The sequence below is a fragment of the Micromonospora sp. NPDC047740 genome (assembly GCF_043204735.1).
Taxonomy (GTDB): domain Bacteria; phylum Actinomycetota; class Actinomycetes; order Mycobacteriales; family Micromonosporaceae; genus Micromonospora.
In genome coordinates this window covers 1-81,153 of the sequence record NZ_JBIDCT010000027.1, presented here as the reverse complement: position 1 = coordinate 81,153, position 81,153 = coordinate 1, and the positions used below count along the sequence as shown (strand labels likewise).

Here is an 81,153-nt window from a genome sequence, read left to right as displayed (position 1 = left end):
CTGTCCCAGCAGGTCCGCGGACAAATCAGCGACCGGATGCGACACCTCGCCGCCGAGCACGGGATCGCCGTGGTCACCGTCCCCGCCCGCAACACGTCCAAGCACTGCCCGCAGTGCCTGGCACCGCTGCAGCACCGTAAAGCCCCCGACCGCCCTACTACATCGGGATGGAAGTGGGCCATCTGCCCCAACACCGGGTGCGGTTGGCAGGGAGACCGGGACCACGGAGCATGGCGGCGTATCGCCGCCCGTGGCCTCACCCACCAGGGCAAAACCGTCACCGACAAGACCAGCGGCGCGATGGTGATCCGCTCGGTCGTCAACGGGCTCGAAGCCGCAGCCGTCGTCACCCCCAGCACCTCCAAGACCAGTCGGAGGGACCGGTCGAAGACCGGCCCCACCCGGCCCCGCACCCCACGCCCCGCGCCCAGGCGACGCAGGGCACCCTCCCCCACCCGGCCCCACGGTCAGGCGGGCAAGCGTCCGGAGGGACACGCACCAACGGACCGGCCGAGGCTGCCCCGCGCAGCCCACCGACACCAGAGCGTGACCACGATCAGCACACCCACCACCACCGGCCACCGGCCACGCGGAGCCGCACTCGGCGCAGGATTCCACCTCCACGCCCACGCGACCCCACCACGGTGGGAAACGATCCCGGAAACCCCATCCGACTCAGGATCGCTAAGCTGATCAGGGACGCTGGTGCCGGACCTCGTACTGGAATCCTACGAGGAACACCACGTCGCGGACGTGCTGGGCTTTGAGCTGAGCATGATGAGCCCCGACGACGACATTTCGAGGCCAAGACGACGGTCCTCATCGAGGCGGTCACCCACCACATCGAGGAAGAAGAAAAGGAGTGGTTCCCGAAGGTGCGGGACGCTGTTCCGCCCCAGCAGTTGCAGGATCTCGGCGCCCGGCTGGCCGCGATGAAGAACAAGGCACCGCGGAAACCGACGGCGCCGCGCGCCCTGAAAAAGGCCATGGACGCCGTGCGGGCCTGAGCCGGCGCTGACCAGGCGATCGCCGTCGGGACGCCGCGGCGCGTCGGCGTTCACGCCAGGCCAAGTCGGCTGCTGCGACGGGGCGGACCGCTCATGCGGGTCCGCCCCGCAGTGCCGTTTCATGATCAGGTGGAGGGAGGCGGATGGAGGCTCCGCCGTCACCGAAGGTGCCCCGGCCGCTGATGTATCACCTGTGGAGCTGGATAACGTTCATCCACTGGCGCTGCCCACCCTCGATGCTGCAGCCGTTGCTGCCGCCCGGGCTGGCGGTGGATACCTTCGACGGATCGGCCTGGGTCGGCTTGACACCGTTCCTCATGCAGGGAGTGCGGACTCCAGCACTACCAGCCGTACCGTGGTTGTCGAGCTTTCCGGAGACCAACGTCCGGACCTACGCCCAGGACCGGCAAGGCCGGCGGGGAATCTGGTTCCTGTCGCTGGACGCGGCCCGCTTGCCCGCGGTCCTCGCGGCCCGAGTCGGCTACCGGTTGCCCTACTACTGGTCGGACATGGCGGTACGGGTGAGCGGCACGCGGGTCGCCTACCGCTGTGCGCGTCGCCAGCCCGGCCCTCGACGGCTGCGATGTGACGCCGACGTGCGGCTGGGCCCACCGCTGCGCGAGGTGGAGCGCGACGAGCTCGCCCACTTCCTGACCGCCCGGTACCGACTGTTCACCGTCATCGCCGGAGGGCTTGCCGCCGCCGAGGTGGAACACCCGGAGTGGCCGCTGCGCCGGGTCGAGTTGCTCCGGCTGGACCAGGACCTGCTGACCGGGGCGGGACTGCCCGCGCCGGCCGGCGAACCGATCCTCCACGCGTCTCTCGGCGTTCCCGTACGCGTGGGCAGGTGGCATCGCTAATCGCCGCTCATCCGCCCTCAACCACCACCGCCTTCTGCGGCCAGAGAGGCGGTGGGCGTCTACTCGTCGAGGGCTTGCTGGAGCACCGGGTCGGGAGCTGAGGACACCGCGGGCGGGCGTGCGGTCACCAGGTCGTAGGCCACCTTCCACGCCGCCGGTACCTCGCGTGCGGCGTTCTTCGCCAGAGTCACTCGCCGGCAGCCGTCACAGCGGGCGGCGACTCCGCTCGCGTCGATGCCGAGGCGCCGGCACAGCGCCACCGCGCGGGGCAGGTGCAGTGACTGGCTGACGAGCAGCGCCCGGCGTACGCCGTAGACGTCATGGGCGCGCTTGCAGGTGTCGTAGCTGTCGAGACCGTACGGATCGCCGACGATGTGCTCGGCGGGCACGCCTGCGGCGACAAGGTACGCCGTCATCGCGGCGATCTCGTCGCCGGAGGCGCCGACGCGGTCGCCGGAAACGAGCACGACGTTCGCCTTGCCGTCCTTGACCAGTTGGGTCGCCACGTCCAGCCGCCCCTTCAGGAACGGCATGGGCTGGGTGCCTCCCGGTGCCAGTTGCGCGCCGAACACGATCACGACCGGCGCCTCGGGCGCCTCGTCGTACGGGTGCAGATGGCCGGCGGAGTTCGCCCGGACCCAGAGCGCCGGCGCAGCGAGGAGCAGGACCAGCCCGGCCCCGACGACGAGGGCCCGCTGGACGAGTCGACGTCGCCGACGGACCGGCCGAGGGCTGGAGTGCCCGGGCGGCTCGGCGGGGCGCGGACCGCCAGCATCGCCGGGTGGGAGCGACGCGGAAGGGTCTGGCGTGACGGTCATTGCCCGATGGTAGGCACCAGCTCAAGCGGAAACGGTCCTGGACGCGTCTTGGCGGCGGGTTGAGCAGCAGTCAAGCGGTCGAGCGCTGGCGTCCCCAGGCGGCCAGCGGCTCGAGTGCGTCGTTGAGGCGCGTGCCGTCCTCGGTCAGCGAGTACTCGACGCGGGGCGGTACCTCGTCGTAGGAGACGCGGTGCACGACGCCGTCCGCTTCCATCTCGCGCAGGTGAGAGGCCAGCACCTTCTCGGTGATCCCCGGAAGCAGTCGACGCAGCTCGCCGAAGCGACGGTAGGGGTGCTCGTGGAGCGCCCAGAGGATCAGCACCTTCCACTTGCCGCCGATCACCTCCATCGCGGTGTCGATCCCGCAGGCGTGTCCATCTGGTGCGCCCGGCCGGTTCAACGTCGCCATGCCCCCACCCTCTGACGTGCTCGCTAACCCCAGGGTAACCACCCACTCCGAAGTGCGTACTTGATCACCTACGGGCCTACGACCAGCCTGATCGGCATGGCACAGAACACTGCTGAGAAGACCTCCGTCACGCTGCTGGGGCTCGGCGCGATGGGCACCGCGCTGGCCCGTACCTGGCTCGCCGCCGGCCACCCGCTCACCGTCTGGAACCGCACCCCGGCCCGTGCCGCGGCGCTCGGCGCCGAGGGTGCGAGGGTCGCGGACAGCGCCGCTGAGGCGGTCGCGGCGAACACCCTGGTCGTCGTTTGTCTGCTGGACGACGCCTCGGTCGACGAGGTGCTGGCTGGCACCGACCTGGCCGACCGGGACCTGGTCAACCTGACCACCAGCACCCCTGCCCAGGCGCGCGCCCGAGCCGAGTGGGCCCGCGAGCGCGGCGCCCGCTACCTGGACGGCGGGATCATGGCGGTTCCTCCGATGATCGGCATCCCGGAAGCCGGCGGCTACGTCTTCTACAGCGGCTCGCAGGAGCTGTTCGAGCGCCACCAGGAGACCCTGGGCGTCCCGGCCGGCACCACCTACGTCGGCAGGGATCCAGGCTTCGCGGCGCTGCACGACGTGGCCCTGCTCAGCGCCATGTACGGGATGTTCGCCGGGGTCGCGCACGCCTTCGCCCTGATCCGCAAGGAGGACATCGACCCGGCGTCGCTCGCCCCGCTGCTCGCGGACTGGCTCATCGCCATGGCCCCGGCAGTTCACCAGACCGCCGAACAGCTGCGCAGCGGCGACTACACCAAGGGCGTGGTCTCCAACCTCGCCATGCAGGTGGCCGGCACGCCGACCTTCCTGAGCGCTGCCGAACAGCAGGGCGTCAGCCCGGAACTGCTCAGCCCGTACTTCGAGCTGATGCGTCGCCGACTGGCCGAGGGCAGCGGCGAGGAGGACCTGACCGGCGTGATCGACCTGCTGCTGCATTGACCGGCCGCTTGCCGCCCCAGCGGCGATCATGCTGGGGCGTCAGGCAGTGCTGGATGGCTGGATGGTGCCGCCAGCCCTCGCGCCGGCCTTGTTGATCGTTGCCATCGCTACGGTTGGCTCGTCCACCGGGGCCACCCGGACGCGGACCGAGCCGGCGGCGCCGGCGTGGCCGGTCCCGGGCGGAGCAGCCGTCACGGGCCCGCCCGCGACCCCCTGAGCTCTCGTCGGCTCGGCGGCGAGACGCTCGAGCGCGCGGGCAAGTTGTTGCCGGCCGTCGTCAAGGTGCCGGGCCACCGCCCGGATCTGCGCGATCATTGTCTCGCCGCCGGTCGGCATCACCTTTCGTGCCGCGTCGTCGCGCTCGACTCCAGCGCCGCGGCGGTTGTGCATCGCCCGCCGCGCCTCCTGCGCAGCGCCGCCGCCCGCCGCTCGTACGGAGTTGTCGTACTGCGCACGGGCGTACTCGGCGACCCGATGTGCGTACTCGTGGGCCTGGGCCATGATCTGCTCGGCCTCCCGTTGGGCCTCGGACAGCAGGTTGACCTCGTTGGCTCGGGGCAAGTCCGCGGCCGCGCCGGCGCTCGGGATCACCCCGTGGCGGTGCAGCTCAAGCTGGCCGGCGAGCCGCTCGTTCTCAGCCCGCAACCGTGCGATCTCGGTAGCAAGCAGGTCAAGCTCGTCGGCGGCCTGGATGCGGAAACGGTCGACCTCGTCCGAGTCGTAGCCCCGACGGGCGAGCGACGGGGTGTTGAACTGCCAGCGCCTCACCCGGTCGGCGGTTGTCCGCACCGCCGGCGGAGCGGGGACCTGAGTTCCGTCGCCAGTTCTGATCGGGGTCTCGCTCATCGGTCACCTCCGGGACCCTCAACTTCTGCCTGCCACTGCTGTCCGGGTGGCATGCCCGGGCGGCTACGGAAGCTGGCCGCCCGGGCATGGCCGGAAGCGGGACTACTTGCCGGTCAGGGCGACCAGCGCGCTGGCGGTGCGGAAGTAGGGGTTGCGGCCGAGGTCGCCGATCGTGACAATGCCGAGCGCCTCCTTGAGCAGCTTGGCACCACCGTCGCTGACTCCGGCAAGGGCGGACACCGGGGCGTCGACCAGCTCGGTGACGCTCCTGTCCTGGTAGGCCTTGTCGACCAGCTTGGTGAGGTCGGCGGTGACGGGCATGAGAACTCCTTCGCTACGCAGCCTGGCATTTCCGGCTACTCGGTCGAACCTGAAGGAATTAGATCATCATTCGCACCGCGCGGTCCACAAGGGACCGCGCAACGTCACTGCCGCCTTCCTCGTTGCCGAACGGGTGGTCGATCTCGTCGGCGAGGTCGCCAGTGTCCGCATCGGATGGCATTGGCCGGAGAACATAGCAAAACGGCCCGGAGCCCCAGGCCAGCTCCCCGCCTCATCGTCCAAGCCAGGGGCGGTCGCTGGCATTGCGACTGCATTGCGAGGTACCGTGGTTTGCGATGCAGTCGTATTGCAAAGAAGGTGGTCCCATGCGTGTGATCCCGCTGTCCGAGGCGTCCGCCGACATGATCGATCTGGTCGGCGGCAAGGCGGCCGGCCTGGGCGAGTTGATCCGCGGGGGCGAGCGTGTGCCGCCGGGGTTCTGCGTCACCACCGAGGCGTACCAGTCGGGCGTCATCCCGCAGGCGGAGATTGTCGACGCGTACGAGCGGCTCGGTGCGGGCCCGGTGGCGGTGCGGTCCAGCGCGACGGCCGAGGACCTGCCGGACGCAAGCTTCGCCGGACAGCAGGACAGCGTCCTCAACGTCACCGGCGCCGCTGAACTGATAGCTGCGATCGCGAAGTGCTGGGGCTCGCTGCACAACGCCCGCGCGGTCGCCTACCGCGACGCCCACCACATCGATCACGACGCGGTCCGGATGGCCGTCGTCGTGCAACGGATGGTCGCCGCCGAGGTGTCGGGGGTGCTGTTCACGGCGAACGCACTGACCGGCTGCCGCACGGAGATGATGGTCGACGCCGCGCCGGGTCCCGGCACGGCGGTGGTGGACGGCCAAGCTGTCGTCGACCACTACCTCCTCAGCGGGTCGGGCCAGATTGGCACCGGTTGCCTGGCAAGGGCCCAACTGGCCGAGCTGCGGGCCGTCGGCGAGCGCCTCCAGCGGCACTTCGGCTGCCCGCAGGACGTGGAGTGGGTGATCGACGAGGACGGGACGATGTGGCTGCTGCAGTCGCGGCCAATCACCACACTCTTCCCCCTCCCTCCGGACACCGACAAACCCCTTCCTCGCGTCTACCTGGAGTTCGGCCACGTCCAGGGCATGCTCCAGCCCGTCACGCCGATGGGCATGTCCACGCTGAAGTCGCTGGTCGCGGCGATGCTCGCCGCGCTCGGCATCAGGGCCGAGATCGTCGACATCGGTGGGCGGCTCTACGGCGACCTGACCGACCTGGCGCGCAGCAGATCCGCCCGCAAACGGCTGGTCAAGCTCATGGCGGTCGACTTCGGACCGCGCGCCCAGGCGGTCATGCAGCAGGTCCTGGCGGACCCGCGGTTCGCTCCCGACAAGGACCGTCCGGAGCGCCGACGCGGGTCGAACGGGGCGTCCCTGTGGGCGGCCGTGCGGCTGATGGTCGGGGTCGTGCGGGCGCTGGCCCGACCCGACGCGGCGCGGACGCGGATGTTCGACGCCGTCGAACAGCTGAAACTCCGGTCGGCTGCGCCCGACGGCCTGCGTACCGCCGCGGAACGGCTGCGCTTCGTGCGGGCCCAGGAGGCGGCGAGCAGCCCAGCTGACATCGTCTCCCCCATCGTGGCCGGCATGCTCGCGGCCGCGCTGCCGGCTCACCTGCTCAAGGGCGTCGTTCGCGAGGAAGAGATCCACGCCGTACTGGGTGGGATGCCCTACAACGTCACCATCGAAATGGATCTCGCGCTGTGGCGGCTCACCCAGCGCGCCGGCGACCACCGACAGTTGCTGCTGCACACGCCGCCCGACGAGTTGGCCGCGCGGTACCGGCAGGGGACGCTCCCGGACATCGGGCTGGCGGCGTTCCTGGACACCTACGGCCACCGCGGCGTCGCCGAGGTCGACCTCGGAGTGCCGCGGTGGAACGAAGACCCCGCGCCGATCTTCACCATGATCGCCAACTACCTACGGGTCACCGATCCGGAACAGGCACCCGACCGGCGCTTCGCACGTGCGGCCGCCACCGCGGAAGCCACCCTCCACGAGCTCGGTGCCCGGGCCCGCCGCCGCAGGCCGGTGCGGGGGCGTCTCGCCGGGTTCCTGCTGCGCCGTGCCCGGGCGTTGGCCGGACTGCGGGAGGCGGGCAAGTTCGCCGGCCTGTACCGGCTGCAGGAGATGCGGCGGCAACTGCTCTCCGTGGGCGTTGACCTGACCGGCAGCGGACTGCTCGATCAGCCCGGCGACATCATGTTCCTGTCCCTCGACGAGGTGCACGACGCCGTGCACCAGAACGTCGACCACCGGCGAACGGTCGCCTCCCGCAGAGCGGTCCACCAGCGGGAGTCGCGCCGCCGGGCCGTACCGGTGGCGCTGCTGTCGGACGGCACCGACCTGGAGGCGGTCCTGCCGGCGCCGGCCACCGCGGATGGCGCGCTGACGGGCGTAGGGGCGGCAGCGGGCCGGGCGACCGGCCCCGCCCGGGTCGTCCACGACCCGGCCACCGCCCACATCGAACCCGGCGACGTCCTGGTCACCGCCACCACTGACCCGGGATGGACCCCACTGTTCCTCACCGCCGGAGCGCTGGTCACCGAAACCGGTGCGGTCATGGCCCACGGCCCCACCGTGGCCCGGGAGTACGGCATCCCCGCCGTCATCTGTGTCCCGGACGCGACCCGGAAAATCTCCACAGGTCAGATCATCACCGTGGACGCCGCAGCCGGAACCGTGACGATCCACTGACCGGTGCCGGTGAAGACTGCCCCGACCAGGCCGAATTCCGGGTCGTTGGCGAGTCCGAGCGCGTTGCCCCGAAGCACGACCGGGGGACATGCCTCGCGGGCAGTCCAGCCGGCGAGGCCTGTCGTCACGCGATCAGTTCCACAGCTGGAAAAGATCGCTGCCGGAGCAGGCCCACTGGAAGATGTTCCCGTTCTGGCCGGCGGTCGATGCGTCGGCGTCCAGGCAGGTCCCGGTGCCGACGTTGTGCAGTCCGGCGTTGGCGTCGCCGTTGGTGTTGAGCTGCCCGCTGCCCGAGAACCACCACCGCTGGTAGGGATCGCCGGTGGTGTTGCAGGCCCACTGGGTGATCGCCCCGCCGTTGCGGATGTCGGACGAGATGGCGTCCAGGCAGGTGCCGGTGCCGACGTTCTGGAGCACCGGGTTGTAGTTGTTCGCGCCGACCACCACGCGCCACTGCTGGTAGCTGTCGCTGCTGTTGCAGGGCCACTGGGCGATCCGCCCGCCGTTGCGGACGTCGGACGAGATGGCGTCCAGGCAGGTACCGGCGCCCCGGCTCTTCAGCTGGAACGAGAACCCGGTGATGGCGTCGCGCGCAGTGTTCAGGTAGTTCCGCCATGCTCCGTTGTTGTAGGTCGACCACGGGGTCCAGTTGCTGCCGTGGTTGGAGATGTTCCACGCCGCGTTGGCGTTGCACTGAACCTGGTAGGCGCAGGCGTCACTGACCTCGGGGTGCCAATAGTTGTTGATCTGCCACAAGCCCCGGTCGATCGAGCCGGGGTTCTGGCCCGTCGCCGACGGGTTGCAGCTCGACTCGGCCATGGCGACCGCCACAGCGACCACGATCTGCCGGACGTTGCCCGCAGACGTGCTGACGTTCGCGGTGTACGAGAAGCCGGCCTTGGCGGCCACCTTGGCACAGACCGTGGCGGCGGCAGAGGCCGCCGCGGCCATCGTGCCCGTGGGCACACCGACCCCCGCGTTCAGCGATGCCGGCACCGGTCGGGCGGTGCCGTCGGCCGAGGCCGGGGCCGGGGCCGCACCTGGCGGAACCATCAACACAGCGGCCAGGGTCACGGCCAACAGTCGCACGGGTCGAATCCGGCCGGCGCTCCGCCGCCACGGGAATCTTCTGCTTACGGGATCGGATCGCACGCATGCCTCCCAAGGACGACGGTTTATCCACCAGGGACCTGCACTGCCCGCTTCGCACTCCTGAACCGAGCAACCACCCCCCCCGACCATGATAGATCGGAGTGCGTCGATGTAGCTATGGCGCGACGGGGTAAGTTCAGGGGTTACGAGACGTGGCAGGGCGGATAGCTAACCGACGAGGCTTCGTACTCCTGAACGGAACATCCCGGCTGGATCGTGAAGATTCTTGATCTCACTGAGCCGACCGGCGTCCGCGCTGGACCAGGGACCGTAGGGACCGTCGGCGGCCTCCAAGGATCCCCGGAAGTTGGCCAAGGCGAGGCCGGGAGCGACGAACGGCTCAAGCGCGTCGAGGACGCTGCCTACGACGGCCGGCACGACCTGCTCGAGCCCGGGCAGCAGCGGTCCGAGTCCCAGCAGCGAGAAGGCCCCGCCGCGGCCGCTCACGGCGTTGGGCACCGCCGCTTGCCGGGCCAGCGCGCCGCCGAGGAGTCGCAGCTCCACCATCGCGAGCGGCACCTCCACGTGGGGGCCGGCCACCGCGATCAGCGCGTCCACCGCCTCGGCCGGCAGATGCCGCAACACGACCCCGGCGTGATGTTCCGGCATCGGGTCAGTGGGGTCGGAGTGGATGGCGTCGACGCCGACGTACGGCATCTCCGCCACCGAGTCGATCAACGCCGGTGCCACCGCCCGCATCGGAGCGAGCATGCGCTCACCTTCCTCGACGCCGCCGAGGTGCGCTATCCGCAGATGGACCACGAACTGCCCGCGTAGCGGCTCGGGCAGCTGCGGCAGGTCGGGCAGGCGCAGCAGGGCGACGGACGTGGTCGTCTGCTCGGACAGGGTCGGGGCCCAGGTCCGGAAGGCGTGCAGTACGTCCGCCGTGGCGCTCGCCGGGTAGAAGATGCCACCGCCGTAGAGGCTGCGGACCGGTACCAGATCGAATTCGATCGCGGTCACCACGCCGAAGCCGATGCGGCCGGCTCCACGCAGGGCCCAGAACAGATCCGGCTCATTCGCCGCGTCGGCCCGCCGGAGCATTCCATCCGCGGTCACCAGCTCGACCGCCCGAACGTGGTCGGCGGCGAATCCGAAGGTGCGGGCCATGACCGGGACACCGCCGCCGAGTGTGTAACCGACCACGCCCACGCCGGAGGACGACCCGTTGAGCGGGGCCAGGCCGTGCTCGGCCGCCGTCTCGATCACGCTCTGCCACCGTACGCCGGCGCCCACTCTGGCCCGCCGGGCGACCGGGTCGACCCGAACCTCGTCGAGTCGCCGCGTGGTGATCAAGATGCCGCCGTCAGTGGCTGCCAGCTGGCCGTGGCCGGTCGACTGCACGGCCACCGCCAGTCCCTGCTCGGCGGCCCAACCTACCGCCGCCGCCACATCACCGGCGTCGGTGGCTCCCACCACGACGTCCGGCCGGTGGACGATGGCCGCGTTGAACCCGGCGATCTCAGTAGTGAAGCCGTCGTCGCCGGGCTGTAGCACGGGTCCGCGGACCCGCCGGGCCAAGGCGACGGTGTCGACCGTACGCACCGGTTGACTCCTCATGGGCAGGGCGCCCACAGGCCGGGCGCCGGATGACCTGACGGTGTCAGCCAGCGCTTGGGTCGGACTTGGCCCACGCATGGACTGGCGTTCAAGCGGGATCCAAGCGACGTGCGGAGACGGAAATGTCGGTACGGGCCGACGCGGCCGAGGTCAGGCAGTGAGCCGCACCGATTGGCTGAGGCTCGCCTGGATGAGGTGCGCCACGCCCAGCCGCCGATGTGCGGCGAGCGCGGCGTGCGCATGCACGCCCGCCTGTTCGGTTCGGCCCAGCCGGTGCGCGAGCTCGGCGAGCGCGTAGTGGTTCGAGCCCCACGTGGCGCCGCCGGAGCCGACGCCGACGAACCGGTCGGCGAACGGGGAGAGGATCTCGTAGAGGCGAGCCGGATCCGGTACGCCGAGCCGAGCGGCGACCAGAGCCCACTGGTACGTCACGATGTCCCAGGACCAGTCGCCGCGGATCGTCCAGCCCCATTTCTCCAGCAGCTTCCCGGCGAGCGCCTCGTCGCCCGATTCGCAGGCGGCCAGCACCGCGGTGGGGCGCAGCAGGATCAGCTCCGGCTCATCGGCCCGAGTGACCAGCTCGTCGAGTAGCTCACCCGGCCGGCCCTGGAAGCGGCGGCTGGTGTAGAGCAGGACCAACCTCATCCACTTCCCGCCCCACATGCTGGTCCGCCGCTGCTCGGCGAAGGCGTCCTCGACCAAGCGTTCAGCCTCGGCCCAGCGCCCGTCCAGGATGGCCCGCCCGCCGGCGGCGTAGGTGATCTGACCAGCGAGCTCGGGCAGGCGGATCTCCGTCAACAGGTGACGGCAGCGCGCCAGGTCGCGGTCGTACCCGGCGAGGTCGCCGGTGGACATCAGCAAGATCATGCGATGCAGCCTGGCTACGATCTCCACCCGTCGAGGCAGCGGGCCGAGCTCGAGCATCTCGTTCACGACGGCCAACCGTCGGTCGTCGCGGTCCGGGACCCTGGCGGCGGCTACCGCGTAGTTGCTGAGGGTACGCGCCCGCAGTTCCACGTCGCCCCACCGGCGGGCAAGCTCGACCGCCTCCTCGGCGAACCGCTCCCCCTCGTCGCGTCGGTCACCGTAGAACAGCTCAACTCCGAGCGTGCCGAGCAGCGCCGCACGACGCACGTGGTCGGTCGGGTCAAGCCGGGCGAGTTGGTCCTCCAGGATCGCCACCATGCGCTCGTCCACCTGCCCGTAAGTCCGCCAGTTCCAGAGCGTCACACCGCCGAAGACCGTGGCCGCATCGATCACCAGCGAGTCGTCACCGAGCCTGGTGCCGAGCGCGACCGCCTCGTTCAACGCGACGCGCGCGCCGACCACATCACCGGCGAGTCGCCTGGCCTTGCCCAGCTGCACCAACAGCTCGCATCGGCAGCTGACCGCGTCCGCGCCCGTAGGGTCGAGCGCGGCCAGGGCGACGGTGAGGAACTCCACCGCCTCGTCATAGGCGAGCTGCGCCTCGGCCAACTCCGCGGCACGCCGGGCGTAACTGACTGCCTTCGCCGAGGCCCCGATCCGGGCGGCGGCGGCGAAGTGGTGGGCGAGCAGCCCGATCGTGGCGAGATCCTCGGCTCGGTGCAGGCCCTCAAGCGCCTCGCCGACCCGCCGGTGCACGCGCGCCCGCTGCAACCGGCTCAGCTCCGCGTAGAGAGCGTCGCGGACCAGGGAGTGGGCGAACCGGTAGTTCCAGCCGTCGGGCACCTCGACCAGCAGGCCGCTCGCGACAGCCGGTTCGAGCAGGCTCAGCACCCGTTCGTAGTCCAGACCGGCGGCATTCTCCAACAGCACCGTGTCGACATCGCGTCCGATGACGGCGGCAGCTCGCAGCAGGGCCTGGGTTTCCTCGGGCATCCGGGCGATCCGCCGGCCGATGACGTCGCGTACGCTCTCCGGCACCGCGGACTCCGCGATCACCTCCTGGTTGGTCCAGCCGCCGGGGTGCTCGCTCGCCAGCAGCCGCAGCAGCTCCCGGAGATAGAACGGGTTCCCGCCGGTCCGCTCGTGCAGCGCGGCGACGACGGCGACGTCGGGCTCCACCGCGCCCGACCGGAGGTAGTCACGCACGTCGGCCGCGGAGAACGGCGGCAGGGTCACCCGCTCCACGCCCCGTTCGTTCGCCAGCGCGCCGAGCATCTCGCGCAGCGGTTGGTCATGATCGCCCGGCGCAGCGCGCATCGTGGCGAGCACCAGTATCGGCAGCCGGCTCAGTCCGCCGGCGAGATGGGTCAGCAGCCGCAGCGAGGCGGCGTCCGCGAGGTGCACATCGTCGATGACCAAGAGCGTCGGCTGCCGCTCCGCCACCGTACGCAGCAGCTCGCCGACAGCCTCATAGAGGTGAAACCGTGCCGCGTCCGGGTCACCTGCCGGCTCCCGCGACTCCGCGACCCCGGTCAGCGCGGCGAGAAGGCGCTCCTGCTCGGGGCTCGGCGGCACCTCGCGCATCAGTTGGATCCACGGCCAGAATGCGGGAGTGGCGCTCCCCTCCACGCACCGGCTCCAGGCGACCGCCATCCCCGCCGCCGTCGCTCGCTCGACCACGCGTTCGGTGAGAAAGGTCTTGCCGACGCCGGCTCCGCCAGCGACGAAGAGCAGCCCGCCCCGGCGCCGGGTCGCGGCCGTGAGGCGGTCGTCGATCGACTCGAGCTGCGGGCCGCGGCCCACCATCGTCGCGGCCGCAGCCGGCTCCGGCGTGGGCACGACGCCCGGTCCATCGGTCGGCCGTGCATCGGCTGCCCCAGCGCCCAGCAGCGGCTCGGAGCGCAGCGCGGGAGGTGCGGCCGGGGTCGCCGCGGGCGTGTCCGCGCGGGGAGTGAGCGCCAGCGCGGGATCCTGCCGCAGGATCGCCCGCTCGAGCGCCTGCAGCTGTGGGCCCGGCGGCAGCCCCAGCTGCTCGTCCAGCATCGCGCGCGCCTCGCGGTACGCCTCCAGTGCTTCGGCCTGGCGGCCGTCCCGGTACAGCGCCACCATGAGCTGGGCCCACGACCGCTCCCGGAACGGGTCCTGCCGCAGCAGCGCCCGGGCCTGCGCGGCTGCCTGCGCGTTCCGCCCCAGGCCGAGTCGGGCTTCGGTGAGATCCTCGGTGGCGTCCTGGCACAGCGCGGTCAGCCGGGTGACCACCGGCATCGCGAAGGCTTCGTCCGCGAACTCGAGCAACGGCTCGCCGCGCCACTGCTCCAGCGCGACGGCCAGCAGCCGTTCCGCTTCCCCGGGCAGGTCCGCGGCGAGCGCGGCCCGACCGGCCTCGACCTGCGTTTCGAACCGCACCGCGTCCACCTGATCCGGCCGCACCGCGAGCAGATAGCCCGGCTCCCGGGTGAGGAGCACGGCGGGCGCGGCGCGTGGCGAACGGCCCGGCTCCAGGATGCGCCGCAGCTGCGAGATGTACGCCTGCAGCGTGCCGGTGGCGCTCGACGGCGCCTCATCCGCCCACAGGCCCGCGATGATGCGGTCCAGCGATACGACCCGTCCCGCCTCCAGCGTCAGCAACGCGAGCACGGCGCGTTGCTTCCGAGTGCCGAGGCGCAGCTCACCGCCGCCCGGGCCGGTGACCGTCAGCGGGCCGAGTACGCGAAAGTCCAGCGCCGCCGCCCAGGGAGCAGCGGGCTCTGCCACGCCCATCCCGCCTCCCCTCTCAGAGCTCGCGCACCCACCACCCGGCCTCCGGGTCATCCTCGCTGGCCGCAAGACCGGCTGGGAATACGGCGGTCGGCTCTACCTGGCAGACCACAAATCCAGCGCCGGCGAGGAGCGCGCGCACCGCTGGCTGGTCGGCGCCCAGGTGAACCCACAGGCGCTGCGCCCCCTCGGCCTGCAGCACCCTGGAGAGCTCGGCGAGCAGGCGCCGGCCAAGCCCACGCCGCCGGAACGGCACCGAAACCGCAAACCGTCCGAGCCACGCCGTCGGATCATTCGGTTGGTGATGGACGACGCACGCGGCGAGCGGCGCCACGGAGGGATCGCTGGAGACGTCCGAGAGGGTGGCGACGCGGAACCCGACCGCCGGCACTTCCGACGCGGGGTCCGACTCGTGCAGCATCCGCAGCGCGGCGGCAGCCTGCTCCGGCCGCACCATGCGCAGGAGCAGCGTGCTGGGCGTGGGGACCTCGTACTGTGCCATGTCGGCACCGTGGCATCCGCGACTTGGACGCGGCTAGTGCGTGTTTCAGAAGTGTCGTAGGTGGCGGGCATGCTGTGGGGTTGTGGGGAGGTTTACCGCGTTCCGGTTCACGGTCGATCCGTCGCCGTCGCAGGTGGTGGTGTTGGCCCGTCATGCGGGGGCGGCTCGGTTCGCGACCATGGCACCCCGCTGGTACCCGTCCACCAAAATGTGCAGCGCCTGCCGCACCATCGGCCCCGCCCCACCCCTGTCCATACGCATCTTCCGCTGCGACGAATGCAGGCACACGGCAGACCGGGACGTCAACGCGGCGGTCAACCTCGCCGTCTGGGCCGAACAACACCACGCCCAGACCCGGGACCCCGAAGCACGAGGCCCGGTCATCAACGCCTCCCGAGGGGACGGCTCTGGCCAGCGCCCACGCGCCGGTGAAACCAGCCCCGATGACGGAGGAACCCCGCCGCCACGAACACCCGCGACGGCAGGGACGCCCGAGAAGGGCGGTGTCTCATGACCCAACGGACTAATGAGACACGCTGTAGGAGGACAACCGTTCGCGCCCGTGCGGCGGCGCCCCGGGCCTGACGATCACACTCGGCGCACCGGCTGCCGCCGTCGGCGACGACTGACACGGCGGCGTCCCATCGGACGGCGAACGGGCCGAACAGCCGAGCCCTGCCGGGCCCGAGGTGAGACGCAGCTGACACGCCGACGCGACATCTGGTGTTGCCCAGGCACCCGCACGGCCATATATGGTGTCTGGCGCAGCTGGTTCGGCCGCCTCTCACGGGACGGCCGAGGCAAGAGGGAACCCGGTGGAAATCCGGGACTGCCCCGCAGCGGTGAGTGGGAACGACCGCCGTCATCAGCACTGGGCCACCGATGGCCTGGGAAGCGACGGCCAGTAGGCGACCGGTTCCGCCGGTTGTGCCCACGAGTCCGAAGACCTGCCAGCGCGTCGCACGCCCCGCACGGGCGTGTGACGGTCCGAGGCCGCGCGGGACGGCCGACGCCCACGGGACACCGCCGATGCCGGCGCGTGTCCCTCGGTGTCTGCACCCCGCGCGCCGAGGCCCATCCGGTCTCGAGCTCGCGAGGAGTGAGTAGTGACAGGCACCAAGGTCCACCCGACCACCGACGGGCTACCAGGCGATATCGCCCTGCCCGGGCAGCGGCGCGTGCAGATGCACGTCCGCAAGCGCAACGGTGACCTCGAACCCGTCGATGTCAACCGGATCGTCCGGGCGGTCGAACGGTGGAGCGCCGACCTCACCGACATCGACCCGCTGCGGGTGGCGACCCGCACCATCAGCGGTTTGTACGACGGGGCGAGCACGGACGAGTTGGACCGGCTGTCCATCCGGACCGCGGCCGAGCTGATCGGCGAGGAGCCGCAGTACTCGCGGCTCGCCGCCCGTCTGCTCGCCGGATACGTCGACAAGGAGGTACGCGGGCAGGACATCGGCTCGTTCAGCCAGGGGATCCGGCGCGGCCACGTCGAAGGGCTGATCGGTGACGACACCGCCGCCTTCGTCGCCGCCCACGCCCGCATCCTCGACGAGGCGGTCGACCCGACGGGCGACCTGCGGTTCGAGTATTTCGGGCTGCGCACCGTCTACGACCGGTACCTGCTGCGGCACCCGACCAGCCGGCTGGTGCTGGAGACGCCGCAGTACTGGCTGCTGCGGGTGGCGTGCGGCCTGTCGCACACGCCGGACGAGGCGATCGGGTTCTACCGGCTGATGTCCAGCCTGGCGTATCTGCCGAGTTCGCCGACGTTGTTCAACTCCGGCACCCGGCACACCCAGATGTCGTCCTGCTACCTGGTGGACTCGCCCCGCGACGAGCTGGACTCCATCTACCAGCGGTACGCGCAGGTGGCCAACCTGTCCAAGTTCGCCGGCGGCATCGGCATCGCGTTCTCCCGGGTCCGCTCCCGCGGGGCGCTGATCCGGGGCACGAACGGACGGTCCAACGGCATCGTGCCGTGGCTGCGGACCCTGGACGCCAGTGTCGCCGCGGTGAACCAGGGCGGCCGGCGCAAGGGTGCCGCCTGCGTCTATCTGGAGCCGTGGCACCCGGACATCGAGGAGTTTCTGCAGCTGCGGGACAACACCGGCGAGGACGCCCGGCGTACGCACAACCTGAACCTGGCGAACTGGATCCCGGACGAGTTCATGCGCCGCGTGGAGGCGGACGGGATGTGGTCGCTGTTCGACCCGGACGAGGTGCCGGAGCTGCCGGACCTGTGGGGTGTGGAGTTCGACGCCGCGTATCGGGCGGCGGAGGCGCAGGGCCGCTGGGTGCGGCAGGTGCCGGCCCGGGAGCTGTACGGGCGGATGATGCGCACCCTCGCGCAGACCGGCAACGGGTGGATGACGTTCAAGGACGCCGCCAACCGGCTCTGCAACCAGACCGCGGAGCCCGGCAACGTGGTGCACCTGTCGAACCTTTGCACCGAGATCATCGAGGTCTCCAGCGACGCCGAGACCGCGGTGTGCAACCTGGGCTCGGTGAATCTCGCCGCCCACCTCACCGGCGACGGCATCGACTGGGAACGGTTGCGCGCCACCGTACGTACCGCGGTGACGTTCCTCGACCGGGTGATCGACATCAACTACTACCCCACCCCGCAGGCGGCGGCGAGCAACCCCCGCTGGCGGCCGGTCGGCCTCGGCATGATGGGCCTGCAGGACGTGTTCTTCGCGCTGCGGCTGCCGTTCGACTCCCCCGCCGCCCGGGAGCTGTCCACCCGGATCAGCGAAGAGCTCTACCTGACCGCCCTGGAGACCTCCGCCGACCTCGCGGAACGGCACGGCCCGCACCCCGCCTTCGCGCAGACCCGGGCGGCACGCGGGCAGCTGCAACCGGACCTGTGGGGCGTCACCGGCAGCCAGACCGCGCGCTGGGACGCCCTGCGGGACCGGGTGGCCGGGCACGGGCTGCGCAACTCACTGCTGGTCGCGATCGCCCCGACCGCCACCATCGCCTCGATCGCCGGCTGCTACGAGTGCATCGAGCCGCAGGTGTCCAACCTGTTCAAACGCGAGACCCTGTCCGGGGAGTTCCTCCAGGTCAACACTGCCCTGGTCGCCGAGCTCAAGGCTCGCGGGCTGTGGACCGAGCAGATCCGGACGGCGATCAAACGTGCCGACGGGTCGGTCCAGGATGTCGCGGAGCTGCCCGCGGAGGTGCGGGAGCTGTTCCGCACCGCGTGGGAGCTGCCGCAACGAGCGCTGATCGACCTAGCCGCCGCCCGCGCACCCTTCATCGACCAGTCCCAGTCGCTGAACCTGTTCCTGGCCACGCCGACCATCGGCAAACTCTCCTCGATGTACCTGTACGCCTGGAAGAGCGGGTTGAAGACGACCTACTACCTGCGGTCCCGACCGGCCACCCGCATCCAGCAGGCCACCGTGTCCGCCGTCGTTCCACCGGTGAGCCTCGATGCGGAGGCGCTGGCCTGCTCGCTGGAGAACCCCGAGGCGTGCGAGGCCTGCCAGTGACCACCCCGACCGACACCACCACGGAGACCACACCGATGCTGCTCGACCCCGGGATGGATCTGAACCTCCGCCCGATGCGCTACCCGCACTTCTTCGACCGCTTCCGCGACGCCATCCGCAACACCTGGACGGTCGAGGAGGTCGACCTGCACGCCGACCTGACCGACCTCGACCGGCTCTCCCCCGCCGAGCGGCACCTGGTCAGCCGGCTCGTCGCGTTCTTCGCCACCGGCGACACGATCGTCGCCAACAACCTCGTGCTGAATCTCTACCAGCACGTCAACAGCCCGGAAGGCCGCCTCTACCTGTCCCGGCAACTGTTCGAGGAGGCGGTGCACGTCCAGTTCTACCTCAACCTCCTCGACACCTACGTACCCGACGAGACCGAACGGACCGCCGCGTTCGCCGCCATCGAGAACATCCCGTCGATCCGGCGCAAGGCCGAGTTCTGCTTCCGGTGGATCGATTCCCTGCAGGACCTACGCGAGCTACGGAGCAAGCAGGACCGGAGGGCGTTCCTGCTCAACCTGATCTGCTTCGCCGCCTGCATCGAGGGCCTGTTCTTCTACGGCGCGTTCGCCTACGTCTACTTCCTGCGCTCCCGCGGCCTGCTGCACGGCCTCGCCTCCGGCACCAACTGGGTGTTCCGCGACGAGTCGATGCACATGGCGTTCGCCTTCGACGTGGTCGACACGGTCCGCCGAGAGGAGCCGGACCTGTTCGATGACGACCTCGCCGACCAGGTCCGGCAGATGCTCGCCGAGGCCGTCGACTGCGAGGCGCAGTTCGCCGAGGACCTGCTCGGCCAGGGCGTGCCCGGCCTGACCCTGGCGGACATGCGCCAGTACCTCCAGCACGTCGCTGACCGGCGGCTCACCCAGCTCGGCATCGCGCCGGTGTACGGGTCGACCAACCCGTTCGCCTTCATGGAGTTGCAGGATGTGCAGGAGCTGTCCAACTTCTTCGAGCGCCGGGTGTCGGCCTATCAGGTCGGGGTGAGCGGGGCGGTCACCTTCGACGACGACTTCTGAGCCAACACCCGCCCCCCGGGGCGGCGGCACAGCCGCCCCGGGGGTGATGGTCAGAGGCATCCGCCGGCCCCGCGCCTGGCGGGATGCCAGCCGAACTCTGGGCCCGATCAGTCCCGGCACAGCGGCACGTCGGGCTCCACGACGGTCCGGTTGACGATGTCCTTCTTGATGAAGTCGGCCTCCTGGGGAATGCCGACCCCCAACACCTGCTCGATCGCCTGACCAACGGCTCCGACAGGCTCACCAACTTGATTAGGAATCGTTAGTGATCGTAGATTGATCGTGTGGAATTTCTTCGGCTCTCAAAGGTCGTGAAGCGTCTGGGTGTGTTCACCTGGTGACGCTTGGTCTTTGGGTTGGATCGGGGAGGATTCCGGTGACGTGGGTCGACCGTGAGCGCCGGTTCTCGTGGATTGGTGTCGAGGCGGCGAGCCGGTGAGTGGGAGGCTGCCGCTGGCCGACGGCGAGGTTGCCCGGACCGCGGGCGTCCGCACTCTGGTGCGTGGGGGTGTGGACGAGGAGACCGGTGAGGTGCTGTCTCAGCCGGTGCTTGCGCAGCGGGTCGGTTGGTGTGCCGATCTGGTGGCCGGCATGGTGGGCGCCCTGATCGGTGAGCATTGGAACACTGCGGATGTGCAGGTGTTGGCCTCCGGGCAGGACGCGGGCGGCCGGAAACTTCCGTCGCACGCGTGGATGGCGCTGCGGCGCCTAGGGTGGACCATCACCGCCCCGGAGGGTGTGAAGGTCAATGACCGGGTCGTGCGGATGGTCCAGGAGCAGGCCGGGCGTGCTCTTCGCTCGGCGGGGTGGCGTACCGATGTAACCGCCGGGGTCCTGGCGACCTGGCCGGCCGATCCACGCAAGCGCACCCCCGTCGAGTGGGAGCAGGTTCGGGCGTCGATCCCTGGCGGGGAGCATCTGCCGTCTGCCGTCATCAAGGGCCGGACCCGGCAGGCCGTCGCGTTCCTCAACGCCAACGGCCGGCTGCCGGTGGACGTGTTCGAACTCGAAGGCACGCCGAAGATCCCGCGGATGCTGCTGCTGGCCGCGTGTGATCGGCAGCAGGCCACCCTCGAACGCAGCGACGCCGACCCGGGCAGAGCGCTACTGCGGCTGCAGTTGCCCTCACGACCGGATCCGCGAGCGTACGGGGACTGGACGTGGGTTGCCTGTCCGATAATCCTGCCGCCCACGGTCCCTGCGGGTGCGGTGCTGCACCTGCCCACTGTCCGTGTCATGGGTGGCAGGGTGCGCGCCGATGTGGCATTCACCCACGCCGTACCGAAAACCCGCCGCGCCGGTCACGCGGTGGCGCTCGGTGTGGACTGGGGCCTGAACACCCTGTTGTCCGCCGGAGCCCTCCGACTCCAGGAGGACGGCCGGATCACGGCGTTGGGGGCTGGGGCTCAGTTCCGGGCCGCCGGGGTCCTCGCGAAGCAGCACCGGCTGCGCCGTCACGGTGAGCGGCTGCACGCCAAGGCCGAGCAGTACCAGCGGCTTATCGGCGATGCCGAGCGGCATCAACTCGTCGGTAAGCATGCGGTGCTCCGCGACGAGATCCGCCACGTGTCTGAGCGCCGCGCAAACCTGAACGCTGCGCTTGCCTGGGCCGCCGCCCGCTGGACGGTGGATCAGGCGATCGCCGCCGGGGCGAGCGTGATCTATGTGGAAGACCTGCGGTCGATGGAATCCAAGGGCATGGGCGCCACCCTGAACACGCGCCTGTCCCAGCAGGTGCGCGGGCAGATCGTCGACCGGATGCGGCACGTCGCCGCCGAGGCGGGTGTCGCCGTGGTCACCGCGCCCGCGCGGAACACGTCCAAGCACTGTCCGCAGTGTCTGACTCCGCTGCAGCATCGCAAAGCGCCAGACCAGCCGACGGTGGCGGGCTGGAAGTGGGCCATCTGTCCCAACACCGGGTGCGGCTGGCAGGGCGACCGCGACCACGGCGCCTGGCGGCGGATCGCCGCCCGCGGCCTCACCCACCAGGGCAAGACGTCATCGACAAGACCAGCGGGCACATGGTCATCCGCTCGGTCGTCGCCGAGGTCGAAGCCACAGCCGTCATCACCAGGACCAGTCGGGGGGACCGGTCGAAGACCGGCCCTACCCGGCACAGGGCAACACGCCCCGCGCCCAGGCGACGCAGGGCACCCTTCCCCGCTAGACCTCATGGCCTGGCGGGCAAGCGTCCGGAGGGACACGCACCAACGGACCGGACCCGGCTGCCCCGCGCAGCCCACCGGCACCAGGGCGTGAACGCGATCAGCACACCCACCACCGGTCACCGGCCACGCGGAGCAGCACTGGGCGCGGGATTTCACCTGCACGCCCATGCATCCCCGCCACGGTGGGAAACGATCCCGGAAACTCCATCCGACTCAGGATCACTTTGCTGACCAGAGACGCTGATGCCCTCACCGGCTCGTACGGTCAGGACGAGCGTGGATCCCCGGCATTTCACCCCCGGCCCGACGGGCAGCGGCAAGCCGATCCGGCCGGCCGCCGATCCGTTGGTCACCCCGACCGACGCCACGATGCCGACGAACGGCCCGGCACCCGCGACCGGCAGGCCGAGCATGAACCCGAAACGGAACTCCGCAGCCACGACGATGCCCTCGGCACCGATCGAAACGCCACGGATGGACTTCACGATGCTCTCCTGCACGGAGAAGGCCGGCGTCAGGACACTCGATTGGACGTATCCGATGGGTCCGTCGAGGCCCCACTTGCCGGTGGCCTTGATGTTGCCGTTCTTCGCCGAGAACCCGGTGCTGACGAGAAACTTGAACGTCTGCTTGAGGGTCGCCGGGAATCCGCCGATGATGATGGGCTGCTTCACCTCGATGGGCAGCTCGATCCTGACCTTCTTGTTGTCCGCCAACCCGCCTTCGGCACCGGCGGCGATGGTGATGGCGAGCCCCTCGACTCCGTCGATCCGGAACTGCGGGTGGGGGATCACGCCGTTGGTCACCCGGATGTCCCCCCACGCCCGGAGGTTCCGGAGCAGCAGTTGGATGTCGAAGTCGACCTTGAGACGCTGCACGGCCGTCGAGTGCGAGGCGGTCAGCCCCATCTTCGACTTGTCCCTGTAAGCCTCGATGTCCCAGTCGCCGACCTTCTGGTTGATGCTCTTGGCCCGCGCGAACCCGGCTCGGGCGCCGGGGCGAAGACGATCGGCGGCACGGCGAGCCGGACATCGCCCGCGCCGATCGCGTTCACCCCCAGCCCGGTCGCCTGCCCGGCGTCCGGAACGACCGCCCCGGCCGGACCTCCGTCGACGACCTCGCCGAGCAGGTCAGGCAGCGGGCCGAAGGTCTGCGCCTCAGCGTCGAGCGGTTGGTCGAACGTGAAGTGGCCGTCCCGCACCACATCGGTCAGCCGCACCGGGGCCAGGGTGACGGCCTTGTCGCCGCCGGACCGCTCGATCTTGACCACCCGGCCGACCGCCTCGCTCGTGGCGAACATGATCTTACCGACCGCCACGTCCTTGGCACCCCGGGCGCTGCCGTCGATTACGTAGGTGAACCCGTCCCTGCTCACCGACCGGATGACCCTGCTGCTGCCCTCGACGAGCACCACATCGGGCTGGTAGACCACGGACCTGTCCGGCTTCGGGCCGTACCCGTACCGGTCGTCGGCCGGATCGGATCCGCCGAGGCCGACCTTTCCGCAGCCGGCTGTCAGCAGGATGACGACCAGCCCGGCCGCCATCCGTGCACGCCTACGCATGTTCGCTCTCGCCCCGCTCACAGCCGACCGGCCACCACCTGGATCAGGTCCTGCAACGGCTTGTGGTTCTCTTTCGGGTCGTTGAGCAGCACTAGGCGGATCGCGACCCATGTGCCCGTCTTCTGGACGAAGACCTCATTCGCCTGCGTGTCCAGGTACGCCTCGTCACCGATACCGGGCAGCGTCTCCAGTTCGTGTCCCAGCTGGCGCTCGATGTCGAGCATCTTCTTCGCGCCGTCGCCCACGTAGACCTCCACCTGGCCGGTCGGGCCGGTGGTCGGTGCCGTCCAGGTGCAGCTCTGTTGGCCGGCCTGGTGCGGGTCGAGCTTGAGCCGGGCCAGCGCGGCCGCCTCCTGATCGGTCACCAGGTCGCACGCCGTCGGTTCGGGCTTGTCGGCCGGTGCGGACGATGCGGCGTCTCCCCCGGGAGCCGTGGCAGTGGTCGCTGACGGTTGACCCCCGGCGCTCGCCGCCCGCGGCTCCTCCGATCGTCCGCACCCGGTCGCCGTGAGCAGCAGCACGGTGGCCGGCGCCAGGAGCAGCCGCCGGCCGGTACCCGCCCGCGTGGTCACGACACGCCCACCTGTTCCAGCGACTTCTCGAGCCCCGGGCAGTGCTTCGTCGTGTACTCCGACACCGGCGGCAGCGCCGTCTTGACCTTCGCCATGGTCGGGTTGAGGCGCGCGTAGGCCGCGGGGTCTTGGGCCATGCTCTTGCCCGTGGTGTCGATGACCGCGTCGTAAAATTCGCTGAGCGCCGCGACCTGGGTCTTGATCTCGGCCGGCGCCGCTGCCTTCAGATCCTTCACCCGGGCGTGCGCGCTGGCCACATCGGCTTTCCTGTCGGTGGCGCCCGGCGCGAACAGCGGATCGATCGAGGCGGTGAAGGCCTTCACCGCCTCGCACCAGCGGTCGCCGCCACCCGGCTTGCCCTGGCCTGTCGCGTCCCCGCCATCGGATGTCGCCTGCCCGCCGTCGGCCGCAGCGCTGGCACCTGCGCTGCCAGCCGGGCCGGCACCGCCCGCCGCGGGTGCCGCGTCGTCGGGCCCGCAGCCCGCCAACAGGAGCCCGACCGCCAGTGCGGCAACACTCCCCCGAATTCGTGTCATCGATCCCCCTCTGACGAGAGCGAGCTGACCGCCTCGCATAGGTCCAACCTCGCTGGACGACCCGCGGCACACGCCGGCGGCGTCCACTTGATCAGTCTGATCGGCCGGCTTCGGGAGTCGTTCAGGAATTGTTCAGGCGGACGGGCGCACCCGCTCGGGGAGCGGAAAGGCGACCGGCTCGACGTCCATCTCCCGCATCCGCGCGACGTACTCCTGGTAGCGGCGGCTCGCCTCGCCGTGCCGCCCGGCGGCCGACAACGCGTCGATCAGCCCCAGGTGGGCCGGCTCGTCGTAGCCGTCCTCGACGGTGAGCCGCAGGTACCAGCCGATCGCCGCCTCGGTGCGGCCCAGTTGCCGGCACCGCCTCGCCAGCCGGTGGATCACTTCGCGATGCAGGTCGGCCAGGACGGCACGGGGACGCTGCACCCAGTCTCCGACGACCTCGCCGTCGTCGCAGAGATCGCCGGTGTACCGGGCCACCACCGCCTCGAGGCGGCTCAGCAGCCGGATATCGCCATCGGTGCCCGCGGCCTCTGCCGGATCTGGGCTGCCGCTCGGCCGGGCCTTCGTCGTGCTCGCGCCGTCCGCCGCGATGGCCGCGCGGGCCGCTTCATAGAAGCGCAGCGCGTCCACCGCGACGTGCGCCGGGTTGATCCGGACGGTGGCCGGGTCGGTGGCGAGGTAGCGGTCAGCCGGATGCTGCCGGTCCGGATCGAGTACGCCCCGGACGGTCGAGATCAGGACGGACAGGCGGCGCAGCGCCACGTCCGTCCGGGCCTCCGGCCACAGCGCGGTGGCCAGGGCCTCCCGGGCGACCGGCTTCCCGAGCTGCCCGATCACCATCTTGAGCAGGTCCCGCGCCTTGCGGGACTGCCAGCTACCCACCGGCACGGGCACCCCGGCCAGCCGTACGGTGAACTGGCCCAGGGTTTGCACCTCGACCGCGGGGACGGGCGCCGGGCCGATCGACGCCAACGGGCCGGCGATCTGCCAGGCGCCGTCCTGCACGCCGATCTGCTTCAGCCGCTCGTATGCCATCTCCTCCGCCAGCTGGTCGCCGGAGAGACGTGCCTGCAGTAGGGCGTTGGTGGCGAGGGCGAACTCGTTGCCCAGTTCGGCCCAGATGGTCGCTGCCTCGGCCAGGCTGGCGAGGAGGCGGCGGACCCCCCGGCCGGACGCCGCCTCGGGGCCGGCCCGGTGGGCGGCGAGCGCGGCGAGCTCCATGGCCTCGGCCAGTCCGGCGGCGTCACGACGGCGGCCGGCCTCTGATCGGACCTGTTCGCCGTAACGTAGTGCGGCCTGCGGATCACCGGAGCAGAGGGCGACCCAGCCCGCGGCCAGTTCGGCGACGGTGGGCCCGGCGGCGCTGGGCATGGCCAGGGCGCGCCCGGCGTACTGCTCGGCCGCCACCGGATCGTCCGCGTAGCTGATCCGCGCGAGCCCCGCGCACGCCTCGACCAACACCTGGGCGTTGCCGTCCGGCTCTCCCATCGCCAGCGCCGCCTGGTAGGCGACCATCGCCTGGCGGGCAGCGCCACGGACCCGGTGCACCCGAGCGGCCAGCGTCAACCCGAAGGCCGCCAGCGGCGACCCGGCCTGCTGCCACCGGGCCACGGCCTCGTCCGCGTCGCTGCGCGCCCGGCGCAACTCGCCCAGCCCCAACCAGGCCTCCGCCCGGTTGTGCAACGCCAATGCGAGCAGCGTCTGGTGCCCGAGCAGCTCGCCGAGCCGGACCGCCTCCCGGAGTTCGTCGACGGCCGACCGGTAGCGTCCCTCCTCCACCAGGCGTGAGCCGACGTTGCACCGGATCCGGAGTTGCTGGCCGAAGTCGCCGGCCCGCTCGGCCGCCGCGAGCGCCCGGGCGTACGCGTACTCGTTGTCGGCCCGGTTGCCGTCGCTGAACGCGACCAGCGCCTGCGCCACGTACGCCGCCGCAACCGCCGAGTCGTCCCCGCTCTGCTCCGCGACGCGGACGGCCTCCTCGGCGAGTTGCCGGGTCTGCGCCTGGTCGCCCCTCGCCCAGCGGGTCGCGGCCAGGCCGGCGAGCACCTGGGCGCGGTCCGCCAGCGCGGACGGCCCATGGTCGGCAGCGTCCAGTGCCGCGCGTTGGTAGCAGCGTTCGGCCGCGTCGAACCGCCCCCGATGGTGCAGCAGCACACCGAGGCGCCAAGCCACCGCCGCCGGCAACGGCGCGTCCGCCGGCACGGCCGCGAGATGGCGCAGGGCCTCGTCGTAACGCCCGTCGTGTACGGCCGCCTCGACCAGACCGAGAACTTCAAGCCGGTCAGGACCACCCGGGTCGGTGGTCTTGGCGCCAACGCCTTTCATCGGAGTCACCTGTCACTGGTCCTCGTCATCCGATCCGGGTTGACGGCACCGTCAACTGCCGACCGTATCCCGCATCGTCAAGTGTTCTCGCTGCCTCGTGGTACGCCACGACAAGCACACCGAGGAGGCTGGCAAGGACCAGCCCGACGACAATGCGAAAGCGCATCATTTCTCCTTGGACCCGGGGAGATATGGCGGATTTTCGCAGCCTAGGCCGCTCCGCCCGGTTCGCGGATCAGTGCTACCTCGAATCTGGAGCGTCGCCTCGCCGATGGTGATGTGCGGGCCTCCTTCCCGCCGCTCGGGCCGGCCGGCCGATCCCGGTCGGCCTGGTCGCTGCCGCCAAGTCGGATGTCCGGCGACTTCGTCAGGCCCACGTCGGGCCGCCGCCAGCCGGCGTAGGGTTTGCCCTAGTCACCGCCCCGGGGAAGCCACCCGGCACCCGTTGGTGGCGGTGACGAAGAAGCTGTCCTGTCGGTCCTCGGACTCGCTCGCGTGTCCTGGCCGCGCTTGACCGCGGGGGCGCTGGTGGAGCGGCTACGCCGGGGCTTACGTCCGGTCACCGAGAAGACCAACGTCACTACCGCCGAACTGTTCTTCGACGTGGTGTTCGTCTTCGCGTTCATCCAGGTCACCACCCTGATGACCGCGGAGCACAATGCGCTCGGTGTGGCCCACGGGCTGCTGGTGCTCACCTTGTTGTGGTGGTCGTGGTCGCTGTTCGCCTGGCTGGGCAACCGGGTGAGGGCCAACTACGGTCTGTCGCGGCTGGTGATCCTCACCGCCACGCCGGTCCTGTTCCTGCTGGCCGTCACCATCCGGGAGGTGTTCGACGACCTGCCAGGCGGAGTCGACAGCGGGCTTCTGTTCGTCGCCCTTTTCGTCCTGGTACGCGTGTTCTACCTGGCTCTGCGGCTGTACGCCACGCCGGGGCTGCGCGTGCGCGACGTTTCGGCGCTCACCATACCGTTGAGCGTCGCCACCGGCCTGTTGCTGACCGCGGTGCTGCTGCCCACGTCCGGCCTGCCTGCCGAGCGGGTCAGGCTCGGCCAGGTGCTGCTCTGGGGGATCGCCGTGGCCGTCGACTACGGCTTCGGCATGGCGCTACCGATTCCCGCACGGGCCATCTTTTCCGCCCGGCACTGGGCGGAACGGCACAATCTGATCATCATCGTGGCGCTCGGCGAGGTCCTGGTCGCCATCGGCATCGCGGGCACCGACCTGCCCAACACACCGGGCCTGCTCATCGCCTCCGCGTTCGCGGTCCTCGTCGCCGGCGCGCTGGAGTGGATCTATTTCGACCTCTCCACGCTGACCGGGGAACACGCCATACGCGGGGCCCAACCGGTCCGCCGGGTGGCCCTCGCCCGGGACGGCTACACCTATCTGCACCTACCGATGATCGCCGGCATCATGCTGCTCTCCGTCGGACTCAAGCACACCCCGTCACTGGTCGGAGACATCAACGCCTACCACCGTGGTGACCCGCTCGACACACTCGGCCGCTACGCCCTCTACGGCGGGGTCGCGCTGTTCCTGGCGGCCCACGCGGCATTCCAGTGGCGGCTGAGCCGCAGGGCCCGCGCCCTGGTCTGGCCCCGGCTCGCCGCAGCAGTCGCGCTCCTCTCGCTGCTGCCCGTCACCGCCCGAATCTCCGCCCTCCAGGCGCTGGGATGGCTGGCCGTGGCCTGCCTGGTCACCGCCGTGGTGGAGGTCGTGGTCAGCCGGCCGCTACGGCGCCAACTGCGACAGGCACTCTCCGCGGAAGCGGAGACTGGCTCCCCCGAAAACCGCGAGGCCGACCCGGGCGGGACGGGCTTCTCATAGTCGCGCCACCACCTCAGTTGACCGGATGGACGGTGATACCCGCCTGGGTGGCCTTGTCGGACGCATCCCTCCGGGTGTACGACGTCCAACCGCCGGTGTGCCGGGGTGGTGTCCGGCGACGATGAGCGGTGTGGGACTGCGGGAAGGCGGTGGAGAGGGTCAGGAGCTGTTGCAGCGTCGCGAGGACGTGCGGCAGGCCAACTTTCTGGAACTGTTCGTCGACCTGGTGTTGGTGTTCGCCCTGGCCGGGGTGGTCAGCCGGGTGGGGCGGGACCTCGTCAGCCACGACATTGTCGTCCGATGGCGGGCGATGGCCTACCTGCTCGTGCTGGCGCTGCCGCTGATCTGGTTGTGGATCACGACCGCGCATATCACCAGCTGGTTCGACCCTCGCCGCCCCAAGATCCAGTGGATCGTGCTGGCCAGCGCCTTCGGGATACTGGTCATGTCGTCGTCGCTGCCGTCCGCGTTCATCGGCCGCGGGTTGGCGTTCGTACTGCCGTACGTGATCCTGCAGTTGGGCCGGCCGCTCATCCTGATGCCCGCGCTGCGCGGACACCCCCTGCAACAGCTCTACCGCCGGTCGCTGCCATGGCACGCGGTCTCGGCGGGGATCTTCTTCGCCGGCGCCGCCGTCAGCGGCGGCGCCCGCGCCGCCCTGTGGGGGGCCGGCGTGACCGTGGACATCGTCGCCGCGCAGCTGCGCTGGCCGGCACCGGGAACGCCCGAACCGCCGGTCAGTGCGTGGGCCACGGACAGCAAGCACCACCTGCCCGAGCGCTACCAGCAACTCCTGATGATCGCCCTCGGAGAAACCGTGCTCGCGGTCGGCACCACGTTCACCAGCGAGCCGATCAGCCTAGCCACCTCGACGCTGCTGGTGGTGGCGTTCCTGTCAGTAGTGCTGCTGTGGCGCATCTATTTCTACCGCTCCGGGCAGATCCTCGCCGATGCCCTCGCCGCCGCAGGGGACAGGGACGCCGCCGGCCGCGCCACCGGCACTGCCCACGTCCTCATGGTGCTGGGCATCGTCGCCACCGCCGTCGGCTTCGAGGCCGTGCTGAAACATCCGGGGGGCACGCCTGAGCCCGCGTGGCTCATCGCCAGCCTCGGCGGCCCGGCACTGTTCCTCTACGGCCGTATCCGTCTGGAACGCATCGTGTACAACCGGCTCTCCATCCGCCGCGTCGTCGCCGTCGCCGCACTGGCAGTCGCCGCCATCCCCCTGTACTTCGCCCCGCCGCTGGCCTCTCCGGTCGTTGCCGGACTCATACTGCTCGCCGTCGCCCTCGCCGATGCCCATCACGCCGCCGGCCGTCCCCCCGAAGCCCCCTCCCCGGCACACTAGGGCCGCGATGCCGCGTCCGACGCGGGTGTCCACGGCCGGCGCACGTCGGCGCCGGCCGTGGGACCGGCTCAGCCCTTGAGATCAGGGCTGGGGCTCAGGACTCGGGCCAACCAGTCGGTCTGGGCGCGCCGTGCGGCGGCAGAGACGCGGATGTGCGGGAACAGCGCCGCGAATCCGTGGAAACCGCCGGCCCATAGATGCAACTCCGCCTGGCCACCGGCGGCCCAGATCCGGGTCGCGTAGGTGACGTCCTCGTCGCGGAAGACCTCGGCGGTCCCGGCGTCGATGTAGGTGGTCGGCAGACCGGAGAGATCGTCCGCCAGCGCGGGCGAGACGTAGGCGGAGATGTCCTCGCCGGTGTGCTCGCCGAGGACGCTGCGCCATCCGAATTCGTTCATCTCCCGGGTCCACACGCCGTCCAGGCCGCTGTACTGCTGGCTGGAGGCAGTGCTGTTGCGGTGGTCGAGCATGGGGCACGACAGCAACTGGGCGGCGATGGCCGGAGCGCCGCGGTCGCGAGCCATGAGGGTGACTCCTGCCGCCAAACCACCTCCGGCGCTGGCACCGGCCACGACGATGCGGGTGGGGTCGATGCCGAGGTCAGCGGCGTTCTCGGCCACCCAGAGCAGTCCGTGGTAGCAGTCGTCGACCAGGGTCGTCCCTGTTGCCTCCGGGGCCAGCCGGTAATCCACCGAGATCACGACGGCGCCGAACAGGTCGAGCCATTCCAGCGGGATGTCGATGTTCGAGAAGCGGTCGCCCCACATCATCCCACCACCGTGGATCCAGTAGACGCAGGGCGCCCCAGCGGCACGATCGGTGGGGCTGAAGATGGACAGCGGGATCTGCGTTCCGTCACCGGCGGGGACGGTGGCGTCGCGCCACTGGACCGCGCGGCCTTCCAGCTGGGTCTCGATGGGCGGTTGCGGGAAGTGCCGCAGTTGTTCGATCGCCTCGGGGCCAAGGGGCGGCATGGGCGGCAGTTCGGCCAGGGGCGCGAGCAGCTCCGGGTCGATGCCGGGTCGGAGGGGGTTCATCTGAGATCCTCTCGAATCTTCGGGCCAGGGTGATCGGTGCGGGTCGCCGGTTCAGAAGATCGCCTTGCCGCCGACCGGCACCGCGTCGGTGTAGGTCGGCTCGCCGGCCAACAGCGGCTGAAGCTTCGCGACCAGGGCCTGGGCCCGGTCGCCACCGAAGAACGCGCTGTGGGCCTCGGCGCTGGTCCAGCCTTCGATGACGTGGACGACGTCGCGGTCGGAGGCCGAGCGGGCCACCAGGAAGACGAGGCAGTCGTCGTGGGGCAGGGACGGCGCGTCGAGCAACAGCTTGATCAGCTCGTCAACCTTGCCCGGCTGGGCGGTCATGGTGGCGTGGAACCCGTGGCGAACAGTCATCAGAGCGCCTCCTCAATCGTCGAGTCTTGATGGGCTCGCGGGAAACTGACACTCCTATTGAAGCGGCGCTACCAGCGGAAACGTTAGAAGAAAGCTCGCGAGTGCTTGCCTGATCCTACTGCTGCAGCGAGTGTCAGGTTTGTGCTTCAATCGTGCCGTGCACCTCGATGAGCTGCGGGCGTTGCTGGCCCGCCACGCCCGGTCCGACATGAGCACCGCGATCGACGGGGTGCTGATTTCGAAGGTCGAGCAGCAGACCGCACCGGCCACGTCGATGTCCGGCACCGTGCTGGCACTCATCGCCCAAGGCGCGAAACAGATGGCGCTGGGCGACCGCGTGTATGAGTACCGTGCCGGTCAGTACCTCGTCGCGTCGGTCGACTTGCCGGTCACCGGCCGCTTCACTCAGGCCAGCGCCGACTCGCCGGCTCTGGGGTTCGGGCTGCTGCTGCAGCCAGCCACGGTCGCGGAGTTGCTGTTGCAGGCCGCGCCGGGCGATCTCCCGCCGCTGACCGGCGGCACGCCGTCGGGAATGGTGGTCAGCGACGTCCCCGACGAACTCGGCGACGCGGTGATCCGATTGCTTAGGCTGCTGGACCGGCCCCGGGACATCACGGTGCTCGCGCCCCTGATCAAACGGGAGATCCTGTGGCTGCTGCTCACCGGAGAGCAGGGCACCGCCGTCCGACAGCTCGGGCTGGCCGACAGCAGCCTCAGCCACATCGCCCGCGCGGTACGGTGGATCCGCGACCACTACGCGCAGTCGTTCCGGGTGGAGGAGCTGGCGCGACTGGCCGGGATGAGCGTCTCGGCGTTCTATCGCAACTTCCAGGCCGTGACCGCGATGAGCCCGATCCAGTTCCAGAAGCAGATCCGGTTGCAGGAGGCGCGGCTCCTGCTCGCCACCCACCCCAACGACATCACCGGCGTGGGCACGCGCGTCGGCTACGAAAGCCCCTCCCAGTTCAGCCGGGAGTATCGTCGCCAGTTCGGCGCCCCTCCCAGCCAGGACGCCGCCCGCCTGCGCGGCACAACCCGAGCCGCCGTGCCGGCGGTCGTCTGACCGCCGGCGTTCGCCTGACCTCCACGGCTTGCAGGGGCCGGAGCTCACGAGGCCGTGTCAGGACAGCGCCTGTCACCACCTACCCGTCCCATCGCCGGAGCCGGGGTCCCCTGAACCGTGGACAGACCTGGAAAGCAGCTTGGGAGATAGGAACGATATAGAAACACTCGTTCCTACTTGCCCGATCCTTCCTCGTAAACGGAGCCCGGGCGGCCGATGTGCCGGCTGACCGGATCGCAATGACATCGGTAGGATCAGGCAAGAACGTGCGCGGATCTTTCTACCTTGAGACACGCGGCGCGCGCTTGGATTGAGCCGACCAGTCGGAACATCCAAGGGAGCGCGGTCATGCCGCTGAACCACTATGTCACCCTCGGCCGCTCGGGACTGCGAGTCAGTCCTTTCGCGTTGGGAGCGATGACCTTCGGCGAGGACCCGCCGGGCGCCGGATGCAGCATTGAGGAGTCGGAGGAGATCCTCGCGACCTATCTGGACCTCGGGGGCAACTTCATCGACACCGCCAATTTCTACACCAACGGCCACTCTGAAAAGATCATCGGAGACTTCTTCGCCGCCCGGCCCGGCCGGCGCGAACGGGTGATCCTGGCGTCGAAGTTCTTCACCAACCTCTTCCCAGGCGATCCCAACGGCGGCGGCACCGGCCGCAGCATCATCATCGCGCAACTCGACGCCACGCTGCGCCGGCTGAACACCGACTACCTCGACCTGTACTGGCTGCACAACTGGGACCGCAACACCCCAATCGAGGAAACCATGCGGACCCTCGACGATCTGGTCCACGCCGGGAAGGTTCGCTACCTCGGGTTCTCGAACACGCCGGCGTGGCTGACCGCACAGGCCCACACCATGGCGCTCCTTCGGGGATGGACCCCACTGATCGCACTCCAGGTCGAGTATTCGCTGCTTGCGCGGGAAGTCGAGAGCGAACTCGCTCCGCTCGCCCATGATCAGGGCTTGGCCCTGGTCCCCTGGAGCCCGCTCAAGAACGGCTTCCTGTCCGGCAAGTACCGGCGGAACACCCAGGTCACTGACTCGGCCCGGTCAGGCCACATGCCCGGTCCCCGAGACAGCGACTACACCGTCATTGACACAGTCGTCACGATCGCCGACGAACTCGCCACCACCCCGGCTGCGGTCTCGCTGGCCTGGCTGCGAGCACGTCCCGGCACCGTCGTACCCATTCTCGGCGCCCGCCGACTCAGCCACCTCAGCGACAACCTGGCCGGCCTCGAGGTAGCCCTCACCGCGCAGCAGCTGTCCGCGCTGGACGAGGTGTCCGCACCCGCCCTGAACTATCCGGCGAATCTTCACGGCGCGGCACGGGCGATGCTGCAGTTCGGAGGCACCACGGTCGACGGTGAAACCTCCGCCGTGTACCCGCCGCTGCTGGCCAGCAACCTCCGATACTGATCGCCACAAAGCGATGACTCGGCATCCCCTGATCCCAGGCATCCGTACGACACCCAGCCTGAGTTGCTGATGTTGGCGGGTGTGTGGATCTGACGGAGACCTCTCCGCTGTCGACGCGTTGACGCGACAGGTGCCGCAAGCGAGACGCCGCGACACTGGGCGGGGCCGCTGCGGGCCGGCCGCTCCCATTGACGTCGCCGGTATGGTCCGGTGGCGGCGGGTAGCTCATCGACGTTGTGCAGGGGTGACCGGTGTTCCTCTGGGCGCATTACACCGACATGGTGATCGCGCTGCTGGCTGTGCCCATCGCTATGGCCGCGGGCTGGGTCGTGATGCGTCCGCCGGCCCCGGCAGGCACCAACGGTTCGCGGATGTGGCGGCTGCTGTCTGGGCTGCTGCTCGGCGGGGCTACGCTGCGGGTGGTTGCGGCTCTGCTCCTGCTGCCGAACGGGTGGGACTTCGCTGGGCCGAGGTTGGTCTTCGTCGCCCCGGCGCTGGCGGTGGTCGCGACGGTTCACGCGGTGTGGGTACGCCCGATGCCGGGGTCGCCCGGTGGCGAGTGGCGGGCAGCCAGGTGGCTCGGCGACTACTGGGCGGCGACGGTCGCGGTAGGTGCGGTGCTGGTGGCCAGCGCGGCGCAGTTGGCCGGCACGGGCGCCGCTGCGGTGACCGGTGTCGGTGTCCTCGGCGCTGCCGCGGTGGGATCGGTGTGGCGGCGGACCCGATGGAGTCGGCGGTCGGCCGGCCGGTGGTGGCGTACGGCGGCGAAGGGCGCTCTCGGCGCCGCGGTGGCCGCCACGGTGCTCGCGGCGATGTCCACGGCCAGCCGGCTGCCGGCGAGCAACAGCATGACCGGCGGCCCCGCCAACATCGGCGGCGGCAGCATGGTCGGTCATCGCCACCACGGTGGTGTCAGTGTGACCACGTTGACCGGCACCGACACCGACGGCGTGCCGGCACGCCGGTTCACCTTGACCGCGCAGCCCGCCAGGATCCGACTGGATTCGGGGCAGCAGGTGGAGGCATGGACGTTCAACGGCGTCACGCCTGGCCCGCAGCTGCTGGTCCGGCAGGGGGACCTGGTGGAGGTGACGCTGGTCAACCGGCTGCCCGGCGTGGGAGTGACCCTGCACTGGCACGGCGTGGACGTGCCCAACGCGATGGACGGCGTGGCGGGGGTGACCCAGGACGCGGTCCCGCCAGGCGGCCGGTTCGTGTACCGGTTCCGGGCCACGCAGGTCGGCACCTACTGGTACCACTCCCACGAGATGTCCTCCGTCCAGGTCCGTCGGGGCCTGTTCGGGGCGCTCGTGGTCCTGCCCGCGAACGCGCCCGAGCAGAGCGGTGACGTCGATGAGACGGTGCTGCGGCACACCTGGGTCGACGAGGACGGCGTCGCGACCCTCGGCGTGACCACCGGCGTGCGGCGGCGACAGGCGCCGGCCGGCCAGCAGGTGCGGCTCCGGCTGGTCAACACCGACGGCAACCCCGCCACCTTCACCCTGACCGGCGCCCCGGTACGGGTCGTCGCGATCGACGGCACCGATGTGCACGAACCGAATCTGCTCAAGGGCGTGCGGATCCTGGTCGGCGGTGGGGCCCGCTACGACCTGGCGTTCACGATGCCCGACCGGCCGGTTGTCCTCCGCGCAGACGGCCCGGCGATCGTCTACAGCTCCGACGGGCACGCAGGCCCCGGCCATGCGGGTCCGGCGCCGGCGCTGCTGGACCCCGCCCGCTACGGCACGCCCGCCGCCACCCCGTTCGGAGCGGCAGGCCACGTCGACCGGCGCTTCACGCTACGCGTCGACGAGCGGCTCGGCTTCTACGACGGCCGCCCGGCGGTGCGGTACACGTTCAACAACCGGTCGTTCCCGGATGTGCCGATGCTCATGGTCTCCCCCGGTGACCTGGTCGAGGTCACCTACGTCAACCGCAGCGGCCAGCACCATCCGATGCACCTGCACGGGCACCACATGCTGGTGCTGAGCCGGGACGGCAGGCCCACGAGCGGGAGCCCGTGGTGGGTCGACACCCTCGACGTCGGGCCAGGCGAGACCTACCGGGTGGCGTTCCTGGCGGACAACCCCGGGATCTGGATGGACCACTGCCACAACCTCGAACACGCCGCCAACGGCATGATCCTGCACCTGAGCTATTCGGGCATCACCACGCCCTTCCAGACCGGGCGCGGCACCGCCAACCACCCGGAGTAGGCCTGCTGGGAGGCCTGACCCGGGCCCGGAATCTCCACGCTGGCGTCACGGCGGACCGTCACCGGCAGCGGCGCCCGGCGTCCCGCCGGCTGCCCGACCGATCACGCACTGTCGGTATGCCGGGTACGCCGATCACCCTGGGTCATCGGCGGAATGTCACTTCCCGCACCAAGCTCCAGACGCGGTTCACGCTACAGACTGGCGACGATCACCCCATAGGGTTTCTCAAAAGATCTACCAGAGTGGATCAATGGGAGGACCACGTGATCGACGGAAGTCAACGACGACGGATCCGGCGCCTCGCGGCCCTGGGAGTCGGCGTACTCCTGGCCAGCCTGCTCACGCCCACCCACACCGCCCAGGCGCAACCGGACCCGGCGCCCGCGGTCGGCAAGGCGTCCTTCAGCAAGCCCGCCGCCTTCGACGTCACCGCGCCGCTGCGCGACGTCGCCCGCACCGCCCGGCGCTCGGTGGCGCCCACGCCGCCGCAGTTGCCCGAGGAACGCGGCCCGCGACTGAGCGACCGCGGCCACACCCCCGACCAGGCGGTCCAGGCCAAGAAGCCGCCCCGCACGATCGGCGGCACCACCGCGAACTTCGAGGGCCTCAGCAACCAGGACAACTTCAACGTGCTGGGCGGCCGGGTCAACCCGCCCGACCCGATCGGCGACGTCGGCCCGAACCACTACGTCGAGATGGTCAACCTGGTCTTCGGGGTCTACGCCAAGACGGGCCGGCTGCTGCTCGGTCCCCTCGCGCTCGGGGACCTGTGGGCCGGCTTCGCGGTCGACGAGTGCACCGAGCACTCCGGCGACCCGGTCGTGCTCTACGACCAGCGGGCCGACCGCTGGATCCTCACCCAGTTCACCACCCGCGGCTCGGACTACCCGAACGAGCCGGCCAACCTCTTCTACAACTGCGTCGCCATCTCCACCACCGGCGACCCGACCGGCTCCTACTACCGGTACGCCTTCAACACCGGCTACAACTTCCCCGACTACCCGAAGTACGGGATCTGGGGTGACTCCTACCTGATCACCACCCGCGAGTTCGGCACCGTCGACCCGTCCGTCTACGGCATCGGCGTCTACGGCCTCGAACGGGACCGGATGATCGCCGGCGACCCGGACGCCCGGGCGGTGAGCTACCTGCTCCAGGAGGGCCGGGTGCCGTTGAACCTCATCGGCGACGGCCTGCTCCCCGCCGACGCGGACGGACCCAAGCCGCCCCCGGCCGGCTCGCCCGCACCGATCGTCGGCACCCAGGACGACGGTGCCGGCTACGGCGCCACCTTCGACGCCGTCAACGTCTGGGAGTTCAGCGTCACCTGGAACGCGGCCCCCACCGCCTCGATCGGGCTCAAGACCCAGCTGCCGACCGCCGGGTTCGACTCGGTCTTCCCCTGCCAGCCGACCGCCCGCGACTGCCTGCCCCAACCCGGCATCACCAACCGCGACCAGTACCTCGACGTGCTCTCGTACCGGCAACGGCCCACCTGGCGGCTGGCCTACCGGACGTTCGGCTCGTACGAGTCCATGGTCACCAACCAGTCGGTGGAGGCGCTGCCCGGGCAGGCCGGCGTCCGCTGGTGGGAGCTGCGCCGTGACAAGCGCGGCAACTACACCATCCACCAGGAAGGTACCTTCGCCCCCAACGACACCGTCAACCGCTGGATGGGCAGCATCGCGCAGGACCGCAAGGGCAACATCGCCCTCGGCTACAGCGTGGTCAACGGCACCGACGTCTACCCCGGCATCCGGTACACCGGCCGCCTCGCCGGTGACCGGCGCGGCGAGCTCACCCTGGGCGAGGCCACCGTCGTCAACGGCACGGCCGCGCAGACCAGCCTCAACTCACGCTGGGGCGACTACAGCTCGATGAACGTCGACCCGGTCGACGACTGCACCTTCTGGTACGTGAACGAGTACTACACCCAGGCCGGGGCCGCCCAGGCGCCCAACGGCAACGGCTGGCAGACCCGCATCGCCAGCTTCCGCCTACCCGGCTGCTGACCGGCACCATCGGGCGGGCGGCCATGGCGGCCGCCCGCCCGATGACTCTTCCCTCACCCCGCCCAGCCGCGCGTCACGGCTGGAACGGGACGCGCAGGTCGTGGCCGTCCGGGTCGAGGGTGTAGTGCTGCACCGCCCGGGCCCGGTACAGCCGGTACGCCGCCGGGGCCACCACGTCCGCCCGCTCCAGCACGGACACCCCGCGGGCCGCGGCCGGTCCGTTGTAGACGTCGATGCCCGCGTCCAGGTCCGGGCCGGTGAGCTCCTCGCCGATCGCCGTCAGGTAGACCGCCCGGCCCTGGTACACCGCCACCCGCGAATCGAAGATCACGATGCTCAGCTCGGGTCGCGTCGCCAGGTTGCGGGAGTGCCGCGTGTCGGCCTTCGAAGCCCAGTAGAACGCCCGGTAGTCCGCCGTCACGAAGTAGACGGGTGACACCCACGGCGCGCCGGTCTCGTCCACGGTGCCGAGCGTCAGGTAGAAGTTCGCGTCGATGACCGCCCTCGCCACGGCGGAAAGCTGCTCGCCGTTCACGCGACCACCTGCAGCTCACGCGGTTCGGCCGTCGCGCGCTGCCGCTCCAGCCGAATCGACCATCGGCTGGTGAGCAGCAGCCCGGTGCCGGCCGCGAGGAACAGCCCGCCGAGCAGCAGCCAGCCGGGCGCGCCCCACCCGGCGAGCAGCGCGGTGAGCAGGCCAGGGGCGAGCATCATCGCGGCCCCCTCGCCCACGCCGAACATGCCCTGGTATTCACCGTGCGCCTCCTCCCGGGTCATCCCCACCGAAAGACCGTACCCGCTGCCGACGAAGAAGAGCTCGCCCAAGGTGTGCACCGCGGCGGCGGCGAAGAGCAGGGCGATCACCACGGTCCCGGCGCCGCCGTCGGTCGTCGCGAAGAGCAGACAGGACACCGCGAGCGTCCCACCGGACAGTATGGACAGTCGACCAGCGCTACGCACGGTCGCGGCCGCGCGGGTGAACCGGTTGAGCAGCAGCACGATGACCACGCCGTTGAAGGCCAGCAGCACGCCCATCGTCCACGGTGGCGCCTGCGTGTGCGTGGTGAGCCAGACCGGCAGGCCGGAGTCGAGCAGGCCCCAGTTCAGCGCGAGCACCCCGTTGAGCACGGTGAGCACGAGGAACGGCCGGTCGCGCAGCACCAGCACCTTGCGCTTGACCTTGCGCTCGCGCAACGACTCCACGTGCGGCACCCGGGACATCAGCAGGGCGAACGCCAGGTTGGCCGAGCCGCAGAACAGCACCAGGGCGACGTATCCGGCCCGGCTGTCGAAGACCAGTACGACGATGCCCACCAGCGAGCCCGCGACCGCGCCGACCTCCTTCATGACATGGCAGTTGGAGATCGCCTTCAGCCGGTCAGCGCCGCTGGTCAACCCGGACAGCACCGCGATCCGGATGCCCGGCGCGGCCCGCTCGACCGTCACCACCACGGTCGTCACCAGCATGGCCGACCAGAAGTCGCCGACCAGGGCCAGCGACATGGTGGCGAGCCCCTGCACCACCGCCACGACGATCAACACCTCGCGTGGACCCAGGCGGTCGGCGAGGTAGCCGAACGGCATCCCGGCGACCATGCCGACCACACCCGCCGCGGTGATGCCGAAGCCGAACTCGGCCGGTGACAGCCCGACCGAGCGCAGGAAGAACAACGCCCAGCAGGCGTACCAGGCGCCCCGTCCGACCGAGAGCACCAGGGTCGCGACGTAGATCGGACCGACCGGCGCCTGCCAGAACACACGCCTGGTCCATCCGGGCCGCCACCGGACGCCCTGCTCCTCGATCGCCGCCACGCAACCCCCTCCGCCGTTGCCCGCCCAGCATCGCGTCGCCCGACGGCCCGGGCATCTCCGATATTGCGCTTTTGTTCCACCGGGCTGCGGGGCGAGGACCGTGCGCACGATGGAAGACGACAGACCCGAACGGAGGACGCGAGGCTCAGCCGGTAGTCGAAAACCGGGGGAAGGAAACGGTGTGCACGAGCGGGGATCCTCAAACGTGGGCCGGCCGGACGGCGGGGGACGCCCGATACACCACGCGGTCACGCACTGGGCCCGGCGTACACCAGAGGCGCCCGCCGTCACCTGCGCCGACGGCACGTTGTCCTACCGTGAGCTGGACGAGCGGGCCAACCAACTCGCCCACCACCTGCGCCGGCTCGGCGTGGACCGAGACGTGGTCGTCGCGATCCATCTGGACCGCGGTCTGGACCACTACGTGGCGCTGCTCGGCGTCTTCAAGGCCGGCGGCGCCGCGCTTCCGCTGGACACCGGCTATCCCGCCGCCCGCCTGCGGTACATGCTCGACGACAGCGGTGCCCGCGTGCTGATCACCGGGCAGGACCCGCCCGCCGACGGCACGTGCGCCGTGGTCGACCCGCACACCGACGCGACGCTGATCGCCGCGAACCCCGCCACGGCACCGGCCTGCCGCACCCGGGCCGCCGATCTCGCCTACCTGATGTACACCTCGGCGTCGACCGGGGCACCCAAGGGCGTGCAGCTGGAGCACGGCGGGATCACCGACCTGTGCCGCTGGCACGTCGCGGCCCTCGGGCTGACCGGGGCCGACCGCGGCTCGCTCGCCGCTCCGCTGAGCTTCGACGCGTCGATCCTCGACCTGTGGCCGGTACTCAGCGTGGGCGGGCACGCCGTCGCGATGTCCGACGAGGACCGGGGCGACCCCGAGCGGCTGGTCCGGGCGCTGCGGGACAACGAGATCACGGTGTGCTTCCTGACCACCGCCCTCGCCGAGATCCTGCTCGCCCAGCCCGAGCTGGAGACGCTGTCGCTGCGCTACCTGGTGACCGGCGGCGAGGCGCTGCGGCGCCGCCCCCGGCCCGGACTGCCCTTCCGCCTGATCAACATCTACGGCCCCACCGAGACCACGGTGTACGTGACCTCGGCCGTCGTGGCCGACTCGGCCACCGAGGACGGGCCGATCCCGATCGGCCGCCCGCTCGGCGCGGTGGGCGTCCGCCTGCTCGACCCGCACGGCAAGCCGGTGCCGCCGGGCGAGGCCGGCGAGATCGTGGTCGCCGGCACCGGGGTCGCCCGAGGCTACCTGCGGCGGCCGGAGCTGACCGCCCGGCGCTTCGGCGAGGACGGGGCGGTGCGCACCTACCGCACCGGCGATCTCGCGCGCCGCAACGCCGACGGCCAGCTCGAGTTCCTCGGCCGCATCGACCGTCAGGTGAAGATCCGCGGGCACCGCATCGAACCCGACGAGATCGAGCGGGTCCTGCTGCGGCATACGGACGTGCGGCAGGTGGCGGTGGCCGCCGTCCGGCCGTCCGGCCAGGCCACGCAACTGGTCGCCTACGTCGAGCGGGTCGGCCGGCCCACCGGGACGGGCTGGTCGGCGCCGCCGGAATCCGCCGGAAACGCCGCCACCACGGTGGCCACGGTGCGGGCGCTGGCACCCCGCGCACTGCTCGAGATCGGACCGGGCGTGACCGGGCTCGACCGGGTGTGCGGCACGCACGTCCGGCTGGACTCCCTGATCGCGGGCGGCCGCGCGGACTACGACGTCGTGCTCGTCGACGCCCACGGGGCGCGGCTGCGTTCGGTCGAGGACCTGCTCGCCACGATCGCCGCGGCGATGCGGCAGACCGTCGCCGGCGGCACCGTGCTGGTCAGCGGCGTGCGGTCGCTCCCGCTGCTGCCGGCCGCCGCCGGCGCGGCCGAACTGGCGGCGGCTCCGGACGCGACGACCGGGGACGAGCTGCGCTGGCGGGCGTACGGCCGGCTGCGGGCCGACCCGGCGCCGGCGCTCCACCCCGCGGTCTTCGCGGACCTGGAAGGGGGGTCGGTGGACATCGTGCCGCGGTACGACCGGGACGATCCCGGCCGGTTCGACGTGCTGATCCGGGTCGGCGAGGTGGCGCCGGCGCCGGAGTTCGACTGGCTGGACTGGGGCGGCAACGTCGACCTGGCCGGCATCCGGGACCTGCTGCGGACCGGCGAGCGGCGCGCGGTCGGCGTCCGGTCGATCCCGTACGCGCAGCTGTCGGCGCGGTTCGCCGCCTGGCAGGACATGGCGGGCCCGGTGACCGCCGGCGAGCTGCGCGACCGGGCCCGGCCCGCCGGCGCGCCGGCGCTGATCGACCTCCGCGCGCTCACCGTCGGCCTGCCCTACCGAGTGCGGCTCAGCTGGGCCGCCAGCCGGCCGGACGGCGCGCTGGACGCGGTGTGGCTGCACGACTCCGTGCCCGAACCCGTCCGCCTGCCCTGGCCGGGCCCGGACACCGTGCCGGCCGTGCGGGCGAACCACGCACCGGACGAGCAGGGCGATGAGGAGTTGCGGCGGGCGCTGCGGGAGGCGCTGGCCGCCCGGTTCGTCCCGCACGAGATGCCGGACCTGTTCGTGCTGCTGGACCGGCTGCCGCTGACCCCGGTCGGCAAGGTGGACCGCAACGCGCTGCCGCCACCGCACTGGCTGGGCGGTGAGCGGCAGGCCGCCGCCGGGCCACGGACCCCCGCCGAGGAGGCGGTGACCGGCCTCGCGGAGGAGGTGCTCGGCCGGGCGGGCGTCGGCCGCGACGACGACCTGCGCTCCCTCGGCGCCCACTCGCTCACCTTCGCCCAGCTCTCCACCCGGATCATGCGGCGGTTCGGGGTCCGCGTCCCGGTACGCCGGCTGCTCGAGGAGCCCACCGTCGCGGCGATCGCCGGCCGGCTGGAGAACTCCTTCCCAACCGCCCTCGACCGGCAGGAGGTCAGCTGATGGATGCCCCGCTGTCGTTCGCCCAGCAGCGGCTGTGGTTCCTCGACCAGCTACACCCGGGCGCCACCGGCTACAACATCCCGTCCGCGCACCGTATCCGCGGTCCGCTCGCGCCCGAGCTGCTCGCCCGGGCCCTGACCGAGGTGACCCGCCGGCACGAGGTGGTCCGGGCCGTGGTCGGCGACGGGCCAGCCGGGCAGCCGGTGCACCGGATCCAGCCGCCCGAACCGGTCGAGCTGCCGGTCACGCCCGTCGACGGCGGGTCGACGCAGGAGCGACTGACCCGCGCGGCCGAGCTCGCCCGGGACCACGTGCTGCGGCCGTTCGACCTGCGCCGCGGCCCGCTGCTGCGGGCCGAGCTGTTCCGGATCGGCGACGACGACCATGTGCTGCTGGTCTGCCTGCACCACCTGGTGGCCGACCAGTGGACGCTCTCGCTGCTGCTGCGCGAGGTGTCCGAGCTGTATGAGGCGTTCCTGCTTGACTACGGGTCGCCGCTGCCCGAGCCACCCCTGCAGTACACCGACTTCGCGCGGTGGCAGCGCGAGACGATCGACGAGGATGTGCTGGACGGGCAGCTGCGGTACTGGCGGGACCGGCTGTCCGGGTGCGAGCCGCTCGGCCTGCTCACCGACCGCCCCCGGCCCCCGGTGCAGCGCTGGGACGGCGCCCGCGTACGGCACCGGATCCCCGCCCCGGTGCTCGCCGCCGTCCGCGAGATGGCCGCCCGACACGACGTCACGCTGTTCGCGGCCGTGGCCGCCGGGCTGGCGGCGGTGCTGGCGCGGCACACCGGGCAGACCGACATCATGGTCGGCGCGGCCTTCGCGCACCGCGACCGCCCAGAGTTCGAGGACCTGCTCGGGTTCTTCGTCAACACGGTCGTGCTGCGTACCGACCTCACCGGCGACCCGGGCTTCGGCGAGCTGCTCGCCCAGGTGCGGGAGACCGCCCTACAGGCCCAGGAGAACCAGGACCTGCCGTTCGAGCGGCTCGCCGACCTGCCCGGGCCGGACCGCGACCTGAGCCGGCCGCCGCTGGTCAACGTCGTGCTGTCGTTCCTCAACACGCCCGCCGAGCCGCTGCGCATCCCCGGCTCGGCGGTCACCGAGTTCGTCTTCGACCCCGGCGTCGTCAAGTTCGAGCTCGACGTCATGGCGTTCGAGGCGGACGGCGAGCTGGTGGTGGACGTCGACTACCGCCGCGACCTGTTCGACCGGTCCACGGTGGAACGGCTGCTGGCACACCTCGAGCGGATCCTGGCCGGCGCGGCCGCGGACCCGGGCCGGCCGGTCTCCGCGCTGCCGGTGCTCACCTCCGCCGAGGAGGCCCAGCTGCTGGCCTGGGGCAACGCCACCACCCCGCCGCCCACCCCGGCGAAGACCGTGCCCGAACTGTTCGCCGAGCAGGTCGCGCTCCGGCCGGACGCACCGGCCGTACGGTGCGGTGCCGAGGTGCTCACCTACGCCGAACTGGACGCGCGGGCCGAGCGGATCGCGGCCGCGCTGGCCGGGCTCGACGCCCCGGCCTGCGTCGGTGTCTGCCTGGACCGGTCGGTCGACCAGGTGGCGGCGCTGCTGGGCATCCTGAAGACCGGCGGCTACTACCTGCCCCTGGACCCCGGCTACCCGGCCGAGTGGCTCGGCAACCTGCTCCGCGACGCCGGCGCCGCCGCGGTGGTGACCGGCACCGCGTACGCGGACCGGACCGCCGGCTGGACAGGGCCGAGCGTGCTGGTGGACGACCTGCCCGCGGCCGGCGGCCGGACGCCGGGGGCGGCGCCCGGGCCGGAGGATCTCGCGTACGTCATGTACACCTCCGGCTCGACCGGCCGGCCCAAGGGCGTCCGGGTGCCGCACCGCGCCGTGGTACGGCTGGTGCACGAGACCGACTACGTCGACATCGGACCGGGCGACCGGGTCGCGCACAGCAGCAGCATCTCGTTCGACGCCGCCACCTTCGAAATCTGGGGCGCGCTGCTCACCGGCGCCGAGTTGACCATCCTGCCCAAGGAGACGGTGGTGGAGCCGGCGGCGCTAACGGCCGCGCTGCGCGAGCACGGCATCACCGTGCTCTGGATGACCTCTTCGCTGTTCAATCACACCGTCGGCGAGGTGCCGGACGCGGTGGCCGGCATCGGTACCGTCATCGTCGGCGGCGAGGCGCTCGACCCCGCGGTGATCCGCACCGTGCTGTGCCCGGGGAACGCGCCCCGGCGGCTGCTCAACGGCTACGGCCCGACCGAGAACACCACCTTCAGCACCACCCACCTGATCACCGCGGTACCGGACGACGCCGTCTCGGTGCCGATCGGTACGCCGATCCGCGGCACCCGCTGCTACGTCACCGACCCCCAGCTGCGGCTGGTGCCGGCCGGCGTGCCGGGCGAACTCTGCGTCGCGGGCCTCGGCCTGGCGCACGGCTACCTGGGCGCACCGGAGCTGACCGCGGAACGGTTCGTGCCCGCCCCGTACGGCCCGGCCGGTGACCTGCTGTACCGCACCGGCGACCTGGTCCGCTGGCTGCCCGACGGCACACTGGAGTTCCTCGGCCGCAGCGACGACCAGGTCAAGATCCGCGGCTACCGGATCGAGCCGGGCGAGATCGAGGCACGGCTGACCGGCTGCCCCGGCGTACGCGCCGCCCTCGTAATGGTGCGCCGCGCCGACGACGGCCCGCGCCTGGTCGCCTACGTGGTTCCGGACACCGGCGTCGAGCTGTCCGTGCCGGAGCTGCAGAACCGGCTGGCCGGAACACTGCCCGGATACCTGGTGCCGAGCGACTTCGTGCTGCTCGACCAGTTCCCGCTCAACGCCAGCGGCAAGGTGGACCGGGCCCGGCTGCCCGAGCCCGAACGGGCCGATCACGGCACCGAGGTGGCGCCGCGCACCGACCTCGAGGCGACCGTCTGCCGTGTCTGGGCCGAGCAGCTCGGCGCCGGCGAGATCGGCGTCACCGGCAACTTCTTCCATCTGGGCGGCGACTCGCTGCTCGCCACGCGCGTGGTCGGCAGGCTGCGCCGCGAGCTCGGCATCCGGCTGAGCGTGCGGACGCTGTTCGACCACCCCACGGCCGAAGCCTTCGCCGCGGCCGTGGACGACCTCCGGGGGACACGGGTATGAGCACGACGACTGCCAGCGTGCCGGCGACGAGCGTCCAGGAGCGCATGTGGTTCGCCGAGCGGCTGGAGCCGGGCGACGGGCTCTACAACGTGCCGTACGCGTGGCGGGTGCAGGGCAGCCTGTCGGCCGAGGCGCTGGAACGGGCCGTGGCCGTACTGATCGAACGGCACGAGATCCTGCGGACCACGTTCGCCGAGCGGGACGGCCGGCTCCACCAGGAGATCGGTGACCCGTGGACGCCGGTCCTCGACCGGATCGACCTGCGGGACGCGGCGGAGGGCGGCCTCGCGGCGTGGCTGCGCGACTCGGCGCGCCGCCCGTTCGATCTGGACGGCGGCCGGCTGCTCCGCATCGGGCTCGCCGAACTGGACGAGCGGCGGCAGGTCTTCTTCCTCTGCGCCCACCACCTGGTGTGGGACGCCACCTCGACCCAGCTGTTCCTGCGCGAGCTGCGGGACTGTTATGACGCGGCCGCCGCCGAGCTGGACGCGGGCACCGCAGCGGACGCGGTGGACGCCTGGCTCGAGGAGGCCCGCCCGCTGCCCACGCTCTTCCTCGGCCAGGCGGCCCGCACCCCGGACGACACCGCGCTGGTCTTCGACGGCACCGCCCTCAGCTACGCCGAACTCAGCCGCCGCGCGCACGCCGTGGCCGGCTACCTCGCCGGCCGGGGCCTCGGCCGGGGCGACCTCGTCGGGGTGTACGTCGACCGGTCGGCCGATCTGGTGCCGGCGCTGCTCGGCGTGCTGCTCGCCGGCGCGGCGTACGTGCCACTCGACCCGATCTACCCGCCGGAGCGGATCGCCGGGATGCTGGACGACTCCCGGGCCGGCCTGCTCATCGCCGACCAGCCGCCGGGCACGGAGATCGCGGCGACCGGCGTCGAGACGGTCCTGCTGGACAGGGTGCTCGCCGCCGCGCCGAGCACCGCCCCGGCCGCGGTGACCGGGGACGACATCGCATACGTCATCTACACCTCGGGCTCGACCGGAAAGCCCAAGGGCGTCCGGGTCACCCACCGCGGCCTGGCGAACCTGCTGCGGTCCATGGCGATCCGGCCGGGCTTCGGCGACCAGGACACGATGCTGGCCCTCACCACGGTCTGCTTCGACATCGCCGCCCTCGAGCTGTTCCTCCCGCTGATCACCGGCGGCACGGTCGAGGTCGCCTCCGCCGAGGTCGCCCGCGACGGCGACCTGCTCGTCCGGCACCTGGCCCGGTCCCGGCCCACCCACCTGCAGGCGACCCCGGCCACCTGGCGGATGCTGCTGGCCGCCGGCTGGGCGGGCGACGCGGACCTGACCGTGCTCTGCGGCGGCGAGGCCCTGCCCCGCCCGCTCGCCGACGAGCTGTACCGCCGCGCGCGGGCGGTGTGGAACCTCTACGGCCCCACCGAGACGACCATCTGGTCGACCGCGAGCCTGGTGCCGGCCACCGGCCCGGTCACGCTCGGCCAGGCGGTCACCAACACCAGCCTGCACGTGCTCGACGACAGCATGCGGCCGGTGCCGGCCGGCGAGCCCGGCGAACTGTGGATCGGCGGCGACGGCGTCGCGGCCGGCTACCTGCGCCGCCCGGAGCTGACCGCCGAGCGGTTCCGCACCGATCCCGCCGACCCGGCCGGCGGCACGATCTACCGCACCGGCGACCTCGTCCGCGCCCTGCCAGACGGGCAGCTCGAATACCTCAACCGGGTGGACAACCAGATCAAGCTGCACGGGTTCCGGCTGGAGCCGGGCGAGATCGAGTCGATGCTGCGGGAACGTCCGGACGTCGCCGACGCGGTGGTGCTGCTCGACGGCGTCGACACGCTGGCCGGCTACCTGGTCTGCGACGGGGAGCCGCCGGCGGCCGCGGACCTGCGCGCCTTCCTCGGCACGCGGCTGCCCGGTTACATGGTGCCGTCGGTCTTCCGGATCGTGGACCGCTTCCCGCTGACCGGCAACGGCAAGGTGGACCGGAACGCGCTGCGGGCGCAGGGCGGCGAGTTGCCGTCCGCGCCGCGCGCGGAGCCGTCGACACCGACCGGGCGGCTGCTCGCCGAGGTCTTCGCCGAGGTGCTGGACTGCCCGCCGCCCGGCGCCGACGACTCGTTCTTCGAGCTGGGTGGGCACTCCCTGCTGGTGCCCCGGCTCACCGGGGCGATCGCCGCCCGTACCGGGATCCGGATCTCCGTCCGCGACCTGTACCGGCTGCCCAAGCTGGACGACCTCGCCGCCCACCTGGACTCGCTGGCCGGTCAACAACCCGGCGAGCAGCCGACGGCGGCTCCGGCGGGCACGCCCGCGACCAGCATGCAGGAGCAGATGTGGCTGGCCGAGCAGATGGACCCCACCGGCCCGGCCTACAACGTCCCGCTCGCCTGGCGGATCACCGGCGACCTGGACCCGGCCGCGCTGCGGGCCGCGCTCGGCGCGCTGGTCGAGCGGCACGAGATCCTGCGTACCGCGTTCCACCACCGCGACGGGCGGCTCTACCAGGTGGTCACCGAACCGTGGGCGCCCGAGCTGACCACCAGCGCGGAGGATCTCGCCGGCCGGACCGACCGGGAGGCGACGACCGCCTTCGACCTCGCGTCCGGGCGGCTGCTGCGCGCCCACCTGCTCGCCACCGCGCCCGGCGAGCACGTGCTGCTGCTCTGCTTCCACCACATCGCCTTCGACGCGCAGTCGGTACCGGTGCTCGAGCGCGACCTCGGCCACTTCTACGCGCGCGCCCTCGGCCGGCCCACCGGCGAGCTGCCGCCGCCGGTCCAGTTCGCCCAAGCCGAGTGGGACGAGGACCCGGACGGCATCGGGTACTGGGTGGACCAGCTCACCGGCGCGCCCGAGGCGCTCGACCTCGGCGCACCGCCCCGGCGCCCGGAACCGCACGGCGCCGTGCCGGTCCCGTTCGACCCGGACTTCGCCCAGCGCACCGCCGCCCTGTGCGACGAGTACCGGGTCTCCTGGTACATGGTGGCCGTGGCGGCGGTCTCCGCCTGGCTGCACCGCACCCACGGCGGCGACGACGTCACCTTCGGGCTGCCGATGGCCAACCGGGAGGGCGACGGGCTGGCCGACGTGCTCGGGCCCTGCCTGAACACCGTGGTGCTGCGCTCGCGGGCCAAAGCCGGCACCACCTTCGCCGACCTGCTCGGCGAGGTTCGGGACAGCATGCTGGACGCCTTCGAGTACCAGGCGGTGCCGCTACCGGCGGTGCTGTCCCGGCTCGTCCCGCAGCGCCGGCCGGGCCGTACGCCGTACCTGGACGTCATGCTCAACCTGGTCTCGGTGCCGCACACCGGGCAGCCGCTGGGCCCGGCGACGATGACCGCGCTGCCGTTCGACCGCTGGCAGCACGAGACGAAGTTCGGTCTCACGGTCACCTTCGTGACGGACGGCGGCAAGCTGAGCGCGGTGCTGTCGTACCGTGGCGACCGGCACACCGCGGCCCGCGCCCGGCGGCTGGCCGACCGGCTCGGCCGGGTCCTCGATCAGCTCACCGGCCTGGTGGGGTCGCCGCTCGCCGAGCTGCTGCCGGCCGGGCGGCCGCAGTTCCGCGACTTCGCGGCGGCGCAGGCCGAGGAGCGGGAGAGCGCCGGCGGCCAGGACGGCCTCGAACAGTGGACGCGGCGGCTGTCCGGCGCGCCGGCCTTCCCCGCCCTGACCCCGCCGCTGCGCACCGCGGCACCCGGCTCGGTGCCGATCCCGCTGGCCGCCGAGGCGCTGGAGCGGCTGCGTCGGGTCCGCTCCGCGCACGGCCTCTCCTGGTTCATGGTGGCCGCCACCGGGGTCGCCGCGCTGCTGCACCGGTGGACCGGGCAGGAGGACGTCACCTTCGGCTGCCCGGTGGCGAACCGCGACGAGTTCCCCGACCTGCTCGGGCCGTGCCTCAACACCGTCGTGCTGCGGTCCGAGTGCGACGCGGACACCACCGTGCTGGACCTGGCGCTCGCCATGCGGGAGACCGTGCTGGGCGCGTTCGACCTGGAGCGGGTGCCGTTCGAGGACGTGGTGAGCCGGCTGCGGCCACCACGGCGGCCGGGCTGGACCCCGTACGTGGACGTGACGCTCGCCGCGACCGCCGCCGGACCGGCCGGCGCGTCACTCGGCGGCGCCCTGCTCACCCCGATCGAGCTGGACCACGCGGGCGCCGGGTACGCCGCCAAGTTCGGCCTCACCGTCGGTTTCGAGGAGATCGACGGCCGGCTGCGCGGCACCATCCTGTACCGCGGCGACCGGGTGACCGGCGGCGAGGCCGAGCGGATGGCCGCCTGGCTGGGCCGGTTCGTCGAGTCCTTCGCCGAGGTGGCGGACCAGCCGGTAGGCACGCTCCACCTGCTCGGCGCTCCCGAGCTGACAGAGATCGCCGGGTTCGAGCGGACCGCCCCGGCCGGCGAGGCGACCACCGTGCCGGCGCTGTTCGCCGAACGGTGTGCCGCCCAGCCGGACGCGCCGGCGATCCGGTCCGGCCGCGGCGTGCTGAGCTACGCCGAGTTGGACCGGCGGGCGGACGCGCTGGCGGCGGCGCTGCGGCCGCTGGCCACCGGCGCGCGCCCGGTGGTCGCGCTGGTCCTGCCCCGCGGCGCGGACCTCGTGGTGGCCATGCTGGCCGCGTGGAAGGCCGGCTTCAGCTACTGCCCGATCGACCCGGTCTACCCGCAGGCGCGGATCCGGTTCATCGTCGCGGACGTCGGCGCGTGCGCGGTGGTCACCGACGACCCAGCAGCGATCGCCGGTGCCGTGCCGCCGGGCGCCCGGGTCGTCGACGTGGCCGAGGCGACCGAGGACCCCGGCGGTGGGCCCGCGGCGCTGCCCGATCCCGGCACCACCGCGTACGTGCTCTACACCTCGGGCACCACCGGCGAGCCGAAGGGCGTCGCCTACCGCCACGGCAGCCTCGCGCACGTCACCCGGTGGCACGCCGACACCTTCGGCGTCGGGCCGGGCGACCGGGTCAGCCAGATCCACAGCGTGGCGTTCGACATGACGGAGTACGAGATCTGGCCCGCGCTCTGCGGCGGCGCGGAACTGCTGCCATACGAGCGCCCGGTCGTGGTGCCGGAGCTGGCGTCCTGGCTGGACGAGCAGGGCGTGACGATGTTCTTCACGCCGACCCCGTTGGCCGAGGCACTGTGGACGGCGGGCACCAGCCCGGCGTCGCTGCGCTGGCTGTTCTTCGCGGGCTCGCCGCTGACCTCGGTGCCGCCGGACGCGCCGTACGGGATCTGCGACGCCTACGGGCCGACCGAGACCTACATCACCACCACCCACGTGTTCGACGCGGCCACCGCGACCGTGCTGAACTGCGTGGGCCGGCCGGTCGACGGCGTACACGTCTACGTGCTGGACGCGGCGGGCCAGCGCTGCCCGGTCGGCATGCCGGGCGAGCTGTTCGTCGGCGGCGCGACGGTGGCGCAGGGTTACTGGGGCCGCGACGACCTGACCCGCGACCGGTTCACCGCCCGGACCCCGGACGGCGAGCCGGGCTGGATCTACCGCACCGGCGACCGGGCCCGCTGGCTCCCGGACGGCACGCTGGAATACCTGGGCCGGCTGGACCGGCAGCTCAAGATCCGCGGCTACCGGATCGAACCGGCCGAGATCGAGGCGCAGCTGCTGCAGGATCCGCTGATCCACCGGGCCGTCGTGCGCGGTTTCCCGGGCGAAGCCGCGCCGCTGGTCGCCTACCTGGTGGCGCCGGCCGGTTCGACCCCGGACACGGCCACCGTGCTGGCCCGGCTGAGATCCCGGCTGCCGGAGTTCATGATCCCCAACGCCGTGGTGTGGCTGCCGGCGCTGCCGCTGAACCACCGCGGCAAGCTCGACGCGGACGCGCTGCCCAAGCCGCGCCGCGAGGACCGGGTCGGCGAGACCGCGTGGACCGCGCCGGAGTCCGAGACCGAACGGCGGATCGCCGCGGTGTGGTCGGCGGTGCTCGGCCTGGAGCAGGTCGGCGTCCACGACAACTTCTTCGACCTCGGCGGCAACTCCCTGCTGCTCGGCACCCTGCACACCCGGCTCGAACGCGAGCTGGCGCTGACCCTGCCCATCCGGCGCCTGTTCGAGCACCCGACCGTGCACGCGCTGGCCCGGTCGCTGGCCGCCGGCGCGGACCAGCCGTCGACCACGGCGGACGTCCGCGGCCGCGCCGAACGCGCCCAGCGCGCCCGCCGGGCCCGGCCCGCCCGCGCGACGAGGAATGGAGAGGACGCATGAGCGAGAGCAACGCGATCGCGATCGTCGGGCTGGCCTGCCGTCTCCCCGGGGCCGAGGACGTCGGGCAGTACTGGCGGAACCTGCGCGCCGGGGTCGAGGGCATCAGCCGGTTCGAGCTCGCCGAACTCCTCGCCGCGGGGGTGGACCCGGCGCTGGCCCGGCACCCCCGGTACGTGCCGGCGCGCGGCGTGCTGGCGGGCGGCGAGTGCTTCGACCGCCGGTTCTTCGGATACAGCCCGGCCGAGGCGGCGGCCATGGACCCGCAGCAGCGGGTGTTCCTGGAGTCGGCTTCGGTGGCGCTGGACGACGCGGGCATCGATCCCGAACGGTTCGGCGGCTGGATCGGCGTCTACGCGGGCTGCGACATGATGAACCCGGCGCTGCAGGGCTCCGGCGGGGACGGCCTGTCCCGGATGATCGGCTACGACAAGGACTACCTCGCCACCCGGGTCGCGTACAAGCTGGGCCTGCGGGGCCCGGCGATGACCGTGCAGACCGCCTGCTCCACCTCGCTGGTGGCGGTGCACCAGGCGGCGCAGAGCCTGCTGAACTTCGAGTGCGACGCCGCCCTCGCCGGTGGCGCCTCGCTCTGGCTGCCACAGGTCACCGGCTATCTGTACGAGGAGGGCTACATCGAGTCGGCGGACGGCCACTGCCGCCCGTTCGACGCCGCGGCCAGCGGCACGGTGGGCAGCAGCGGGGTCGCCGTGGTGGTGCTGCGGCGGCTCGAGGACGCGCTCGCCGACCGCGACCGGATCGTCGCGGTGATCCGTGGTTCGGCGCTGAACAACGACGGCGGCGCGAAGATCGGCTACAGCGCGCCGTCGTTCGCCGGGCAGCGCGACGTGATCCAGTTCGCCCAGGCGCAGGCCGGGGTCGAGGCCGGCGACATCGCGTACGTGGAGGCGCACGGCACGGCGACGCGGGTGGGCGACCCGATCGAGGTGGCGGCGCTCACCGCGGCGTTCCGCGAGTCCACCGACCGGGTCGGGTTCTGCCGGCTCGGCGCGGTGAAGAGCAACATCGGCCACACCGGCGCCGCGGCCGGCGCGGCCGGACTGATCAAGACGGCGCTCATGCTGAGGCACCGGGAGGTCGTGCCCACGCTGCACTTCCGGGAGCCGAACCCGGGCCTGGAGCTGGACACCTCCCCGTTCCGGATCGCCGCCGAGCTCGCCCCGCTGCCCGCCGAGGGCCCGGTCCTGGCCGGGGTAAGCGCCTTCGGGGTGGGCGGCACCAACGCGCACGTCGTGCTGGAGTCGCCGCCTTCGCGCCAGGCCGCGCCAGCCGGGTCGAAGCCCCGGGTGTTCTGCCTGTCCGGGTCGACGCCGGCGGCCCTCCGCACGATGCGGGCCGACCTCGCCGGGCACCTGGAGTCCACCGACGACGCGCTGGACGACGTCGCGTTCACCCTGGCCGTGGGGCGGCGACGCTTCCCGCACCGCAGCGCCGTGGTGGTCACCGACCGGGCCCAGGCGGCCGAGGCGCTGCGCTCCGGGCCGCCGCCCGCCCGCGCGACCGACGAGCGGGACACCGCGTTCCTGTTCCCCGGCACCAGCGTGCTGCGCTCCGGCTTCGGCGCCGCCGCACACCGCCGGCTGCCGGTCTTCCGCGAGACGTTCGACGCGCTCGCGACCGAGTGCCGCCAGCAGTACGACATCGACCTCTGCCCGGTGCTGCGCCCGGACGCCGGCCTGGACTGGCTGCGCAGCCTGCGCAACGAGCAGCTCGCCCTGTTCGCCATCGGGTTCTCCTTCGCCCGGCAACTGCAGGCGTACGGCATCGAGCCGAAGGCCATGCTCGGCCACAGCGCCGGCGAGGTCGTCGCCGCGGCCGTCGCCGGGCTGTGGACCCCCTCGGACGCGCTGCGGCTCGTACATGAGCGCGGCAGCATCCTCAGCGACGTCGAGCCGGGCCGGATGCTGGCCGTGTCCGCGTCCCCAGACGAGGTACGCGACCTGCTGGCCGCCCGGCCGGGCCTGACCGTGGCGATCGAGGCGCCGCGGTACTCGGTGCTGGCCGGCCCGACCGAGCTGATCGACCGGCTGCAGGCCGACGGGGTCGGCGACCGGGTGCTGGACCTCGGCGGCGCCTACCACACGGAGGCGATCCGGCCGGCCGCCGAGCGGCTCGGCCGGATCTTCGAGGAGATCCCGAACACGACGCCCGCCCTGCCGTACCTGTCCAACCTCACGGGCGACTGGGCCGACCCGGCGGCGACCGGCCGCGGCGACTACTGGGCCGACCACGCGACGAGCACGGTACGGCTGTCCGGCTGCGTGGACACCCTGCTGGCCAGCTCGTGCCGGGTCTTCGTCGAGCTGGGACCCGGCCAGACCATGACCCGGATGCTGCTCGGGCACCCGGCCTGGACCGCCGGGCACCTGGCCGTGCCGGTGCGCGTGCGGGCCGAGGACGACGAGGAGGAGAGCCTGCTCGCCGCGCTCGGCAAGCTGTGGGAGCGCGGCTTCGAGATCCCGATCGAAGATCTGCTGGACGAGCCGCGCCGGTGCGCGCTGCCGCCACACCCGTTCGAGCGGATCGACTGCGAGAGCGCCCGGCCCCGGGCGGCCGGCGCGCCGGGTGCCGTGCAGCAGCACGACATGATCGTGACGGTCGGCCAGGTGCGGGCGCCGGAGCTCGTCGCCGCCATGGCCGCGGACCCGGCCGCGATCCGGCCGGCTGCGCTGACCGACGCGCTGGCCACGGCCGAGGGGGCGGTCGCGCCCGCCGTGGCGGTGGCGGTCGAGGACGACCCCGAGGTCCTGGACGGACTGCCGCGGCTCGCCGAGCAGGCCGCCCCCGCGGGGGTGCGGCTGCTGCTGCTCGGCAGCGGCCTGGTCGGCGAGGGCCCGGTGCCGGACCTGGTGGAGCGCCTGCGCCGGGCGGCGCCGATCACGGTGTTCGACCTCGACCACGGCGACGCACCGGTGCACGCGCCGGCCGCCCTCGGCGGGGTGCACGCGTGGCGCGGCGGCCGCTGGTGGCACCTCGACGAGGAGCCGCGCACCACCGACCCGGACCCGCCGGCCGCAGCCGACGCGCCCGAGGAGGACGACGACCTCGCGGACGGGCCGCGCAACGCGACCGAGGAGGCGGTCGCCGCGGTGTGGCGGGAGTTGCTCGGACTGACCGGCATCGGGATCCACGACAACTTCTTCGAGCTGGGTGGGCACTCGCTGCTCGCCACCCAGCTGGCATCCCGGCTGCGGGTGCGGTTCGAGACGGAGATCCCGCTCGAGGCGGTGCTGGACAACCCGACGGTGGCCGGGCTCGCCCGGGTGGTCGGTGGATCCGGCACCGCCCGGCGGCAGGCGATCGTCCCCCGGCCGGAGTCGGACGAGCCGCTGCCGGCCGCGTTCATGCAGCGGCGCCTGTGGTTCCTCGAGCAGTCCGGGGCCGACCTCGCGTACGCCATCCCGCTCGTCCTGGACCTGGCCGGCGCGCTCGCGGTCGAGACACTGCGCGACGCGATCTCCGAGGTGGTCCGGCGGCACCAGGTGCTCCGGACGGTGCTGCCCGAGCGCGACGGCGAACCGGTCCAGGTGGTGCTCCCGCCCGCGCCGGTAGACCTGCCGCTGGTCGACATCACCGGCGCCGACGAGGCGGAGCAGGACCGGCGGCTGGCCGACGACCTGCGCCGGCCCTTCGACCTCGCGACCGGCCCGCTGCTGCGCGCGACCGTCTTCCGGACCGGCGAGAACCGGCACATCCTCGCGATCTGCGTGCACCACATCGTCATCGACGGCTGGTCGCTGGACCTCCTCTGCGACGAGCTCGGCCAGCTGTACAACGCCTTCCTGGCCGGCCGGGAGTCACCGCTGGCGGAACTGCCCGTCCAGTACGGCGACTACACGCTCTGGCAGCGCGACCGCCTCGCCACCATCCTCGACGCCGACCTGGCGTACTGGACCGACCGCCTCGCGGACGTGCCGGCGGGTCTCGAACTGCCCACCGACCGGCCGCGGCCCCGGGTGCAGACCAACCACGGCGCGATCGCGGACCGCTGGCTCCCCGCCGGCCTGCGGGCCGACCTGGAACGGCTCGGCCGCAAGCACGACGCCACGCTCTACATGACCCTGCTCGGCGGCTTCCAGGCGCTGCTGCACCGCTACACCGGCGCCACCGACATCTGCGTCGGCACGCCGGTCGCCGGGCGCACCGAGGTCGAGCTCGAGCGGATGATCGGCTTCTTCGTCAACACGCTGGTGCTGCGCACCGAGGTCGACCGCCGGCTGTCCTTCGCCGGCCTGCTGGCGCGGGTCCGCCAGACCGCGATGGGCGCGTTCGCGCACCAGGAGGTGCCGTTCGAGCGGCTGGTCGAGGAGCTGAACCCGCCCCGCGACCCCAGCCGCAACCCGCTCTTCCAGGTGATGTTCAACCTGCTGAACCTCAACGACAACCCGCTCGACCTGACCGGGATCGAGGTGCGCGACCGGCCGAACCCCGGCCTCGGCAGCGCTCAGGTCGATCTGTCGTTGGACATCTACCAGCGCGGCGACGGCCTGCTGTGCCGGCTGGAGTACAACAGCGACCTGTTCGACGCCGCCACCGCCGACCGGCTGCTGCGCCACTTCGAGACGTTGCTGACCGGGCTGGCCGCCGACCCGGACGCCGAGCTGGGCAGCTGCGAGCTGCTCGACGACGCGGAGCGGCGGCAGGTCCTCGACGAGTGGAACGACACCGGCCGCGCGATCGAGCCGGTGACCGTGCCGGAGTTGTTCGAGCGGACCGCCCGCCGCACGCCGGACCAGCTCGCCGTGGTGGGCCGGGACGGCCGGCTCACCCACGCCGAACTCCACGCCCGCGCGAACCGGCTGGCCCGCTACCTGATCGCGGCCGGGGTCGGCCCGGAGGACCGGGTCGCGCTGATCCTGCCCCGCACCACCGACGTGGTGGTGGCGATCCTCGGCGTGCTCAAGGCCGGTGCGGCCTACCTACCGATCGACCCGGCCATGCCCCGCGACCGGGCCGCCGCGATGCTCGAGGACGCGGCGCCCGCCCTGGTGCTCACCGAGCTCGATGAGGAGCTGCTGGCCGGCTTCGCCGACCACGACGTCGACCCCGACGAGCGGGTCCGGCCGCTGCACCCGCGGCACCCGGCCTACCTGATCTACACCTCCGGCTCCACCGGCCGGCCCAAGGCGGTCGTCGTGGAGCACCGGAGCGTGGTGAACCTGTACCACGAGCACCGGTCCACGCTGTTCGCGCCGATGGCCGCGCGGCGCCCGGTCCAGGTGGCGATCACCGCCTCGTTCTCCTTCGACACCTCCTGGGAGGAGCTGCTCTGGCTGGCCGACGGGCACACGCTGCACGTCATCGGCGAGGAGCTGCGCGCCGACGCCGAGGCGCTCGTCGGTTACGTGGGGAAGCACGGCATCGACTTCCTCGACGTGACCCCCTCGTACGCGGCGCCGCTGCTGGCCGCCGGGCTGCTCGAGGACGACGGCCGGCACACCCCGGCGATGGTGTCGATCGGCGGCGAGGCCATCGACGCCGCGCTGTGGGAGGAGATCGGCGCCGCACCGCGGACCGCCGCTTACAACTACTACGGACCCACCGAGTGCACGGTGGACACCCTCGGCAGCCCGATCGCGGCCGGCCGGCCGGTGTCGCTCGGCCGCCCGCTGGCCAACACCCGGGCGTACGTGCTGAGCCCGGACCTGCAGCCGGTGCCGCCCGGGGTGGCCGGTGAGCTGTACCTGGCCGGCGCCGGGCTGGCCCGCGGCTACCTCGGCCGCCCCGGCCTCACCGCGACCCGGTTCGTCGCCGACCCGTTCGGCGCGCCCGGTACCCGGATGTACCGCACCGGCGACCTGGTCCGCTGGCAGGCCGGCGGCACCCTGGAATACCTCGGCCGGACCGACGACCAGGTCAAGATCCGCGGATTCCGGATCGAGCCGGGCGAGATCGAGGCGGTGCTCGCCGGTCACCCGGCGGTGACCCAGGCGGTCGTGGTGGCCCGGGCGGACCGGCCGGGCGACCCGCGCCTGGTCGCGTACGTGGTGCCGGCCGAGGAGGGCACGCCCGACCCGGCCGAACTGCGTGCCTTCGCCGCCCGGTCGCTGCCGGACTACATGGTGCCCGCCGTCGTGGTGCCGCTCGACCGGATCCCGCTGAACACCAACGGCAAGGTCGACAAGAAGAAGCTACCCGCGCCGGTCTTCGTCGCCGCGGCCTCCCGAGCGCCGCGCACCCCGGCGGAGCGGGCCCTGGCCGGCCTGTTCGCCGACCTGCTCGGGGTGCCGACGGTCGGCATCGACGACGACTTCTTCGCCCTCGGCGGGCACTCGCTGCTGGCCACCCGGCTGATCACCCGGATCCGCGCGGCCTTCGGCGCGGACCTGCCGGTACGGGCGCTGTTCGAAACGCCGACCGTGGCCGGGCTCGCCGACCAGCTCGCCGAGGCGGGCCGCGGCGGGGAGCGGTCGGAACTGCGCGCCCGCGTACGGCCGGAGGTCCTGCCGTTGTCCTTCGCCCAGCAGCGGCTGTGGTTCCTGGACCGGCTGACCGGCTCGGACTCGACCTACAACCTGCCGTTCGCGCTGCGGCTGACCGGCACGCTGGACACCAATGCGCTCCGGCAGGCCCTCGCGGACGTCACCGGCCGGCACGAGGCGCTGCGCACCGTGCTGCCCGAGGTGGACGGCGAACCGCGCCAGGTCGTCCTCGACGCCGCCACGGCGCGGCCCGAGCTGATCGTCACCGAGGTCGCGGCCGGGGAGCTGGAACAGGCGGTCAGCACCGCCTGCGGTACCGGCTTCGACCTGAGCGGGGCCCTGCCGCTGCGGGCGCACCTGTTCCGGCTCGCCGCCGACGAACACGTGCTGCTGCTGGTGCTGCACCACATCGCGAGCGACGGCTGGTCCCTCGCGCCGCTGGCCCGGGACCTCGGCACCGCCTACCGCGCCCGGCTGGCCGGCGCGGCCCCGGACTGGGAGCCGCTGGCCGTCCAGTACGCGGACTACACGCTCTGGCAACGGGACGCGCTCGGCGACGAGGCCGACCCGGAGAGCACCCTGGCCCGGCAGGTCGCGTTCTGGCGGGACGCGCTCGACGGCATCCCGGAGCTGCTCGACCTCCCGACGGACCGGCCCCGCGGCGCCGCCGCCGAAGGACGGGGCGGGGCGGTCGACTTCCGGATCCCCGCCGACGTGCACCGGAGGCTGGCGGGACTCGCCCAGGAGCAGGGCTGCACGCTGTTCATGGCGCTCCAGGCCGGGCTGGCCACGCTGCTGACCCGCTGCGGCGCCGGCACGGACCTGCCGATCGGCTCGGTCGTGGCCGGCCGCCACGACGACGCCCTCGACGACCTGGTCGGGTTCTTCGTCAACACGATCGTGCTGCGCACCGACACCTCCGGCGATCCCACGTTCCGGCGCCTGCTGGCCCGGGTGAAGGACCGCGACCTGGCCGCGCTGGCCCATCAGGACCTGCCGTTCGAACGCCTCGTCGAGATCCTCAACCCGCCCCGGTCGCTGGCCGGCCATCCGCTCTTCCAGGTGGCGCTGGTTCTGCAGAACACCGCCGAACCCGAACTCGACCTGCCGGGCCTGCGCGCCGCACCAGAGCCGGTCGACGACGTGGGCGCGAAGTTCGACCTCACCGTCAACCTGAGCGAGGACGGCGACGGCATCGAGGGCGCCCTGGTCTACCGGGCGGACCTGTTCGACGCGTCCACCGCGGCGGCGCTGGCCGACCGGTTCATCCGGGTGCTGACCGCGGCCACCGCCGACCCGGACACGCCGATCAGCACGTACGAGCTGCTCTCGGCCGCCGAGCGGCGGGCGGTGCTGCCGGCCGGGACCGGCACGCCGGTGGAGCCGCGCACGTTCCCCGCGATGTTCGAGGCGGCGGCCGCCGCGCACCCGGACGCCGTCGCGGTGTCCGACGACGAGGTCACCTGGACGTACGCCGAGCTGAACGCGCGGGCCGACGAGCTGGCCCGGACGTTCGCCGCGCGCGGCGTCGGCCCGGAGGACGTGGTCGCACTGGCCCTGCCGCGCTCGGCCGGCCTGGTCGCCGCGATCCTCGCCGTGCAGAAGGCCGGCGCGGCCTACCTGCCGGTGGACCCGGAGTACCCCGGCGAGCGGATCGCCTACCTGCTGGAGGACGCTCGGCCGGTCCTGCTGGTCAGCACCGGGCCGATCGCACCGGCGCTGCCCACGCACGACTGCCCGGTCATCCTGCTCGACGCCGCCCCACCGGCCGCCCCACCGGACACCGCCGTGCGCCGGCCGGACCCGCGCAACCCGGCCTACCTGATCTACACGTCCGGCTCGACCGGCCGGCCGAAGGGCGCGGTGGTCTCGCACTCCGGCCTGGCCGCGCTCGCCGCGCACCAGGCGGAGCGGTTCGGCGCCGGGCCCGGCGACGCGGTCCTGCAGTTCGCCTCGCCGAGTTTCGACGCGTCGGTGTGGGACGTGTGCCTGGCGCTGCTGACCGGGGCCCGGCTGGTGCTGGCGCCGCCGGAGCAGCTGCTGCCCGGTCCCGCGCTGGCCGAGCTGGTGACCCGGCGCGGCATCACCCACCTGAACCTGCCGCCGTCATCGCTGGCCGCGCTGGATCCGGGCGACCTCCCGCCAACGGTCACCGTGCTGGTCGGCGGCGAGGCCTGCCCGGCGGACCTGGCGGCTCGGTGGTCGTCCGGACGCACGTTCGTCAACGCCTACGGCCCCACGGAGGCGACCGTCGTCGCCACGATCAGCGACCCGCTCACCGGGACCGGCATCCCGCCCATCGGGCGGGCGGTCCGGGACATGCGCCTCTACGTGCTGGACGCCGCGCTGCGGCCGGTGCCACCCGGCATCCCCGGCGAGCTGTACCTCGCGGGTCCCGGTCTCGCCCGGGGCTACCTGCGCCGGCCGGGCGTCACCGCGGAACGGTTCGTGGCGAACCCGCTCGGCGGTCCCGGCGATCGGATGTACCGCACCGGCGACCTGGTGCGCTGGCGGAACGGGAACCTGGAGTTCCTGGGCCGGGCGGACGGCCAGGTGAAGCTGCGCGGGTTCCGGATCGAACTCGGCGAGGTCGAGGCCGTCCTGACCGAACATCCCCAGGTGGCGCAGGCCGTGGCCGTGGTGCGCGAGGACCGGCCGGGCGACCCGCGCCTCGTCGCGTACCTGATCCCGGAGTCCGAGGCGCCGGAGCCGGTCGAGCTGCGGGACTGGTTCCGCGACCGCGTGCCGGCCCACCTGGTCCCGTCGGCCTTCGTAGCACTGGACGCCTTCCCGGTCACCCCGAGCCGCAAGATCGACCGGAAGGCGCTACCAGCCCCCGAGGCCACGACGACCGACCGCGCCCCGCGGACCGCTCGCGAGGTGGCCCTGTGCGGCCTGTTCGCCGAGACGCTCGGGCTTGAACGCGTCGGGCTCGGCGACGGCTTCTTCGAACTCGGCGGCCACTCGCTGCTGGCGGTCAAGCTGATGGGCCGCATCCGCTCGGCGCTGGGCGTGGACCTGGGCATGCGTACGCTCTTCGCCGCGCCGACTCCCGAGGCGCTGGCGCAGCGGCTCGACCAGGCCGCCCCGCCGGACGCCGCGGCCGACGTGCTGCTGCCCATCCGGGCCACCGGTACCGCGCCGGCGCTGTTCTGCGTGCACCCGGTCTCCGGGCTCAGCTGGTGCTACGCGGGCTTGCTGCCCTATCTGCCGGACCGGCCCGTGTACGGCCTGCAGGCTCGGCGCAGCTCCCCGCCGCAGGATCTGGACGCGCTGGTCGACGACTACCTGGCCGAGCTTCGGGCGATCCAGCCCACCGGCCCGTACCACCTGCTGGGCTGGTCGGCCGGCGGAACCATCGCGCACGCGCTCGCCTGCCGGTTGCAGCGCGACGGCGATCAGGTCCGGTTCCTCGCCCTGCTGGACTCCGTCCCGCGGGCCGGCAGCGCGGACCGCGCGGCGATCACGCTGGCCATCGGCGACGACGTGGGCGCCACCGGCGAGGACCTGGACGCGCTCGTGGAAAGCGGCCTGCACACCCAGCGGATCCTCGAGCGGACCCCGCCCGGGCGGTTCCGCGGGAACGTCGTCTACCTCACCGCGGTCCGCGACGGCGACCGGGCGGCGGCCGCCTGGCACGAGCACGTCGACGGCAACGTCGACGAGTACCCGATCGACTGCCACCACACCACGATGATGCGCCAGGGTCCGCTCACCGAGATCGGCCCGGTCATCGCCGCCGAGCTGAAACGCGCCCGCTGATCCCCGAGGAGCGATGATGACGACGAACCCGTTCGAGAACGACGACAGCGAATACCTGGTGCTGGTCAACGACGAGGCGCAGTACTCGCTCTGGCCGGCCGCCGCGGAGGTGCCCGCCGGCTGGCGCTGCGTGCACCCGGCGGACAGCCGGCAGAACAGTCTCGACTTCGTCGAACGGACCTGGACCGACATGCGACCCGCCACCCTCGCCCGGGCCATGGACGCGGACCGTCTCGCAGAGGGCCAGCCCTCCGCCGGCGGCTGACCGGCTCAGGTGCGGGAGCGCAGCATCCGGCGCAGCTCGTCGGCGCGCTCCCGCACCGCCTTGCGCACGACCGGCGCGGCCGCCTCGGCGGCCGCCTCGGCCCGGGCCGGGAAGTCGGCGCCGATGCCGAACACCGGGAACATCCGCTGGGAGTACGCCATCGCCGGGATCATCCCGGCGCGGTCCAGTTCGGGCAGGACCTTCAGGTACCGGTCGGCGTACTCGGCGAGCAGCGCGTCCTGCCCGGGGCGCCAGAACGCCGTGGTGACCGTGGTGAGCGAGCCGATCGGCACCGTCCGCTCGACCGCCATGGCCCGCCAGACGGCGGCCTTCCCGTCGGCGTCGGGCGCCGCCGCGCGCACCGCCAGCGCCTGGTACCGGGCGTCCGGGTCGGGATCGCGGGCGAGCAGCTCGCGCGCGGCGTCCCCGGTCGCACCGCCGAGCTCGGCGGTGCGGATGAGGGCGCGCCAGTGCAGGTGGACGTCGTCGCCGGCCAGCTCCCGCAGCCGGGCCACCTCGTCGAGGTCGCGGGCGACCCGGGCCAGCCCGCGCAGCGCCACCTGCCGGCGGCCGGGCTGCTCGGCGAGGGCCAGGCACGCCTCGGCCACCGCGGCCAGCAGCGCGTCGCGCCGGTCGTCGCCCGCCCACAGCTCGGCGGCGTTGCCGGCCAGCCGGAGGTACGGCTCGATCACCGCGTCGGACGTCTCGACCGCGAGCACGGCGGTGAGGCAGCGCACCGTTTGCTCCGGGGTCGCCTCGCCGGTGGTCAGCATGTCCCACAAGATGGCGACGACGACGCCCCGGGACACCGCGGTGGGCAGCTCGCCGGCGGCCGCCACCAGGGCCTCCGCCCCGCCCGCCGGCCGGGTCCTGGCGTAGGTCAGGTCCTCGTCGTTGACCAGGTAGAAGTCGGCTCCGGCCGGCAGGTCGACCGGGGTCCGCGGACCCTGCACGTCGACCTCGGCCAGCGCGGTGCGCGCCAGCCCGGCCGCGCCGCGCGTGTAGGCGCCCACCGCCAGGACCTGCGGTCGCGGCGGGCCGTCCGGCCCGACTCCGGCCAGCACCAGGCCGGCGCCGTCGGGCTCCAGTGTCAGCCGGTCGGTGCCGGCCCTGTCCAGCCAGCCGGCTCGCCACCGGTCCAGGTCCCGGCCCGAGGCCGCGGCGAGCGCGTCGATCAGGTCCTGCAGCGTGGTGTTGCCCCAGGCGTGCCGGGCGAAGTAGGCCTTCATGCCGGTGACGAAGTTCTCCTCACCGACATATGTCGCCAGCTGCCGGAGCACCGCGGCACCCTTGGGGTAGGTGATGGCATCGAAGATCGACGCAGCCTCGGCGACGTCCGGCACCGGCTGGCGGATCGGGTGCGACGTCGGCCCCTGGTCCGCCAGGTACGCCGACAGCTTGTCCCCAACAAGCAGGCCCGCCCACGCGTCGGTGTAGCGGGTGGCGCGCGACGCCGCCCAGCAGCACGCGAACTCGGCGAACGCCTCATTCAGCCAGAGGTCGTCCCACCAGCGCATGGTCACGATGTTGCCGAACCACATGTGCGCCATCTCGTGCAGCAGGACGGTGGCCAGCACCTCACGCTCGGCCGGGGTGGGCGCGGCGCGCCGCAGCGCCGCGTCGGACCAGGTGACACACCCGTAGTTCTCCATCGCGCCGCCGAACTCAGGCATGAACACCTGGTCGTACTTGCGCTGCGGGAACGGCATCCCGAAGACGTCACCGAAGAAGGCCAGGCCCTGCGCGGTGACGGTGAAGATCTCGTCGGCGTCGCGTTCGAGGACCGCAGCCAGCGAGCGGCGGGCGAAGATGCCGAGGTCGTGACCGGCGGCTTCGCGGCGGATCTCGTGCAGCGGGCCCGCGTTGACCACCGTGTTGTACGGCGACAGCGGTGGCGTGGCGGGAAAGGTCCAGCGCCGCACGCCGTCCAGGGTCTCCACCTTCGGATCGCCGCTGTTGCTGGTGACGACCCAGGCGGCGGGCGCGATGACGGCGAACGTGTGCGGGGCCTTCAGGTCGGGCTGGTCGAAGCAGGCCCAGACCCGGTGCGCCGCGTCGGGCTCGAAGGTCATCCACACATACACCTCGCCGTCAGCCGGATCGACGACCTTGTGCACCCCGGCGCCGTCGGTCGTGTCGGCCTGCACGGTCTCCACGCGCAGGGTGTTCTCCGCGGCGAGGGCGGGCAGCGGGATCCGGCCGTCGGCCGCCGGCGGCAGTGGTTCGCCGTTCAGCGTGCCGGCCAGCACCCGGGCGGCGCAGTCGACGAACGTCTCCGCCCCCGGCTCGGCGCAGGTGAACGCCACGGTGGACACGCACCGCACCGCCGGCCCGGTGGGCAGGTCGGTGAAGTCGACGGTTATCTCATAGTGCCGCACCGACAGCAGGGCGGCACGGTGCTCGGCCTCCGCCTGGGCCAGGCTGCCCGTGCTCATCGGTCCTCCTCGGAGGTCGATCGGCGCGGCCGCCGCCGGGCGGAACACCCGGTCGTCGCGCAGGCTCCCGACCTCTTACGGCTACCCGTGCTCGGACGTGAAGTCCGGCGCAGGCAGCGCCGCACGGTCGAGCTCGCCGTCCACCGTCAACGGAAACTGATCGACGACGACGACGGTAACCATGGATCCGGGTACTCGCTCGGCGACGAACCGGCGCACATCGTCGGCCAACACCGAAGCGTGCGGATAGTTCGCGTATCGGGCCGCCCGCTCCAGCGGCTCCCGCGCCTCGTACAGGTCCGTCAACACCGCGCGGTCGCCCGTTTGCGACGCCTGGGCGAGGGCTCCGGGACCGAGAAAGACCGCGTCCATGCAGTCCGGCTGCACCGACCAGGTCACCGCGGCTTTCCAGCCCAGGCGCTCCGCGAGAAGGTGCAGGTCTTCCGGAAGCCACCCCGCCTCCGCCTGCGCGCCACCGTCCGGCGCGGCCACGGTCGAGGCCGGTTGTCCGCGCCGGATGCGTTGTACCGCAGCGATTTCATTGACCAGCCCACCGTGCGGGATTCCCGTGACGCGCAGGCTCCCGCCGGGCTGCTCACCCATGATCCGTTCAAGGTGGTCGCCGAAGTCTCCGATGTCGCGGCACGCCAGGTCGGCGAACGCGACCCGAGGTACGTCGGCGAGCGAGTGCACCCGAGTCGGGCCCTTGTGCAACACCACGTCGTAGCGGTACCGGGTCAACTCGTTGACCGCGGCGCCACGCTTGAGCTGGATATCGACCCCCGCGACATCGGCCAACTCCCGGGCCGTCGCCACGAAGTACTCCGGAGCGAGCAGCAACTCGTCCTCCGCCGCCACCGCCCGGCGGGCCCGTTCGTGGATCGTCGCCGGCTCCGCGGACGGGTCCCGCGCGAGTTGCACCGCGGTGAAGAACTCCTCGAGCAGACTCAGGTTCCGGATGTCGCCCAGGAACAACGAGCCACCCGGTGCGAGCACCCGCAGCGCCTGCTCGATCACCCGGCGCAGATACCCGTGCCCGGGAAAGTGCATCGCCACCGAGTTGATGACCACCGTGTCGAAGTACCCTTCGGGCAGCCTGTCGGTCTCGATGGCTTCGGCCACCCGCAGGTGCACCCGGTCGGCCCAGGGCACACCTGTGGCCTTCAGGCGGGCCCGCAGCTTCGCGATGGTCACCGGGGAGAAGTCCGTAGCCCGGTACTCCACGCAGTCCGCGGCCAGGTGCGACATCAGCAACCCCGAACCGACCCCGATCTCGAGCAACCTGGCGGGTTTCAAGCCTCGGATCCGGTCCACCGTGGCCGCCCGCCACAGCATCATCTCCTCGACCGGAATCGCCCCACCGGTGTAGCTGCTGTTCCAGCCGCTGAAATCCGAACCGAGCCGACCCAGCTCGGGTTCATCGACCGAAATCACCTCGGAGTACAGGTCGTCGTACACCCGGCGCCACTGCGCCACGAAGTCACCCGCGCTGGCATTCGCGGAGGGCCCGGAATCGCTGTGCGGCACAGTGTCTTCGGGGATGACATAGGTCACCAGGCGACGATCTCCGGGGCCGTCCTCGCGGGCGATCACCACGGCACGGTGTACCTGTGGATGCGCGTTGACGACGGCTTCGATCTCGTCGACCTGACCGGCGAACAACTGCGGAACAGACTTACCTGTCATCTCTCCACCAATCCATCCGGCTCCATCAGCAGCTGCTCCCTCGGCGAACGACAGCTGGTCCTACCCCTAGGCGACCGCGTGCTTGGCCAGGGCCTGCAGGTCCACCTTCGCGTTGCTGGTCAACGGGAACGCATCGGTGAACGACCACAGCTCCGGTACCGCCCAGGACGGCAGCGCGTCTGCGATCCAGGCCCGCAGCTCCGCCACGGACGGGGCCGGGTCGGCGACGATGACGCCGGCAAGCAGGCGCCGGTCGGCGCCGGGATCACCGTCGCCGGCCACGACCGCGTCCCGTACCTGCGGGTGCTCGCGCAGCCGCCGCGCCACCGCGTCCGGCTCGACCCGGAACCCGCGTACCTTCATCTGGTGGTCGCGCCGGCCGATGAAGACCAGGCGCCCGCGCCCGTCCCAGCGCACCAGGTCCCCGGTGCGGTACAAGCGTTCGCCCGTGTCCGGCGCCCGCCCCCCGAACGCTCGGGCGGTCTCCTCGGGCGCGCCCAGGTAACCGTCGGCGAGACCGGCACCGCCGACGCACAGCTCACCGACCGCGCCCGGCGGCACCGGATGGCCGTCCTCGTCGAGCACGAACACCCGGGTACCCGGGACCGGCCGGCCGATCGGCAGCGGGTCGCTCACCTCGGCCGGCGAGTCGAGGTGGTGGACCGTGGTGAACGTGGTGCACTCGGTCGGTCCGTACCCGTTGGTGACCCGTAGCCCCGGGTACCGCTCGAGCAGCCGCCGTACCTGCTCCGGCGGGACCACGTCGCCGCCGGTGAGCACCTGCCGTACGGGCGCGAACGCCTCGGGCCGATGGTCGACCACGAGCCGGAACAGGCCGGCGGTCAGCCACAGCACGCTCACCCGACGTTCGACGAGGAACCGGGCCAGCTCGGTCGGCGCGACCGGCCCGTCGGGGAAGACCTGAAGGCTGGCGCCGGACAGCAGGGGCGCGAACAGCTCCAGCGTGGAGGCGTCGAACGCCAGCGGCGCGAGGCGCAGGTACCGCTCGTCCGGGCCGAGCCGGACGTAGCCGGCGTCGCGGACCAGGCGCACGACCGCGCGGTGCGGCACCGGTACCCCCTTGGGCCGACCGGTCGAGCCGGACGTGAAGGCGAGGTACGCGGTCCGGGCCGGGTCGGCCGGTGCCGGTTCGGGTCCGGGTACCAGCGGGTCGGTCGGCGCCCATGGTGGGATCGCCGGGCAGGAGGCCAACTCGGCCAGCTCGGGCGAGCCGATGACCGCACGTGGCGAGACCTGCCGCAGGATCTCGGCGAGCCATTCCCGCGGTGCGTCGGCGTCGATCCCCACGTACGCCGCGCCCCGGTGCAGAACGGCGAGCACGGCCACGACCTCGGCGACCCCGCGCGGCACGGCGAGGACGACCCGGTCACCCGGGCGGACATCGGCCAGTGCGGACGCGTGAGTACGTGCGGCGGCAAGGAGCTCGTCGTACGTCAGCGTCTCGACCGCGACCGCGTCCGGGTGCCGCGCGGCCGTCTCCTCGAACAACTGCCACAGCCCGGCCGCACAGTCGGTGGCCGGCCCGTCGGACAGCGCGGCGAGCCGCTCCCGCTGCCCCGCCGAGATCGCCCGTACCGACGACAGCGGCGCGTTCACGTCCGCGACCAGCTCTTCCAGCGCCGCCGTGAACCCTTCGACCAGATCGACCGCCTCGCCGGGGCCGAACACCGCCGGCTGGTACTCCAGCTGCAGCACCGGGCGCTCGCCCCAACTGGTCAGGAACATTGTGGTCTCCATGTGCGAGGCGCCGCCGTACCCCTCGTGCAGGGTCAGGTCCAGCTCGCCCTCCCGCACCCGCCCGCCCAGCAGCTCGTCGTGCGCCTCGAACACGGCCTGGATGACCGGCATCCGATCGATGACTTCGTCCTGGCCGAGCGCCGGGATGATGTGCTCCAGCGGCAGCTCGGCCCGCTCGGCGGCGGCCGCCCAGGCGGCGGCGCAGGCCCGCAGATGCTCGGCGACGGTACGAGTGTCGTCGAGCCGGCACCGCACCGGCACGATGCGCACGCACAGCCCGAGGACGTCGTGCAGCTCCGCGACCTGCCGACCGGACATGCCGACCCCGACAGCGAGGTCCCGGAGCCCGGCACGCCGCCCCACCGCCGTCGCCCAAGCGGTGAAGAGTACGACGGTGTGGGTCACCCCGAGCTGCCGCGCCGTCTTCATGACCCGGTCCCGCAGCTCGGCGCTGAGCCCGAACGGCAGGTGTGCCCCGCGGACGTCCGGGGTCTCCGGCCGGGCCCGGTCGACGGGCAGCAGGACGGTTCCGGGCAGGTTGGCAAGGTCGGCGACCGCGAGCTGGGTCAGCTCGGCGAGCCGGCCGCTCTCGGTGAGCTCCTGGTACCGGGACACGATCAGCTCCGGCGACGGGCCCGGCTCTGCGGTGCCGGCGGTGTACGCGCGGGCGAACGCGCGCCAGAACTGGGCCAGCGCCCATCCGTCCAGGATCGCGTGATGCACCAGGATCGACAGCAGGTCCGGCCCGCCGTCGACCTGGCTGTGCACGAACAGCACAGGCGGCTCGGTGAACGGCGCGAGCAGGTCGGGGCTGGCCGCGAGCTGGGCGTGCACGATCGTCACCGGATCCACGCCAGGCGGCGGGGCCAGCCGCTGTTCGATCAGCCGTGGCTGCCAGGTGGCCAGTACCCGCCTGGCATAGCCGGTATCGGTGCGGATGAAAGCGGTACGCAGCGCCTCGTGGCTTTTGGTCAGCTCGGCCAGCGTCGCCCGCAGCCGGTCAGGTTCGAACGGCGTGGCGCTCTCGGCGGTGAACAGCACCCGGACACCGCGACCGCCGTGCTGGCCCTCGGCCATCAGCATGCCATCCTGGCTGGGCAGCAACGGCCGGTACGCCGAGGTCGTCGGCGCGCTGGCCGGCACCGGCCGGTATTCGCCCGCCTGAGCCATGGCCTGCGCGAGGGGCACCGACCCGCGCAGGGCGCGCAGCGGCGGCGAGATTCCGAGGCGACGCTCAACCCTGGCCGCGAAGTCGGCCGCGCGCAACGAGGTACCACCCAGGTCGATGAAGGACGCGGTGTCCGCCCGGTCCTGCACCGTCTCGACCGGGCACCCGATTACCTCCGCCGCCAGTGCGGTCCATTCGTCGCGCACGGCGCCATCCGGGCCGGTCACCGCGCGGTTGAGCTCGTCCGTCGTCATCCCGCCTCCTACTGGTTTCGCCATCTCGGGTCGACACTGGGCGCTACATCTGGATTCATGCTCGTCGTCGCCGTCGACGGGTCGCATCTCCCCGCTTGCTATCGCCGTCGCCTGCCCGCCGGCGCACTCGGATCCCAGGTCCTGCGCCCGCGACGCGTCAGCAGGCCTGGACCCTCGACGACCTCCGCTGATAACCCTTCTCACCACGCTTTGGGGCTAGTGTCGGAGCCGTGGACGTCGACTGGGGCTTCGAGTTGGTCGATCAGCTTGAGTGGCACTGGCAGCATCGACTTCGGCCGCGATTGAACGGCCTGACCGACGATGAGTACTTCTGGCAGCCGGTGCCTGGCTGCTGGACGATCAGCCGCCGCGGCGAGAGCTCGGCGCCGATGTCGATCGGCGGGGGCGAGTTCACCATGGACTACGCCAGGCCGCCGCACGATCGCGAACCGGTCACCACGATCGCGTGGAGGCTTGCCCACCTCACCGACGTCTTCGGGCCACCGGCCGCACCCCACTTCGACGGCCCGTCGGCCGATCACTCGGCGGTCAGCTACTCAGGCACCGCACAAGGGGCGCTGCGTCAACTCGATGAAGGGCACGATGCCTGGATCCGGGACGTGCGCCGCCTCGGCACGGCAGGCCTCGCCCGGCCGCAAGGCGCCATCTCACCACCGGCCTACGCGGATGCGCCGATGGCCAGGCTCATCCTGTACACCCATGTGGAGATCGTCCACCACGGCGCAGAGATCTGCTTGCTTCGGGACCTTTACGGGTGGAAAGGTATTCGCGGCGCGACACTCAGTGAATCGCGTTCCAGAACCCGCATCGGTGGGCCCGGCTGAAGTGCGTCGAGGTGATGCCCGCGGTGCCGGCGACCAGCGACAGTAGGCGCCCGTCGCCCCGGTATGCGGACCAGTGGGGTAGCCCCGTTCTGTTGGGATCGCCGGTGGCGGCAAAGTTGGACCAGTACGCGATCATCTCGCGGGACAGCCGCTGTTGCTGCCGGTTGAGGACTGGGGAGCCGCCGGGAGCGTTGTACGCCCCGTCGAACAGATACGGCAGTTCGGCCCCGTGGCCGACACCCATCGCGAAGCCGCCAACAATCTGGCCCGGGTCCTCGGCGAACTCGTAGGCGTAGACCGGGGCCCGCCTCGACGCCGCCTGGTCGGCGGACAGCACCGTACAACCGCCGAACTTGTGTCCCCAGTCGGTGAGCACGGTGGCAAGCGCGACGCCGGGGCTGGCGTAGGCGCTGGCCGGGTACCGGGCCAGCACTCCGGCTGCGTCGGCACCGAACACCTGGGCGAGGACACCCGGGTACTGGTCGGCTGTCAGCGGGTGGCCTTGGAAGTCGTAGTTGACCCCGACGAAGGTACGCATCTCGTCCCGCGTGCTGCCCTGAATCAGCGGTACGCGGGCGGCCAGGCCTCGTCGCATCGCCTCCAGCGGCTGGTACGGCAGCATGGGGGTGCCGGCCACGGGCAGCCAGGGCAGATCGGCGATGCGGGCGGTGGCGGTGAAGACCCGGTCGCCGCCGATACCGACCAGCCGGCTGGCCGCAACGCCGCGCAGGCAGGCCGGTACGTCGTTCGCCGCTGAACACCCGAGGTCGCGGGCCAGCTGGTCACCTCGGGTCTGGGCCACCGGCCGCGTCACCATCGAATTGCCGCACGGGCCGCTCTGCACGATCGCCTTCTGGAACAAGCCGGCTGCCGGCGGTGACGCCAGCTGTGTGCAGGTGCTGTATGCGCCGGCCGACTGGCCGGCGAGGGTGATGTTGTGAGCGTCGCCGCCGAACCGGGCGATGTTGCGTCCCACCCAGCGCAGTGCTGCCTGCTGGTCGGCGATGCCGAAGTTGCCGGCGGCCGGTTCGGTCGAGGCGAGCGCCGGGTGGTCGAGGAAGCCGAGCGCGCCGAGGCGATAGTTGACGGTCACCACCACCACGCGCCCGGATACCGCGAGTCGGGTCGGGTCGTAGTCGCTGCCGGACCCGGACACGAAGCCCCCACCGGGTAGCCACACCATGACGGGTAGGTGCCGGGTGTTCCTACCGGCCGGCGTGGTGATGTTCAGGTACAGGCAGTCCTCGCTGCCGACCACGCTGGATCCGGCCGGCCCGCCCATCTGTAGACAAGGACTAGCGGGCCGGGTCGCGTCACGCACCGTCTGCCACGGGTGTGGCGGCAGCGGGGCGCGCCAGCGCCGGCCACCGACCGGAGGTGCCGCGTAGGGAATGCCGGAGAACGTCCGGTGGTCGGTGGCGACCGTACCCCGTAGGGCGCCGGAGTCGGTGACGACGACGGCCTGATCCGACGACGGTTCGGCGCTGGCCGCGCCGGTCTGGGCCGTGAATGCGGTGACCACCGCGGCTAGCGTGGCGCCGATACGAACTGCTGATCTCATGGCCTCGACGCTATGAGCCATCCCGTTGGTGCCTCATCCGCGCCACGGCGACACCTGGCCTACGTCGGCGAACGCAGCAGACCCGGAGCCGCGGTACGCGCCACGGCGTATGCTCGTCACCCTCCGTGTGCCGGCGGACGCACGTCAACATTCGCTTCTCGTCTGGTCTCGACGCGGCTGCCAGATCGCATCATGGCGGACATCGTCGGAAGCAGCGCCACGAGGAGATTCCGTCATGCCCGATCGTCCACTCGGCGGTAGGCTGGCGGCGGATCCGGCCGACTCGTGGCCGCCCGCCGTGGTCGACATCTCGTTGGAGCCGTCCATGACTGCCCAGCTCCGGGGCGTCGCGGCGTCCAGTCGTCCGCCCGCACGCTGAATGCCGTGTACGTCAGCCGATGTACACGCTCTGGTCAGCCGAGCGCCCGCCAACGCCCGCCGATCCCTCGCTAGGCCACGTTGAGGGCGGCCGCCCCGCTGATGGGCTGTGGCGCGCCGAGGGCCGCCGCCAGCATGCGGCCTACTCGCCCGGTCTGGTTGGCCGTTGCGACTGCGAAGACGAACCGGTCCGGCCGCAGCACGACCGCCCCAGCGCGATGCCGGCGCAGCCAGGCGCTGATGATTCCGTCCACATCGATGAGATCCACTTGTGATGCCCGGCCGTACTGGCGGACTGGTGGCAGATCTTCCGGCGCGGTGCCTGCGGGATGCACGACGACGAAACGCACCGACAACCCCTGCCACTCCCCTGGCCTGAACACCGCACTGTTCGCGAGTCCGAGCACGGCGAACCCGGCGCCGAGCGCTTCGTCAAGGAGGTGCGGCGTGGGTGAGGCCCCAGTGCAAATCCGCGGCTGGGGAAACATCGTCCCCACGCCGCCGGTACGTCGATCGCCCGCCATCAGCCCACTTGGGTGAGCGGGCACCGGCTTGAACTCGAAGTGTCGGACGAACCTGCGTACCCGGGGGACGGTCTGGACAGCCTGCAGGGACTTGTCACGCAACCACGCCGCCGACCGGCTCCGCGCCAGGAAGACCCGCCCCAGGCGTACGCTCGTCCGCGCCATCGCCGCGGCGTGTGGGCGCCGCTCGACCTCGTATGTCTCCAGCAGCGTTGGGTCAGCGTCACCGGCGAGGACCAGGGCGAGCTTCCAGGCAAGGTTTGCCGCGTCTCGCAGTCCGCTACAGAGTCCTTGTCCCATGAACGGAGGCATCTGATGGGCGGCGTCGCCGAGCAGGAAGACCCGGCCGGCGCGCCACTGCCGGGCGACGAGGTGGTGGAAGGTATAGACCACCGCGCGGGTCGTGGTGAAGCGCGCCGGATCGACGTACGGCTCCATCAGCGCGTCCACGTTCTGCGGCTGGCATACTTCGTCGGCGGTCTCACCGGGGCGCAGCATGAACTCCATGCGATAGCTTCCCTTCGCCCCCGGTGACACGAAGGCTGGACGCCACCAGTCACAGACGAAGGTCGTCCGCTCGAGGCGGATTCCGCCGGGTGCCACTTTCCCCGAAATGGCGAGCCAGGGCTCGGCGTAGCTGGACCCCGTCAGGGCGATGCCGGCGGCGGCCCGGGTGGTGCTGCGGGCGCCGTCGCAGCCGAGCACGTAGCGGGCTCGCACCGTCCAGGTGTGGCGGGTGGCCATGTCCCGCAGGGTCAGCGCCACGTCCTCGGTGTCCTGCCGCAGCGCCACCAGCTCGGTGCCGAGGCGGAGGTCGACGTGGTCGAAACGGTCCAGGCCGGCGCGCAGCGTCTGTTCCAGCGACGGCTGATCGAAGAAGCTCAACGGCGGGTGGCCGAGGCCGAAGTCCACCTCCGACAGCGCGATGCTCGCGAAGGTCTTTCCCTTGCGGTTGACATACTCGGCATCCGCTACCGGGTACATGTCGCGGCCCACCTGCTCGAGGAGGCCGGCCTGCTGGTAGATGCGCAATGCCTCGTCGTCGCACGAGAACGCGCGCGGTTGGCCGTGCGGCAGCCGGCTCCGCTCGACGACCAGGGTACGGACCCCGTGGATGCCGAGCAGGTTGGCGGTCAGCGCACCGACGGGTCCGCAGCCGATCACCGCAACGTCGACGGTGTGGACCGCATCAGTCGGGGACATGGGGTGGTCCTTCCGGGAAAACTCCGCGACGGCCGTCGTCGCTCCTGCCCGTAGACGACACCAGCCGGGTGCGGAGGTCGTGTGGAGGCCGTGTGGAGGCCAGGTGGAGGTTGGGCGCGCGGGTCGGTACCGACCCGCGCGGTCCGTCCCCGTCGGTGCAGGTCAGTGCGAGTGTGCCGGCAGCATGTCGTCCGGAAAGCGGGTCAGCAGCAGCCGCGCGTCCTGCTCGACGGCGAGCCGGGCCCCGGCACGCAACTCCCCGGCGTCGTGCCGGGCGTCGCCGCGGATCCGGCGCAGATCGGCCTCGCAGACCCGCTCTCCCAGCTGCTCCGCCACGGATAACGCCTGCTCGGCCAGCTCCGCGGCGGTGGCTCGCTCTCCCGCCACCAGATACGCGTCGGCGACGGCACAGAGCGTGATGGTGCGGGTGGAGCGCAGCCCGGGATGGTAGATCGCCTCGCCGGCGGCCCGCGCCGCCGCCAGCCGGCCCCGTTCCCCGCCGTAGGCGGCGGCCCACTGCGTGAGGAATTCGCCCGTCGTCACCACGTGCGGCAGCCCGTTCGCCGCTCCGAGTTCCCGGCACCGCTCCGCCGCGAGTCGTACCGCGATGACGTCGCGTTCCTGCAGCGCCCGCCAGCCGTCGAAGAGTGCGGCGTTGGCGCGGCCGTACGGATCGTCGATCTGGTCGGCGAGAACCTCGGCGGCGAGGATGTCCTCCCGAGCCGGTGCGCCCTCGCCGCGCAGCGAGCGGACCAGCGCCCGAAAGTTGTGGACGGCCAGGACCGGCCGACGGCCGACCTGCCGGCCGAGCAGCCGCAGGTCGACCTCGCGCAGCCGGTCGACTGCGGCGGTGAGATGCCGCTCCGCGTCCGGCAGGTGCCCGGTGAAGTAGCCGACCACGCCCAACAGATACTCGCCCGCCGCACTGATCAGGCCGGTGCCGTCGTCCTCGGCGGTGACAAGCCGCCGGGCGAGGTCACCGCAGACCGCGAAGTCGGCGCGGTTGGCGGCGAGCTCGCCCAGCGCCCACAGCGCCGGTCGCAGGTCCACCTCCGGTCCGACCATCCCCAGCAGTTGCCTCGCCCGGGAACAGACCTCGTCGACCGCGTCGCTGCCGACTCCCACTGTCATCTGGAGCAGGGACGCCCGGTGCAGCTGGACCGCCAGCTCGGTACGCGCCGCGTCCGGCGAGATCGCCGAGTTCAGGGCGAGGCCCCGCGCGACGCGGCCGAGGTGCCCGAGGGCGTCCTCGTACGCCACGCGCCGGGTCGCGTCGTCGGCGGCGACCAGCGACCAGCGCAGCTGGTTTTCGTGGTGACCGAGTCCGATCGCCTGGCCGTAGTGGTAGGCCAGCTCGGCGGGAGTGAGGCCGCCGGTCCGCTCGCCTGCGGCGGCGAGCCGGGCGTGCAGCGCGGCCCGGCGGGGAGGGGGCAGCTCGGCGTAGGCGACCTCGGCGAAGAGCGGATGGCGGAACCGCGTCTGGCCCGGCCCCGCCTCGACGACGAGCGCGGCTGCGTACGCGGGAACGAGGCGCTCGCCCACCTCCCCCGCCGGCGCGCCGAGAACCGCCGCCATCACGAGCAGTTCGAGATCGTGCCCGGCGACGCTGAGCAGGTCCAGGCACTCCCGCGCCGGCTGCGGCAGCTCGGCGAGCCGCAGCCGGACGGTGTCCCGAACGGTTGGCGGCAGCTCTCCGGTCACCGGATCGGCTCCCGACCGGAGCAGCTCGGTGATGAAGAACGGGTTCCCGCCGGTCCGGGTCACCAGGCTCGCCACCGCTTCGTTCCGCGGACGCACCCCGGTACCGGACGCCACCAGGCTCGCCACCGACGACGCGTCCAGGCCGGTGAGCTGAAGCCGCATGAAGTTCCGCCCACGGGCCAGTTCGGCAACGGTCGACAGGAGCTCGGCACTCCGGTCGTACGGCCGCATCGTGACCACGACGAGGGCGCGGGTGCCCGTCAGAAGCGGGGAGAGAAACCGCAGCAGCAGCAACGAATCCGGGTCCGCGGCGTGCAGGTCGTCCAGCACGACGAGCAGCCCCCGCTGCCCGGCCACGGCGCGGATCAGGTCCGCCACCGCCTCATACACCCGGAACCGCGCCATCGGCTCCACGTCGGCGTCGCCCGGCCCGGTCAGCGGCCCGGCGGCGAAACCGTCCAGCGGCAGCGCCGACGCGGCATCACCCGCCTGCGGCATCGCCCGTAGGCTCCGGATCACCTGGGTCCACAGCCAGAACGGAGGCGTCTGCCCCAGATCCGGACACCGCCCCCACACCACCGGAGTGCCGGACGTCGCGGCCTGAGCGCTGAGCGCAGCAGCGAGGCTGGTCTTGCCGATCCCCGCCTCGCCCACGACGGCTACCACTCGGCCGTCGCCGCCGGTCGCCGCGGCCAGCGCCTCGCCGAGCCGCGCCAGCTCCGTGTCACGCCCCGCGAGAGCCTGCGGCGCCTCGACCGTTGCCGCCCCGCCACCCACGAGTGCCGGCCCGGTCGCAGCAGCGGGTTTCCGCACGACCGTTGGCGGGTCGGGCACGACCGCCGCCGCTACGGCCACGGCATGTCCCAGGACCAGCCGGTGCGCCTCGCGTAGCTGCTCGCCCGGGTCGAGCCCGTACTCGTCGGCCAGCAGCCGCCGGCCCTCCTCGTAGACGGCGAGTGCGTCGGTCTGCCGCCCGGATCGGTAGAGGGCCAGCATGAGCCGGGCCCGGGCAGCCTCCCGCAGCGGATGGGCACCCACGAATCTGCGCAGCGCGGGCAGGACCGCCTCGTGCCGGTTGGCGGCAAGGCCGGCGGTGAGGCATCCCTCCTCCGCGTCGAGACGCAGCTCGGCCAGCCGCGCCGCCTCCGGGCGTACCGCGTCCAGATCTGCCGCGGCGGCCAACGGCTCGCCACGCCACAGCGCCAACCCGGCGCGGTAGCACTGCTCGGACCCTGCGGCGTCACCCGCCGCGAGCAGTGCCGCCGCACGATCCACCAGACGCTCGAACCGGACCGCGTCGACGGCGTCGGGCGCGGCTCGCAGCTCGTATCCCCTGGTGTGGCCGACGACGACCACCCCCTGCCCGCGAGGGGCACGGTCCGGCTCCAGGGCCCGGCGCAACCCGGCGACGTACGTGCGCAGCGTCATCTGACCGCTGACCGGCGGCCGGCCGTCCCACAACGCGTCGACCAGCCAGTCGGAGGCGACGAACCGGTTCAGCCGTAACAGCAGCAGGACCAGCAACGCTTGCTGCTTGGGTCCGCCGGCCGGCACCCGTTGTCCGTTCCGGACTACCTCGAGCTGGCCCAGGACATGAAACTGCACACCAACACCACAACGCCCGCGCACATCCCGGTCAAGACACCGGGTGTGCCGGATTAGTGTCACCGCGTCGGCGACCGTGCGGTCGCCGAGGACGCCTACCGGACGCTGCTGCCGTGCGAGGGCTCGTCGTGGGCGGGGTAACCGCCAACCTCACGCGGCTAGACGGCGGCGGCCAACAGCAGGGTCGGGAACGCGGCCACCCAATCCTGACGCAGCAGACGACAGAGCGCCCGGAATCCGGCCCATCGCCGGCGGTCCGCTGGCAGACTCGATCGGTGAGCGGCTTCGGGTGGCGGGGGCGCCTCGGGCCGGCCGTGCCGGTGGCCCCCGGCGCCCGGGTGGACCGGTTCGAGATCTTCTTCGACCTGGTCTTCGTCTTCTCGTTCTTCATCATCACCCGCGCCACCGCGGCGAACATCACCGTCAGCTCGCTGTTCCACGCCCTGCTGGTGCTCGCCGTGCTCTGGTGGTCATGGGTGGTGCACAGTGTGATCGCCACCCGCGTCCGCCTCGGCGAGGGCTTCGTCCCGGTACTCATGACGATCGGCATGGCAGCGCTGTTCACCTTCGCACTCTCGCTGCCACAGGCGTTCCACGACGTACGAGGCACCGCCGCCGGGCCGGTCGTCGCGGCGGTCAGCTACATCGTGGTCCGCGCGGTGCACCTGCTGCTCTACCTGCACGTCGTACGGAACAGCCCGAACCAGCGCCGGCAGTTGATACGGTTCGCCCCGGATCTGGTGGGCAGCACCCTGCTGCTGCTGGCCGCCGCGCTGATCCCGCCGGCCATGCACGGCGCCGCTGCGGCGCCACTCGTCCGGGACGGGCTGTGGGTCCTGGTCGTGCTGATCGAATACTCCATCGGCTTCCGCGCTGGCACCTGGGGCTGGGGCGTCGCCTCGGCCGAGCACTGGACTGAACGGTACGACCTGATCCTGATCATCGCCCTGGGCGAGTCGGTCATCTCGGTCGGCGTCGGAAGCAACCTGATCGGGCAGCCGCCCACCCCAGCGGCCGTGGCGGCGGCGGTGTGCGGCATCTTCTTCACCACCGCGCTCTGGTGGGCGCACTACGACATGATCGGACCGGCCGCCCGGATCGCCCTGCACACGGCACAGGACGGACCCCGGGTCGCCATGGCCCGAGACGCGTACTGGTACTGCTACCTGCCGATGATCGCCGGGATCATCCTCTTCGCGCTCGGCGCCGAGGAGGTCGTACGTCAGATCACCAACCCGCACATCCCCAACTGGGAGCCGACGCGCGGCCCTGGCGACTCCCTCCTCTTCGGCGGGGTGATCCTCTACCTCTGCGGCAACATGCTGTTCCAGGCGCGGACCTTGCACACGCTGAGCTGGACCCGAGTCGGCACAGTGGGGCTGCTCGCCGTCTGCATCCCGCTGGCCGGGCGGCTGCCGGCGCTGGGGGCCCTCGCGCTGCTGACCGTGATCTGCGTGGGCCTGGTGGCCGCCGAGGTGGTGATCTTCGACCAGGGCCGGCGGGCGCTGCGCCAACTGATCTTCGAGGAACGGACGGCCCACGAGGCGCACGAGGCCGCCTACCGGGCCCGCTGGCACGAGCCGAACGAACCGGACGAGGGCGAGTGAAGCTGGACCGAGTCAGGATGCCGGCGGCGGTTGCCGGGTCCTGATAGGCGGCGACGAGGACGCCGAGACTGCGAGTCGATGAAGGCCACGGATAGCGGGCCCTGGTCAGCCGATTTGGTGGTGGAGCGGTCACTGCGGACCGCTGCTGCCGCCCCGGGCCGCTCGGAGGCAGTTTCGAAACCTATGTGCGCCTACGGTGGACCGTGCGGTACTGCGTCGGCGAGATGCCGAACCATGCGCTGAACGCCTGGCGCAGGGTTTCGCCGGAGCGAAACCCGGTCGCCTTGGCGATCGACGAGACGGCCTGATCGGTGGTGACCAGGGCGGTGGCCGCTGCTTCCAGCCTCACTTGACGGACGAGCCGGGCCGGGGTCTGCCCAGCGTGGGTGACCAGCAGCCGGGTGAGGTGCCGTTCGCTCACACCGGCCACTGCGGCGAGCCGGGCGGTGGAGAGCTCCGTATCGGGATTGGCCGTGACGTGGTCGAGGACGCGCCGCACCACGGCGTGCTCGGGGCGTCGGGCACGGACGAACATGCTCATTTGCGCCTGGTTACCCGGTCGCTGCAGGTAGGTGACCATGCCCATGGCCACCCATCGGGCCAACTCGGCGCCGTGGTCGGCCTCCACGAACGCCAGGGTAAGGTCGAGTGCCGCGGTGACGCCGCCGGACGTCCACACGTGATCGTCTCGCACGAAAATCGGCGCAGGGTCGAATCGCACCGCCGGATACGCGGCGGCCAACTCGGCGGTATGGTGCCAGTGGGTGGTTGCCCGCCGGCCGTCCAGCAGCCCGGCCGCGGCGAGCACGCTCGCACCGGTGCACACCGACGCCACGCGGCTTGAGCTCCGGGCCAGCCTCTGGACCTGAGCAAGCAGGCTGCGGTCCGCGGCGGCCGCGGCGTGCCCCAGACCGCCGGAGACGATGAGGGTGTGCGTGCGGCTCACGTCCTGCAGCGCCACTTGGCTGGACAGCTCCAGCCCCGAGTCACAGCGGACCGCGCCCCCGGACAGCGTGGCAAACCGCACGGCGTACGTGGGCGTCGCGCCGAGCCGGTTGGCCATGGCGAGACAGCTGGTGACGCTCGCAACGTCCACCAGCTCGATGCCGTCATAGCCGACGACGACCACACGCCGCTCGTGCACGCTGCCATCGTAGAAGCGCACGAAGCGGTCCGGCAGGACATGTTTTCCAGAATCTCGGACATGATGGCCGCCGCACCTGTCCCCGCAGGGTGCGCGGCGAATACGGTTCCACCTCGTGGAGCTACATCGAACTCGCGCCCTGCCAGAGCTGGCCGGGCAATGGGCTCGACCGCTTCAACGCTTTCGCTGACGGATCGCCCGGCTTCGCGTGGCGTCTTTTCAACACCACCCACGCGTTCTATTGAAAGGGGCCACACCGAATGGGCAGGCTGGTAGTGACCGAATACATCTCCGTCGACGGCGTCGTGGAGGCACCCAGCGGCAGTGAGCATTTCGCACGCACGGGCTGGACCGATCACTTCTCCCGCGGCCAAGAGGGCGAACAGTTCAAGGTGGACGAGACCATGGCCGCAGACGCCCAGCTGCTCGGACGCGTCACATACGAGCTGTTCGCGGCATCCTGGCCGCAATACGAGGGCGAGTTCGCCGACAGATTCAACGGGATGCCGAAGTTCGTCGTCTCTGCCACGCTGAATGACCCGAAGTGGAAGAACACGACGGTTCTCAAAGGCGAACTGGTCGAAGAGGTCAACTGGCTCAAGGGACAGTATGACGGGGACATCCTCGTGCACGGCAGCCCGCAGCTCGCTCAGGCGCTCATCGAGCACGACCTGGTCGATGCCCTGCACCTTCTCGTGTATCCGATCATCGTCGGCGCGGGCAAGCGCCTGTTCGGCGGTACGAGCGAGACGAAGCGCCTGCGGCTCGCCTCGGAACGAACCTTCGGCGACGGCGTTCACCTTCTCGTCTACGAACGCGTCGGCTGAGGGTCGACCCGTAGGGAGCGTGCCTACATGCAGATCGCGATCCTGCTGTACCCCGGCACCACCGCCCTCGACGCGGTCGGTCCGTACGAGGTGCTCAGCCGCATGCCGGGCGCCGATGTCCG

General features: G+C 71.9%; 48 protein-coding genes and 1 riboswitch. Of the genes, 24 read left to right on the top strand and 24 right to left on the bottom strand.

The genetic code is table 11. The features are described 5' to 3' along the window. The 3 genes from ACGF4F_RS33890 to ACGF4F_RS33880 form a co-directional block, all read left to right on the top strand. Window positions 1-693: zinc ribbon domain-containing protein (locus tag ACGF4F_RS33890; RefSeq protein ID WP_393084104.1), on the top strand; the 693-nt coding region annotated here is incomplete at its 5' end. A gap of 182 nt (window positions 694-875) precedes the next feature. Further along, window positions 876-1,007: a hypothetical protein gene (locus ACGF4F_RS33885; RefSeq protein WP_357447428.1), complete on the top strand. Its 132-nt coding sequence runs from the start codon at window positions 876-878 to the stop codon at window positions 1,005-1,007. 143 nt (window positions 1,008-1,150) lie between these two features. Then, window positions 1,151-1,867, top strand: coding sequence for a YqjF family protein (locus ACGF4F_RS33880; RefSeq protein WP_393084101.1), 717 nt, complete (start codon window positions 1,151-1,153; stop codon window positions 1,865-1,867). Window positions 1,868-1,926: 59 nt separating this feature from the next. Here ACGF4F_RS33880 and ACGF4F_RS33875 read toward each other — a convergent pair whose 3' ends face one another. Further along, the gene (locus tag ACGF4F_RS33875; RefSeq protein ID WP_357447422.1) at window positions 1,927-2,685 is read right to left on the bottom strand and encodes an ElyC/SanA/YdcF family protein; all 759 of its coding nucleotides are present in this window, start codon (window positions 2,683-2,685) and stop codon (window positions 1,927-1,929) included. A 70-nt stretch (window positions 2,686-2,755) separates the two neighbouring features. Then, window positions 2,756-3,094, bottom strand: coding sequence for a helix-turn-helix domain-containing protein (locus ACGF4F_RS33870; protein WP_357447419.1), 339 nt, complete (start codon window positions 3,092-3,094; stop codon window positions 2,756-2,758). A 96-nt stretch (window positions 3,095-3,190) separates the two neighbouring features. Here ACGF4F_RS33870 and ACGF4F_RS33865 point away from each other — a divergent pair, with 96 nt between their 5' ends. Further along, window positions 3,191-4,072, top strand: coding sequence for an NAD(P)-dependent oxidoreductase (locus ACGF4F_RS33865; protein WP_393084097.1), 882 nt, complete (start codon window positions 3,191-3,193; stop codon window positions 4,070-4,072). Between the two features lie 39 nt (window positions 4,073-4,111). Here the strand turns inward: ACGF4F_RS33865 and ACGF4F_RS33860 are convergent, their stop codons facing one another. After that, the gene (locus ACGF4F_RS33860; RefSeq protein WP_357447413.1) at window positions 4,112-4,918 is read right to left on the bottom strand and encodes a DivIVA domain-containing protein; all 807 of its coding nucleotides are present in this window, start codon (window positions 4,916-4,918) and stop codon (window positions 4,112-4,114) included. A 102-nt stretch (window positions 4,919-5,020) separates the two neighbouring features. Further along, window positions 5,021-5,239: a hypothetical protein gene (locus ACGF4F_RS33855; RefSeq protein ID WP_357447410.1), complete on the bottom strand. Its 219-nt coding sequence runs from the start codon at window positions 5,237-5,239 to the stop codon at window positions 5,021-5,023. Window positions 5,240-5,565: 326 nt separating this feature from the next. Here ACGF4F_RS33855 and ACGF4F_RS33850 point away from each other — a divergent pair, with 326 nt between their 5' ends. After that, window positions 5,566-7,968, top strand: a complete 2,403-nt coding sequence (locus ACGF4F_RS33850) for a PEP/pyruvate-binding domain-containing protein (RefSeq protein ID WP_393084093.1) — start codon at window positions 5,566-5,568, stop codon at window positions 7,966-7,968. Window positions 7,969-8,100: 132 nt separating this feature from the next. Here ACGF4F_RS33850 and ACGF4F_RS33845 read toward each other — a convergent pair whose 3' ends face one another. The 4 genes from ACGF4F_RS33845 to ACGF4F_RS33830 form a co-directional block, all read right to left on the bottom strand. Beyond that, window positions 8,101-8,964: an RICIN domain-containing protein gene (locus tag ACGF4F_RS33845; RefSeq protein WP_393084090.1), complete on the bottom strand. Its 864-nt coding sequence runs from the start codon at window positions 8,962-8,964 to the stop codon at window positions 8,101-8,103. A 324-nt stretch (window positions 8,965-9,288) separates the two neighbouring features. Continuing rightward, window positions 9,289-10,665 (bottom strand): FAD-binding oxidoreductase, encoded by a 1,377-nt coding sequence (locus ACGF4F_RS33840; RefSeq protein ID WP_357447401.1) that lies wholly within the window; start codon window positions 10,663-10,665, stop codon window positions 9,289-9,291. A 165-nt stretch (window positions 10,666-10,830) separates the two neighbouring features. Beyond that, the gene (locus tag ACGF4F_RS33835) at window positions 10,831-14,307 is read right to left on the bottom strand and encodes a BREX system ATP-binding domain-containing protein (protein ID WP_393084087.1); all 3,477 of its coding nucleotides are present in this window, start codon (window positions 14,305-14,307) and stop codon (window positions 10,831-10,833) included. A 13-nt stretch (window positions 14,308-14,320) separates the two neighbouring features. Then, window positions 14,321-14,806 (bottom strand): GNAT family N-acetyltransferase, encoded by a 486-nt coding sequence (locus ACGF4F_RS33830; RefSeq protein ID WP_357447395.1) that lies wholly within the window; start codon window positions 14,804-14,806, stop codon window positions 14,321-14,323. A gap of 178 nt (window positions 14,807-14,984) precedes the next feature. On the opposite strand from ACGF4F_RS33830, the gene ACGF4F_RS33825 reads away from it, so the two are divergent. From ACGF4F_RS33825 to ACGF4F_RS33810, 4 genes are all read left to right on the top strand, one after another. After that, window positions 14,985-15,320: a zinc ribbon domain-containing protein gene (locus ACGF4F_RS33825; RefSeq protein WP_393084107.1), complete on the top strand. Its 336-nt coding sequence runs from the start codon at window positions 14,985-14,987 to the stop codon at window positions 15,318-15,320. Window positions 15,321-15,558: 238 nt separating this feature from the next. Continuing rightward, window positions 15,559-15,776: riboswitch (cobalamin riboswitch) on the top strand. Between the two features lie 136 nt (window positions 15,777-15,912). Next, on the top strand, window positions 15,913-18,312 hold the full coding sequence (locus tag ACGF4F_RS33820) for a ribonucleoside-diphosphate reductase subunit alpha (protein WP_393084083.1): 2,400 nt from the start codon (window positions 15,913-15,915) through the stop codon (window positions 18,310-18,312). A gap of 35 nt (window positions 18,313-18,347) precedes the next feature. Next, entirely contained in the window at window positions 18,348-19,343 is a 996-nt protein-coding gene (locus tag ACGF4F_RS33815) for a ribonucleotide-diphosphate reductase subunit beta (protein WP_357447431.1), read from the top strand. 510 nt (window positions 19,344-19,853) lie between these two features. Further along, window positions 19,854-21,602, top strand: coding sequence for a zinc ribbon domain-containing protein (locus tag ACGF4F_RS33810; RefSeq protein ID WP_393084080.1), 1,749 nt, complete (start codon window positions 19,854-19,856; stop codon window positions 21,600-21,602). A 61-nt stretch (window positions 21,603-21,663) separates the two neighbouring features. On the opposite strand, the gene ACGF4F_RS33805 is transcribed toward ACGF4F_RS33810, so the two are convergent. The 5 genes from ACGF4F_RS33805 to ACGF4F_RS33785 form a co-directional block, all read right to left on the bottom strand. Then, window positions 21,664-22,419, bottom strand: coding sequence for a hypothetical protein (locus tag ACGF4F_RS33805; protein ID WP_393084077.1), 756 nt, complete (start codon window positions 22,417-22,419; stop codon window positions 21,664-21,666). Continuing rightward, complete coding sequence (locus tag ACGF4F_RS33800) at window positions 22,410-23,075, bottom strand: hypothetical protein (RefSeq protein WP_393084074.1); 666 nt, start codon at window positions 23,073-23,075, stop codon at window positions 22,410-22,412. Before ACGF4F_RS33800 ends, ACGF4F_RS33805 begins: the two co-directional genes overlap by 10 nt. Window positions 23,076-23,092: 17 nt before the next feature. After that, window positions 23,093-23,440: a hypothetical protein gene (locus tag ACGF4F_RS33795; protein WP_357441654.1), complete on the bottom strand. Its 348-nt coding sequence runs from the start codon at window positions 23,438-23,440 to the stop codon at window positions 23,093-23,095. Window positions 23,441-23,643: 203 nt separating this feature from the next. Continuing rightward, complete coding sequence (locus tag ACGF4F_RS33790; RefSeq protein ID WP_357441656.1) at window positions 23,644-24,183, bottom strand: hypothetical protein; 540 nt, start codon at window positions 24,181-24,183, stop codon at window positions 23,644-23,646. A gap of 132 nt (window positions 24,184-24,315) precedes the next feature. Continuing rightward, window positions 24,316-26,511, bottom strand: a complete 2,196-nt coding sequence (locus ACGF4F_RS33785; protein ID WP_393084071.1) for a BTAD domain-containing putative transcriptional regulator — start codon at window positions 26,509-26,511, stop codon at window positions 24,316-24,318. Window positions 26,512-27,006: 495 nt separating this feature from the next. Between ACGF4F_RS33785 and ACGF4F_RS33780 the strand changes: the two genes are divergently transcribed. Next, window positions 27,007-28,338 (top strand): low temperature requirement protein A, encoded by a 1,332-nt coding sequence (locus tag ACGF4F_RS33780; protein ID WP_393084068.1) that lies wholly within the window; start codon window positions 27,007-27,009, stop codon window positions 28,336-28,338. A 25-nt stretch (window positions 28,339-28,363) separates the two neighbouring features. Further along, the gene (locus ACGF4F_RS33775; RefSeq protein ID WP_393084065.1) at window positions 28,364-29,686 is read left to right on the top strand and encodes a low temperature requirement protein A; all 1,323 of its coding nucleotides are present in this window, start codon (window positions 28,364-28,366) and stop codon (window positions 29,684-29,686) included. Window positions 29,687-29,754: 68 nt separating this feature from the next. Here the strand turns inward: ACGF4F_RS33775 and ACGF4F_RS33770 are convergent, their stop codons facing one another. Next, window positions 29,755-30,723, bottom strand: coding sequence for an alpha/beta hydrolase (locus ACGF4F_RS33770; RefSeq protein ID WP_393084062.1), 969 nt, complete (start codon window positions 30,721-30,723; stop codon window positions 29,755-29,757). A gap of 51 nt (window positions 30,724-30,774) precedes the next feature. Then, on the bottom strand, window positions 30,775-31,080 hold the full coding sequence (locus ACGF4F_RS33765; RefSeq protein ID WP_393084059.1) for a putative quinol monooxygenase: 306 nt from the start codon (window positions 31,078-31,080) through the stop codon (window positions 30,775-30,777). A 157-nt stretch (window positions 31,081-31,237) separates the two neighbouring features. Here ACGF4F_RS33765 and ACGF4F_RS33760 point away from each other — a divergent pair, with 157 nt between their 5' ends. The 4 genes from ACGF4F_RS33760 to ACGF4F_RS33745 all read left to right on the top strand — a co-directional run bounded on the left by ACGF4F_RS33760 (window position 31,238) and on the right by ACGF4F_RS33745 (window position 37,802). Beyond that, window positions 31,238-32,143, top strand: coding sequence for an AraC family transcriptional regulator N-terminal domain-containing protein (locus ACGF4F_RS33760; protein WP_393084056.1), 906 nt, complete (start codon window positions 31,238-31,240; stop codon window positions 32,141-32,143). Between the two features lie 348 nt (window positions 32,144-32,491). Then, the gene (locus ACGF4F_RS33755) at window positions 32,492-33,574 is read left to right on the top strand and encodes an aldo/keto reductase (protein ID WP_393084053.1); all 1,083 of its coding nucleotides are present in this window, start codon (window positions 32,492-32,494) and stop codon (window positions 33,572-33,574) included. Window positions 33,575-33,825: 251 nt separating this feature from the next. Then, entirely contained in the window at window positions 33,826-35,790 is a 1,965-nt protein-coding gene (locus tag ACGF4F_RS33750; protein ID WP_393084051.1) for a multicopper oxidase family protein, read from the top strand. Between the two features lie 263 nt (window positions 35,791-36,053). After that, complete coding sequence (locus ACGF4F_RS33745; RefSeq protein WP_393084048.1) at window positions 36,054-37,802, top strand: hypothetical protein; 1,749 nt, start codon at window positions 36,054-36,056, stop codon at window positions 37,800-37,802. 73 nt (window positions 37,803-37,875) lie between these two features. On the opposite strand, the gene ACGF4F_RS33740 is transcribed toward ACGF4F_RS33745, so the two are convergent. Both ACGF4F_RS33740 and ACGF4F_RS33735 read right to left on the bottom strand, forming a co-directional pair. Continuing rightward, window positions 37,876-38,337 carry a pyridoxamine 5'-phosphate oxidase family protein gene (locus ACGF4F_RS33740; protein ID WP_357441665.1) on the bottom strand — a complete coding sequence of 154 codons (462 nt, stop codon included), beginning with the start codon at window positions 38,335-38,337 and terminating at the stop codon, window positions 37,876-37,878. Then, window positions 38,334-39,614 carry an MFS transporter gene (locus ACGF4F_RS33735; RefSeq protein ID WP_393084045.1) on the bottom strand — a complete coding sequence of 427 codons (1,281 nt, stop codon included), beginning with the start codon at window positions 39,612-39,614 and terminating at the stop codon, window positions 38,334-38,336. The genes ACGF4F_RS33740 and ACGF4F_RS33735 overlap by 4 nt, the downstream gene beginning before the upstream one ends. 205 nt (window positions 39,615-39,819) lie before the next feature. Between ACGF4F_RS33735 and ACGF4F_RS33730 the strand changes: the two genes are divergently transcribed. From ACGF4F_RS33730 to ACGF4F_RS33710, 5 genes are read left to right on the top strand one after another with little or no spacing between them, the layout of a single operon-like run. After that, entirely contained in the window at window positions 39,820-42,546 is a 2,727-nt protein-coding gene (locus ACGF4F_RS33730) for an amino acid adenylation domain-containing protein (RefSeq protein ID WP_393084042.1), read from the top strand. Continuing rightward, window positions 42,546-45,668 carry an amino acid adenylation domain-containing protein gene (locus tag ACGF4F_RS33725; RefSeq protein WP_393084039.1) on the top strand — a complete coding sequence of 1,041 codons (3,123 nt, stop codon included), beginning with the start codon at window positions 42,546-42,548 and terminating at the stop codon, window positions 45,666-45,668. The genes ACGF4F_RS33730 and ACGF4F_RS33725 overlap by 1 nt, the downstream gene beginning before the upstream one ends. Then, window positions 45,665-51,868 carry an amino acid adenylation domain-containing protein gene (locus tag ACGF4F_RS33720; protein ID WP_393084036.1) on the top strand — a complete coding sequence of 2,068 codons (6,204 nt, stop codon included), beginning with the start codon at window positions 45,665-45,667 and terminating at the stop codon, window positions 51,866-51,868. Before ACGF4F_RS33725 ends, ACGF4F_RS33720 begins: the two co-directional genes overlap by 4 nt. Next, window positions 51,865-62,070 (top strand): amino acid adenylation domain-containing protein, encoded by a 10,206-nt coding sequence (locus tag ACGF4F_RS33715; protein ID WP_393084033.1) that lies wholly within the window; start codon window positions 51,865-51,867, stop codon window positions 62,068-62,070. Before ACGF4F_RS33720 ends, ACGF4F_RS33715 begins: the two co-directional genes overlap by 4 nt. A gap of 16 nt (window positions 62,071-62,086) precedes the next feature. Continuing rightward, window positions 62,087-62,335 carry an MbtH family protein gene (locus ACGF4F_RS33710; protein WP_393084030.1) on the top strand — a complete coding sequence of 83 codons (249 nt, stop codon included), beginning with the start codon at window positions 62,087-62,089 and terminating at the stop codon, window positions 62,333-62,335. 5 nt (window positions 62,336-62,340) lie between these two features. Here ACGF4F_RS33710 and pepN read toward each other — a convergent pair whose 3' ends face one another. The 3 genes from pepN to ACGF4F_RS33695 form a co-directional block, all read right to left on the bottom strand. Then, window positions 62,341-64,770 (bottom strand): aminopeptidase N, encoded by a 2,430-nt coding sequence (gene pepN, locus ACGF4F_RS33705; protein WP_393084027.1) that lies wholly within the window; start codon window positions 64,768-64,770, stop codon window positions 62,341-62,343. A gap of 81 nt (window positions 64,771-64,851) precedes the next feature. After that, window positions 64,852-66,366 carry a methyltransferase gene (locus ACGF4F_RS33700; protein WP_393084024.1) on the bottom strand — a complete coding sequence of 505 codons (1,515 nt, stop codon included), beginning with the start codon at window positions 66,364-66,366 and terminating at the stop codon, window positions 64,852-64,854. Between the two features lie 156 nt (window positions 66,367-66,522). Next, window positions 66,523-69,636 (bottom strand): amino acid adenylation domain-containing protein, encoded by a 3,114-nt coding sequence (locus tag ACGF4F_RS33695; protein ID WP_357441681.1) that lies wholly within the window; start codon window positions 69,634-69,636, stop codon window positions 66,523-66,525. Window positions 69,637-69,866: 230 nt separating this feature from the next. On the opposite strand from ACGF4F_RS33695, the gene ACGF4F_RS33690 reads away from it, so the two are divergent. Next, window positions 69,867-70,481 carry a DinB family protein gene (locus ACGF4F_RS33690; protein WP_357441682.1) on the top strand — a complete coding sequence of 205 codons (615 nt, stop codon included), beginning with the start codon at window positions 69,867-69,869 and terminating at the stop codon, window positions 70,479-70,481. Here ACGF4F_RS33690 and ACGF4F_RS33685 read toward each other — a convergent pair. The 3 genes from ACGF4F_RS33685 to ACGF4F_RS33675 all read right to left on the bottom strand — a co-directional run bounded on the left by ACGF4F_RS33685 (window position 70,438) and on the right by ACGF4F_RS33675 (window position 77,453). After that, complete coding sequence (locus ACGF4F_RS33685; protein WP_357441684.1) at window positions 70,438-72,042, bottom strand: carboxylesterase family protein; 1,605 nt, start codon at window positions 72,040-72,042, stop codon at window positions 70,438-70,440. The two genes, ACGF4F_RS33690 and ACGF4F_RS33685, sit on opposite strands and share 44 nt — an antisense overlap. A 449-nt stretch (window positions 72,043-72,491) precedes the next feature. Beyond that, window positions 72,492-74,147 carry a bifunctional 3-(3-hydroxy-phenyl)propionate/3-hydroxycinnamic acid hydroxylase gene (locus ACGF4F_RS33680; protein ID WP_393084019.1) on the bottom strand — a complete coding sequence of 552 codons (1,656 nt, stop codon included), beginning with the start codon at window positions 74,145-74,147 and terminating at the stop codon, window positions 72,492-72,494. A gap of 162 nt (window positions 74,148-74,309) precedes the next feature. Further along, window positions 74,310-77,453, bottom strand: coding sequence for a BTAD domain-containing putative transcriptional regulator (locus tag ACGF4F_RS33675; protein ID WP_393084016.1), 3,144 nt, complete (start codon window positions 77,451-77,453; stop codon window positions 74,310-74,312). 275 nt (window positions 77,454-77,728) lie between these two features. Here ACGF4F_RS33675 and ACGF4F_RS33670 point away from each other — a divergent pair, with 275 nt between their 5' ends. After that, window positions 77,729-79,060, top strand: coding sequence for a low temperature requirement protein A (locus ACGF4F_RS33670; protein WP_357441689.1), 1,332 nt, complete (start codon window positions 77,729-77,731; stop codon window positions 79,058-79,060). 181 nt (window positions 79,061-79,241) lie between these two features. On the opposite strand, the gene ACGF4F_RS33665 is transcribed toward ACGF4F_RS33670, so the two are convergent. Further along, a complete protein-coding gene (locus tag ACGF4F_RS33665) occupies window positions 79,242-80,225 on the bottom strand; it encodes a DJ-1/PfpI family protein (RefSeq protein WP_357441690.1) in 984 nt (327 codons plus the stop codon). Window positions 80,226-80,293: 68 nt separating this feature from the next. Between ACGF4F_RS33665 and ACGF4F_RS33660 the strand changes: the two genes are divergently transcribed. Both ACGF4F_RS33660 and ACGF4F_RS33655 read left to right on the top strand, forming a co-directional pair. Beyond that, the gene (locus ACGF4F_RS33660) at window positions 80,294-80,449 is read left to right on the top strand and encodes a hypothetical protein (RefSeq protein ID WP_357441692.1); all 156 of its coding nucleotides are present in this window, start codon (window positions 80,294-80,296) and stop codon (window positions 80,447-80,449) included. A gap of 30 nt (window positions 80,450-80,479) precedes the next feature. Continuing rightward, a complete protein-coding gene (locus ACGF4F_RS33655) occupies window positions 80,480-81,031 on the top strand; it encodes a dihydrofolate reductase family protein (protein ID WP_357441693.1) in 552 nt (183 codons plus the stop codon). Window positions 81,032-81,153 lie beyond the last annotated feature (122 nt).

Bases quoted from the DNA above. Each gene is read 5' to 3' on its own strand.
- ACGF4F_RS33715 (WP_393084033.1), top strand. From the start codon at position 51,865: ATGAGCGAGAGCAACGCGATCGCGATCGTCGGGCTGGCCTGCCGTCTC.
- ACGF4F_RS33830 (WP_357447395.1), bottom strand. From the start codon at position 14,806: ATGGCACAGTACGAGGTCCCCACGCCCAGCACGCTGCTCCTGCGCATG.
- ACGF4F_RS33790 (WP_357441656.1), bottom strand. From the start codon at position 24,183: ATGACACGAATTCGGGGGAGTGTTGCCGCACTGGCGGTCGGGCTCCTG.
- ACGF4F_RS33815 (WP_357447431.1), top strand. From the start codon at position 18,348: ATGCTGCTCGACCCCGGGATGGATCTGAACCTCCGCCCGATGCGCTAC.
- ACGF4F_RS33695 (WP_357441681.1), bottom strand. From the start codon at position 69,636: ATGACGACGGACGAGCTCAACCGCGCGGTGACCGGCCCGGATGGCGCC.
- ACGF4F_RS33860 (WP_357447413.1), bottom strand. From the start codon at position 4,918: ATGAGCGAGACCCCGATCAGAACTGGCGACGGAACTCAGGTCCCCGCT.
- ACGF4F_RS33880 (WP_393084101.1), top strand. From the start codon at position 1,151: ATGGAGGCTCCGCCGTCACCGAAGGTGCCCCGGCCGCTGATGTATCAC.
- ACGF4F_RS33855 (WP_357447410.1), bottom strand. From the start codon at position 5,239: ATGCCCGTCACCGCCGACCTCACCAAGCTGGTCGACAAGGCCTACCAG.
- ACGF4F_RS33685 (WP_357441684.1), bottom strand. From the start codon at position 72,042: ATGAGATCAGCAGTTCGTATCGGCGCCACGCTAGCCGCGGTGGTCACC.
- ACGF4F_RS33805 (WP_393084077.1), bottom strand. From the start codon at position 22,419: ATGGGGCTGACCGCCTCGCACTCGACGGCCGTGCAGCGTCTCAAGGTC.
- ACGF4F_RS33850 (WP_393084093.1), top strand. From the start codon at position 5,566: ATGCGTGTGATCCCGCTGTCCGAGGCGTCCGCCGACATGATCGATCTG.
- ACGF4F_RS33800 (WP_393084074.1), bottom strand. From the start codon at position 23,075: ATGCGTAGGCGTGCACGGATGGCGGCCGGGCTGGTCGTCATCCTGCTG.
- pepN (WP_393084027.1), bottom strand. From the start codon at position 64,770: ATGAGCACGGGCAGCCTGGCCCAGGCGGAGGCCGAGCACCGTGCCGCC.
- ACGF4F_RS33710 (WP_393084030.1), top strand. From the start codon at position 62,087: ATGACGACGAACCCGTTCGAGAACGACGACAGCGAATACCTGGTGCTG.
- ACGF4F_RS33825 (WP_393084107.1), top strand. From the start codon at position 14,985: ATGGCACCCCGCTGGTACCCGTCCACCAAAATGTGCAGCGCCTGCCGC.
- ACGF4F_RS33755 (WP_393084053.1), top strand. From the start codon at position 32,492: ATGCCGCTGAACCACTATGTCACCCTCGGCCGCTCGGGACTGCGAGTC.
- ACGF4F_RS33875 (WP_357447422.1), bottom strand. From the start codon at position 2,685: ATGACCGTCACGCCAGACCCTTCCGCGTCGCTCCCACCCGGCGATGCT.
- ACGF4F_RS33765 (WP_393084059.1), bottom strand. From the start codon at position 31,080: ATGACTGTTCGCCACGGGTTCCACGCCACCATGACCGCCCAGCCGGGC.
- ACGF4F_RS33775 (WP_393084065.1), top strand. From the start codon at position 28,364: ATGGACGGTGATACCCGCCTGGGTGGCCTTGTCGGACGCATCCCTCCG.
- ACGF4F_RS33725 (WP_393084039.1), top strand. From the start codon at position 42,546: ATGGATGCCCCGCTGTCGTTCGCCCAGCAGCGGCTGTGGTTCCTCGAC.
- ACGF4F_RS33785 (WP_393084071.1), bottom strand. From the start codon at position 26,511: ATGAAAGGCGTTGGCGCCAAGACCACCGACCCGGGTGGTCCTGACCGG.
- ACGF4F_RS33680 (WP_393084019.1), bottom strand. From the start codon at position 74,147: ATGTCCCCGACTGATGCGGTCCACACCGTCGACGTTGCGGTGATCGGC.
- ACGF4F_RS33865 (WP_393084097.1), top strand. From the start codon at position 3,191: ATGGCACAGAACACTGCTGAGAAGACCTCCGTCACGCTGCTGGGGCTC.
- ACGF4F_RS33770 (WP_393084062.1), bottom strand. From the start codon at position 30,723: ATGAACCCCCTCCGACCCGGCATCGACCCGGAGCTGCTCGCGCCCCTG.
- ACGF4F_RS33835 (WP_393084087.1), bottom strand. From the start codon at position 14,307: ATGGGCGTGGCAGAGCCCGCTGCTCCCTGGGCGGCGGCGCTGGACTTT.
- ACGF4F_RS33720 (WP_393084036.1), top strand. From the start codon at position 45,665: ATGAGCACGACGACTGCCAGCGTGCCGGCGACGAGCGTCCAGGAGCGC.
- ACGF4F_RS33870 (WP_357447419.1), bottom strand. From the start codon at position 3,094: ATGGCGACGTTGAACCGGCCGGGCGCACCAGATGGACACGCCTGCGGG.